The sequence below is a fragment of the Burkholderia sp. Bp9012 genome (genome assembly GCF_003853825.1).
GTDB classification, from domain to species: Bacteria; Pseudomonadota; Gammaproteobacteria; order Burkholderiales; family Burkholderiaceae; genus Burkholderia; species Burkholderia diffusa.
In genome coordinates, this window is sequence record NZ_QTQA01000009.1 from 170,691 (window position 1) to 286,033 (window position 115,343).

General features: G+C 65.0%; 91 protein-coding genes and 1 tRNA gene (2 of these 92 cut by a window edge). 50 read left to right on the forward strand and 42 right to left on the reverse strand.

The genetic code is table 11. From position 1 onward, the window contains the following. The 3 genes in view from DIE11_RS14645 to DIE11_RS14655 are tightly spaced (each overlapping or abutting the next) and all read right to left on the reverse strand, a layout consistent with a single transcriptional unit that may run on beyond the window. Positions 1-448 carry the 5' portion of an intermembrane transport protein PqiB gene (locus tag DIE11_RS14645; protein ID WP_124624895.1) on the reverse strand. Its footprint begins 1,172 nt before the window's first position, so the window shows 448 of its 1,620 coding nt (coding positions 1-448); its start codon is at positions 446-448; its stop codon lies beyond the left edge, outside the window. Beyond that, positions 441-1,070, reverse strand: a complete 630-nt coding sequence (locus DIE11_RS14650; RefSeq protein ID WP_124624898.1) for a paraquat-inducible protein A — start codon at positions 1,068-1,070, stop codon at positions 441-443. The genes DIE11_RS14645 and DIE11_RS14650 overlap by 8 nt, the downstream gene beginning before the upstream one ends. Then, positions 1,067-1,732 carry a paraquat-inducible protein A gene (locus DIE11_RS14655; RefSeq protein ID WP_124624901.1) on the reverse strand — a complete coding sequence of 222 codons (666 nt, stop codon included), beginning with the start codon at positions 1,730-1,732 and terminating at the stop codon, positions 1,067-1,069. Before DIE11_RS14655 ends, DIE11_RS14650 begins: the two co-directional genes overlap by 4 nt. 258 nt (positions 1,733-1,990) lie before the next feature. Here DIE11_RS14655 and DIE11_RS14660 point away from each other — a divergent pair, with 258 nt between their 5' ends. The 4 genes from DIE11_RS14660 (at position 1,991) to DIE11_RS14680 (ending at position 5,221) form a co-directional block, all read left to right on the forward strand. After that, the gene (locus DIE11_RS14660; protein WP_059608274.1) at positions 1,991-2,551 is read left to right on the forward strand and encodes a cytochrome b; all 561 of its coding nucleotides are present in this window, start codon (positions 1,991-1,993) and stop codon (positions 2,549-2,551) included. 8 nt (positions 2,552-2,559) lie between these two features. Then, positions 2,560-3,120, forward strand: a complete 561-nt coding sequence (locus DIE11_RS14665) for a YceI family protein (protein ID WP_124624904.1) — start codon at positions 2,560-2,562, stop codon at positions 3,118-3,120. Positions 3,121-3,186: 66 nt separating this feature from the next. Next, on the forward strand, positions 3,187-3,768 hold the full coding sequence (locus DIE11_RS14670; RefSeq protein ID WP_059535372.1) for a YceI family protein: 582 nt from the start codon (positions 3,187-3,189) through the stop codon (positions 3,766-3,768). A 175-nt stretch (positions 3,769-3,943) separates the two neighbouring features. After that, complete coding sequence (locus DIE11_RS14680) at positions 3,944-5,221, forward strand: MFS transporter (RefSeq protein WP_059608275.1); 1,278 nt, start codon at positions 3,944-3,946, stop codon at positions 5,219-5,221. Positions 5,222-5,242: 21 nt separating this feature from the next. Here the strand turns inward: DIE11_RS14680 and DIE11_RS14685 are convergent, their stop codons facing one another. From DIE11_RS14685 to queA, 6 genes are all read right to left on the reverse strand, one after another. Continuing rightward, positions 5,243-6,781, reverse strand: coding sequence for a S41 family peptidase (locus tag DIE11_RS14685; RefSeq protein WP_185633762.1), 1,539 nt, complete (start codon positions 6,779-6,781; stop codon positions 5,243-5,245). A 158-nt stretch (positions 6,782-6,939) separates the two neighbouring features. Next, positions 6,940-7,890 (reverse strand): protein translocase subunit SecF, encoded by a 951-nt coding sequence (gene secF / locus DIE11_RS14690; protein WP_059465429.1) that lies wholly within the window; start codon positions 7,888-7,890, stop codon positions 6,940-6,942. An 18-nt stretch (positions 7,891-7,908) separates the two neighbouring features. After that, complete coding sequence (gene secD / locus DIE11_RS14695) at positions 7,909-9,930, reverse strand: protein translocase subunit SecD (RefSeq protein ID WP_059608277.1); 2,022 nt, start codon at positions 9,928-9,930, stop codon at positions 7,909-7,911. A 106-nt stretch (positions 9,931-10,036) separates the two neighbouring features. Next, the gene (gene yajC / locus DIE11_RS14700) at positions 10,037-10,360 is read right to left on the reverse strand and encodes a preprotein translocase subunit YajC (protein WP_006476868.1); all 324 of its coding nucleotides are present in this window, start codon (positions 10,358-10,360) and stop codon (positions 10,037-10,039) included. Between the two features lie 255 nt (positions 10,361-10,615). After that, positions 10,616-11,803: a tRNA guanosine(34) transglycosylase Tgt gene (gene tgt, locus DIE11_RS14705; protein WP_124624906.1), complete on the reverse strand. Its 1,188-nt coding sequence runs from the start codon at positions 11,801-11,803 to the stop codon at positions 10,616-10,618. 170 nt (positions 11,804-11,973) lie between these two features. After that, positions 11,974-13,041 carry a tRNA preQ1(34) S-adenosylmethionine ribosyltransferase-isomerase QueA gene (gene queA, locus DIE11_RS14710; protein ID WP_059608279.1) on the reverse strand — a complete coding sequence of 356 codons (1,068 nt, stop codon included), beginning with the start codon at positions 13,039-13,041 and terminating at the stop codon, positions 11,974-11,976. Positions 13,042-13,208: 167 nt separating this feature from the next. Here queA and recG point away from each other — a divergent pair, with 167 nt between their 5' ends. The 6 genes from recG (at position 13,209) to ubiA (ending at position 21,322) form a co-directional block, all read left to right on the forward strand. Further along, on the forward strand, positions 13,209-15,524 hold the full coding sequence (gene recG, locus DIE11_RS14715) for an ATP-dependent DNA helicase RecG (RefSeq protein ID WP_124624910.1): 2,316 nt from the start codon (positions 13,209-13,211) through the stop codon (positions 15,522-15,524). 137 nt (positions 15,525-15,661) lie between these two features. Continuing rightward, on the forward strand, positions 15,662-16,621 hold the full coding sequence (locus DIE11_RS14720; protein WP_059608281.1) for a hydrogen peroxide-inducible genes activator: 960 nt from the start codon (positions 15,662-15,664) through the stop codon (positions 16,619-16,621). A 542-nt stretch (positions 16,622-17,163) separates the two neighbouring features. Beyond that, the gene (gene katG, locus DIE11_RS14725) at positions 17,164-19,350 is read left to right on the forward strand and encodes a catalase/peroxidase HPI (protein WP_124624913.1); all 2,187 of its coding nucleotides are present in this window, start codon (positions 17,164-17,166) and stop codon (positions 19,348-19,350) included. 99 nt (positions 19,351-19,449) lie between these two features. Then, the gene (locus DIE11_RS36320) at positions 19,450-19,605 is read left to right on the forward strand and encodes a hypothetical protein (RefSeq protein ID WP_170296459.1); all 156 of its coding nucleotides are present in this window, start codon (positions 19,450-19,452) and stop codon (positions 19,603-19,605) included. Between the two features lie 95 nt (positions 19,606-19,700). Continuing rightward, on the forward strand, positions 19,701-20,189 hold the full coding sequence (locus tag DIE11_RS14730) for a Dps family protein (protein ID WP_059608283.1): 489 nt from the start codon (positions 19,701-19,703) through the stop codon (positions 20,187-20,189). Between the two features lie 260 nt (positions 20,190-20,449). After that, positions 20,450-21,322: a 4-hydroxybenzoate octaprenyltransferase gene (gene ubiA, locus DIE11_RS14735; protein WP_059608284.1), complete on the forward strand. Its 873-nt coding sequence runs from the start codon at positions 20,450-20,452 to the stop codon at positions 21,320-21,322. 95 nt (positions 21,323-21,417) lie between these two features. Here the strand turns inward: ubiA and proC are convergent, their stop codons facing one another. The 6 genes from proC to DIE11_RS14765 all read right to left on the reverse strand — a co-directional run bounded on the left by proC (position 21,418) and on the right by DIE11_RS14765 (position 28,502). Then, positions 21,418-22,230 (reverse strand): pyrroline-5-carboxylate reductase, encoded by an 813-nt coding sequence (gene proC / locus DIE11_RS14740; protein ID WP_124624916.1) that lies wholly within the window; start codon positions 22,228-22,230, stop codon positions 21,418-21,420. Positions 22,231-22,280: 50 nt separating this feature from the next. Beyond that, complete coding sequence (locus DIE11_RS14745) at positions 22,281-22,979, reverse strand: YggS family pyridoxal phosphate-dependent enzyme (protein WP_124624919.1); 699 nt, start codon at positions 22,977-22,979, stop codon at positions 22,281-22,283. Between the two features lie 116 nt (positions 22,980-23,095). Next, a complete protein-coding gene (gene glcF, locus DIE11_RS14750; RefSeq protein ID WP_059608286.1) occupies positions 23,096-24,322 on the reverse strand; it encodes a glycolate oxidase subunit GlcF in 1,227 nt (408 codons plus the stop codon). A 7-nt stretch (positions 24,323-24,329) separates the two neighbouring features. Next, the gene (glcE, locus tag DIE11_RS14755) at positions 24,330-25,418 is read right to left on the reverse strand and encodes a glycolate oxidase subunit GlcE (protein ID WP_124624922.1); all 1,089 of its coding nucleotides are present in this window, start codon (positions 25,416-25,418) and stop codon (positions 24,330-24,332) included. A gap of 142 nt (positions 25,419-25,560) precedes the next feature. Beyond that, positions 25,561-27,054: an FAD-linked oxidase C-terminal domain-containing protein gene (locus DIE11_RS14760; RefSeq protein ID WP_124624924.1), complete on the reverse strand. Its 1,494-nt coding sequence runs from the start codon at positions 27,052-27,054 to the stop codon at positions 25,561-25,563. 38 nt (positions 27,055-27,092) lie between these two features. Further along, positions 27,093-28,502, reverse strand: a complete 1,410-nt coding sequence (locus tag DIE11_RS14765) for an FAD-binding oxidoreductase (RefSeq protein WP_124624927.1) — start codon at positions 28,500-28,502, stop codon at positions 27,093-27,095. A 140-nt stretch (positions 28,503-28,642) separates the two neighbouring features. Here DIE11_RS14765 and DIE11_RS14770 point away from each other — a divergent pair, with 140 nt between their 5' ends. Together DIE11_RS14770 and hmpA are read left to right on the forward strand one after the other, a co-directional pair. After that, entirely contained in the window at positions 28,643-29,194 is a 552-nt protein-coding gene (locus DIE11_RS14770) for a cob(I)yrinic acid a,c-diamide adenosyltransferase (protein WP_124624930.1), read from the forward strand. Between the two features lie 96 nt (positions 29,195-29,290). After that, entirely contained in the window at positions 29,291-30,499 is a 1,209-nt protein-coding gene (gene hmpA / locus DIE11_RS14775; RefSeq protein WP_124624933.1) for an NO-inducible flavohemoprotein, read from the forward strand. Positions 30,500-30,612: 113 nt separating this feature from the next. Here hmpA and aroG read toward each other — a convergent pair whose 3' ends face one another. Beyond that, positions 30,613-31,686, reverse strand: a complete 1,074-nt coding sequence (gene aroG, locus DIE11_RS14780) for a 3-deoxy-7-phosphoheptulonate synthase AroG (RefSeq protein WP_059465445.1) — start codon at positions 31,684-31,686, stop codon at positions 30,613-30,615. 42 nt (positions 31,687-31,728) lie between these two features. Here aroG and DIE11_RS14785 point away from each other — a divergent pair, with 42 nt between their 5' ends. Then, positions 31,729-31,974: a hypothetical protein gene (locus DIE11_RS14785; protein ID WP_162499696.1), complete on the forward strand. Its 246-nt coding sequence runs from the start codon at positions 31,729-31,731 to the stop codon at positions 31,972-31,974. A gap of 110 nt (positions 31,975-32,084) precedes the next feature. Here the strand turns inward: DIE11_RS14785 and tldD are convergent, their stop codons facing one another. The 3 genes from tldD to DIE11_RS14800 form a co-directional block, all read right to left on the reverse strand. Next, entirely contained in the window at positions 32,085-33,551 is a 1,467-nt protein-coding gene (gene tldD / locus DIE11_RS14790) for a metalloprotease TldD (protein ID WP_059451318.1), read from the reverse strand. Positions 33,552-33,644: 93 nt separating this feature from the next. Then, the gene (locus DIE11_RS14795; protein WP_124624936.1) at positions 33,645-34,472 is read right to left on the reverse strand and encodes a carbon-nitrogen hydrolase family protein; all 828 of its coding nucleotides are present in this window, start codon (positions 34,470-34,472) and stop codon (positions 33,645-33,647) included. Between the two features lie 51 nt (positions 34,473-34,523). Beyond that, the gene (locus tag DIE11_RS14800; RefSeq protein ID WP_124624939.1) at positions 34,524-38,723 is read right to left on the reverse strand and encodes a YhdP family protein; all 4,200 of its coding nucleotides are present in this window, start codon (positions 38,721-38,723) and stop codon (positions 34,524-34,526) included. A 228-nt stretch (positions 38,724-38,951) separates the two neighbouring features. Here DIE11_RS14800 and glnE point away from each other — a divergent pair, with 228 nt between their 5' ends. Further along, complete coding sequence (gene glnE, locus DIE11_RS14805) at positions 38,952-41,753, forward strand: bifunctional [glutamate--ammonia ligase]-adenylyl-L-tyrosine phosphorylase/[glutamate--ammonia-ligase] adenylyltransferase (RefSeq protein ID WP_124624942.1); 2,802 nt, start codon at positions 38,952-38,954, stop codon at positions 41,751-41,753. Positions 41,754-41,881: 128 nt separating this feature from the next. On the opposite strand, the gene recN is transcribed toward glnE, so the two are convergent. Then, a complete protein-coding gene (gene recN / locus DIE11_RS14810; protein WP_124624945.1) occupies positions 41,882-43,531 on the reverse strand; it encodes a DNA repair protein RecN in 1,650 nt (549 codons plus the stop codon). Between the two features lie 19 nt (positions 43,532-43,550). Next, positions 43,551-44,453: an NAD kinase gene (locus DIE11_RS14815; protein WP_124624948.1), complete on the reverse strand. Its 903-nt coding sequence runs from the start codon at positions 44,451-44,453 to the stop codon at positions 43,551-43,553. 131 nt (positions 44,454-44,584) lie between these two features. Between DIE11_RS14815 and hrcA the strand changes: the two genes are divergently transcribed. From hrcA to DIE11_RS14830, 3 genes are all read left to right on the forward strand, one after another. After that, positions 44,585-45,607 carry a heat-inducible transcriptional repressor HrcA gene (gene hrcA / locus DIE11_RS14820; RefSeq protein WP_011544637.1) on the forward strand — a complete coding sequence of 341 codons (1,023 nt, stop codon included), beginning with the start codon at positions 44,585-44,587 and terminating at the stop codon, positions 45,605-45,607. Positions 45,608-45,745: 138 nt separating this feature from the next. Continuing rightward, a complete protein-coding gene (hemH, locus tag DIE11_RS14825) occupies positions 45,746-46,810 on the forward strand; it encodes a ferrochelatase (RefSeq protein WP_124624950.1) in 1,065 nt (354 codons plus the stop codon). 5 nt (positions 46,811-46,815) lie between these two features. Continuing rightward, complete coding sequence (locus DIE11_RS14830; RefSeq protein ID WP_059608298.1) at positions 46,816-47,223, forward strand: RNA-binding S4 domain-containing protein; 408 nt, start codon at positions 46,816-46,818, stop codon at positions 47,221-47,223. Here the strand turns inward: DIE11_RS14830 and DIE11_RS36325 are convergent. After that, positions 47,195-47,356, reverse strand: a complete 162-nt coding sequence (locus DIE11_RS36325) for a hypothetical protein (RefSeq protein WP_006476841.1) — start codon at positions 47,354-47,356, stop codon at positions 47,195-47,197. The two genes, DIE11_RS14830 and DIE11_RS36325, sit on opposite strands and share 29 nt — an antisense overlap. A gap of 351 nt (positions 47,357-47,707) precedes the next feature. Between DIE11_RS36325 and grpE the strand changes: the two genes are divergently transcribed. The 5 genes from grpE to DIE11_RS14860 all read left to right on the forward strand — a co-directional run bounded on the left by grpE (position 47,708) and on the right by DIE11_RS14860 (position 54,103). Continuing rightward, the gene (grpE, locus tag DIE11_RS14840) at positions 47,708-48,253 is read left to right on the forward strand and encodes a nucleotide exchange factor GrpE (RefSeq protein WP_059465453.1); all 546 of its coding nucleotides are present in this window, start codon (positions 47,708-47,710) and stop codon (positions 48,251-48,253) included. A 10-nt stretch (positions 48,254-48,263) separates the two neighbouring features. Further along, a complete protein-coding gene (locus DIE11_RS14845; RefSeq protein ID WP_124624953.1) occupies positions 48,264-48,704 on the forward strand; it encodes a thioredoxin family protein in 441 nt (146 codons plus the stop codon). A 147-nt stretch (positions 48,705-48,851) separates the two neighbouring features. Continuing rightward, positions 48,852-50,804, forward strand: a complete 1,953-nt coding sequence (gene dnaK, locus DIE11_RS14850; protein ID WP_124624956.1) for a molecular chaperone DnaK — start codon at positions 48,852-48,854, stop codon at positions 50,802-50,804. 253 nt (positions 50,805-51,057) lie between these two features. Next, positions 51,058-52,194 carry a molecular chaperone DnaJ gene (gene dnaJ, locus DIE11_RS14855; protein ID WP_098549687.1) on the forward strand — a complete coding sequence of 379 codons (1,137 nt, stop codon included), beginning with the start codon at positions 51,058-51,060 and terminating at the stop codon, positions 52,192-52,194. Positions 52,195-52,198: 4 nt separating this feature from the next. After that, positions 52,199-54,103, forward strand: coding sequence for a chorismate-binding protein (locus tag DIE11_RS14860; protein ID WP_124624960.1), 1,905 nt, complete (start codon positions 52,199-52,201; stop codon positions 54,101-54,103). Between the two features lie 136 nt (positions 54,104-54,239). Here the strand turns inward: DIE11_RS14860 and panB are convergent, their stop codons facing one another. Genes panB through hda form a run of 6 tightly spaced genes read right to left on the reverse strand, consistent with a single transcriptional unit; the run spans position 54,240 to position 59,329 of the window. Further along, on the reverse strand, positions 54,240-55,055 hold the full coding sequence (gene panB, locus DIE11_RS14865) for a 3-methyl-2-oxobutanoate hydroxymethyltransferase (RefSeq protein ID WP_124624963.1): 816 nt from the start codon (positions 55,053-55,055) through the stop codon (positions 54,240-54,242). Positions 55,056-55,100: 45 nt separating this feature from the next. Continuing rightward, a complete protein-coding gene (locus DIE11_RS14870) occupies positions 55,101-55,787 on the reverse strand; it encodes a deoxynucleoside kinase (protein ID WP_124624966.1) in 687 nt (228 codons plus the stop codon). Further along, on the reverse strand, positions 55,784-56,326 hold the full coding sequence (folK, locus tag DIE11_RS14875; protein ID WP_059465460.1) for a 2-amino-4-hydroxy-6-hydroxymethyldihydropteridine diphosphokinase: 543 nt from the start codon (positions 56,324-56,326) through the stop codon (positions 55,784-55,786). Before folK ends, DIE11_RS14870 begins: the two co-directional genes overlap by 4 nt. Before the next feature lie 35 nt (positions 56,327-56,361). Continuing rightward, on the reverse strand, positions 56,362-57,900 hold the full coding sequence (pcnB, locus tag DIE11_RS14880; protein ID WP_124624970.1) for a polynucleotide adenylyltransferase PcnB: 1,539 nt from the start codon (positions 57,898-57,900) through the stop codon (positions 56,362-56,364). Between the two features lie 5 nt (positions 57,901-57,905). Beyond that, positions 57,906-58,583, reverse strand: a complete 678-nt coding sequence (locus DIE11_RS14885) for an HAD family phosphatase (protein ID WP_124624973.1) — start codon at positions 58,581-58,583, stop codon at positions 57,906-57,908. A gap of 11 nt (positions 58,584-58,594) precedes the next feature. After that, entirely contained in the window at positions 58,595-59,329 is a 735-nt protein-coding gene (hda, locus tag DIE11_RS14890; protein WP_059608306.1) for a DnaA regulatory inactivator Hda, read from the reverse strand. A 247-nt stretch (positions 59,330-59,576) separates the two neighbouring features. Between hda and purM the strand changes: the two genes are divergently transcribed. Next, positions 59,577-60,632, forward strand: a complete 1,056-nt coding sequence (purM, locus tag DIE11_RS14895) for a phosphoribosylformylglycinamidine cyclo-ligase (protein ID WP_059608307.1) — start codon at positions 59,577-59,579, stop codon at positions 60,630-60,632. A gap of 107 nt (positions 60,633-60,739) precedes the next feature. Then, positions 60,740-61,135: an SgcJ/EcaC family oxidoreductase gene (locus tag DIE11_RS14900; protein ID WP_124624976.1), complete on the forward strand. Its 396-nt coding sequence runs from the start codon at positions 60,740-60,742 to the stop codon at positions 61,133-61,135. Between the two features lie 55 nt (positions 61,136-61,190). Here DIE11_RS14900 and miaA read toward each other — a convergent pair whose 3' ends face one another. Together miaA and mutL are read right to left on the reverse strand one after the other, a co-directional pair. Further along, complete coding sequence (miaA, locus tag DIE11_RS14905) at positions 61,191-62,168, reverse strand: tRNA (adenosine(37)-N6)-dimethylallyltransferase MiaA (RefSeq protein ID WP_124624979.1); 978 nt, start codon at positions 62,166-62,168, stop codon at positions 61,191-61,193. Then, positions 62,165-64,153, reverse strand: a complete 1,989-nt coding sequence (gene mutL, locus DIE11_RS14910; protein ID WP_124624982.1) for a DNA mismatch repair endonuclease MutL — start codon at positions 64,151-64,153, stop codon at positions 62,165-62,167. Before mutL ends, miaA begins: the two co-directional genes overlap by 4 nt. 171 nt (positions 64,154-64,324) lie before the next feature. On the opposite strand from mutL, the gene DIE11_RS14915 reads away from it, so the two are divergent. After that, a complete protein-coding gene (locus DIE11_RS14915) occupies positions 64,325-65,008 on the forward strand; it encodes a DedA family protein (protein ID WP_124624985.1) in 684 nt (227 codons plus the stop codon). Positions 65,009-65,174: 166 nt separating this feature from the next. On the opposite strand, the gene DIE11_RS14920 is transcribed toward DIE11_RS14915, so the two are convergent. Further along, positions 65,175-65,987, reverse strand: coding sequence for a mechanosensitive ion channel family protein (locus tag DIE11_RS14920; RefSeq protein ID WP_124624988.1), 813 nt, complete (start codon positions 65,985-65,987; stop codon positions 65,175-65,177). 189 nt (positions 65,988-66,176) lie between these two features. After that, positions 66,177-66,446, reverse strand: coding sequence for a hypothetical protein (locus tag DIE11_RS14925; protein ID WP_124624990.1), 270 nt, complete (start codon positions 66,444-66,446; stop codon positions 66,177-66,179). A 255-nt stretch (positions 66,447-66,701) separates the two neighbouring features. Between DIE11_RS14925 and DIE11_RS14930 the strand changes: the two genes are divergently transcribed. The 23 genes from DIE11_RS14930 to DIE11_RS15040 all read left to right on the forward strand — a co-directional run bounded on the left by DIE11_RS14930 (position 66,702) and on the right by DIE11_RS15040 (position 106,798). Continuing rightward, positions 66,702-67,868, forward strand: a complete 1,167-nt coding sequence (locus DIE11_RS14930) for a polysaccharide biosynthesis/export family protein (protein WP_124624992.1) — start codon at positions 66,702-66,704, stop codon at positions 67,866-67,868. A gap of 6 nt (positions 67,869-67,874) precedes the next feature. Next, on the forward strand, positions 67,875-68,690 hold the full coding sequence (locus DIE11_RS14935) for an ABC transporter permease (RefSeq protein WP_124624995.1): 816 nt from the start codon (positions 67,875-67,877) through the stop codon (positions 68,688-68,690). Further along, the gene (locus DIE11_RS14940; RefSeq protein ID WP_124624998.1) at positions 68,687-69,349 is read left to right on the forward strand and encodes an ABC transporter ATP-binding protein; all 663 of its coding nucleotides are present in this window, start codon (positions 68,687-68,689) and stop codon (positions 69,347-69,349) included. Before DIE11_RS14935 ends, DIE11_RS14940 begins: the two co-directional genes overlap by 4 nt. After that, entirely contained in the window at positions 69,346-70,518 is a 1,173-nt protein-coding gene (locus DIE11_RS14945; RefSeq protein ID WP_260437111.1) for a chain-length determining protein, read from the forward strand. Before DIE11_RS14940 ends, DIE11_RS14945 begins: the two co-directional genes overlap by 4 nt. Before the next feature lie 15 nt (positions 70,519-70,533). Beyond that, positions 70,534-71,652 carry a non-hydrolyzing UDP-N-acetylglucosamine 2-epimerase gene (gene wecB / locus DIE11_RS14950; protein ID WP_124625001.1) on the forward strand — a complete coding sequence of 373 codons (1,119 nt, stop codon included), beginning with the start codon at positions 70,534-70,536 and terminating at the stop codon, positions 71,650-71,652. Further along, positions 71,646-72,914 (forward strand): UDP-N-acetyl-D-mannosamine dehydrogenase, encoded by a 1,269-nt coding sequence (gene wecC, locus DIE11_RS14955; protein ID WP_124625004.1) that lies wholly within the window; start codon positions 71,646-71,648, stop codon positions 72,912-72,914. Before wecB ends, wecC begins: the two co-directional genes overlap by 7 nt. A 7-nt stretch (positions 72,915-72,921) precedes the next feature. After that, positions 72,922-75,639, forward strand: a complete 2,718-nt coding sequence (locus DIE11_RS14960) for a hypothetical protein (RefSeq protein WP_124625007.1) — start codon at positions 72,922-72,924, stop codon at positions 75,637-75,639. Beyond that, positions 75,636-77,501, forward strand: coding sequence for a BNR repeat-containing protein (locus tag DIE11_RS14965; RefSeq protein WP_124625010.1), 1,866 nt, complete (start codon positions 75,636-75,638; stop codon positions 77,499-77,501). The genes DIE11_RS14960 and DIE11_RS14965 overlap by 4 nt, the downstream gene beginning before the upstream one ends. A 4-nt stretch (positions 77,502-77,505) precedes the next feature. Continuing rightward, positions 77,506-83,238 (forward strand): glycosyltransferase, encoded by a 5,733-nt coding sequence (locus DIE11_RS14970; protein ID WP_185633763.1) that lies wholly within the window; start codon positions 77,506-77,508, stop codon positions 83,236-83,238. A 166-nt stretch (positions 83,239-83,404) separates the two neighbouring features. Next, positions 83,405-84,757, forward strand: coding sequence for a BNR repeat-containing protein (locus DIE11_RS14975; RefSeq protein ID WP_185633764.1), 1,353 nt, complete (start codon positions 83,405-83,407; stop codon positions 84,755-84,757). A 346-nt stretch (positions 84,758-85,103) separates the two neighbouring features. Then, positions 85,104-86,273 (forward strand): nucleotide sugar dehydrogenase, encoded by a 1,170-nt coding sequence (locus tag DIE11_RS14980; RefSeq protein ID WP_124625019.1) that lies wholly within the window; start codon positions 85,104-85,106, stop codon positions 86,271-86,273. A 41-nt stretch (positions 86,274-86,314) separates the two neighbouring features. Further along, a complete protein-coding gene (locus DIE11_RS14985; protein ID WP_221622457.1) occupies positions 86,315-87,376 on the forward strand; it encodes a glycosyltransferase in 1,062 nt (353 codons plus the stop codon). Beyond that, positions 87,373-87,924 (forward strand): hypothetical protein, encoded by a 552-nt coding sequence (locus DIE11_RS14990; protein WP_124625025.1) that lies wholly within the window; start codon positions 87,373-87,375, stop codon positions 87,922-87,924. The genes DIE11_RS14985 and DIE11_RS14990 overlap by 4 nt, the downstream gene beginning before the upstream one ends. A 2-nt stretch (positions 87,925-87,926) precedes the next feature. Then, positions 87,927-88,901 (forward strand): polysaccharide deacetylase family protein, encoded by a 975-nt coding sequence (locus DIE11_RS14995; RefSeq protein WP_124625028.1) that lies wholly within the window; start codon positions 87,927-87,929, stop codon positions 88,899-88,901. Further along, positions 88,898-90,238 (forward strand): glycosyltransferase, encoded by a 1,341-nt coding sequence (locus DIE11_RS15000; RefSeq protein ID WP_260437112.1) that lies wholly within the window; start codon positions 88,898-88,900, stop codon positions 90,236-90,238. The genes DIE11_RS14995 and DIE11_RS15000 overlap by 4 nt, the downstream gene beginning before the upstream one ends. Positions 90,239-90,251: 13 nt before the next feature. Further along, complete coding sequence (locus DIE11_RS15005; RefSeq protein ID WP_260437113.1) at positions 90,252-91,304, forward strand: glycosyltransferase; 1,053 nt, start codon at positions 90,252-90,254, stop codon at positions 91,302-91,304. A gap of 16 nt (positions 91,305-91,320) precedes the next feature. Continuing rightward, positions 91,321-92,796 (forward strand): glycosyltransferase, encoded by a 1,476-nt coding sequence (locus DIE11_RS15010; protein WP_124625034.1) that lies wholly within the window; start codon positions 91,321-91,323, stop codon positions 92,794-92,796. A gap of 1,109 nt (positions 92,797-93,905) precedes the next feature. Continuing rightward, positions 93,906-94,691 carry an SDR family oxidoreductase gene (locus DIE11_RS15015; protein WP_124625083.1) on the forward strand — a complete coding sequence of 262 codons (786 nt, stop codon included), beginning with the start codon at positions 93,906-93,908 and terminating at the stop codon, positions 94,689-94,691. 1 nt (position 94,692) lies between these two features. Then, a complete protein-coding gene (locus tag DIE11_RS15020) occupies positions 94,693-96,225 on the forward strand; it encodes an LTA synthase family protein (RefSeq protein ID WP_260437114.1) in 1,533 nt (510 codons plus the stop codon). Between the two features lie 2 nt (positions 96,226-96,227). Then, the gene (locus DIE11_RS15025) at positions 96,228-103,844 is read left to right on the forward strand and encodes a type I polyketide synthase (protein ID WP_124625040.1); all 7,617 of its coding nucleotides are present in this window, start codon (positions 96,228-96,230) and stop codon (positions 103,842-103,844) included. Further along, the gene (locus DIE11_RS15030) at positions 103,841-104,755 is read left to right on the forward strand and encodes a UDP-3-O-acyl N-acetylglycosamine deacetylase (RefSeq protein ID WP_124625043.1); all 915 of its coding nucleotides are present in this window, start codon (positions 103,841-103,843) and stop codon (positions 104,753-104,755) included. The genes DIE11_RS15025 and DIE11_RS15030 overlap by 4 nt, the downstream gene beginning before the upstream one ends. A gap of 37 nt (positions 104,756-104,792) precedes the next feature. Then, positions 104,793-106,121 (forward strand): aminotransferase class I/II-fold pyridoxal phosphate-dependent enzyme, encoded by a 1,329-nt coding sequence (locus DIE11_RS15035; RefSeq protein WP_124625046.1) that lies wholly within the window; start codon positions 104,793-104,795, stop codon positions 106,119-106,121. Continuing rightward, the gene (locus tag DIE11_RS15040) at positions 106,121-106,798 is read left to right on the forward strand and encodes an N-acetyltransferase (protein WP_260437116.1); all 678 of its coding nucleotides are present in this window, start codon (positions 106,121-106,123) and stop codon (positions 106,796-106,798) included. The genes DIE11_RS15035 and DIE11_RS15040 overlap by 1 nt, the downstream gene beginning before the upstream one ends. A 9-nt stretch (positions 106,799-106,807) precedes the next feature. Here the strand turns inward: DIE11_RS15040 and rfbD are convergent, their stop codons facing one another. From rfbD to rfbB, 4 genes are read right to left on the reverse strand one after another with little or no spacing between them, the layout of a single operon-like run. Beyond that, positions 106,808-107,728, reverse strand: coding sequence for a dTDP-4-dehydrorhamnose reductase (gene rfbD / locus DIE11_RS15045; RefSeq protein ID WP_124625053.1), 921 nt, complete (start codon positions 107,726-107,728; stop codon positions 106,808-106,810). Between the two features lie 8 nt (positions 107,729-107,736). Beyond that, positions 107,737-108,288 carry a dTDP-4-dehydrorhamnose 3,5-epimerase gene (gene rfbC / locus DIE11_RS15050; protein ID WP_059608325.1) on the reverse strand — a complete coding sequence of 184 codons (552 nt, stop codon included), beginning with the start codon at positions 108,286-108,288 and terminating at the stop codon, positions 107,737-107,739. Beyond that, the gene (rfbA, locus tag DIE11_RS15055; protein ID WP_059608326.1) at positions 108,273-109,166 is read right to left on the reverse strand and encodes a glucose-1-phosphate thymidylyltransferase RfbA; all 894 of its coding nucleotides are present in this window, start codon (positions 109,164-109,166) and stop codon (positions 108,273-108,275) included. Before rfbA ends, rfbC begins: the two co-directional genes overlap by 16 nt. Positions 109,167-109,177: 11 nt before the next feature. After that, entirely contained in the window at positions 109,178-110,239 is a 1,062-nt protein-coding gene (gene rfbB / locus DIE11_RS15060; RefSeq protein WP_124625086.1) for a dTDP-glucose 4,6-dehydratase, read from the reverse strand. A gap of 386 nt (positions 110,240-110,625) precedes the next feature. Between rfbB and DIE11_RS36330 the strand changes: the two genes are divergently transcribed. Beyond that, the gene (locus tag DIE11_RS36330) at positions 110,626-110,802 is read left to right on the forward strand and encodes a hypothetical protein (protein ID WP_185633765.1); all 177 of its coding nucleotides are present in this window, start codon (positions 110,626-110,628) and stop codon (positions 110,800-110,802) included. Positions 110,803-110,822: 20 nt separating this feature from the next. Here DIE11_RS36330 and DIE11_RS15065 read toward each other — a convergent pair whose 3' ends face one another. Continuing rightward, complete coding sequence (locus DIE11_RS15065; RefSeq protein ID WP_124625056.1) at positions 110,823-111,656, reverse strand: class II glutamine amidotransferase; 834 nt, start codon at positions 111,654-111,656, stop codon at positions 110,823-110,825. A 150-nt stretch (positions 111,657-111,806) separates the two neighbouring features. Beyond that, positions 111,807-112,136: a carboxymuconolactone decarboxylase family protein gene (locus DIE11_RS15070; protein WP_006484989.1), complete on the reverse strand. Its 330-nt coding sequence runs from the start codon at positions 112,134-112,136 to the stop codon at positions 111,807-111,809. Between the two features lie 129 nt (positions 112,137-112,265). Here DIE11_RS15070 and DIE11_RS15075 point away from each other — a divergent pair, with 129 nt between their 5' ends. Further along, the gene (locus tag DIE11_RS15075; protein ID WP_059608329.1) at positions 112,266-113,213 is read left to right on the forward strand and encodes an AraC family transcriptional regulator; all 948 of its coding nucleotides are present in this window, start codon (positions 112,266-112,268) and stop codon (positions 113,211-113,213) included. 151 nt (positions 113,214-113,364) lie between these two features. Here DIE11_RS15075 and DIE11_RS15080 read toward each other — a convergent pair. From DIE11_RS15080 to tolB, 4 genes are all read right to left on the reverse strand, one after another. Next, positions 113,365-113,440 (reverse strand) — tRNA-Lys (locus tag DIE11_RS15080). A 58-nt stretch (positions 113,441-113,498) separates the two neighbouring features. Beyond that, entirely contained in the window at positions 113,499-114,248 is a 750-nt protein-coding gene (gene ybgF / locus DIE11_RS15085; RefSeq protein WP_124625059.1) for a tol-pal system protein YbgF, read from the reverse strand. Positions 114,249-114,267: 19 nt separating this feature from the next. Beyond that, the gene (pal, locus tag DIE11_RS15090) at positions 114,268-114,777 is read right to left on the reverse strand and encodes a peptidoglycan-associated lipoprotein Pal (protein ID WP_059535484.1); all 510 of its coding nucleotides are present in this window, start codon (positions 114,775-114,777) and stop codon (positions 114,268-114,270) included. A 17-nt stretch (positions 114,778-114,794) separates the two neighbouring features. Next, on the reverse strand, positions 114,795-115,343 hold the final stretch of the coding sequence (gene tolB / locus DIE11_RS15095) for a Tol-Pal system beta propeller repeat protein TolB (protein WP_124625062.1). Its footprint extends 747 nt past the window's final position; the window shows 549 of its 1,296 coding nt (coding positions 748-1,296); its start codon lies beyond the right edge, outside the window; its stop codon occupies positions 114,795-114,797.

The following is a 115,343-nucleotide window of genomic DNA, read 5'->3' on the forward strand; positions in this document are numbered from 1 at the left end:
GCGTGTCCTGCCCGTGGCCGGCATCGACGCCGATGTACGCGCCCGACAGCAGCGTGCCGAGCCCCGACACGCCGGTCGCGCCGACGCGCGGACGCACGATCCAGAAGCGCGAACCCTTGACCGCGAAGTCCTCGGCTTCCTTCTTCAGCTGCACCTGGACGAGCACGCGCGACAGGTCCTTCGACAGCTTGATCGTCTTGACCATGCCGATCTCGACGTCCTTGTACTTGACCTGCGTCTTGCCCGGCTCGAGCCCTTCCGCGCTGTGGAAGCTGATCGAGATTTCCGGGCCGCGCTCGCGCACGGACTTGATCACGAGGCCGATACCGATCAGCGCGGCGATCAGCGGCACGAGCCAGACGAGCGACGGCAGCCAGCCGCTTTTCGTCGAGATCGCCGGATCGGGCGGCCGGGACGCGTCTTGCTGCGGGCCTTGCGGACTATTCATGGTGTTTCCCTGAGGTTTCGACTGGATCCCAGATCAGGCGGGGATCGAACTGCATCGACGCGAGCATCGTCAGGATCACGACCGAGCCGAACGCGAGCGCGCCGGGGCCGGCCGTGATGACGGCGAGCGAACGGAAATGGACGAGCGCGACGGTGAGCGTCACGACGAAGATGTCGAGCATCGACCAGCGGCCGATCCGCTCGACGATCCGGTACAGGCGCGTGCGCTGCAGCGACCGCCACACGGTGCGCCGCTGCGCGGTGCCGACGAGGATCGTCAGCACGCCGAGCTTGAGCATCGGCACGAGGATGCTGGCGACGAATACGACGACCGCGAGCGGCCAGTCGCCGGACGTCCAGAAATAGATGACGCCGCTCATGATCGTGTCCTCCTGCGAGCCGACGATCGACGACGTGCGCATGATCGGCAGCAGGTTCGCCGGAATATAGAGGATCGCGGCCGCGATCAGCAGCGCCCAGGTGCGCGTGATGCTGTTCGGCGTGCGGAAGTGAAGCGTGCTGCCGCAGCGCGCGCAATGCGCGTGCGGATGGTCGATCGTCTGCACGAGCCCGCATGCGTGGCAGCTGGCGTAGCCCTCGCGGGCGGCGGTCGGCATCGTCATTGGCGGGGCGCTTGCGGCGGCGAAGCGGTGCCGTCGGGCGTGGCGGGCGTGCGCCCGGCGCGCAGCTCGTCGGCGATGTCCCACAGCGTGCGTGGATCGAACATCAGCACGACGGCGGTCATCAGCGTGAGCGCGCCGAACGCGAACAGCGCCGCGTCGGGCACGACGCGCGCGAGGCTCACCATCTTCACGATCGTCACGACGATCCCGAGCATGAACACCTCGATCATCCCCCACGGCCGCACGAGCTGGATCGTGCGCAGCACGAAATTGAGGCCCGGCGGCACGACGCCACGCCGGATCGGCAGCAGCACGTACAGCAGTGCGGCCATCTCGACGAGCGGGAACAGCACGGTCGAGCAGAACACCATCACGCCGACGATCTCCATGTCCTGATGCCACAGCGCGTCGATCGCGCCGATCAGTGTCGTCTGCACGCGGGTGCCGTTCAGGTCCATTTCGAGGATCGGGAACGCCTGCGCGATGACGAACGTGACGAGTGCCGCGACCGCAAGCGCGCTGATGCGCTCGATCTGCGTGGTGCTGTTGCGATAGAGCAGTGCGTCGCAGCGCGGGCAGCGCGCGATTTCGCGACCGCTCAGGCGCGGTTTATGCAACAGTGCGTCGCATTCGTGGCAGGCAATCAGGTCGTGTCGTTGCATGGAAAAGGCAGTTGTGCGACGGGCGGGGAACGCGTCGACAGGGCCGGAACCCGCGCCAATCTTACCAAAACGGCTTTTTCGGCGTGTCAACGCCCCGTCACGGGGTGACCGGCCGGTAACATGGCGCAAACCTGTCAGCAGGCTGACGCGCCTGTCCTCGGAGTCCGCGCGAGACAAAAGGTTGCGGTAGCATGGCGCCCGTGACAAGCGTCGGACGAATTTACCGGCGCAGCCGTTCGCTCAACTGAGGAATCCATGATGGCATCGAAATCGCCGCCGGCCTCGCCGGCACGCTACGCGCACACCGCGATCGCGCTGCACTGGCTGATCGCGCTGCTGATCGTCTGCGGCTTCGCACTCGGCTGGGTGATGACCGACATCCCCGGCTTCACGCCGACGAAGCTCAAGTACTTCTCGTGGCACAAGTGGATCGGCGTGACGGTGTTCGCGCTCGCGGTTGTGCGCGTGCTGTGGCGCGCGACCCACCTGCCGCCGCCGCTGCCGGGCGACACACCGGCGTGGCAGCGTGCGGTGTCGCACGGCGTGCACATGCTGCTGTACGTGCTGATGATCGTGATTCCGGTTACGGGCTACCTGTACAGCTCCGCGTCGAACATCCCGGTCGTCTATCTCGGCATCGTGCCGCTGCCGCGCCTGATCGATCCCGATCCTGCGCTGAAGGAAACCTTCAAGACGCTGCACGTGTCTTTGAATTACATTCTGCTTTCGCTCGTCGCCATGCATGTGCTCGCGGCGCTCAAGCACCAGTTGTTGGACCGCGACGGCCTGCTGTCGCGGATGCTTCCCTCTGCCAAATGAAGGATCCCATGAAAGTGTCTTTCTCCCGCTCCATGCTGACCGCGTTCGCCGCGGTGTCACTCGTTGCGTCGGCCGCGGCGCACGCCGACGTCGATCTCGCGAAGAGCAAGGTGTCCGCCGTGTCGAAGCAGATGAACGTGCCGACCGAAGGCGCATTCAGGAAGTTCTCCGCGCAGGTGAAGTTCGACCCGGCCAAGGCTGCGCAGGGCAGCGCGCAAATGACGATCGACATCGCGAGCTTCGACCTCGGCGACAAGATGTACAACGACCAGGTCGCGGGCAAGGACTGGTTCGACGCAAAGGCGTATCCGCAGGCGACCTTCGCGTCGTCGGCGATCGCGCCGGCGGGCGGCAACAAGTACAACGTGACCGGCAAGCTGACGATCAAGGGCAAGTCCGAGACCATCACGGTGCCCGTCACGGTCACGCAGAGCGGCCCGACGCAGACCTTCGACGGCGTGCTGCCGATCAAGCGTTCGGCGTTCAACGTCGGCACCGGCGAATGGAAGGACACGTCGATCGTCGCCGACGAAGTGCAGATCAAGTTTCATCTCGTCGCCACGAAGTAAGCGGCGGGTTGTCGCATCACCCCGAATGCCGCGCGAGGGCGCGGCGCCGTTCCAAGGAGAAAGCGTTTGAAAAAGCATCTGATCATCGCCGCGGGCGCGCTGGCCGCTTCGCTGTCGTTCTCGGCATTCGCTGACAGCGCGACGTACCAGTTCGACCCGAGCCATACGTACCCGAGCTTCGAGGCCGACCACTTCGGCGGCCTGTCGGTCTGGCGCGGCAAGTTCGACAAGTCGAGCGGCACCGTGACGCTCGACCGCGCGGCGAAGACCGGTACGGTCGACGTGACGACCGACATCGCGTCGATCCACACGGGCAGCGCGAAGCTCGACGAGCACCTGCAGACGGCTGAGTTCTTCGACGTCTCCAAGTTCCCGCAGGCGAACTACAAGGGCGCCATCAAGTTCGACGGCGACAAGCCGGTGTCGGTGGTCGGTAACCTGACGCTGCACGGCGTCACGAAGCCGGTCACGCTGAAGATCGATTCGTTCAAGTGCATGCCGCATCCGATGCTCAAGCGCGAAGTGTGCGGCGTTGACGCCGTCGGCGAATTCAGCCGCGACGATTTCGGCCTCGACTACGGCAAGCAGTACGGCTTCAAGATGAAGACGAAGCTGCTGATCACGGCCGAAGCCGTCAAGCAGCAGTAACGCGCGCGGCCGGGCTGGCCGCCGCGTCACGCCGCCGGCCCGTCGCGAGCCAGCCGCCGCGCTCCCGTTTTCAGGGGGCGCGGCGGTTTTTTTTGCGCGCCTATAATCGTCGGCGCAGCGCGCGGCGCGAGAATCGGCGCGCCCGACACAACGTACAACGACAAGGAGATCGCCGATGCATGCCGTCACGCAGTCCAGCTCCATTGCCTCGTCGCCGCGCGTGTGGCGCGCGGTGGTCGCCGCGTCGATCGGTAACGCGCTCGAGTGGTTCGACCTCGTCGTCTACGGCTTCTTCGCGGTGACGATCTCGAAGCTGTTCTTTCCGGCCGGCAACGATACCGTGTCGCTGTTGCTCACGCTCGGCACGTTCGGCGTGTCGTTCTTCATGCGCCCGCTCGGCGCGATCGTGCTCGGCGCGTATGCCGACCGCGCGGGCCGCAAGGCCGCGCTCACGCTGTCGATCCTGCTGATGATGGCCGGCACGCTGGTGATCGCGGTGCTGCCGACCTACCAGACGATCGGCGTTGCCGCGCCGCTGATCCTCGTCGCCGCGCGGCTGATGCAGGGTTTCTCCGCCGGCGGCGAATTCGGCAGCGCGACCGCGTTCCTGGCCGAGCACGTGCCGGGCCGGCGCGGCTTCTTCGCGAGCTGGCAGGTCGCGAGCCAGGGGCTCACGACGCTGCTTGCCGCCGGCTTCGGCACCGTGCTGAACGCGCAGCTCACGGCCGACCAGATGGCCGTGTGGGGATGGCGCATCCCGTTCTTCTTCGGGCTGCTGCTCGGGCCCGTCGCGTACTACATCCGCTCGAAGGTCGACGAGACGCCCGAATTCCTCGCCGCCGAAAGCACCGCGAGCCCGCTGCGCGACACGTTCGCGTCGCACAAGGCACGGCTCGTCGCCGCGATGGGCGTGGTGGTGCTCGGCACCGTCGCGACCTATCTCGTGCTGTTCATGCCGACCTACGGCGTGAAGCAGCTCGGCCTTGCGCCGTCGGCCGCGTTTGCCGCGATCCTCGTCGTCGGCGTGATCCAGATGGCGTTCGCACCGCTCGTCGGCCACTGGTCGGATCGTTACGGACGCGTGCGCGTGATGCTCGCGCCGGCCGTCGGCATCCTCGTGCTGATCTATCCGGCGTTCGCGTACCTGGTCGCGCATCCGGGCTTCGGCACGCTGATCGCGCTGCAGGTGCTGCTCGCGTTCCTGATGACCGGCTATTTCGCAGCGCTGCCCGGGCTGTTGTCCGAAGTGTTTCCGGTGCAGACGCGCACGACCGGGATGTCGCTTGCGTATAACGTCGCGGTGACGATCTTCGGTGGCTTCGGGCCGTTCATCATCGCGTGGCTGATCCGCGCAACCGGGATGAAGACCGCGCCGAGCTTCTACCTGATGTTCGCGGCCGTGCTGAGCCTCGCGGCGCTGATCGTGCTGCGCCGGCGGTTCGGGTTCCGGTGACGCGGGGTGCGCGGCGGCGCGTCAGTCGCTGCCGCGCTCGCATACCGGCTGCGCCGGCATCAGTTGCGCGGGCGCCGCGATGGTCTGCACCGGCCGGCCGGCGAGCGCGTCAAGCGCCTGCCGGAGCTGCCAGTCGGCATCCGTGCCGAATTCCCGCTGCGGCAGCGCCGCGCTCTTCGACGTATCGATTTTCTCGCGCACGCGCGCTTCGCGCAGTTTCTGCCGTGCCTTGCGTACCTGCGCGAACGGATCGGGCGTCAGCCGGTCCGCATACGGCGCGCGGGCGAGATCGACTTCGCGGTACCACAGCAGCACGCCGTCGACGTCCGAGTCGTGGCGCGGCTGCACGAGCCAGTCCGGCACGACGCCGTAACCGTCCATCGGGCAGCCGTTCGGCCGCAGGTTGCGCGCGAACGTGAAATTGACGCGTGTGCCGTCGATCAGGTCGACGCCGGTCTGCGCGAGCCCCTTTCCGTAGGTCGGCATCCCGAGCAGCCGCGCGCGGCCGAGGTCCTTCAGTGCCGCCGCTGTCGCTTCGGCGGCCGACGCGCTCTGTCCGTCGACGAGCACGACGAGCGGCACGCTGCGCCACCAGTCGTCTGCCTGCAGCGGTGCGAGCGGATCCTGGCCGTGCATGACCGGCAGTTCGTAGTCGGGCCAGTTGGTCGTGAAGCGGCGACGCTTCGTGCCGTCGCGCTCGAGCGTCACCATCGCGGTGCGGTCGCGCCCGGCGAACAGCGCGGTGATGCCGATCGCCGCATTCAGCGCGCCGCCGCCGTTGATGCGCAGGTCGAGGATCACGCCTTTCACTGGCGGCCCCGCGCGGCGCGCGGCCTGCACCGCGTCGATATAGTTGCCGACCGCGGGCTCCGGGAAGCTCGACAGCCGCGTGTACAGGATGTCGCCGGCGAGCCGCTTGGCGGTCGCCGGGTGTGGCCGGACGATTGCGCGGACCGGCGCGAAGGTCAGCGTCGAATGGTTTGGACCACGCCGGACCGTGAGCTTCAGCGGCATGCCCGCGTCGCCCTTCGCGAGATTCACGACCTCGCTGCTGTCGATCCCGACGACGCTGCGGTCGTTCATCGCGACGACGAGATCGTCGGGCCGCACGCCGGCCTGTTCGGCGGGCGCGTCGGGGATCACGTCGATGATGTGCAGGCCGTCGGGCCGCGTCTCGAACACGATGCCGATGCCCGGCGTGCCGTCGCGTGCGCGGCGCTCGTCGTCGCGCCGTTGCTGTTCCTCCTTTGCGTTGAAGAAGCGCGCATACGGCAGCGTCTTGATTCCGTCGTGCACTGTGGCGTCGAGCAACTCGCCGATGTCGACGTCGGTCAGGTGCTGCTTCTTCAGCACTTCGACCGCGGCCTTCAGTTCGCAGAGCTGCGGTTCCCAGTCGGGCGGGCAGGGTGACGGTTGTGACGCCGCGGCAGCAGCAGCGGCGGGCGGGGCGGACGCGGATTGCGCGCGGGCGGCCGATGCGCATGCAACGAACGCGGCCGCGGCGGCGGCACCGGTACTCCAGGCGACGATGCGATGAACGACACGCGTGGCAGGCATCATGAGGACCGCGGCTTCGACGGGTGGCGGGGCGGGATGGTGAAGCGATTGTAGCCGACGGTCCGTGCGGTCGCGCCGGAGGAAGCGGACGCGGCTCGCGCATGAAAAAAGGCCGGTCCAACAGGACCGGCCTTCTGGTATCCGCCGAAACGACGCGGTGTTTAAACCTGCGCGCCCGCGTTCGGATCGTCCGGATCGTGCGCCGTCTTCTTTTCCTTGATCAGGTCTTCGCGCTTGATGCCGAGCCACATCGCGAGCGAGCCCGCGACGAACACCGACGAGTAGATGCCGAACATGATGCCGACCGTCAGCGCGAGCGCGAAGTAGTGCAGCGTCGGGCCGCCGAAGAAGAACATCGACAACACCATCATTTCCGTCGACGTGTGCGTGATGATCGTCCGCGACATCGTGGTCGTGATCGCGTGGTTGATCACCTCCGACACGCTCATCTTGCGTTCGCGGCGGAACGTTTCGCGGATCCGGTCGAAGATGACGACCGACTCGTTGACCGAGTAGCCGAGCACCGCGAGAATCGCCGCGAGCACCGCCAGCGAGAACTCCCACTGGAAGAACGCGAAGAAGCCGAGAATGATCACGACGTCGTGCAGGTTCGCAATGATGCCGGCGACCGCGTACTTCCATTCGAAGCGGATCGACAGGTAGATCACGATGCCGATCACCACGCACGCGAGCGCGAGGAGACCGTCGGTCGCGAGTTCGCGGCCGACCTGCGGGCCGACGAACTCGACGCGCTGCAGCGTCACGTCCGGGCTCTGCGCCTTCAGCGCGGTCATCACCTGGTCGCTCTGCTGCGCGGACGTGAGGCCTTCCTTCAACTGCAGGCGGATCAGCACGTTGCGCGACGTGCCGAAGTTCTGCACTTGCGCGTCGGCGTAGCCGAGCTTGCCGAGCGTGTCGCGCACGGGTTCGAGCTGCGCGGCCTGCTGGTACTGCACCTCGATCACCGTGCCGCCGGTGAATTCGACGGACAGGTGCAGCCCGCGGTGGAACAGGAAGAACACGGCGGCGAGGAACGTGACCAGCGAGATCACGTTGAACACCAGCGCGTGCCGCATGAACGGAATGTCTTTACGGATGCGGAAAAATTCCATGGCTTCGTCTCCGGGGCCTTATTGGGTCGAGCCCGGTTTCTTCGTCGACACGCCTTGCTGCGCGCGGTTGCGCAGCTGCGGCTTGCCGGCGCGCGGTGCGTTGCCCTTCGCGGGTGCGGCGAGCTTCGCGGCGCGTGCGGTATCGGTCGATTCGTCAGCCGCGGCGAACGAGGCGCCAGCCGTGGCGCCTTCCGGTTTCCACACCTGGCCGATCGCGAGCGACTTCAGCTTCTTGCGGCCGCCGTACCAGAGGTTGACGATCCCGCGCGAGAAGAACACCGCGGAGAACATCGACGTCAGGATGCCGAGGCAGTGCACGATCGCGAACGCGCGAACCGGGCCCGAGCCGAATGCGAGCAGCGCGAGGCCGGCGATCAGCGTCGTGACGTTCGAGTCGAGAATCGTCGCCCACGCGTGCGCGTAGCCGGCCTGGATCGCGATCTGCGGCGGCTGGCCGGCGCGCAGTTCTTCACGCACGCGCTCGTTGATCAGCACGTTCGAGTCGATCGCCATGCCGAGCGCGAGCGCGATTGCCGCGATACCCGGCAGCGTCAGCGTCGCCTGCATCAGCGACAGCACCGCGACGAGCAGCAGCAGGTTCACGGACAGGCCGATCACCGAGATCACGCCGAACAGCATGTAGTACGCGATCATGAACACGGCGATCGCGCAGAAGCCCCAGATCACCGAGTGGACGCCCATCTTGATGTTGTCCGCGCCGAGGCTCGGGCCGATCGTGCGTTCCTCGATGATGTCCATCGGTGCGGCGAGCGAACCGGCGCGCAGCAGCAGCGCGAGGTCTGCCGCCGCCTGCGGCGTCGGCTGGCCCGTGATCTGGAAGCGGTCGCCGAGTTCGGACTGGATCGTCGCGACCGTCAGCACCTCGCCCTTGCCCTTCTCGAACAGCACCATCGCCATCGGCTTGCCGATGTTCTCGCGCGACACCGCGCGCACCGAGCGGCCGCCCGCCGAGTCGAGGCGGATGTTGACCGACGGACGCTGGTGTTCGTCGAAGCCGGCCGACGCATCGATGATGCGGTCGCCGGTGAAGATCACTTCCTTCTTCAGCAGAACGGGCGCCTGGTTGCCCTGCGTGAACAGCTCCTCGCCCGGCGGCACGGGGTCGTTCGGGTTCGGGTGCGTGTTGATCGGATCGGCGAGGCGCGCCTCGAGCGTCGCGGTGCGACCGATGATGTCCTTCGCCTTCGCGGTGTCCTGCACGCCCGGCAGTTCGACGACGATGCGGTCGCTGCCTTGCTGTTGCAGGATCGGCTCGGACACGCCGAGTTCGTTCACGCGGTTGTGGAGCGTCGTCAGGTTCTGCTTGAGCGCGGCGTCCTCGACGGCCTTCTGCACGGCCGGCGTGAACGTGCCGACGACTTGCGTGCCGCCGCCGCCGGGCTGGGTCGCCCATTGCAGTTCGGTGACCGACGCGGCGAGCACCTTGCGGGCGTCTTCCGCCGTCTGCGCGTCGCTGAAATTGACGACGACGGACTGGTCGACGCGGCTCACGCCGCCGTCGCGGATGTTCTTGTCGCGCAGCAGCGTGCGCGCATCGGATGCGTCGGAGTCGAGCTTCTTCGTGAGCGCGCCCGTCATGTCGACCTGGAGCAGGAAGTGGACACCGCCGCGCAGGTCGAGGCCGAGATACATCGGCAGTGCGTGCAGCGCGGTCAGCCAGCGCGGCGACGCGCTTTGCAGGTTCAGTGCGACGACGTACTGCGGATCGTTCGGATCGGCGTTCAGCGACTTCTGCAGCAGGTCCTTGACGCGCAGTTGCGTATCGGTGTCCTTCAGGCGCACGCGGATGTTCGCGTTGGACGCCGTGTTCTCGAAGGTGACGTCGTCCGGCGTGATCTGCGCGGAGGCGAGCGCGGATTCGACCTGGGTCAGCGTGGTCGAGTCGAGCTTGACCGTGGCCTTGCCGCTCGACACCTGCACCGCCGGCGCTTCGCCGAAGAAGTTGGGCAATGTGTACAGAAGGCCGATGGCGAGCGCCACGACCATCACGACATATTTCCAGAGTGGATAACGATTCATGAGGGGGCCGAACGGGTGGTTGGCGTGAAAGCGTCGCGTCCGGCGCCGCGGCGGCCCGCTCTCTCAGGCGGGCACGACGCGGGGAGCCGGACGCTCGGTGAAAGCCTTACAGCGACTTGATCGTGCCCTTCGGCAGAATGGTCGTGACCGCAGCCTTCTGCACGGTGATTTCGGTGCCTTCGGCGATTTCGACGCCGATGTAGCCTTCGGTGACCTTCGTCACCTTGCCGACGAGGCCGCCGCTCGTGACGACTTCGTCGCCCTTCGCCATGGCCGCGAGCATGTTGCGGTGTTCCTTCTGGCGCTTCATCTGCGGACGGATCATGATGAAGTACAGCACCGCGAACATCAGGATGAGCGGCAGGAAGCTCATCAGGCTCGATTCGGCGCCACCGGCACCTTGCGCGAAGGCATTGGAAATGAACGGCACGTTGGTCTCTCCGTAGGGGAAGATCGAAAATTAAGCCGGTTATTCTACCACCGGCCCCATGTGCAAACGGCGCAGCAAATGCGCTTTCGGATCAAGCTGTTAAAGCATGAAACGGCACCGTTGCGACGCGTTTGGAAAGGCAATTGTAATATTCGGCGGCCACAACTGGCGGTCGGGACGCGATATTTAGTACACATCCTATGTGACGTGGCGCGGTGCGGGCAGCGGTGCGAAGCCACGCGGCCCGCCGGCCGGTCAGTCGACCCCTCTTGCGCGATCCTCTGCGAAGCGCTGGCGGAACGCGTCGAACGTATGGGTCTCGATCGCGTCGCGGATCTCGCTCATCAGCTGCAGGTAGTAGTGCAGGTTGTGGATCGTGTTGAGCTGCGCGCCGAGGATTTCACCGACGCGGTGCAGGTGGTGCAGGTAGCCGCGCGAGAAGTTCTGGCACGTGTAGCACGTGCAGCTCGCGTCGAGCGGCTTAAGCGAATTCTTGTGCGTCGCGTTGCGGATCTTCACGTCGCCGAAGCGCGTGAAGAGCCACCCGTTGCGTGCGTTGCGGGTCGGCATCACGCAGTCGAACATGTCGACGCCGTTCGCGACGCCCTCGACCAGATCCTCCGGCGTGCCGACGCCCATCAGGTAGTGCGGCTTGTTGGCCGGCAGCTTCGGGCCGACGTGCCGCAGCACGCGCATCATGTCTTCCTTCGGCTCGCCGACCGACAGCCCGCCGATCGCGAGGCCGTGGAAGCCGAGCTCCGACAGGCCCGCGAGCGATTCGTCGCGCAGGTCCTCGAACATCCCGCCCTGGACGATCCCGAACAGCGCGTTCGGGTTGCCGAGCCGGTCGAACTCGTCGAGCGAGCGTTTCGCCCAGCGCAGCGACATGCGCATCGAGTCGGCCGCTTCCTTGTGCGTGGTCGGCACGCCGTTGGTCGCGTACGGCGTGCATTCGTCGAACTGCATCACGATGTCGGAGTTCAGCACCTTCTGGATCTGCATCGACACTTCCGGCGACAGGAACAGCTTGTCGCCGTTGATCGGCGATGCGAACGTCACGCCGTCCTCGGTGATCTTGCGCAGGTCGCCGAGCGAGAACACCTGGAAGCCGCCCGAGTCGGTCAGGATCGGCTTGTTCCAGCCCATGAAGCCGTGCAGGCCGCCGTGCGCGTCGATCGTCTCGAGGCCGGGGCGCAGCCACAGGTGGAACGTGTTGCCGAGAATGATCTGCGCGTTGATCTCGTGCAACTCGCGCGGCTGGATCGCCTTCACGGTGCCGTACGTGCCGACCGGCATGAAGATCGGCGTCTCGACCACGCCGTGGTTGAGCTTCACGCGGCCGCGGCGCGCATGGCCGTCGGTCGTCAGCAGTTCGAATTCGAGCCCGTTGGCCGGGCGGTCCTGCACGGGAGCGTGCGTATCGTGGGATGAACCTTCGGTCATCGCGTCATTCTCCTTGCCACCGGAGAACAGTCCGGCGCATGTTGGAAACGCCGCCGGCAAGCCGGCGGCTGGGAAAAGCGGGCGCGCGCCATCGGAGCGCGCGCAGCGGGACAACGGGAGCCACGGCGGCTGCGCGGTCGAGGGCCGGTGCGTCTTCGCACCTGCCTCGCTTACGCGCGCGGCGCCTCCGGCGTGTCGCGCCGCGTGAGCAGCATCGCATCGCCGTAGCTGAAGAAGCGGTAGCGTTCGTCGATCGCGTGCCGGTACGCGGCGCGGATCGTCTCGACGCCCGCGAACGCGGACACCAGCATCAGCAGGGTCGACTTCGGCAGGTGGAAGTTCGTCACGAGCCGATCGACGACGCGGAAACCGTAGCCCGGCGTGATGAAGATGTCGGTCTCGGCCTGCGTCGCCGCGAGCGGGCGGCCCGCTTCGTCGGCGCTGCGCGCCGCGGCTTCGAGCGCGCGCATCGACGTCGTGCCGACCGCGATCACGTTGCCGCCGCGCGCGCGGGTCGCGGCGATCTTGTCGACGAGTGATTGCGGCAGGTCGTACCACTCGCTGTGCATCCGGTGCTCGGCGATGTTCTCGACGCGCACCGGCTGGAACGTTCCGGCGCCCACGTGCAGCGTCAGCGTCGCACGCTCGACGCCCATGGCGTCGAGCTTGTCGAGCAGCGGCTGGTCGAAATGGAGCCCGGCCGTGGGCGCCGCGACCGCGCCCGGGTTGCTCGCATAGACGGTCTGGTAGCGCGTCTCGTCGTTCGCGTCGGCGTCGTGCTCGATGTACGGCGGCAGCGGCAGGCGGCCGTGCTGCTCGATCAGCGTGAGGCACGGCTCCGGGAAATGCAGCGTGAAGAACGGCTCGACGCGCTCGCCGACCGTCACGTCGAACGCGTCGGCGAGGCGCAGCGTCGTGCCGGCGCCCGGCGACTTGCTCGCGCGGATCTGCGCGAGCGCGGTGTGCGTGCCGGTCACGCGCTCGATCAGCACCTCGATCTTGCCGCCACTGGCCTTCTGGCCGAAGAAGCGCGCCTTCAGCACCTTGGTATCGTTGAACACGAGCAGGTCGCCCGGCGCGATGCACGACGGCAGCTCGGCGAAGCGGCGGTCGACGAGGCGCGCGGGCTCGACGGTGCCATCGACCTCGAGCAGGCGGCTCGCGGTGCGGTCGGGCAGTGCGGTTTGCGCAATCAGCTCGGGGGGCAGATTGAAATCGAAATCGGAAAGCGTGAACATGCGGGCTGGTTCGAAACGGCCGGCGGGCGCCGCCGACAGGGCGGAAACGCATGAATGGGGCGCGCAAGCCGCTATGATGGCGGGATGCGCGGCCTGGCCGGCGTCGTTCGTTCGGACGACGTGAAAGCCGCTATTGTACTTGCCTTGCGAAGCACCCAGACGATCCGATGCCTGTGTCACCACGCCGTTCCTCCGCCGCTGTTGCCGATTCCGCCGATCCGTTCGACGCGGACGATGCCGCGTCACATGCGCAAAGTGTCGAGCCGCACGGTGCCGCGCCGCGCCGCGCGGGCCTGAAGCGCGGCGCCGACGGGCGGCTCGCCCAGCCGGCCGCCGCCGCGCCCGACGTCGAACCGGGCGCGGGCAGCGACGACGCGGGGGCAGCCGGTACGCCCGGCGCGAAGCGCAAGAAGAAGCCGGCTGCCGACAAACCCGTGAAGACCGCCGACAAGCTTGCGAAGCTCGGCCTCACACGCTCGATCGATCTCGTGCTGCATCTGCCGATGCGCTACGAGGACGAAACCACGCTCACGCCGATCGGCGAACTGCTGCCGGGCGGCATCGCGCAGACCGAGGGCGTGGTGTTCGACAACGAAGTCGCATATCGGCCGCGGCGCCAACTCGTCGTGAAGATCCAGGACGACGACGGCGAGCAGCTCGTGCTGCGCTTTCTCAATTTCTACGGCTCGCAGGTCAAGCAGATGGCGGTCGGCCAGCGGCTGCGCGTGCGCGGCGGCTTCTTCGGGATGGAGATGGTGCATCCGGCCGTGCGCGTCGTCGAAGCCGATGCGCCGCTGCCGCAGGTGCTCACGCCCGTCTATCCGAGCACGGCCGGCGTGTCGCAAGGCTATCTGCGCAAGGCGATCGAGAACGCGGTCGAGCGCACGCCGCTGCCCGAGCTGCTGCCGCCCGAGATCGAACGCGACTACCTGAAGCCGCTCGGCGTGCCGACGCTCGCGCAGGCCGTGCGCATCCTGCACCACCCGGGCGTCGATTCCGATGAAGCCGCGCTGATGGACGGCTCGCATCCGGCGTGGACCCGCATCAAGTTCGAGGAACTGCTCGCGCAGCAGCTGTCGCTCAAGCGTGCGCACGAGGAGCGCCGCACGCGCGCGGCGCCCGCGATGCCGCGCCGCGCCGCGACCGATGCCGACGCGCTGACGACGCGTCTCTACGCGGCGCTGCCGTTCACGCTGACGGGCGCGCAGTCGCGCGTCGTCGACGAGATCGCGCACGACCTCACGCTCGCGCATCCGATGCAGCGGCTGCTGCAGGGCGACGTCGGCAGCGGCAAGACGGTCGTCGCGGCGCTGGCGGCCACGCAGGCGATCGACGCCGGCTACCAGGCCGCGCTGATGGCGCCGACCGAAATCCTCGCGGAGCAGCATGCGCGCAAGCTGCGCGCGTGGCTCGAACCGCTCGGCGTATCGGTCGCCTGGCTCGCGGGCAGCCTGAAGGCGAAGGAGAAGCGCGCGGCGATCGAGGCCGCGGCGCTCGGCACCGCGCAGCTCGTGATCGGCACGCACGCGATCATCCAGGACACCGTCGAATTCGCGCGGCTCGGCCTCGTGATCGTCGACGAGCAGCACCGCTTCGGCGTCGAGCAGCGTCTCGCGCTGCGCGCGAAGGCCGCGAACGCGGCCAACGGCGCGCGCGATTTCCAGCCGCACCAGCTGATGATGTCGGCCACGCCGATTCCGCGCACGCTCGCGATGACGTATTACGCGGATCTGGAGGTGTCGACGATCGACGAATTGCCGCCGGGCCGCACGCCGGTGCTGACGCGCCTCGTCGGCGATGCGCGGCGCGAGGAGGTGATTGCCCGCGTGCGCGAGGCCGCGCTGACCGGCCGCCAGGTCTATTGGGTGTGTCCCCTGATCGAGGAGAGCGAGACGCTGCAGCTGCAGACGGCCGTGGAGACCTACGAGACGCTGGCCGCGGCACTGCCCGAACTGAAGGTCGGGCTCGTGCACGGGCGGCTGTCGCCGGCCGACAAGGCGGCCGTGATGGAAGCCTTCACGCGCAACGACGTGCAGTTGCTCGTTGCGACGACCGTGATCGAGGTCGGCGTCGACGTGCCGAACGCGTCCCTGATGGTGATCGAGCACGCGGAGCGCTTCGGCCTCGCGCAGTTGCATCAGCTGCGCGGCCGCGTCGGGCGCGGCACCGCGGCGTCGGTCTGCGTGCTGCTGTACACGGGCCCGCTGTCGCTGACCGGCCGTGAGCGGCTGAAGACGATGCGCGAGACGACCGACGGCTTCGAGATCGCGCGGCGCGACCTCGAAATCCGCGGCCCCGGCGAATTTCTCGGCGCGCGCCAGTCCGGCGCCGCGATGCTGCGCTTCGCGAACCTCGAGACCGACGGCTGGCTGATCGACCCGGCCCGCGACGCGGCAGCGCGGCTGATCGCCGCGTATCCCGACGTGGTCACGCAGCACCTCGCACGCTGGCTCGGCGGGCGGGAGCAGTATCTGAAGGCCTGATTCGCGCAATCAGGGACGGATACGAAGCCGCCGTTCGGCGGTGATTCGGCGCATCGCGATGCAGAGAAACTTGGCGAACCGGTGCCAACGGGTGTATAAATTAAACCTATCGCCTGTATAACCCTGATTGACCCACAATGACCCTGACTGAATTGAAGTACATCGTCGCGGTCGCGCGCGAACGGCATTTCGGTCGCGCGGCCGAAGCATGCTTCGTGAGCCAGCCGACGCTATCGGTGGCGATCAAGAAGCTGGAAGACGAGCTCAACGTGCAGATTTTCGAGCGCGGCGCGAGCGAAGTGAGCGTGACCCCGATTGGCGACCAGATCGTCACGCAGGCGCAGCGCGTGCTCGAGCAGACCTTCGCGATCAAGGAGATCGCGAAGCAGGGCAAGGACCCGCTCGTCGGCCCGTTCCGTCTGGGCGTGATCTACACGATCGGGCCGTACCTGCTGCCGACGCTCGTCAAGCAGATGATCCAGCGCGTGCCGCAGATGCCGCTGATGCTGCAGGAGAATTACACGCTGAAGCTGCTCGAACTGCTGAAGCAGGGCGAGATCGACGCCGCGATCATGGCGCTGCCGTTCCCCGAAACCGGCCTGATGGTGCGGCCGCTGTACGACGAACCGTTCGTCGTCGCGCTGCCGGCCGGCCATCCGTGGGAGAAGCGCCACGAGATCGACGCCGAGGACCTGAAGCAGGAAACCATGCTGCTGCTCGGCAACGGTCACTGTTTCCGCGACCACGTGCTCGGCGTGTGCCCGGAGCTGATGCGCTTTTCGCAGACGGCCGACGGTATCCAGAAGACCTTCGAGGGGTCGTCGCTCGAGACGATCCGCCATATGGTCGCGAGCGGTGTCGGCATCACGGTGCTGCCGCGGATGTCGGTCGCCGAAGTCGGCCCTCGCGCGAACGGTCCCGACGCCGAGTTGCTGTCGTACGTGCCGTTCAACGAACCGGTGCCGGATCGTCGCGTCGTGCTGGTGTGGCGCAAGAGCTTCACGCGGATGCCGGCGATCGACGCGATCAGCGACGCGATCGCGGCGTGCGACCTGCCAGGCGTCGCGAAGCTCGACATGCCGGCGACGATGAATTGAGCAGGGTGCGGTGCATCTGAGGCAGGCCAGGGACGGGGTCTAGCGACCCCGTTTATTTTTGCCTATCGAATAGATGAAATTTATCAAATTCAAATTCGCGATAGAAATTAATAGAATCACTTCCATGGATTGCACTGGATCTGCGGTCCGATTTGCACACTGAATGCAGATGTCAAAGGAGGATGTCATGATGCGGTCGGTATTGCAGCACGCGCAGCGGAACATCCCGTCGCGCGACGTGGTCGTAAATCGCGCGAGGGCCGCGGCCCGAAGCCTGCGCCCGATTGCGTTCGCGTATCTGGCGGACCGTGTGTATGGCGGATGAGTGCCGCGGCGTCCCGGTTCCGTGTTCCCCCGACTCACCGCCATTCAGCCATGAGGGAGCATTGCATGTCCGAAGTCCCGCAGCCCGCATCGAAGGCAACTCCGCCTGACACCCCGTAGCACGACAGGACCAACCTGTTCCGTTTCATCCCCCTGCAATGCTCCACGAACCGCGCCCGGCAAGTGGGGGCTTACGAGCAAGTAAAGGAGAAAAAAGCATGTCGACCGAATCGAAATGTCCGTTCAACCATACGGCGGCCGGCGGCACGTCGAACAAGGACTGGTGGCCGAACCAGCTCAATCTCAACATCCTGCATCGGCACTCGGCGCTGTCCGATCCGATGGACAAGGATTTCGACTACGCGGAAGCGTTCAAGAAGCTCGACCTCGCGGCGGTGAAGCGCGACCTGCAGGCGCTGATGACAACGTCGCAGGACTGGTGGCCGGCCGACTTCGGTCACTACGGCGGCCTGTTCATCCGGATGGCCTGGCATAGCGCCGGCACGTACCGGACCGCCGACGGCCGCGGCGGCGCGGGCGGCGGGCAACAGCGCTTCGCCCCGCTGAACAGCTGGCCGGACAACGGCAACCTCGACAAGGCGCGCCGGCTGCTGTGGCCGATCAAGCAGAAATACGGCCGCAACATCTCGTGGGCCGACCTGATGATCCTGACCGGCAACGTCGCGCTCGAATCGATGGGCTTCAAGACCTTTGGCTTCGCCGGCGGCCGCGTCGACACGTGGGAGCCGGACGACGTCTACTGGGGTTCGGAAAAGATCTGGCTGGAACTGAGCGGCGGCCCGAACAGCCGTTACTCGGGCGACCGTGACCTCGAGAATCCGCTCGCGGCCGTGCAGATGGGCCTCATCTACGTGAACCCGGAAGGCCCGGACGGCAACCCCGACCCGGTCGCGGCGGCACGCGATATCCGCGAGACGTTCGCGCGGATGGCGATGAACGACGAAGAAACGGTCGCGCTGATCGCCGGCGGCCATACGTTCGGCAAGACGCACGGCGCGGGCCCCGCATCGAACGTCGGTCCGGAACCGGAAGCGGCGGGCATCGAGCAGCAGGGTCTCGGCTGGAAGAGCACGTACGCATCGGGCAAGGGCCGTGACGCGATCACGAGCGGCCTCGAAGTGACGTGGACGTCGACACCGACGAAGTGGAGCAACGATTTCTTCAAGCACCTGTTCAGCTACGAATGGGAATTGACGAAGAGCCCGGCCGGCGCGCATCAGTGGGTCGCGAAGGGCGCCGACGAGGTGATTCCGGATGCGTTCGATCCGGCGAAAAAGCATCGCCCGACGATGCTGACGACCGACCTGTCGCTGCGTTTCGACCCCGCCTACGAGAAGATCTCGCGCCGCTTCTACGAGAACCCGGCCGAGTTCGCCGACGCGTTCGCGCGCGCCTGGTTCAAGCTCACGCACCGCGACATGGGCCCGCGTGCGCGCTATCTCGGCCCGGAAGTGCCGGCCGAGCAACTGCTGTGGCAGGACCCGATTCCGGCCGTTGACCACGCGCTGATCGACGCTGCCGATGTTGCCGCGCTGAAGGCGAAGATCCTTGCGACGGGGTTGAGCGTGTCGCAGCTCGTGTCGACCGCATGGGCGTCCGCATCGACGTTCCGCGGTTCGGACAAGCGCGGCGGCGCGAACGGTGCGCGCATCCGCCTCGCGCCGCAGAAGGACTGGGAAGTCAACCAGCCCGCGCAGCTTGCGAAGGTGCTCGAAACGCTCGAAGGCGTGCAGAAGGCGTTCAACGATGCGCAGACGGACGGCAAGAAGGTGTCGCTCGCCGACCTGATCGTGCTGGCCGGTGCGGCCGGCGTCGAACAGGCCGCGAAGAATGCGGGCGTGGCCGTGACGGTGCCGTTCGCGCCGGGCCGGATGGACGCGTCGCAGGAGCAGACCGATATCGAAGCGATGGCCGTGCTCGAGCCGGTTGCGGACGGTTTCCGCAACTACCTGAAGAGCGCGTACAAGACGCCGGCGGAGGCGCTGCTGGTCGACAAGGCCCAGCTGCTGACGCTGAGCGGGCCGGAGCTGACGGTGCTCGTCGGCGGCCTGCGTGTGCTCGGCGCGAACGTCGGTGACGCAAGGCACGGCGTGTTCACCGATCGTCCGGGCTCGCTGACCAACGACTTCTTCGTGAACCTGCTCGACATGGGCACGGAGTGGAAGCCGGTGTCGGCCGCGAACGACGTGTTCGAAGGGCGAGATCGGGCGACGGGCCAGGTCAAGTGGACGGGTACGCGCGTCGACCTGATCTTCGGTTCGCACTCGCAGTTGCGTGCGCTGGCCGAGGTGTACGGCAGCGCGGACGCGAACGAGAAGTTCGTGCGCGATTTCGTCGCGGCCTGGAACAAGGTGATGAACCTCGACCGTTTCGACCTCGCGTGAATGTCGCGATGCGGTAACGCAGTCACGCTGTAACGTGAAACGGCCGGTCGCACGACCGGCCGTTTTTTCTTCCAGGATCTTGTCGAAGGAGTGACGACCATGACGCAAATGATGCTGAACATGCGCACCGCGTTCACGCCGGCCGAGTGGGCGCGGCGTATCGTCGGTTTCGCGATCGTCGTCGGCGGTGCGGCCGAGCTGGCCGCGCAGGCGCTGCACGCGCTCGCGCCGCTCGTGTCGAGCGCTGGCGGCTGAGCGCGGCGAGTCCCGAACGGGTGCCGTGCAACGCGGCATGCGGATTGCTCGACGCATTTTCTCCGGTTCAACATTTCGAATGAGGAGTTCCGAAGATGGCCAGGAAAGGCAACGCCACGCAGATCAACATCGGCATCAGCGACAAGGACCGCAGGAAAATCGCGGATGGCCTGTCGCGCCTGCTTGCCGATACGTTTTCGCTGTACCTGAAGACCCACAATTTCCACTGGAACGTCACGGGTCCGATGTTCAACACGCTGCACCTGATGTTCGAAGCGCAGTACAACGAACTGTGGCTCGCGGTCGACTCGATCGCCGAGCGCATTCGCACGCTCGGCGTCGTCGCGCCGGGCACGTTCGCGGATTTCGCGAAGCTGTCGTCGGTGCCGGAAGCGAACGGGGTGCCGGGGGCGGAAGAGATGATCCGTCAGCTCGTAGAAGGGCACGAGACGGTCGTGCGCACCGCGCGCGAAATCTTCCCGATCGCCGATGCGGCGAGCGACGAGCCGACCGCCGACCTGCTGACGCAGCGCCTGCAGACGCATGAAAAGACCGCGTGGATGCTGCGGTCGCTGCTCGCGTAAGTTCGATGCGGCCGGTATCGGCGGGCAGTCCGACCTCAAACCGGGCCAGGTTGCCTGCATCGGATTGAATTCCGCCTGCCCGCCGGTGCATGTCCGCCGCACATCTGTCCCTGGATTGGCGGGCGGGACTGCCCCGGCCGCTTGCAGCGGGCCGGAGCGGCCGACGCGCGGGCCGCGCCACCCGGCCGCGGGCCATCCCGACATGACGCGAACCGTGCCTCCGCTCTAAAATGCCGGGATTATCTTCCCGGTGCTTCGCCATGCTTGCCCGCTTTCCCCTGTATCTGCGGCTCGTCCGGATGGACAAGCCGATCGGCAGCCTGCTGCTGCTCTGGCCGACGCTCAATGCACTGTGGATCGCATCGGACGGCCATCCGCGCTGGCCGCTGCTCGTGATCTTCGCACTCGGCACGCTGCTGATGCGCTCGGCCGGCTGCGCGATGAACGACTATGCCGACCGCGATTTCGACCGTCATGTGAAGCGCACGGCCGATCGGCCGCTGACGTCGGGCAAGATCCGCGCATGGGAAGCCATCGCGATCGCGGTGGTGCTGTCGTTCATCGCGTTTCTCCTGATCCTGCCGCTCAACACGCTGACTAAGGAGTTGTCGGTCGTCGCATTGTTCGTCGCCGGTTCGTATCCGTTCATGAAGCGATTCTTCGCGATTCCGCAGGCGTATCTCGGCATCGCGTTCGGCTTTGGCATCCCGATGGCCTTCGCGGCCGTGCAGGACACGGTGCCGATGCTCGCGTGGGTGATGCTGATCGCGAACATCTTCTGGTCGGTCGCGTACGACACCGAATATGCGATGGTCGATCGCGACGACGACATCAAGATCGGGATTCGCACGTCCGCGCTGACGTTCGGCCGCTTCGACGTCGCGGCCGTGATGGCATGCTATGCGGTGACGCTCGGCATCTACGTATGGATCGGCGTGACGCTCGGCTTCGGCCTCGCATACTGGGCCGGCTGGGCGGCTGCGGTCGGCTGCGCGCTGTATCACTACACGCTGATCAAGGGGCGCGAGCGGATGCCGTGCTTCGCGGCGTTCCGGCACAACAACTGGCTCGGCGGCGTGCTGTTCGCGGGAATCGCCGCGCATTACCTGCTGGCGGGTGCGGCCGGCAACTGAAGGGGCCGCGCGCCGATGCGCGATGCCAGAAAAAAAAGCGGCCGAGGCCGCTTTTTTTGTTGCCGGCGCCGGAAGCCCGGCGGCGGTCGCCGCGCTTACGCGCGGCCGAGCTCGTCGCCCATTTCCTTCGCGCGTGCCTCGGCTGCGAGCGCGCCGCGCACGATCGCTTCCTTCACGCCCTGCGCGTCGAACGACGCGAGCGCGGCGGCCGTCGTGCCGCCCTTCGACGTCACGCGCTCGCGCAGCACGCTTGCCGGCTCGCCCGATTGCGCGGCGAGTTGCGCGGCGCCCGCGAACGTCGCGACCGCAAGCGCGCGGCCCTGTTCGTCGTTCATGCCGAGGCGGCGCGCGGCTTCCTGCAGCGCTTCGATGAAGTAGAACACGTAGGCCGGGCCGCTGCCCGAGATTGCCGTGACCGCATCGAGCTGCGCTTCGTCGTCGAACCACACGATCTCGCCGACCGCGCCGAGCACGTTCGACGCGAGCTCGCGACCGGCCGCGTCGACGCCCGGCAGCGCGGCGAGACCCGTCACGCCCATGCCGACCAGCGCGGGCGTGTTCGGCATCGTGCGCACGACGCGCGCGTAGTCGCCGAGCCAACGGGCGAGGTCGGTGCCGCGGATGCCTGCCGCAATGCTGATCACGAGCTGCGATTTCAAATGCGGCGCGAGCGCTTGCGCGACGTCCTTCAGCGCCTGCGGTTTCACCGCGAGCACGATCGCGTCGTAGTCCGTGAGCGTCGCGTCGATGGCCGCGCCGGTGCGGATGCCGAACTGCTGCGCCGCGCGCGCGCGGGCGTCCTCGTTGACGTCGATGGCATACAGGCCGTCGGCGGCGACGCCGCGCTTGATCAGGCCGCCGATGAGGGCCGCGGCCATGTTGCCGCCGCCGATGAATGCGATTTTCATGATGTCAGATTGAGCAGGTGATTGAACGGAAAGGCGGAAAAGCGCAGCGCTCAGTGCGAATAGTCGCGCGCGCCGAAGATCGCGGTGCCGACGCGCACGATCGTCGCGCCTTCGAGCACCGCGGCTTCGAGATCGGCGGACATGCCCATCGACAACGTGTCGAGCGGCAGGCCCTCGGCGCGCAATGCGTCGAACAGCGCGCGCAGCGCGCGATGCGGCACGCGTTGCGCGTCGATATCGCCAGCCGGTTCGGGAATCGCCATCAGGCCGCGCAGCCGCAGCGCCGGCAGCGCGGCGATCGCGCGCGCGAGCTCGGCCACGTCGGCCGGCGCGACGCCGCTCTTGGACGCCTCGCCGCTGATGTTCACCTGCACGCACACGTTGAGCGGCGGCAGGTGCGCGGGGCGTTGTTCGGCGAGGCGCTGCGCGATCTTCAGCCGGTCGACCGAATGGACCCAGTCGAACCGTTCGGCGACCGGGCGCGTCTTGTTCGATTGCAGCGGCCCGATGAAATGCCATTCGAGGTCCGCGCGCAGGTCGGCGAGCGCGTCGATCTTGTCGATCGATTCCTGCACGTAGTTCTCGCCGAACGCGCGTTGTCCGGCCGCATGTGCGGTGCGGACGTCGTCGGCGGGAAAAGTCTTCGACACGGCGAGCAGCGAGACGGTGGCGGGATCGCGGCCGGCCGCGCGGGCGGCGTCGGCGATGCGGCGGTGAACGGAGTCGAGACGGGCGGCGAAGTCGGACATGACGGGCACGGAAGCAGGCACGGGGAACGAGTACGGCAGCGAGTACGGTGACGAATGCGGCACGGCACGCGCCGCTTCGATTCACCCATTATACGGACGCCGCCGCAGGCGCCGCGCTAGCCGTACAGCAGATGCTCGACGAGCTGGATCCAGTGCGCGACGGGAATCTGCGTGCCGCTTTGCAGGTGCGCGATGCAGCCGACGTTGCCGGACACGATCATCTGCGGCTCGAGCGCCTGCAGCTTCTGCAGCTTCTGCTTGCGCAGCCGGTACGACAGCGACGGCTGCGTCAGCGAATAGGTGCCGGCCGACCCGCAGCACAGATGGCTGTCGGCCGGCAGCCGTACGTCGATGCCGAGCGTCTCGAGCAGGCGCTCGACCTTGCCGCGCGACTGCTGGCCGTGCTGCAACGTGCACGGCGGGTGATACGCGACGGTATGGATCGCGCGGCGTCGCGCGAGCGTCGAGATCTCGGCCTCGAACGCGAGCAGCACGTCGGAGATGTCGCGCGTCAGCGCGACGATGTGCTGCGCCTTCTCCGCATAGGCCGGATCGTCGCGCAGCAGGTGCGCGTATTCGAGCACCGTCGCGCCGCAGCCCGATGCGTTCATCACGATCGCCTCTGCGCCTTGCGCGACGTATGGCCACCACGCGTCGATGTTGCGGCGCGCGTCGTCGAGCGCTTCGTCGTGATAGTTCAGGTGCAGGCGGATCGCGCCGCAGCAGCCCGCGTCGGGCGCGACGATCGTCTCGACACCGAGCGCGTCGAGCACGCGCGCGGTCGCGATGTTGATGTTCGGCAGCATCGACGGCTGCACGCAGCCGGCGAGCATCAGCATCTTGCGCGGATGCGTGCGCTGCGGCCATTCGAGCAGTCGCGTGCGCGGCGGCACCTTGTCGCGCAGCCGTTTCGGCAAGAGCGGCCGCACGTGCTGGCCGAGCCGCATGATCGGCGAGAACAGCGTCGCGTTCGGCACGAGACTCGCGAGCAAGCGACGCACGAGCCGCTGCTGCACGGGGCGCTGCACTTGCGCTTCGACGTGCTTGCGGCCGATCTCGACGAGCCGGCCGTACTGGACACCCGACGGGCAGGTCGTCTCGCAGCTGCGGCAGGTGAGGCAGCGGTCGAGGTGCTGCTGCGTGCTGCGCGTGACGGGCGCGCCTTCGACCATCTGCTTGATCAGGTAGATGCGGCCGCGCGGGCCATCGAGTTCGTCGCCGAGCAGCTGATAGGTCGGGCACGTCGCGGTGCAGAAGCCGCAATGCACGCACTTGCGCAGGATCGCGTCGGCCTCGTCGCCGTCGGGCGTATTGCGGATGAAATCGGCGAGGTTCGTTTGCATCGAGCCCTCAGAGGTCGGGGTAGAGCCGGCCGCGGTTGAAGATGCGCGCGGGATCGAACGCCGTCTTCAGCCCGCGGTGAATCTTCATCAGCGGCGCGGGCAGCGGCGTGAACACGCCCGCGCTGCGGTCGTAGGAATCGCCCGCGCGGAACAGCGTCGCATGGCCGCCGGCCTGCTTCGCGCTCATGCGCACCGTCTGCGCGTCGGCATCGGTGATCCACCAGCGCTGCGCACCGCCCCATTCCATCAGCTGGGTGCCGGGCAGGTGCATCGGTTCGGTGATCGACGGCAGCGCGAGGCGCCACAGCGCATAGCCGGGCGGAATGCCGTTGAAGAACGGATCGGTATGCTCGCGCAGGCCGGCCCAGAATCGCTCGGCCTCGACCGCGTCGACGACTTCGCCGCCGAGCAGCGTCTTCGCCGATTTCACGGCGGCCTCGGCGCCCGACAGCCGCAGCACCAGCGTGCCGTTGCGCCAAGCGCTCGCGCTGACCGGCAGCGGATGGCCGCCCCATTCGTTGAGCTTGCGCACCGCGTCGGTCGCGGTCACCTCGAACTTCAGCGTGACTTCGGCGACCGGCACCGGCAGCACCTTGATCGACAGGTCGAGCATCAGCCCGAGCGTGCCGAGCGAGCCGGCCATCAGCCGCGACACGTCGTAGCCGGCGACGTTCTTCACGACCTGCCCGCCGAAGCGCAGCACTTCGCCGCGCCCGTTCATCAGCGTGACGCCGAGCACGAAATCGCGTGGCGCGCCGCAGGTCGCGCGGCGCGGGCCCGCGAGGCCCGCCGCGATGCAGCCGCCGACGGTGGCCGCGCGGCCGAAATGCGGCGGCTCGAACGGCAGCATCTGGCCGCACTCGGCGAGGACGGTTTCAAGCTGCGCGAGCGGCGTGCCCGCGCGGACCGTGACGACGAGCTCGGCCGGATCGTACGACACGATGCCCTGAAACGAGCGCGTGTCGAGTATTTCGCCGTCCAGCGCCTGGCCGTACCAGTCCTTGGTGCCGCCGCCGCGAATCCGCAGCGGCCGGCCGTCGGCACTGGCGGCACGGATGCGCTCGGCCCATCCGGCGACGATGTCGTCCTCTTCCATGTTCTGTTGCTGCCTCGTTGTTGTCCGGTCGATTGTACCGGGGTGGCGCGAATCCACATCGCGACTATCCCTAAGCCCCGTATGACGAAGGCATGCAGCCGCCACGCGCACGGCCGGCACGGGCCGCGCGACTGCGCGGCGCTCAGAAGCGCGGCAGGTCGGGGTGCGGCAGCAACCCCCCACGGACGTGCTGGCGGCCGTACTCGGCGCAACGCGCGCGGGTCGGGATGCCCTTGTCGGGGTTGAGCAGCCCGGCCGGATCGAATGCGCGCTTGACCGCGAAGAACGCATCGCGCTCCTGCGGCGAGAACTGTACGCACATCGAATTGAGCTTTTCGATGCCGACGCCGTGCTCGCCCGTCACGCTGCCGCCGAATTCCACGCAGCATTCGAGGATTTCCGCGCCGAACTGCTCGGCGCGGTGCAGCTCGTCCGGATCGTTCGCGTTGTAGAGGATCAGCGGATGCATGTTGCCGTCGCCGGCATGGAACACGTTGATGCAGCGCAGCCCGTAGCGCGTTTCGAGTTGCTCGATGCGCGCGAGCAAGGGGCCGATCGCGCGGCGCGGCACGGTGCCGTCCATGCAGTAATAGTCGGCGGAAATGCGTCCCGCGGCAGGAAACGCGTTCTTGCGGCCGGACCAGAAACGCAGCCGCTCGCTTTCGTTTCGCGACACCTGGATTCGCGTCGCGCCATGCTCGCGCAGGACGGCCGTCATGCGGACGATTTCCTCCGCGACTTCCTCGGGCGTGCCGTCCGATTCGCACAGCAGGATCGCCTTCGCGTCGAGGTCGTAACCCGCGTGCGTGAACGCCTCGACGGCCTGCGTGGCCGGCTTGTCCATCATCTCCAGCCCGGCCGGGATGATGCCCGACGCGATGATCGCGGCGACCGCCTCGCCGCCCTTCACGACATCGTCGAAGCTCGCCATCACGAGCTGCGCGGTCTGCGGTTTCGGGATCAGCTTCACCGTGATCTCGGTGACGATCGCGAACATCCCTTCGCTGCCGATCATCACCGCGAGCAGGTCGAGGCCCGGAGTGTCGAGGCCGAGCGAGCCGAATTCGACGATCTCGCCGTCGATCGTGACCGCGCGCACGCGCATCACGTTGTGCACCGTCAGCCCGTATTTCAGGCAGTGGACGCCGCCGGAATTCTCCGCCACGTTGCCGCCGATCGTGCACGCGATCTGCGACGAAGGATCGGGTGCGTAATACAGCCCGTACGGCGCGGCCGCTTCCGAAATCGCGAGGTTGCGCACGCCGGGCTGCACGGTGGCGGTGCGCGCGTACGGATCGACCTCGACGATGCGCGTGAAGCGCGCGAGCGACAGCACGACGCCGTTGACGATCGGCAGCGCGCCGCCGGACAGGCTCGTGCCCGCGCCGCGCGGCACGATCGGCACTTCCATGCGGCGGCAGATCTGCACGATCCGCTGCACCTGCGATTCGGTTTCGGGTAGCGCGACCGCGAGCGGCAGCCGGCGGTACGCGGACAGGCCGTCGCATTCGTACGGCGCCGTATCTTCGTCGCGGAACAGCAGGCAATGCGTCGGCAGCACGGCCATTAGCGCCTGCACGACTTCGCGCTGGCGTTGCGCGCGGGTTGCGCTCGACAGTTCGACGGAAGCGTTCATGGGGTCTCCAGCGGGCGGCGCGGCAGCGCGCCGCCGTGTCAGCACGTGAAGATCTTGCCGGGATTCATCAGGTTGCGCGGATCGAGCGCGAGCTTGATCGCGCGCATCGCGTCGATCGCGTTGTCGCCGTGCTCCTTCGGCAGGAAGCGCATCTTGTGCAGGCCGACGCCGTGCTCGCCGGTGCAGGTGCCGCCGAGGCGCAGCGCGCGTTCGACGATCCGGTCGTTGATGCGTTCGGCTTCGTCGATTTCCTCGGGCTTGTCGGGATCGATCAGGATCGCGACGTGGAAATTGCCGTCGCCGACGTGGCCGACGATCGGGCAGGGCAGCGACGATGCGCGCAGGTCGACTTCGGTTTCCTCGACGCACGCGGCGAGTTGCGAGATCGGCACGCACACGTCGGTCGTCACCGCGCGGCAGCCGGGTTTGAGCTGCAGCATCGCAAAATACGCGTTGTGGCGCGCGGCCCAGAGCCGCGTGCGATCCTCGGGGCGGGTCGCCCATTCGAAGCCCTGGCCATTGTTCTGGCCCGCAAGCGTCTGCACGAGCTCGGCCTGCTCCTTCACACCGGCTTCGGTGCCGTGGAATTCGAAGAACAGCGTCGGCGCTTCGGCGAGCGTCAGGTTCGAGTGGCGGTTGATCGAGCGTACCGCGAGCGCGTCGACGAACTCGACGCGTGCGATCGGCACGCCGATCTGGATCGTCTCGATCACGGTGCGCACCGCGTCGCCCATCGACGGGAACGTGCAGATCGCGGCCGACACGGCCTCGGGCAGCGGATGCAGGCGTAGCGTGATCTCCGTGATCACGCCGAGCGTGCCTTCGGAGCCGACGAACAGGCGCGTGAGGTCGTAGCCGGCCGACGACTTGCGCGCGCGCGAGCCCGTCTTCACGACACGGCCGTCGGCGAGCACGGCGGTCAGGCCGAGCACGTTCTCGCGCATGGTTCCATAGCGCACGGCGTTGGTGCCCGATGCGCGGGTCGCGGTCATGCCGCCGATGCTGGCGTCGGCACCCGGATCGATCGGGAAGAACAGGCCGGTGTCGCGCAGCGCTTCGTTGAGCGCCTTGCGCGTGATGCCCGGCTCGACCGTGACGGTCAGGTCTTCCGCGTTGATCGACAGCACCCGGTTCATTTCCGACAGGTCGAGCGAGACGCCGCCGCGCACGGCGAGGAGGTGGCCTTCGAGCGACGAGCCGGCGCCGTACGGGATCAGCGGTACGCCGTAGAGCGCGCACAGCGAGACGACTTCGCGAACTTCATCGGCGTTGTGGGCGAATACGACGGCATCGGGCAGTTGCGGATCGAACGGCGATTCGTCGCGGCCGTGATGGGCGCGGACGGCGTCGGCGGTCGAGACGCGCTCGCCGAAGGCGGCGCGCAGCGCATCGAGCATGGCGGAGGGCAGCGGGCGGCGCGCGGTGGCTGGCGGGGCAGGGTGATTCACGAATGTCTCCTGACGACTGCTTGTCAAACTTTCGGCCCATTCTACGCTGTAACGCCCGCTGCGCCCGCCGCCGCGGGCTGCGATAATCGCGTTCCTAGGCAACCGGGCCGCATCGCGGCCGCGCACGAGAGGAGATTCGCATGGGCAACCGCTTGAGCAAGATCGCGACGCGCACGGGCGACGACGGCACCACGGGTCTCGGCGACGGACGGCGCATCGGCAAGGACGACGCGCGGATCGCCGCGATCGGCGACGTCGACGAACTGAACTCGAACCTCGGCGTGCTGCTTGCCGAGCCGCTGCCGGACGACGTTCGCACCGCGCTCGTCACGATCCAGCACGACCTGTTCGATCTCGGCGGCGAGCTGTGCATTCCCGGCCACACGGTACTCGACGACACGCACCTCGCGCGCCTCGACCGGTGGCTCGCCGACTACAACGCGACGCTGCCGCCGCTGAAGGAATTCATCCTGCCGGCCGGCTCGCGCGCGGCGTCGCTCGCGCACGTATGCCGGACGGTGTGCCGCCGCGCGGAGCGCTCGATCGTCGCGCTCGGGCGGAACGACACGCTCAATGATGCGCCGCGGCGTTACGTGAACCGGCTGTCGGACCTGCTGTTCGTGCTGGCGCGCGTGCTGAACCGCGCGGGTGGCGGCTCGGATGTGCTGTGGGAGCGCGGGCGCGTCCGCTGACGCCCTGTCGCGTTTTTGCGCGCTGCGACAATTTGCCCGAGGGGCGTCGATTTTTAAAGATGTATCGTATGTGCATGTTTAACGGAGAAATCGAACATGACCCACATCACCGCTGACCAGATGGCTCGTGTGAAGGCCACTGCCCCTGTCCTCGCCGTGCACGGTGCGACGATCACGAAGCACTTCTACCAGCGCATGTTCGCGCGCCATCCGGAACTGAAGAACCTGTTCAACCAGACGCACCAGAAGACCGGCAGCCAGCCGGAAACGCTCGCGAAGGCGGTCTATGCGTATGCGGCGAACATCGACAACCTCGGCGCGCTCGGCGGGGCGGTGTCGCACATAGCGCACAAGCACGCGAGCCTGAACATCCGTCCCGAGCATTACCCGATCGTCGGCGAGAACCTGCTCGCGTCGATCGTTGAAGTGCTCGGCGACGCGGTCGACGCGGAGACGCTCGAGGCATGGCGTGTCGCGTACGGCCAGCTCGCGCAGATCCTGATCGGCGCCGAGGCCGACCTGTACGCGGGCGCCGCGTGGAGCGGCTTCCGTCCGTTCAAGGTCGCCCGCAAGGTGCGTGAAAGCGACGAGATCACGTCGTTCTACCTGACGCCTGCCGACGGCGGTGAGGCGCCGACCTTCGCGCCGGGCCAGTACGTCACGGTGAAGCGTTTCGTCGGCGACCTCGGCGTCGACCAGCCGCGCCAGTACAGCCTGTCCGACGCACCGCACGGCAAGTGGCTGCGCATCTCGGTGAAGCGCGAGGCCGGCCAGCCGGAAGCGATCCCGCCCGGCAAGGTATCGACGCTGATGCATGACGGCGTTGAGGAGGGCGCGATCGTCGAAGTGACCGCGCCGATGGGTGAATTCTCGCTGAAGCGCGGCGTCGATACGCCGGTCGTGCTGATCTCCGGCGGCGTCGGCCTGACGCCGATGGTGTCGATGGCATCGACGCTGGTCGGCGAAGGCAGCACGCGCGAGGTGCGGTTCGTCCACGCGTGCCGGTCGGGCGCGGTGCATGCGTTCCGCGACTGGCTGAACGATACGGTGCGCGAACACGCGAACGTGAAGCGCACGGTGCTGTACGAGCTGGTCGGCCCGAACGACCGGGTCGGCGTCGATCACGACCTCGAGGGGCGCTTGACGCCGGAACGCGTGAAGCAATACGCGCTGGTGCCGGATGCCGATTACTACGTCTGCGGCCCGATCGCGTTCATGAAGGCGCAGCGCGACGCGCTGGTCGCGCTCGGCGTCGCGCCGGAGCGCATCAATACCGAGATCTTCGGTTCGGGCGCGCTCGAGTGAGCGCCTGACGGCGGCTGCGTGCCAACCAGAAAGCCCGGCGCGAGCCGGGCTTTCTTCTTGCGGCGCAGGCTGCAGGCCGCGGGTGGCACGCGCCGCCTCGGGCCTGCCGGCGATCAGTTGCCGCTGCCGCGCGCGACGCGCCGTGCCTTCACCGATTCCGCGAGGCCTTCGAGCACCTTCACGCTGTCGTCCCACGCGATGCACGCGTCGGTGATGCTCTGGCCGTAGGTCAGCGGGCAGCCTTCCTTCAGGTCCTGGCGCCCCTCGACGAGGTGCGACTCGATCATCACGCCGACGATGCGCTCGTCGCCGGCCGCAACCTGGCGGCCGATGTCCGCGCATACGGGGATCTGGTTCTCGTGCTTCTTCGAGCTGTTCGCGTGGCTCGCGTCGATCATCAGGCGCGCGGCGAGGCCCGCCTTGCCGATGTCCGCGCACGCGGCGTTCACGCTGTCCGCGTCGTAGTTCGGCGTCTTGCCGCCGCGCAGGATCACGTGGCAGTCCTCGTTGCCGGCTGTCGACACGATCGCCGAGTGGCCGCCCTTGGTCACCGACAGGAAATGGTGCGGCTGCGATGCGGCCTTGATTGCGTCGACCGCGATCTTCACATTGCCGTCGGTGCCGTTCTTGAAACCGACCGGGCACGACAGCCCCGACGCGAGTTCGCGGTGCACCTGCGACTCGGTCGTGCGCGCGCCGATCGCGCCCCACGAGATCAGGTCGGCGATGTACTGCGGGCTGATCATGTCGAGGTATTCGGTCGCGGCCGGCAGCCCCATCTCGTTGATCTGCAGCAGCAGTTCGCGCGCGGTGCGCAGCCCTTCGTTGATCTTGAAGCTGTTGTCGAGGTGCGGATCGTTGATGAGCCCCTTCCAGCCGACCGTCGTGCGCGGCTTCTCGAAGTACACGCGCATCACGATTTCCAGCTCGCCCTTGAAGCGCTCGCGCTCCTTCACGAGCCGCCCCGCGTATTCGATCGCCGCCTTCGTATCGTGGATCGAACACGGCCCGATCACGACGATCAGCCGGTCGTCCATCCCGTGCAGGATGCGGTGCATCGACTGGCGCGAGTTGTAGATCAGCTCGGACGCGGCTTCGGAGCACGCGAATTCGCGGATCAGGTGGGCGGGCGGCGTCAGTTCCTTGAGTTCGCGAATGCGGACATCATCGGTGTTGTGCGGGGGCATGCTGTTTCTCCTAATTTTGCGGGCGCCGTTCGGTTAGTGCGCGTGCGGCAGATTCATCAATTCAAGCAATTCAGTGATTCCGGTCGGAACCGCGGGATCCGCTGCGGCGGGGACCGGGTGGCGAAGGGCGAAAAAAAACCGCCGGGTTCGCCGGCGGTTTTTTCGGGAATTTCGGTTGCGCTTTACGCGCCATCAACCCTCTCGATCCGCCAGCGGTCTGAGATGCCAAAAAAAGTAAAAATAAAACTTGGCGGACATGACGGAGATTCGGTTCGTCAAAAAAGTTGATTCGCAATTTATACCCCGGCGCCAGGCCGCTGGCAACCGGGGATGCGCGAAAATGCGGACAATCCGCGTGTTTTCGGCAAAATGCGCGGATTGTCTGCGCCGCGATGCGGTTATGCCGTACCGCCGACCGTCATCTTGTCGATCCGCAGGGTCGGCTGGCCGACGCCGACCGGCACGCTCTGGCCTTCCTTGCCGCACACGCCGACGCCTGAGTCGAGCGACATGTCGTTGCCGATCATGCTCACGTACTTCAGCGATTCCGGGCCGCTGCCGATCAGCGTCGCGCCCTTCACCGGGTAGGTGATCTTGCCGTTCTCGATCATGTACGCCTCGGACGCCGAGAACACGAACTTGCCGTTCGTGATGTCGACTTGCCCGCCGCCGAAGTTCACCGCGTACAGGCCGTTCTTCACGGATGCGATGATTTCCTGCGGATCCTTGTCGCCGTTCAGCATGTACGTATTGGTCATCCGCGGCATCGGCAATGCCGCATACGACTCGCGCCGCGCGTTGCCGGTGACGGGCATTTTCATCAGGCGCGCGTTCAGCGTGTCCTGGATGTAGCCCTTCAGGATGCCGTCCTCGATCAGCGTCGTGCACTGCGTCGGGTTGCCTTCGTCGTCGATGTTCAGCGAGCCGCGGCGATTCGGCAGCGTGCCGTCGTCGACCACCGTCACGCCCTTCGCGGCGACCTGCTCGCCGATCCGGCCGGCGAACGCCGACGAACCCTTGCGGTTGAAGTCGCCCTCGAGGCCGTGGCCGATCGCCTCGTGCAGCAGCACGCCCGGCCAGCCCGGCCCGAGCACGACCGTCATCGCGCCGGCCGGGGCAGGGCGCGCGTCGAGGTTCACGAGCGCCGCGTGCACGGCGTCGTCGACGTAGCGTGACAGCACTTCGTCGGTGAAGTAGCCGTAGTCGAAGCGGCCGCCGCCGCCGCCGGAGCCGATTTCGCGGCGGCCGTTCTGTTCGGCGATCACCGTGACCGACACGCGCACGAGCGGCCGGATGTCGGCGGCGAGCGCGCCGTCGCTGCGCGCGACCAGCACAACATCGTATTCGCCGGCGAGCCCCGCCATCACCTGCGTGACGCGCGGGTCGCGACCGCGCGCCATCTGCTCGATGCGCTCGAGCAGCTTGACCTTGGCCGTCGCGTCGAGCGACGCGAGCGGATCGGACGGCAGATACAGGTCGCGGCCCGAGATGCCCTTCAGCGACGTCGCCGCCTTGATCTTCTGGCGGCCGCCGCCGGCCGCCGCGATCGCCTTGGTGGCCGCGGCCGCCTGGGCGATGGCTTCCGGAGACAGGTCGTCCGAGTAGGCGAACGCTGTGCGGTCGCCCGCGACCGCGCGCACGCCGACGCCCTGGTCGATGCTGAAGCTGCCCGACTTCACGATGCCTTCCTCGAGGCTCCACGCTTCGCTGCGGGTCGCCTGGAAGTACAGGTCCGCGTAGTCGACGCGATGCGTGAAGATGTCGGCGATCGTGCGCGTGAGCAGGCTCTCGTCGAGGCCGTACGGCGTGAGGAGGATGTCCTTCGCCAGCGCAAGATTGCGGATGCCGGGTTCGATGATGTTCATGCGGGTATCGAGGGTTCTCAAAAAGTTGTCGGGTGCGTTCTGGGCAGATGGGTTGGCCGGGCGGCGTTTCAAGCGCCAGGGCGGATCAGCGGTTCAGGCCAGCACGCGATGCCGCCACGCGGGCAGGCTCTGGCGCACGTCGGCGATGCGCTGCGGATCGAGCGTGCCGGTCACGACGCTCGCGCCTTCGTCGCGGATCGCGACGATTTCGCCCCACGGGTCGATCAGCATGCTGTGGCCCCAGGTGCGCCGGCCGTTCTCGTGCTTGCCGCCTTGCGCGGCCGCGAGCACGTAGCACTGGTTCTCGACGGCCCGCGCGCGCAGCAGCGTTTCCCAGTGCGCGCGGCCCGTCGTATACGTAAACGCCGACGGCACGACGATCAGCGCGCAGTCGCCCATCCTGCGGTACAGCTCCGGAAAGCGCAGATCGTAACAGACCGACAGGCCGACCCGCCCGAAAGGCGCGTCGAACGTGACGACCGTGTCGCCCGCGCGGATCGTGCGCGCCTCGTCGAACGATTCGTCGCCTTTCTCGAAGTTGAACAGGTGGATCTTGTCGTAGCGGGCCGCTTCGTTGCCGCTCGGGTCGAACACGAGCGTCGTGTTCAGCACGCGATCGGGTTCGGGCGCCTTCAGCGGCAGCGTGCCGCCGATCACCCAGATGCCGTGACGATGCGCGGCCTCCGCGAGGAAGCGCTGAATCGGACCGTCGCGGTAGGGTTCGGCGAGCGCGAGCTTGTCGGTGTCGCGATGGCCCATGAAGCAGAAATACTCGGGCAGCAGCACGAGCTGCGCGCCGTCGCCGGCCGCTTCCGCGATCAGGCGTCCGGCTTCGGCGAGATTGCGTGCGACGTCCGGCGTGCTCACCATCTGCAGCGCGGCGACCCGAAAGGGCGTGGCGGAACGGGCGTGATCGGTCATCGCTGGATCGGTTGCGTCATAAATGGGGTGCGGCCCGGCACCCTGCGCGCGTCAGTGGCTCGCCGCATCGGCCGGACCGTGATTCATCTTACCCTGATCGCCTCGCACCCGCTCGATGTGCGGATGCGCCCACGAGCCGGTGATCGCGTAGTCGAGCGCGAACGCGTGCGACAGCGTCTCAGACAGCGCGTAGTTCGCCGCCAGCACGCCGACGCCGAGCAGCGGATTGATGATCGCGGCCGCGATCGCGGCCGTGCCGGCGCCGATCTTCGGCGCGACGTGCGCGTGCAGGTCCTGCGTCTCGGTGCCGAGGTCGACCGCGCCGCGCACGGTCACGTTCGCCGGCGCAGTCGTCATCGAAAAGTCGTCGGTGCGTGCGATCCCGTTCGAGATCCGGCTGGTGCCCGTGATCTTGTCGAACGGCAGTCCCTTGCCGATCACGTCGCGGAAATTCAGCGTCAGGAAGCGCGCGAGACTCTGCAGGCTCAGCACGCCGAGCAGTTTCGCGGCGCCCGGATCGACCTTCAGGATCTGGCCGTGCTCCAGGTCGAGCGCGATCTGGCCGCCGAGCGACGGCAGATCGACCGCGGTCGGGCCGCCGCGCCAGCCGACCTTGCCGGTCACCGTGCCGTGGCCGTTCGCCAGCGTGCGCGGCAGGCCGACGAGGTCGAGCAGCGCGCCCGCGTTGCCGACGTCGAGCTTGAAGTCGAACACGCTGCGGCGCGGTGCATCGTTTTCGTCGACGCCGCGGGCCAGCGCGCGGCGCGACGTGCGCCAGTTGCCGGTCGCCGTCAGCTTTGCGGCCGGGTTCGCCAGCTCGAGCTTGTCGAGCTGCCACACCGGCGCGCCGTCTTCCTCGATGTTGCGCGCATTGACGACGAGCCGGCCGATGTCGTGATCGCGTGCAACGACCTGGTCGACGATCAGGTCGACCGACGGCATCGGCCGGTCGGTCGGCGTCGGCAGGTTCATCGCGCGGCCGACGAGGTCGTGCTGCGCACTCTGCGGAATCACGAGCTTCGCGAGCCGCGCGTTCAGCACGCCCGCGCCGTTGTGGCCGCCGCCCGGCGCCCACGACAGGTAGCCCGAGACCTGGTTCGACGCGATGTTCGCCTGCCACAACTCGTCGATGTGCGACGCGCCGATGATCACGTTTTCCCAGTTGCGCTTGAGCAGCTTCAGCGTGCCGAAGTGGAGCGCGAAGCGCTTCGGCGTGAAGCTCGCGACGTCGATGCGCGGCGCGGCTTGCGGTTCCGGCGCGCGCGGCGCGTCGTGCTGCAGCGTGCGGGCCAGTGCGAGCCAGGCGTCGGCGTCGAGTTCGTCGACGTCGACGGCGGCGCTCACGCCGTCCTGCGGCAGGTCGGGCATCCGGTGGATGCCCATCGCGCCACGCACCGCGCGCAGCGGCTGGCCGGGTGTTGCGTCGAGCAGGTAGGTCGCGGACACGGGGCCGAGCGTCAGGTCGGCATGCTCGAGGCGCTTGCCGCCCGCCTCGGCGGCCGGCTGCAGCGTGAAGCGGAACGGCATCGGCGTGCCGGCCGGTTTCGCGAACGGCGCAGGGAAGTTCAACGCGACGCCCGTCAGGTCGGAACGCGCGGTGACTTCCGGCAGGCGGCCCGGCGCGCCGCGCACGGCGAGCTGGTACGGTGCGTCGCCGACCACGTGCTCGAGCAGCGCCGCAGCCGTGCCGCGCAGGTTCATCCCGCGCGCGGCGTCGAGCGCGAGCTTGCCGTCGACGTCCACCGCGTACGGGCCGTGCGACTGGAAGTTGCCGTTCGCGCGCACCGGGCCGCCGAGGAAGCGCCCCGACAGGTCGTGCAGCGATGCGCCAGTCTCGGAGAAGCGCACGCTGCCGCGCAGCGCGGACAGCGGCGGCACGCCGTCGGTCGACAGCGTGTTGCCGCCGAACGCGAGTGCGCCTTCGACGTGGGTATGCGGATGCGGAACGTGCTGCGGAATCGTGATCTTGAGCGCGAGCGCCGCCGGCCCCTGCGCATCGATCCGCTGGCCGATGTGCCCGCTCATCGCGCCGAGCGAGCTGTTGTCCGCATAGTCGATCAGGTCCGCGAGCGGGCCCTGCGCATGGCCGTCGATGACGAGCGGCGACGTCGACGGGTTGCCGAGGTCGTCGATCCGGCCGGCGACCTTCGTCAGCGCGACGCGCTTGTAGTGCGCGCGCGCGATGTCGAAACGCAGCTTGTTCTGCGCGAGCTCGAACACGCCGTCGATTCCGTCGAGTGCGGGCCAGACGCTCGGCGTGCCGTTCGCGAGCTTGCGCGGCGGGTACGGCGTCGGCTCGAAGCGGCCGCCGGTGAACGGCGCGACGATATGGAACACGCCGGCATCCGGCTCGTGTTCGAACGGGAATTTCTCGAGCGGGCCGCGGGCGACGATCGACGCGCCCTTGGACACCTGGCCGTCCTGCAGCGCATGGCCGAGATAGTTGCGCAGGTGCTCGGACATCCCCGTCGGCAGGTAGCGCGGAATGCGCGCCACCGACGCGCGCGCGAATTCCGCGCGCAGGTCGAGCGAGCCGCGGCCGTGGCCGGGGTTCGTGTACGAGCCCGACACCGCGATTTCCGCATCGGGGTTTGCGACGAACAGGTCCGGCAACGTCACGTCGACGCGCGCGTGCTTCTCGCCCGGCGCCGGCGTGATCACCCATTTCGCGTTGCCGCGCAGCCGGTCGAAGGTCAGGCGCGGCTCGTCGAATTCGCCGGGCACCGTGACTGCGGCGTTGACCGTGTCGAAGTGCGCGGCGCCGCCCGTCTCGTTCGCGTCGACGCGGCCCCACAGATTCTCGACGCCCGGCCAGCCGGCGCGCGGATGGCCACGCGGCGAGAGGCCAGGGGGCGGCTCCTGCGCGGCGAAGCTGATGCCCTGCAGGTCGCCCAGGAAGCGGTAGCGGACGATCGGTGCGGCGCCGGTGCGACGCTCTTCGTCGGCGAGCTCGGCCCGCGCCGGCTTCGCGCGTTCGACCTCGATATGGTAATTCGACACCATCCCGCGCGGGTCGAGCTTGATCAGTTCGTTGCGCAGCCGCGCCGGCAGCGGCAGCCCGCGGATGAACTCGCTGAGGATGCCGAGATCGACGCGGTCGCCGACGACGCTCAGGAGCTGCCCCTGGTCGGCGGCCGGCACGCGGTAGCGGGCGGTCAGCGTCGACAGCGCGAGCGAGCGGGCGAGCGGCGTGCCGTCCGGCAGCGGCGGCTGCCCGAGCTCCGCGTTGAAGCGCGTCAGGTGCAGCGTGTAGTCGCGGCCGGCGTCCAGCGCCATGTCCCAGCCGAAGCCGACCGTCGGCACGTCGAGGCGCGGCTGGGTCGGCCGCACGCGCAGCACGACGTCGGCGCCCTGCAGGTCGCCGCCGGCGGAGCGCAGGTGGCCGTTCTGGAAGGTCGCCCAGATTGCGTTGTCGATGCGGCCCGCGTGGATCGTGAGCGGTATGTCGAGATAGCGGCCGAGCGTCTGCAGGTCGACGGGGCCGGTCGACAGATACGCGTCGCCGGTCCAGTTCGTCGGCTTGCCGATCGGCGCGAGCGGCTTGTGCCGGAAGCGCGCGCGGAAATCGAGCGGGCCGAGCAGCAGGGTGCCGTTCGCGGGCGCCTGAAGCGCGGCCTTGTGCTCGCGGCCGTCGTTGAGCACCGCGAGGCGGATGCCGGACAGCGCGAGCTCCGGTGCATCGTGTTGCGCGTCGCGCCAGCGCAGCGTGCCGTTGCGCAGCACGATCGCTTCCTGCTTCAGCAGCCAGGTGCCGAACGTGTCGTTGCCGCCATGGGTGGTCGCGACGCCGACGCCCGCGATGCTCAGCGAGCCGTCGGCCGCGCGCGCGACGACGAGGTCCGGATGGTCGACGATCAGGCTCGACAGCGCGGGCGACAGCCGCAGCAGCGACAACCACGACAGCGCGGCCGTCGCGTGCGGGACCGACAGCGCGATCTGGCCGTCACGGCCGCGAATGGTGAGGTTGGCGACTTCGACACCCGGCTGCATGCCGGACCAGTGGGGGGACAGTTTGCCGATCGAGAGCTGCGCGTGGAGCTTGTCGGACACCGCGCGCTCGATGCGCGGGCGAAATTCGTCGATGCGCGGCAGCACCACGTAGCGCAGCCCGAGGAACGCGCCGGCCGCGACGAAGTACGTGCCGATCCCGACTGCCAGCGTCACCCTGAACACGTGACGCAGGACTGGATGATCGTGCTTCGGAGGTCCCGCTTCGGGCTCAGCTAAGGCGGATTCCTGACGGTCGGACATGCGGCGGAAGGGCGGCGATATGGTAGTTTTGCAGACTGACGTTGAAATGTATCACAGGGGTTCGTGCCGGCGGCCGTTGCGGCAGCGCGGCACGGGCTTTCCGGCGCGCGGTTTTCGCGGCGGCGCATCCGCGTCGCGACACCGCGCCGAGTCCACGGGGCCTGTCGGCGGCAGGGCGCGCAAGCGCTCTCCCGCGCCGGCGGGCCCGACCGCCAGGCCCGCTTTTCGATGACCGACGCTTCCGCCCTGATCAGCCAGTCCTACTCCCGCTATATCGCCCGCGCGGCCGCCGCGCGTCCCGCGCTGTCCGACCAGATCGCCGCGTGGGCCGCCGCACCGCTCGCCCGTGCGCAGCTCGACGCGCGCCTGACCGAACTGCTCGCATCGCCGGCCGGCGCGACCGCGCCGGGCGACGAGCAACTGAAGCGCGCGCTGCGGCAGTTGCGTGTCGAGGTGTTCGGCGCGGTTGCGGAGCGCGACCTGCGCGGCGTCGCGGACGTCGCCGAGGTGACGGGCGCGATGACCGATCTCGCCGAGGTGGCCGTGCAGCGCTCGCTCACGCTGCTGTCGGCCGAACTCGAGGCGATGTACGGCGAGCCGCGCGGCGCCGACGGCCAGCGCGTCGTGCTGGGCGTGGTCGGGATGGGCAAGCTCGGCGGCCGCGAGCTGAACGTGTCGTCCGACATCGACCTGATCTTCGTCTACGAGGACGACGGCGAGACCGCCGGCGGCACGCGCTCGCCGCTGTCCACCCAGGAATACTTCACGCGGCTCGGCCGGCGCCTGATCGGCGTGCTGTCCGAAGTCACGGCCGACGGCTACGTGTTTCGCGTCGACATGCGGCTGCGCCCGAACGGCGATTCGGGGCCGCTCGTGTGCAGCCTCGGGATGCTCGAGGAATATTTCTACGTGCAGGGGCGCGAATGGGAGCGCTACGCGTGGATCAAGGGGCGACTCGTGTCGGAAGGCGACAGCGACGCGGCGCAGCGGCTCGCGTCGCAGCTCGAATCGATCGTCAAGCCGTTCGTGTACCGCCGCTATCTCGACTTCGGCGTGATCGGTGCGATCCGTTCGCTGCACCAGCAGATTCGCCAGGAAGCCGCGCGCCGCGCGTCGATGCGGCCCGACAAGGCCGACGACATCAAGCTCGGGCGCGGCGGGATCCGCGAGATCGAATTCAGCGCGCAGGTGTTCCAGTTGATCCGCGGCGGCCAGGATGCGGAATTCCGCGTACGGCCGACGCTCGCGGTGCTGCGCCATGCGCAGGCGCGCGGGCTGATCGGCGAGGACGTGCGCGAGCGCCTGACCGACGCCTACAACTTCCTGCGCACGCTCGAGCACCGGCTGCAGTACCGCGACGACGCGCAGACGCACGCGATGCCGGTCGATCCGGCCGAGCGCGCGGCGTTGGCCGCGTCGCTCGGCTTTGCCGACTACGCGGCGCTGATGACGGTGCTCGACGGCTACCGCACCTTCGTCGAGGCGCAGTTCGACCAGATCTTTGCCGACAAGGTGAGCGGCGGCCCATGCGCGGCGGGCGAGGACACCACCGCGTCGTGGATCTGGAGCGGGGCGCTCGCCGACGACGGCGAAGACGACGCGCTGCGCGCGCGCCTCGACGGGCTGGGCTTCACCGATCCGGCGACCGTGCTCGCTCGGCTGCGCGCGATCTGGCAGTCGTCGCGCTACGCGGGCCTGCCGGAAAAGAGCCGGCAACGCTTCGACAGCGTCGCGCAGCGCGCGCTCGAGGCTGCGCCGCGGATCGACGCTGCGCGCCGCGACGACACCATCGTGCGGCTGTTCGACCTGCTCGAGACGGTCAGCCGGCGCGGCGTCTATCTCGCGCTGCTGACCGAGTATCCCGCCGCGCTCGATCGCGTGCTGTCGGTGCTCGGCGCGACGCGCTGGGGCGGCGGCTACCTGATCCGCCATCCACAACTGCTCGACGAACTGCTTGACGACGAAGCGATCGCGAGCCCGTTCGACTGGCCCGCGTTCAAGGACGCATTGCGTGCGCGCCTCGCGGCCGCCGACGGCCCCGAGCAGCAGATGGACCTGCTGCGGCATGCGCAGCACGCGGAGGTGTTCCGCATCCTGCTGATCGATCTGGCGGGCCAGCTGTCGGTCGAGCACGTGAGCGATCGCCTCTCGGAGCTCGCCGACGCCGTGCTCGACGTGACGATTGAGGTTGTCTGGTCGCAGCTCGCGAAGCGCCACCGTGACGTGCCGAAGTTCGCGGTGATCGCGTACGGCAAGCTCGGCGGCAAGGAGCTCGGCTACGCATCGGATCTCGACCTGATCTTCCTGTACGACGACCCCGACGAGCGCTCGGCGGACGTCTACACGACGTTCACGCGACGGCTGATCACGTGGCTCACGACCGCGACCGGCGCCGGCGCGCTGTTCGACATCGACCTGCGGCTGCGGCCGAACGGCGAGGCCGGACTGCTCGTGACCGATCTCGACGCGTTCCGCCGCTACCAGCTGCGCGAGGGCGACGCGGCGAACACCGCGTGGGTGTGGGAGCACCAGGCGCTGACGCGTGCCCGCTACAGCGCGGGCGACACGCAGATCGGCGCCGACTTCGAGGCGATCCGCCAGCAGGTGCTGACGACGCCGCGCGACGGGGCGGTGCTTGCGAAGGAGATCGTCGACATGCGCGGCAAGGTGTTCGCCGGCCATCCGAACCAGACCGAGCTGTTCGACCTGAAGCACGATCGCGGCGGGATGGTCGACATCGAGTTCATCGTCCAGTACTGGGTGCTGCTGCATGCGTCGAGTGATGCCGAGCTGATCCGCAATACCGGCAACATCGCGTTGCTGCGCGAGGTCGCCCGATTCGGGCTGATGGGCGAGGACGAAGCCGAGCGCGTCGGCGCCGCGTACCGCAAGTACCGGAAGCTGCAACACAAGCTGCGGCTCGACGGGATGGAAAAGGCGCGGGTCGATCCGGCGCTGGTGGCCGACGAGCGGGCGGCCGTGACGGCGCTGTGGGAGCGGGTGTTCGGCGCGGTTGAAACGAGTGTTTGATTCGGGCGTTCGAGTCGAGCGTTCGAATCACCGGAGCAGGGTGGGCGCGATCGGGCGGCCGCTGCTGCCGATGAAAAGAGACCGACGCATGCGCCGGTCTCTTTTCATTCTGGGGCCGGGTGGCCGCGTCAGGCTGCCAGCATTTCCTTCGCGTGCTTGCGCGTCGTCGCGGTGATCTCGAGCCCACCGAGCATCCGGGCGACTTCCTCGACCCGGCTCGCCTTGTCGAGCGGGACGACCGACGAGACGGTGCCACCGCGGTCGTCGGCACCCTTCGCGACCTGGTAGTGATGGTCGCCGCGCGCGGCGACCTGTGGCAGGTGGGTGACGCACAGTACCTGGCGGTCACGCCCGAGCTGATGCAGCAGGCGGCCGACCACCTCGGCGACGCCGCCGCCGATGCCCGTGTCGACTTCGTCGAAGATCAGCGTCGGCGTCGGGCTGGCGGCACTCGCGATCACCGCGAGCGCAAGGCTGATCCGTGCGAGTTCGCCGCCCGACGCGACTTTCGCGAGCGGCCGCAGCGGCACGCCGGGGTGTCCGGCGACCCGGAATTCGACCTGCTCGAGCCCGTGCGCGCCACCATCGGCGAGCGGCACGAGCGCGACTTCGAAGCTGCCGCCCGCCATCGACAGTTCCTGCATGCCGGCCGTGACGGCCGTGCCGAGTGCCTTCGCGGCCTGCGCGCGCGCCTTCGACAGGCGTTTCGCGTCAGTGAGATAGGCTTCCCATGCCTTGGCCTGCGCGGCTTCGAGCGCGCCGAGATCGGCGGCTGCGTCGAGCGCGGCGAGCTGCGCGCGGCGTGCCGCATGTTCCTCGTGCAGCGTGTCGGGCGGCAGCCGGAACTTGCGGGCGGTCGAGTGCAGCGCGTCGAGGCGCGCTTCGACCTGCGCGAGCCGGGCCGGGTCGAGATCGAGGCGCTGCGCGTAGTGCGACAGCGAATAGACGGCTTCCTGCAACTGGATCTCGGCCGGTTCGAGCGATGCGAGCGCGTCGCCGAGCCCCGTGTCGTAGTCGGCCAGGCTGCGCAGTTTCGACACGATCGCGCCGAGTTGCGGGAGCATCGCGTCGTCGGCCTCGGACAGCGCATTGAGCGCACCCTGCACGCCGGCGATCAGATTCGCCGAATGCGACAGGCGCTTGTGCTCGCTGCCGACTTCGTCCCATTCGCCCGGTTGCGGTGCGAGCTTGTCGAGCTCGGCGAGCTGCCAGGCGAGCTTCTCGCGTTCGAGCTGCAGTTCGCGCTCGTGCGCCTTCGCGGCGTCGATCGCCTGCGTCGCGTCGCGCCAGACGCGCCACGCGCGTGCGACGTTCGCGGCATCGGCGACGAGCCCCGCGTGCGTGTCGAACAGCTCGCGCTGCGCATCGGGGCGCATCAGCAACTGGTGCGCGTGCTGGCCGTGGATGTCGACCAGCATCTCGCCGAGTTCGCGCAGCTGCGCGAGCGTCGCGCTGGTGCCGTTGATGAATGCGCGCGAGCGGCCGTTCGCGTCGATCACGCGGCGCAGCATCACGGTGTCCTCAGTGTCGAACGCGTGTTCGTCGAGCCAGTGCGCGACGCGGTCGTGCGGCGTGAATTCTGCGGTGATGTCGGCGCGGCCGCAGCCGGCGCGCACGACGCTCGCGTCGGCGCGTTCGCCGAGCGCGAGGGCGAGGGCGTCGATCAGGATCGATTTGCCGGCGCCGGTTTCGCCGGAAAAGACGGTAAAGCCGCTGTCGAATTCGAGATCGAGCGCGGCGACGATGACGAAGTCGCGAATCGAGAGGTGGCGGAGCATGGTGTCGGGCTCAGGGGCGTCAGAACGCCTTGTCGTCTTCGTTCGACGCGTGTTCGTTCCAGTGCAGCTTCTTGCGCAGCGTCGAGAAATAGCTGTAGCCGACCGGGTGCAGGAACGGCACCGTGTGCTTCGAGCGGCGCACCTCGATCGTGTCGTTCAGTTCGAGCGCGGTGAACGACTGCATGTCGAAATTCACGTTGACGTCGCGCCCGGCGACGATCTGGATCGCGATCTTCGAATCGTCGGGCAGCACGATCGGCCGGTTCGACAGTGCGTGCGGCGCGATCGGCACGAGCACGATGCCCTGCAGCTGCGGATGGAGGATCGGGCCGGCCGACGACAGCGCGTACGCGGTCGAGCCCGTCGGCGTGGCGACGATCAGGCCGTCCGAACGCTGGTTGTACATGTACCGGCCGTCGACCGACGCGCGCAGCTCGACCATCCCGGAGAAGCCGCTGCGGTTCACGACGACGTCGTTGAACGCGAGCGCATGGTAGATCGGTTCGCCGTCGCGCACGATCCGGGCCTCGAGCAGCGAGCGCTCCTCGCGCTCGAACTTGCCCGCCAGCATCACGGGGATGCGTGCGTGCATGTCGGCCGCCGCGATGTCCGTGATGAAGCCGAGCCGCCCGTGGTTGATCCCGATCAGCGGTGTCCGGTACGGCGCAAGCTGGCGGCCGATGCCGAGCATCGTGCCGTCGCCGCCCAGCACGACCGCCACGTCCGCACGCGCCCCGATTTCGGCCGGGGTGAGCGCCGGATAGCCGGTGATGCCGAACTCGCGCGCGGTATCGCCTTCAAATACGACCTCGAAGCCCAGCTTCGCTAGGCTGGCAGCCAGGGTGGCGAGCGGCTCGGCGATGCCGGGCGTGTTGCTCCGGCCGACGAGCGCGACAGTGTTGAACTGATTACCGGTTTTCATGCCGGCATTACACCATAGCTCGTTGACGAAAAGAACCGGCTGTGCGCCGGCGGGGCCGGATCGGGCCGGCCCGCGCAACAATGGCCGACGCCACTCGCCGCGGTCGCGTGGTTGCGCTAAAATTTTCCACCATGCTAGATCCTCGCGCACGAACCCTCCTGAAAACCCTGATCGAACGGTATATCGCCGACGGTCAGCCAGTCGGATCGCGCACGTTGTCCCGTTACTCCGGGCTCGAGCTGAGCCCGGCGACGATCCGCAACGTGATGTCCGACCTGGAGGAGCTCGGCCTCGTGTCGAGCCCGCACACGTCGGCCGGCCGCGTGCCGACGCCGCGCGGCTACCGGCTGTTCGTCGACACGATGCTGACGGTCGAGGCGCCGATCGACGCCGAGGCCGTCGCGCGGCAGGTGCAGAACACGCTGCAGGCCGGTGAGCCGCAGCAGCGGGTGGTGGCGGCCGCCGCGAGCGTGCTGTCGAACCTGTCGCAGTTCGCGGGTGTCGTGCTGACGCCGCGGCGCAGCCACGTGTTCAAGCAGATCGAGTTCATGCGCCTGTCGGACAAGCGCATCCTGCTGATCATCGTCACGCCCGAGGGCGACGTGCAGAACCGGATGCTCGCGACGCCGCGCGACTACTCGCCGTCGCAACTGACCGAGGCGTCCAATTACATCAACGCGCATTTCGCCGGCCTGTCGTTCGACGAGGTGCGCCGCCGCCTGCGCGACGAGATCGACCAGTTGCGCGGCGACATGACCACGCTGATGCACGCGGCCGTGACGGCCAGCACCGAGGTGCCCGACACCGAGGACACCGTGCTGATTTCCGGCGAGCGCAACCTGCTCGAAGTGGCGGATCTTTCCTCCGACATGGCGCGGCTGCGCAAGCTGTTCGACGTGTTCGACCAAAAGACGGGCCTCCTGCAATTGCTCGACGTGTCGAGCCACGCCCAGGGCGTGCAGATCTTCATCGGCGGCGAATCGACGCTGGTGCCGATCGAGGAAATGAGCGTCGTGACCGCGCCCTACGAGGTGAACGGCCAGATCGTCGGCACGCTCGGCGTGATCGGCCCGACCCGCATGGCGTACAACCGCGTGATCCCGATCGTCGACATCACCGCGCGGCTGCTGTCGCTCACGCTGAGCCAGCAGTAACCTGAACCGATCCCGTTCCGCCATCGTGCCGCGACGCCGCGTGCGCTGCCAGTCTGCCGAACGGCCAGCCAACCCCAGCGAGCCGGCCCGCTATAATTGAGGGCCGTCCGACTGCGTGCCTCGAGCACGTTCCTGCCCATGCGTTTCGATCTTGAGCCGCCTTCGAGCATTGCGGCCGCCCATCGCATCGGCGTGCTGCTGATCAATCTCGGCACGCCCGACGCTCCGACACCGCGCGCGGTGCGGCGCTATCTGGCCGAATTCCTGTCGGATACCCGCGTCGTCGAAATCCCGCAGGTCGTCTGGCAGATACTGCTGCGCACGCTGATCCTGCCGCTGCGCGGTCGCGCGTCCGCGAAGAAATATGCGGCGGTGTGGATGCCCGAGGGCTCGCCGCTGCGCGTGTACACCGAGCGCCAGACCGAAGGCGTGCGCCATCTGCTCGCATCGAACGGCTACCAGGTGACGGTCGACTACGCGATGCGCTACGGCAGCCCAGGCATTGCGCAGGCACTCGCGCAGTTCAAGCGCGCGGGCGTCGAGCGTGTGCTGCTGATGCCGATGTATCCGCAATACTCGGCGTCCACTACCGCGACCGCATTCGATGCCGCGTTCGCCGCGCTCGCGCGGATGCGCAACCAGCCGGAAGTGCGCACGGTGCGGCAATATGCCGACCATCCGGCCTACATCCACGCGCTTGCCGAGCAGGTGCGTCAGTACTGGGCGCAGCACGGCCGGCCCGACTTCGCGGCCGGCGACAAGCTCGTGCTGAGTTTTCACGGGGTGCCGAAACGCACGCTCGACCTGGGCGACCCTTATCATGACCAGTGCCAGCAGACGGGCGCGCTGCTGATGGCCGCGCTCGGGCTGTCGACGCTCGAGTGCCGCGTGACGTTCCAGTCGCGCTTCGGCAAGGCCGAGTGGCTGCAGCCGTACACCGCGCCGACGCTGCGCGAACTCGGCGAGGCCGGCGTGCGGCGGGCCGACGTGTTCTGCCCCGGTTTTACGGCCGATTGTCTGGAGACGATCGAGGAGATCGGGATGGAGGTGCGCGACGAGTTCATCGCGGGCGGCGGCCAGGCCTTCCACCGGATTCCGTGTCTGAACGGCGCGTCCGCGTGGATCGGCGCGGTGGGCGAGATTGTCGCCGAGAATTTGCAGGGCTGGCCGGTGAAGGCCGCACAGCCCGAAACGGTGAATTGAACGCGATGAACTACAGGATTTCGACGGAACCCGGCGCGAAGCTGCGCATCGACAAATGGCTGTGGGCAGCGCGCTTCTTCAAGACGCGCTCGCTCGCGTCCGACGCGGTCGACAAGGGCCACGTGAAGATCGGCGGCGCGGCCGTCAAGCCGGCGAAGGACGTGCGCGTCGGCGACGAGGTCGAGATTGCGATCGACGGTGTCGTCTGGCACATTGCCGTGCTGGGCATTTGCGACGTGCGCGGACCCGCGAGCATCGCGCAGACGCTTTACGAGGAAACGGAAGCGGGGCGCGTCGCGCGGCTCGCTGAACTGGAGCGGCGCCGCACGTATCGTGAGCCGGCGGCGAATCTGCACGGCCGGCCGACCAAGCGCGACCGGCGCATCATCGACAGATTTTCTGGTGGGAGCTGAACATCTGGTCGAAAGTCGCCCGCGCGCTTCCGTATTCGGTCGTGCGGTCGGTCACGGCTCCGGACAGGCAGATGGTGGTGGTGCCGGCGATCAGTACCAGCGCGACCACCGATATGGCAAAGGTCAGTTTCACGGTACTCGCCTCGATGGGACGGTGAATGCAGCGCCAGGTGGATGTCAGGCGGCGGTAAGCTAGGGTAAACGCGCTTTCTCGACGCTTGAGTGGAGTGTAGTGCAGCCCCCTGTGCCGAGCTAGTACTTGCCTGGTAAGCGTTGTTACCGACCGTTTCGTCCGATCTGGCGACAAATGCGCGCAATCGGGCGGGGTGCGGCGCGGTTGTTTCGCAGTGTTGGCGAATACCGGCGAATAACCCTCTTGAAACCGCAGTTTTCGCCCTTATTTGCACCAACAATGTGCGGTGTCGCCGGCATACGGTCCGGCGGTTGCCGATTTGGCTTCAACCTCTAATCGACTTTCAGCGACATGGAAAACACGCAAGAGAACCCGGCTACCCAATCGGCCGAAGACATCGGCAGCGAGAAGCAGGCGGCGCAAGGCGCTGCTCCCGCCGCCGAAGCAGCCGACGCTGCGCTCGCGGAGGCTCAAGCCAAGGTCGCCGAGCTGCAGGAGAGCTTCCTCCGGGCGAAGGCCGAGACCGAGAACGTCCGCCGCCGTGCGCAGGAAGACGTCTCGAAGGCGCACAAGTTTGCGATCGAGGGCTTCGCGGAGCACCTGCTGCCCGTGCTGGACAGCCTCGAGGCCGCCGTGAGTGATACGTCCGGCGACATCACGAAGGTGCGCGAAGGCGTCGAGCTGACGCTGCGCCAGCTGACGAGCGCGCTCGAGAAGGGCCGCGTCGTCGCGATCAACCCGGTCGGCGAGAAGTTCGATCCGCACCAGCACCAGGCGATTTCGATGGTGCCGGCCGATCAGGAACCGAATACCGTCGTGACCGTCCTCCAAAAGGGTTACACGATCGCGGACCGCGTACTGCGCCCGGCGCTCGTCACGGTCGCCCAGCCGAAGTAAGGCTGCCGCGATGGTTCCCGCCGGCGTCGATCCGGCCGCGTTCGAAGCGTTCGACATGCAGGCGCTGGCGACCGACACGTTCGACGCCGCGATCGCCGGCGCCGGCGATGCACTCGCCGTGGTGTTCTTCTGGGGCGTCGACTGCTTCAACTGCGAGATCGCGAAGAAGGCGATGCTCGCCCAGACGGACGCGATGCGCGCGCTGGACCTGAAGTGGTTCCATTGCAACGTGTACGAACATCATGAGCTGGGGCGCCGCTTCGGCCTGCACGGTGTGCCGACATGGTTCTTTTTCCATCGCGGCAAGCGGCTCGGCCGCGCGACCGGCTGGCATGGCCTCGCGCAGTTCCAGGCGGCGGTGTCGGCGGCGCGCGCGAAGGTTGCCGCGGCGGCAGGCGCGCCGTCGGACCGCGACGACGGTCCGCACGATCCGGCTACCGGCATCGATTGAAAAAATTTAATACCCGCATCGCTTGGCGGGTCTTGAAAACGGATCGGCCGGACGCATTTCGGGAACAGAGTTGAATTCTGGCGCGCGAAACCGCCCAAAAACGCGGGGTTTCGCGCAGCAAACAGGCATTTCTGGAGATTAGCAAAAATGGGAAAGATCATCGGTATTGACCTCGGCACCACGAACTCGTGCGTCGCCATCATGGAAGGCAACCAGGTCAAGGTCATCGAGAACTCGGAAGGCACGCGCACGACGCCGTCGATCATCGCCTACATGGACGATAACGAAGTGCTCGTCGGCGCACCGGCCAAGCGTCAGTCCGTGACCAACCCGAAGAACACGCTGTTCGCCGTGAAGCGCCTGATCGGCCGCCGCTTCGAAGAGAAGGAAGTCCAGAAGGACATCGGCCTGATGCCGTATACGATCATCAAGGCCGACAACGGCGACGCATGGGTCGAAGCGCACGGCGAGAAGCTGGCGCCGCCGCAGGTTTCGGCGGAAGTGCTGCGCAAGATGAAGAAGACGGCCGAAGACTACCTCGGCGAGCCGGTCACGGAAGCCGTGATCACGGTGCCGGCGTACTTCAACGACAGCCAGCGTCAGGCAACTAAGGACGCCGGCCGCATCGCGGGCCTCGAAGTCAAGCGGATCATCAACGAGCCGACCGCGGCTGCGCTCGCGTTCGGCCTCGACAAGGCCGAGAAGGGCGACCGCAAGATCGCCGTGTATGACCTCGGCGGCGGCACGTTCGACGTATCGATCATCGAGATCGCGGACGTCGACGGCGAAATGCAGTTCGAAGTGCTGTCGACCAACGGCGACACGTTCCTCGGCGGCGAGGACTTCGACCAGCGCATCATCGATTACATCATCGGCGAGTTCAAGAAGGAGCAGGGTGTCGACCTGTCGAAGGACGTGCTCGCGCTGCAGCGCCTGAAGGAAGCCGCTGAAAAGGCGAAGATCGAGCTGTCGTCGAGCCAGCAGACCGAAATCAACCTGCCGTACATCACGGCCGACGCATCGGGTCCGAAGCACTTGAACCTGAAGATTACCCGCGCGAAGCTGGAAGCGCTGGTCGAGGATCTGGTCGAGCGCACGATCGAACCGTGCCGCATCGCGATCAAGGACGCGGGCGTCAAGGTGTCGGACATCGACGACGTGATCCTGGTCGGCGGCCAGACCCGCATGCCGAAGGTGCAGGAGAAGGTGAAGGAGTTCTTCGGCAAGGACCCGCGCCGTGACGTGAACCCGGACGAAGCCGTCGCAGTCGGCGCGGCGATCCAGGGCCAGGTCCTGTCGGGCGACCGCAAGGACGTGCTGCTGCTCGACGTGACCCCGCTGTCGCTCGGCATCGAGACGCTCGGCGGCGTGATGACGAAGATGATCAACAAGAACACGACGATCCCGACGAAGCACGCACAGGTGTATTCGACGGCGGACGACAACCAGTCGGCCGTGACGATCAAGGTGTTCCAGGGCGAACGCGAGATGGCGGCAGGCAACAAGCTGCTCGGCGAGTTCAACCTCGAAGGCATCCCGCCGTCGCCGCGCGGCGTGCCGCAGATCGAAGTGACCTTCGACATCGACGCGAACGGCATCCTGCACGTCGGCGCGAAGGACAAGGCGACCGGCAAGGAAAACAAGATCACGATCAAGGCGAACTCGGGCCTGTCCGAAGCTGAAATCGACCAGATGATCAAGGACGCGGAAGCGAACGCAGCGGAAGACCACAAGCTGCGCGAGCTGGCCGATTCGCGCAACCAGGGCGACGCGCTGGTCCACAGCACGAAGAAGGCGCTCACCGAGTACGGCGACAAGCTGGACGCGGGCGAGAAGGAAAAGATCGAAGCGGCGCTGAAGTCGCTCGAGGACGTGCTGAAGGATACGTCGGCCGACAAGGCGGCGATCGACGCGAAGGTCGAGGAACTCGGTCAGGCTTCGCAGAAGCTCGGCGAAAAGATGTACGCCGACATGCAGGCGCAGCAGGCCGGTGCGGCCGGCGCGGCGGGTGCAGCGGAAGGCGCGGCCCACGCGGGCGGCGCGCAGCAGGCTGCGGACGACGTCGTCGACGCCGAGTTCAAGGAAGTGAAGAAGGACTGAGCCGGGTTGCCATGGCACCGCACGCCGCGCGCGACACGCGCGCGGCGCGGCTGAACAGCGGTCTGTCTTTCCTTCCGGATGGCCGGATCGACTCCACGCCTGGCGGGCTTCGCGGCCCTCCGGGCACATTTGTTTTTTGGCGGGTGCTGCGCGAGCCGTCCGCGGACGGCGCAGCGCCAGACGAGTCGAGAGACTTTACTGCGGGCGAAAGGAGCCGCCGCGTGCGTGACGCGCGACGGCACAGCGAATCGATATGGCGAAACGGGATTACTACGAGGTTCTGGGCGTCGCGAAGAATGCGAGCGACGACGAAATCAAGAAGGCGTATCGCAAGCTTGCGATGAAGTATCACCCTGACCGCAATCCGGACAGCAAGGATGCGGAAGAGCATTTCAAGGAAGTGAAGGAAGCCTATGAAATGCTGTCGGACGACCAGAAGCGCGCGGCGTACGATCAGTACGGCCACGCGGGCGTCGATCCGAACATGGGCGGTGCGGGCGGACAGGGTTTCGGCGGCTTCGCGGATGCGTTCGGCGACATCTTCGGCGACATCTTCGGTCAGGCCGCGGGCGGCGCCGCGCGTGGCGGCCGCGGCGGTCCGCAGGTGTATCGCGGTGCCGACCTGCGCTACAGCATGGAAATCACGCTTGAGCAGGCCGCGCACGGCTACGACACGCAGATCCGCGTGCCGAGCTGGGTCTCATGCGAAGTCTGTCACGGGTCGGGCGCGAAACCTGGCACGAAGCCGGAAACCTGCCCGACTTGCCACGGCCAGGGCACGGTGCGCATGTCGCAGGGCTTCTTCAGCATCCAGCAGACCTGCCCGAAGTGTCACGGCACCGGCACCTACATCCCCGAACCGTGCGCGCATTGCCACGGATCGGGCAAGGTGAAGGAAACCAAGACGCTCGAAGTGAAGATCCCGGCCGGCATCGACGACGGCATGCGGATCCGCTCGGCCGGCAACGGCGAGCCTGGCATCAACGGCGGGCCGCCGGGCGACCTGTACGTCGAGATCCACATCAAGCCGCACTCGGTGTTCGAGCGCGACGGTGACGATCTCCACTGCCAGATGCCGATCCCGTTCACGACCGCCGCACTCGGCGGTGAGATCGAGGTGCCGACGCTGGCCGGCCGTGCGTCGTTCCCGGTGCCGGAAGGTACCCAGTCGGGCAAGACGTTCCGCCTGCGCGGCAAGGGGATCAAGGGTCTGCGTTCGAGCATCGCGGGCGATCTGTACGTACACGTGCAGGTCGAGACGCCCGTGAAGCTGACCGACCAGCAGCGTGATCTGCTCAAGCAGTTCGAGAAGTCGCTGGCCGAGGGCGGTGCGCGTCACAGTCCGCAGAGCAAGAGCTGGTTCGACCGGGTGAAGAGCTTCTTCGAGTGACGGCATGACTGAAGGCAACGAGAGCGCGTCGTTCGCGCTCTTGGACGATTGCGACTCGACCGCGTCCACGCGGTCGAGTCGTTTGTATTCCGGTTTCGTGCGCGAACGCGTGTGTACGGATCCGGCACGGCTCGACGAGCTCGATGCGGCGGTGGCGCAGGATCTGCGCGACGGGCTGCATGCGGTCGTCGTCGGCGATTACGAATTCGGACGCAATCTTGAAAGAGCGCAGCCGGGCCATGCCCCGCTGCGCTTTTTGCTGTATGCGCGCTGCGAGCGCCTGTCGCGCGACGAAGTCGATGCGTGGCTCGCGCAGCGGGACGGCGGCGGCCCGCCGTCGATCGCGGGCGTCGCGCATGTCGCGAAGAGCGTGTCGCGCGACGCGTTCGACGCGGCGATCGCCGCAGTGCACGACGCGCTGCGCGCGGGCGATTCGTACCAGATCAACTACACGTATCGGCTGAATTTCGACATGTTCGGCACGCCGCTCGCGCTGTACCGGCGGCTGCGCGCACGTCAGCCCGTGCGTTATGGCGCGCTGATCGCGCTGCCCGACAGTGCGTGGGTCGTGTCGTGCTCGCCGGAGCTGTTCGTCGAGAAGCACGGCGACATGCTGCGCGCGCGACCGATGAAAGGCACCGCGCCGCGCTCGGCCGATCCGCGCGACGACGCGGCGGCCGCCGCGTTCCTCGCGAACGATCCGAAGAACCGCGCGGAAAACGTGATGATCGTCGACCTGCTGCGCAACGACGTGTCGCGGGTCGCGCGCACGGGCACGGTCAGGGTGCCGGCGCTGTTCTCGGTCGAGCCGTACGCGTCGGTATGGCAGATGACGTCGACGGTCGAGGCCGGCTGGCGCGACGGCACCACGTTCGCGCAGATGCTGCGTGCGCTGTTTCCATGCGGATCGATCACCGGTGCGCCGAAGCACAAGACGATGGAACTGATCGACGCGATCGAGTCGACGCCGCGCGGGCTCTATACGGGCGCGATCGGCTGGCTCGACGCGCCGCAGGAAGGTGCATCGGCAGGCGATGCGACCGGCTGCGGCGATTTCTGCCTGTCGGTCGCAATCCGGACGCTGACGCTCGAGGCGGTCGATGTCGATGCTGCCGCAACGATCGACACGCGTGACGCGGCAGCGGCCGCTGGCGGCCGGCGACGCGGCACGATGGGGGTCGGCGCGGGCATCGTGCTCGACAGCGTCGCCGCCGACGAATATGCGGAGTGCGAATTGAAAGCGCGATTCCTGACCGACGCCGATCCCGGCTTCCAGTTGTTCGAAACCACCGCCGCGACGCGTGCAGACGGCATCCGGCATCTCGAGCGCCATCTCGCGAGGCTGCGGCGCAGCGCGGATGCATTCGGCTTCCGCCTCGACGCCGATGCGTTGCGCCGCGAGATCGACGCGCGCTGCGCGGCGCTCGACGGCGACGGCCCGTACCGGATGAAGCTCGCGCTCGCGAAGGACGGCACGATCGACATCATGGCCGCGACGATGAAACCGCTACCCGCTGGGCCGGTCGGCATGATGCTAGCGTCCGCGCACGGGTTCGCACCGACCCGCACGGACGACGCGCTGCTGCTGCACAAGACGACGCGCCGTGCCGAATACGATCGCGCATGGCAGGCGGCGGAGGCGCTTGGTGGCTTCGACATGCTGTTTGTCAACGAGCGCGGCGAGGTGACGGAAGGCGGGCGCTCGAACCTGTTCGTGAAGCTCGACGGCCAGTGGGTGACCCCGCCGCTGTCGAGCGGTGTGCTGCCGGGCGTGATGCGCGGCGTGCTGCTCGACGATCGCACATTCGGCGCCCAGGAGCGCATCGTCACGCTCGACGATCTGGCGCGCGCCGAGGCGCTGCTGCTGACCAATGCACTGCGCGGCGCGCTCGATGCGGTATTGAAATGACGCGATGAACGACTGGGCCGCGTGCCCGACGAACCGATACCGCTGATCTTCGGCAACACCGCATCCAAGGAAAAAGCGCGGCGCCCCGCAAAGGGTGCCGCGCTTTTTTTCGTATCGAACGGGCGCCGGCCGCGCGTCAGAACGAGTGTTCCGGGCCCGGGAACGAGCCGTCCTTCACCGCGCTCACGTACGCCTCGACGGCCGCCTGGATGTTCGGCTGGCCCTGCATGAAATCCTTCACGAAACGCGGGCGCTTGCCGGGGAAAATGCCGAGCATGTCGTGCAGCACCAGCACCTGGCCCGAGCATTCGAGGCCCGCGCCGATGCCGATCGTCGGGATTTTCAGCATGTGCGTGACTTCGGACGCGACGAGCGTCGGCACCGCTTCGAGCACCACGAGCTGCGCGCCCGCGTCCTCGATCGCGCGCGCATCGCGCAGCAGCTGCGCGGCGCCAGCTTCCGTGCGGCCTTGCACCTTGAAGCCGCCGAACGCATGCACCGACTGCGGCGTGAGGCCGAGGTGCGCGCACACCGGCACCGAGCGTTCAACGAGGAAGCGGACCGTGTCGGCGAGCCATTCACCGCCTTCGAGCTTGACCATCTGCGCGCCGGCGCGCATCAGCGTGACCGCGTTCGCGAACGCCTCGGCCGGTGTGCCGTACGTGCCGAACGGCAGATCGGCGACGACGAGCGCGCGCGGCTGCGCACGCGCGACGCATGCGGTGTGGTACGCGATGTCGTCGATCGACACGGGGAGCGTGGTGGCGTGACCCTGCAGCACGTTGCCGAGCGAGTCGCCGATCAGCAGCACGTCGGTGCCGGCGCGATCGAGCAGCGCGGAAAAGCTCGCGTCGTAGCAGGTGAGCATCGCGATCTTCTCGCCGGCCTCGCGCATTGCCTGCAGCTTGGGCACAGTGACGGCAGGCCGGCTCGATTCCTGGAGATAGGTCATGGGGAAATCCGGTTCGATGGGGGAGGAACGACAGGCGAGGACGCGTCAGCGCGTCGTTTCGCCCTTGACGAAGAATTCCTTGCGGCCGCGCATCGTGTCGATGCGCTCGATCAGCAGCGCGAGGTCTTCGGGGGAGTCTTGCGGGTTCAGGTGTTCGGCTGCGACCGTGAGTACCGGCGTTCGGTCGTAGTGATAGAAGAATTCGTTGTACGCATCGACGAGCGAGCGCAGGTACGCGTCGCTGATCTGCAGCTCCATTGGCAGCCCGCGCTTCTGGATGCGCGAGAACAGCACCTCGGGGCTCGTCTGCAGATAGACGACGAGATCGGGCGCGGGGGCTTGCGGGACGTCGAGGTGCGTCGCGATCGACCGGTACAACTGCCATTCGTCTTCCGGCAGGTTCAGCCGCGCGAAGATGTCGTTCTTCTGCGGCATGAAATCGGCGACGACGGGCCGGCCCGTATCGAGCGCGCCGATCAGTTCGCGCGCCTGCTGCGCGCGCTGCAGCGCGAACGACAACTGCGCGGGCAGCGCGTAGCGCGCGGTGTCGCGATAGAAGCGTTCGAGGAACGGGTTGTCCTGCGGGCGCTCGAGCAGCGTCTGCATCGACCAGCGCTCGGCGAAGAGGCGCGCGAGCGTCGTCTTGCCGACGCCGATCGGCCCTTCGATCACCAGATAGCGATGCGGGGCGCGCAGGTCGGGCGCGGTGACGGTCAGCGGAGTGATGTTCATCGGCAGCGGTTCTTGTCGGCGTCAGCGCCGGCGGCAAGGGCCTTCTGCATCAGGCATTGACAGGTCTGCACCTTCTCGACGCGCTGATCCGCGACAGAGGCGAGGTACGCATCGGCGCGGCCGCGCGCGGGGATGTCGAGCGCCGGCTCGATCTCGACGAGCGGCACGAGCGCGAATGCGCGATCGGTGAGGCGCGGATGCGGGACGATCAGGTCGGGTTCGTCGATCGAATCGGAGCCGAACAGCAGGATGTCGAGGTCGAGCGTGCGCGGCGCGTTGCGATACGGGCGCTCGCGCCCGAAGTGATGTTCGATCTTCTGGCAGAGCGCGAGCAGCTCACGGGCCGACAGCGTCGTGTCGAGCTTGACGACGCAGTTGTAGTAATCGTCGCCGCCCGCTTCGAAGGGCGCCGTGCGATACAGGCTCGATTTGCCGAGGATCGAGATGGTGCGCTGCTGCGCGAGGCACACCACCGCGTCCTTCAGGGTCTGGCGCGCATCGCCGAGATTCGCCCCCAGTCCGATATATGCAACCGTCATGGCATCACTTCCTACGTCGTTCGCCGGCGCGCGCGTCAGTCGTCGGAACCGCCCGCGGTGTCCGGCGCCTGCTCGGCGGCGCCTTCGCCCGGATTGCGGTTTCGCGCACCGCCGCGGCGGCGCCGCTTGCGGGGCGATTTTTCCTTCGAGCCGCCCTGCGTGAGGAGTGCCTCGCGCGCGGCCGCGTCGCCTTCGATGAAATCCGTCCACCACTGTCCGACTTCCGCATCGAGCTCGCCGGATTCGCAGCGTAACAGGAGGAAATCATACCCCGCTCTAAACCTTTGGTGTTCCAGCAGCCGCATCGCGCTGCGGCCCGAGCGTTTTTCGAGGCGCAACTGCAGGCCCCAGATCTCGCGCATGTCGGCCGAGTAGCGCTTGTGGATCGCGAGTTTCTCGGTCTGCATGTCGATGACGTCGTCCATCGCGCGATGGAGCGCCGGCACCGGGAATTCGCCTTCCGCCGTGTATTGCTCGAAGCGCTGGCGCATGTCGTGCCACAGCAGCGTCGCGAACAGGAAGCCCGGCGATACCGTCTTGCCGGCGCGCACGCGCGCGTCGGTGTTGTTCAGCGCGAGCGTGATGAACTTCTCGCCCTGCGGTTGTTCGAGCACGACGTCGAGGAGCGGCAGCAGCCCGTGGTGCAGGCCCTCCTTGCGCAGCCGCTGCAGGCACGCGAGCGCGTGGCCCGACAGCAGCAGCTTCAGCATTTCGTCGAACAGGCGCGCGGCCGGCACGTTGTTGATCAGGTCGGCGAGCGCCTTGATCGGCTCGCGCGTATGCGGCTCGATCTCGAAGCCGAGTTTCGCCGCGAAACGCACGACGCGCAGCATCCGCACCGGATCCTCGCGGAAGCGCGTGGCCGGGTCGCCGATCATCCGCAGCAGGCGGGCGCGCATGTCGGCCATCCCGTCGTGGTAGTCGAGCACCGTCTGCGTCGACGGGTCGTAGTACATCGCGTTGATCGTGAAGTCGCGGCGCGCGGCGTCTTCGTGCTGTTCGCCCCACACGTTGTCGCGCAGCACGCGGCCGCTGGCGTCGACCGCGTGCGTGCGGCGATCGAGTTCGTCGCGCTTCAGGCGCTTCGGCGGCTCGGCCGACGCGGCAGCCTCGGGCGGCGCATCGACCAGTGCGCGGAACGTCGACACCTCGATCAGTTCCTGGCCGAACTGCACGTGGACGATCTGGAAGCGGCGGCCGATCAGGCGCGCGCGGCGGAACAGGCGCTGGACTTCGGTCGGCGTCGCGTCGGTCGCGACGTCGAAGTCCTTCGGCGCGATGCCGAGCAGCAGGTCGCGCACCGCGCCGCCGACGATGAATGCGCGAAAGCCCGCCTGCTGCAGCGTGTCGGTCACGCGGACGGCATTGCGCGAGATCAGTGACGGATCGATCTGGTGCACGCTGGCCGGCACGACGGTCGGTTCGTGATTGCTGCGCGGCTTCCTGGCGGCGCCGCCGCGGCTACCCTTCGCGGGGCGCTGGGCAAGGGCCGTGTCGGCGGCGGGCGCCTCGGCGGGTGACGTTTGTTCGGCGCCGTCCTGGCCGAGCAGCTTGCGAATGAATTTTTTGATCACGACGTTCAGAAGAGATCGAGGATGCGCCAGCCGCGCGCGCTTGCATGCGCACGCAACGTGTCGTCGGGGTTGGTCGCGATCGGGTCGGTGACTTTCTCGAGCAACGGGATGTCGTTGTGCGAGTCGCTGTAGAAGTAGCTGTGTTCGAAGTCGTCCCAGTGCTTGCCGAGCGATGCGAGCCATGCTTCGGTGCGCACGATCTTGCCTTCGCGATAGCTCGGCGTGCCGGTCGGCCGGCCCGTGTACGGCGAATCGGGATGCCCGTCGGTCGTTTCGACCTCGCACGCGATCAGCGTGTCGACGCCGAACGCGGTCGCGATCGGACGCGTGATGAATTCGTTGGTGGCCGTCACGACGCAGCACAGGTCGCCGGCATCGAGGTGCTTGCGCACGAGTTCGAGCGCGGCGGGCGTCATCGCGGGGCGGATCACCTCGTGCATGTACTGCTCGTGCCATTCGGCGAGCTGCGCGCGCGAATACTTCGCGAGCGGCGTGAGCATCGCGCACAGGTACGCATGGATGTCGAGCTTGCCGGCCTTGTAGTCGGCGAAGAACTGATCGTTCTGACGCGAGAAGCTTTCCGCGTCGACGATGCCGAGCTTCACCATGAAGCGGCCCCATTCGTGGTCGCTATCGGTCGGGATCAGCGTGTGATCGAGGTCAAAGAGTGCCAGATTAGTCATGGATGCGCATTTTACTCGAAGCGGTTCGGGCCTGTGCCCGGCGGTGCGATGTCATCGCCGGGGCGGGCCAGCATCCGGCGCAGCAGCGGCAGCGTGACGGCGCGCTTCTGCTCGAGCGAGAAGCGGTCGAGCGCGTCGAGCAGCGCCATCAGGCTCGGCATGTCGCGGCGGAAATGGGTCAGCAGGTAGGCGGCGATGTCGTCGGTGAGCGCGATCCCGCGCTCTTTCGCCGCGAGCTTCAGCACGGCGATCTTGCCGGCATCGGACGGCGGCGACAGGTGAAACACGAGCCCCCAGCCGAGGCGCGTGCGCAGATCCTCGCGCACGTCGAGCGCGAGCGGCGCCGCCGGGCCTGCCGCGACGAACGCGCTCGACGGGTGCGCGCGGACCTCGTTGAACAGGTTGAACAGCGCGACCTGCTGCGTGTCGCTCATCCGGTCGCAGTCGTCGATCGCGTAGATGCCGATGCGCGCGTCGAACGTGAACGCGCCGAGCGGGCTTTGCGGCGTCAGGTAGCGCGCGTTGCCGTACGACGCGTCGCTCACGAGCGCCTGCAGCAGATGGGTGCGGCCGCTGCCGGGCTCGCCCCAGATATAGAACGACCGGTCCGGCACGGGCCCCGCCGCGAGCGCGAGGTCGAGCTTCTGGAGCCGCGAGATGAGCTCGTCGTTCTCCTCATTCATGATGAAGTTGTCGAACGTGGCGGGCGGCGGCGTGCCGAGATCGAGCGTCAGTTGACGGGACACAACAGTCACAATGCGGGTCGGTTGATGAAACGCGCGCCGTACGCCGGGCACGCGCGGGGGGCTGCTCCGGTGCCTGCACACGCGGCCGCACGCACGGCGGCGCGCGGGTTTCGGCGCGGCTCGCGTAGCGATGAAAACGGGGACGTGTCGAGCAAGATGCAATCCCTGACGATTCGGTGCTGGGAATTCCGGCCAACGGGCCGGCTTCGGGTAAAATCGCATTTTACCGACCTTCTCGCATTCCCCCATGAATCCTCCGAAATCCGCTCCCGACGCTCAGGGTCTGTCCTACCGCGACGCAGGCGTCGACATCGACGCAGGCGACGCGCTCATCGACAAGATCAAGCCTTTTGCGAAGAAAACCCTGCGCGACGGCGTGCTCGGCGGCATCGGCGGGTTCGGCGCGCTGTTCGAAGTGCCGAAGAAGTACAAGGAGCCCGTGCTCGTGTCGGGCACCGACGGCGTGGGCACCAAGCTCAAGCTGGCCTTTCATCTGAACAAACACGACACCGTCGGCCAGGATCTGGTGGCGATGAGCGTGAACGACATCCTCGTGCAGGGTGCCGAGCCGCTGTTCTTCCTCGACTACTTCGCGTGCGGCAAGCTCGACGTCGACACGGCCGCAACGGTCGTCAAGGGCATCGCGCACGGCTGCGAACTGTCGGGCTGCGCGCTGATCGGCGGCGAGACGGCCGAAATGCCGGGCATGTACCCGGACGGCGAATACGACCTGGCCGGTTTCGCGGTCGGCGCGGTCGAGAAGAGCAAGATCATCGACGGCAGCACGATCGCCGAGGGCGACGTGGTGCTCGGCCTTGCTTCGAGCGGCATCCACTCTAACGGCTTCTCGCTCGTGCGCAAGATCATCGAGCGCGCGAACCCCGACCTGTCGGCCGATTTCCACGGCCGCTCGCTGGCCGACACGCTGATGGCACCCACGCGCATCTACGTGAAGCCGCTGCTCGCGCTGATGCAGAAGCTGCCGGTGAAGGGCATGGCCCACATCACCGGTGGCGGCCTCGTCGAGAACATTCCGCGCGTGCTGCGCGATGGCCTGACGGCCGAGCTCGACCAGAACGCGTGGCCGCTCCCGCCGCTGTTCAAGTGGCTGCAGGAGCACGGCGGCGTCGCCGACGCCGAAATGCACCGCGTGTTCAACTGCGGGATCGGGATGGCCGTGATCGTCGCGGCGGCCGATGCCGACGCGGCCATCGCCGACCTGACGGCCGCCGGCGAACAGGTGTGGAAGATCGGCACCGTGCGTGCGAGCCGCGAAGGCGAGGCGCAGACGGTCGTGGTCTGACGCACCGCACGCAAGATGCAGCAAGTAAAGCCGCCCGGAGTCGATCCGGGCGGCTTTTTTTCTGGCGTGGCCCGGCGTATCGGCGGGCCGCCGAAGGAGCAACGACGATGACCGAAGACGAACGCGCGATTCGCGATCTGGTGGAAACCTGGTTCGTGTCGAGCCGGCGCGGCGATCTGGCCACCGTGCTCGACCTGATCGCCGACGACGCGATTTTCATGGTGGCCGGCAAGCCGCCGTTCGACAAGGCGGCGTTCGCGGCCGCATCGCGCGACGCAAATGCGGCGGCTGGCAATGGGCCGAAAGTCGATGGCCGTTACCGGATCGACGAACTTCGCGTGATGGGCGACTGGGCGTACATGCGTAATTTCATCGAGATCGATGTGACGCCGCCGGGTGGTGATGCCGTGCGCCGCTCCGGCCATACGCTGACGATCTTCCGCAAGTCGGATGGCCGATGGCAGCTCGCGCGGGACGCGAATCTCGTCATGCTCGCGCACTGAGCGGGGCAGGGGCATCACGCGTGTGCAGCGGGCGACGCGCGCCGATCCGGCCCCGTTAGTGATCCTCGATACGGCCGTCCAGCACGCGTTCGAGCGCGTCAACCGCCCGGTCGGTCGAATCCGGCGCGATGCAGTCGACGACGATCCGCTCGGGCATCGCGCGCAGCCACGTGATCTGTCGTTTGCACAGCTGGCGCGTCGCGAAGATGCCTTTGTCGCGCATGGTCCGGTAGTCGGTGTCGCCGTCGAGGAACTCCCATGCCTGCCGGTAGCCGACGCAGCGCATCGACGGCAGGCCGAGATGCAGATCCTCGCGGCGGCGCAGCCGTTCGACTTCGTCGATGAAGCCTGCGTCGAGCATCGCGTCGAAGCGTTGCGCGATGCGCGCGTGCAGCACCGCACGGTCCGACGGCTCGAGCGCCACCGGCACGAAGCGGTACGCGGCGGCCGCATCGTCCGCTCGCCGCGGCGCGGCAAGCAGCGCCGACATCGGCTGCCCGCTCAGCAGGAACACTTCGAGCGCGCGCTGGATCCGCTGCGAATCGTTCGGGGCGAGCCGCGCGGCCGTCGCGGGGTCGACCTGCGCGAGCCGCGCATGGAGTGCCGGCCAGCCGTCGCGCGCGGCGTCGGCATCGAGCTCCGCGCGCACGGCCGGATCGGCCGTCGGCAGGTCGTTGAGGCCCTGCGTCAGCGCCTTGTAGTACAGCATCGTGCCGCCCGCGAGCAGCGGCGTGCGGCCGCGCGCGACGATCTCGCCGATCACGCGCAGTGCGTCCGCGCGGAATTCGGCCGCCGAATAGGCGTCGGCCGGGTCGATGATGTCGATCAGGTGGTGCGGCACGCTCGCGCGCTCGTCGCGCGTCGGTTTCGCGGTGCCGATATCCATGTCGCGGTAGACGAGCGCCGAATCGACGCTGACGATCTCGATCGGACGGCGCGCGGCGAGCGCCAGCGCCGCGGCCGTCTTGCCCGAAGCAGTGGGGCCGAGCAGGCAGGCGATCGTCGTTGGACGAGACTGCGGTGAAGCGCTCATTGGCCGCGCATGAAGAGACGGTCGAGATCGTTCAGCGTGAGCTGATACCACGTCGGCCGGCCGTGATTGCACTGGTCCGCGCGTTCGGTCGCCTCCATCTGGCGCAGCAGCGCGTTCATCTCGTCGAGCGTCAGGCGCCGGTTCGCGCGCACCGCGTGGTGACACGCGAGCGTGCCGAGCAGCTCGTGCTGGCGCTCGGTGAGCACGCGTGAACCGCCGAACGCATGCAGGTCGGCGAGCACCGCGCGCGCGAGCGACTGCAAATCAGCGTCCTTCAGCAGCGCGGGCACCGCGCGGACCGCGAGCGTCGTCGGCGACAGCACCGCGAGGTCGAAGCCGAGCGATTCGAGCGTGTCGCGTTCTTCCTCGACCGTGCCGATCTCGACCGGCGTCGCCGTCATCGATATCGGCAGCAGCAGTGACTGCACCGCGACCGTGCGGTCGGCGAGCGCGTTCTTGAACTGTTCGTAGAGGATCCGTTCGTGCGCCGCGTGCATGTCGACGATCACGAGGCCGTGCGCATTCTGCGCGAGCACGTAGATTCCGTGAATCTGGCCGAGTGCGAAGCCGAGCGGCTGCTCGCCGTGTACGGTGGCGGCAAGCGGTGACGCGGCGAAGCCCGGCAGCGGCGCGGCTGGCGCATTGGCCGCATCCGCCGAATCGCGCGCGATGATCGTCGTGCCGTCCGGCGTGCCCGCACTCGTGTCCTTGCGGCCGAACAGCGCGTCGTAGAGCGCGAGCGGTTGCGCGACCGGCAATGTGCCCTGCGTCATGCGAGCCTGGCGCATCCACGTGTTGCCCGACGACGATGACGGCGACGAGAAGCCGCTGCCGCCCGTGCCGGTGGCCGCGCCCTGGCCGAGTGGCGTATTCAGGAACGACGCGGGGCCGCTCGGCGCCGGAGAGAGTTGCGCGGCATGGCCGCCCGCGGTGGTTTCCGGCGACGCGCCCGCGTGGCGCGCGAGTGCGCGCTGCACCGCGTGGAACACGTACTGGTGGATCGAACGCGAATCGCGGAAGCGCACCTCGATCTTCGATGGGTGCACGTTCACGTCGACCGCTTCCGGCGGCAGGTCGAGGAACAGCACGTACGACGGGTAGCGGTCGCCGTGGAGGACGTCCTCGTACGCCGCGCGCACCGCATGCGTGAGCAGCTTGTCGCGCACGAAGCGGCCGTTGACGAAGAAGTATTGCTGGTCGGCGCGGCCGCGGCTCGCGGTCGGCAGGCCCGCGCAGCCGTAGACGGCGAGCGGCCCGGCCTGCTCGTCGAGCGGCAGGTGCGCGGTGGCGAAGCCGTCGCCGAGAATCTTCGCGACACGCTGCGCGGGCTCGGTCGCGTTCCAGTGCTCGACGGCCTTGCCATTGTGCAGCACCGAGATCGCGACGTCCGGCCGCGCGAGCGCCGCGCGGCGGATCATTTCGAGGCAGTGGCCGAATTCGGTCTGCTCGCTTTTCAGGAACTTGCGGCGCGCGGGCGTGTTGAAGTACAGCTCGCGCACCTCGATCGTCGTGCCGACCGCGCCGGCGGCCGGCGACAGCGCGCCCGTGGTCGCGTCGATCTTCGTCGCATGTGCGACGTCGGCCGTGCGGCTCGTGATCGACATCTCGGCGACCGATGCGATCGACGCGAGGGCTTCGCCGCGAAAACCCAGCGTCGCGACCGCCTCCAGCTCCTCGAGCGAGCGGATCTTGCTCGTCGCGTGACGCATCAGCGCGAGCGGCAGTTCGGCGGGCGGGATTCCGCAGCCGTCGTCGGTGATCGAGATGCGCTTGACGCCGCCTTCCTCAAGCACGATGCGCAGCGTCGTCGCACCGGCGTCCATCGCGTTCTCGAGCAATTCCTTGACGACCGACGCCGGGCGTTCGACGACCTCGCCGGCAGCGATCTGGCTGATCAACTGGTCGGGCAGGGGCTGGATCGCGCGCAGCGGGCGCGGAGCAGGGGCGGGCGCGGCGCCCGCGGCCGTTTCGGTGATTTCGGACATGGCCGAATTATAGCGAGGCGGCGGTGGCGTGCCGGGGCGGTGCCGGTTACGTTTTTTCACGGAGCCTTAAGGTAGTTTCGGTATGATGGCTCCGTTCCGCGTGCCGCCTTGTCCGGCGGGCACTTCCGCTTTTTCGGCCGTTCCGGCCCTTTCGCCTTCGAGGAATCGCATTTGGATACGCTGCTTCATTTCGTCAACCTGGTCCTGCATATCGACGCGTTCCTCGGCGACTTCATCCGGCAGTACGGTGCGTGGGTGTATCTGGTGCTGTTCCTGATCGTGTTCTGCGAGACCGGGCTCGTCGTGCTGCCGTTCCTGCCGGGCGATTCGCTGCTGTTCATCGGCGGCGCGTTCGCGGCGACGGGCGACATGAACGTTGGTGCGCTGATCGTGCTGCTGCTGGTCGCGGCGATTGCCGGCAATACCGTGAACTACCTGATCGGCCGCTGGATCGGGCCGAAGGTGTTCAATACGCATATTCCGGTGCTCGAGCGCTTCCTCGATCGCGCGGCGCTGCAGAAGACCCACACGTTCTACGACAAGCACGGCGGCAAGACGATCGTGCTCGCGCGCTTCATCCCGGTCGTGCGCACGTTCGCGCCGTTCGTCGCCGGCGCGTCGTCGATGAGCGTCGCGCGCTTCCAGCTGTTCAACGTGATCGGCGCGCTGGTCTGGGTGCTGCTGCTGGTGCTGCTCGGCTACTTCTTCGGCAATATTCCGTTCATCCGCCAGTATCTGAACGTGATCGTGCTGGCGGGGATCGGTGCGGCGATCGTGCCGGTTGCGCTGGGCGCGCTGTGGAAGCTGGTGCGCGGGCGGCGATCGGACGGAGCGCCGAAGGCTGGCGGTCACTGAGCCGCACGTGTTCGCTTCGGCGCAATAAAAAAGCGTGGCGGCTGCCACGCTTTTTTTTCGTCCGTGCGGCCCGACCGATTGCCGATTTGCGGTATCGGCCGATCCGGCTGCTCGACGCCGGCTGCTTCAGTCAGAATCCCGCGGACCGACGGGCGACACCGATGCGTCAGGTCGTGCGATGCAAGATCGGCGTTTCGGGCGTCGGGTATTGCGCGTCGCGGAACGTCTCGAGGATCACGCGATTGGTATCGCAGTACACCTGCCAGTAGTTCTCCGGCTGCGTCGACGGACGCACGAACAGCAGCGGGCCTTCCGGCGTGAACTGCAGCACGCCCACGTCCGGCGCCGGATCGGGCAGCACGTTCGGGATCTGCTGGATCCGTGACTTCAGGCGGTTGATTGCATCGACCGCGTCCACGCTGTTCGCAATCTTGGCGGTCAGGTCGACGCGGCGATGCGGCGTCGCGCTGTAGTTCGCGATGTTGTCCGAGAAGATCTTGTTGTTGCCGACGATCGTCACGATGTTGTCGGCGGTGATGATCGTCGTGCCGAACAGACCGAGTTCCTTCACCGTGCCGGTGACGCCGCCCGCGCTGATCACGTCGCCGATCTTGAACGGACGCAGCACCTGCATGAACACGCCGGCGGCGAAGTGGGCGAGCAGGCCGCCCCAGGCGGTGCCGATCGCGAGGCCGAGGCCGGCGAGCAGCGCGGCGAACGACGTGGTCTGCACGCCGAAGATCTGCAGGATCGCGAGGATCAGCAGGATCGTCAACAGCACGCCGACCACGGAGGTCAGGTAGTCGGTGAGCGTCGGGTCGACCTTGCCGCTGCGGCGCACGACCTTGCCGAGCAGGCGCGTGGCGATGCGGATCGCCCAGCGACCGACGAACCACAACACGATCGCGGCGAGGAGATTGAGGCCAAAGTCGAGGCCGCGGGTCATCAGGAATTGCTGGGCGGATTCCAGGTTCAGCATCAGGGCTCCAAGGCGGGTTTAAAGAATGGCGTGCGGCCGATATTCGTCGCACGGTTATAACCGACCTGTGAGACCGAGACAACCACCGCGCTTGCTTGGACGCCAGTATCGAGCACGTTTCAATCGGTGCGACGCATGCCGTTTGCGGCGACACGAGCATTGTTAAATCCGGAGTGCAATCCGAGTCGATTACCGCTTATTACCACGGGATCGCGGATGCGGACTGATCCTGTAGTTTTCGGACTGAATTCGGACGCGTCCGACTTCCGTGCGATAATGCCGGCGTTTGGGAGACCTCGCGCGGAAAATTGCGAGAACCTGAGTGGACAGTGCGATTGCTTGAGAAGGATCGATCACCCCGATAACAGGCGCAGAGAGCCGGCTGGCAAGGCCGGCGCGTTTTTCAGGCGCGCCGTTGTTTTGGTTATTTCCCGTGGTTTTCTGAAGTTCGTTCGCCATCGAGCCTGTATCCGTGGCGGAAATTGACATGCAGTCATCATTTCTTCTGCTGTCACAGAGAGGGGATTTGTTGCTTTTTCGGTCGCCAATGGCCGAAAGAATGCAAATTTAAGTGAAGAATTTTTGAGAGGTCGATGGCCTGATCGAGCTAATCGACTGACGAAAGAGCGACCGGGTGTTCGGGGGATGCGTTGATTGAGCGCCCGGGAAATGACGCTTGCAAATCAATAGTAAAAAGTCTTGGCCTCAAGATCCATGAAAAAGAGTTTATTGGCAATTTCCGTTCTTGCCGCCTTGGCGCTTTCGGGGTGTGGGACATTCCCGGACTGGATTCCCGCGTCCGGCGCGTCTCGCCAGAAAGTGCAGGAAGTGCCCGAGACGGGCGGGCGGATCGAAGGTATTCAACTGGTGGACGTCAACGATACGTTGGCGAGGAAACTTGCCGACAGCAAGAAGCTCGGCCAATTCGCGGACATCTTTCAGAGTGAGGTTACCAACAATTATCTGATCGGCCCGGGCGACGTCATCGAAGTGACGATCTGGGAGGCACCGCCGGCGATGCTGTTCAGTACGCTGGCGCCCGCGCAGCCGATGACGACGAGCACGTCCAATAGCGTCACGCTGCCCAACCAGATGGTGGCTTCGGATGGCACGATCACCATTCCGTTCGCGGGGCGGATCCTGGTCAAAGGGCGCACGACAGCGCAGATCGAGGCGAGCATCGTCAGCCATCTCAAGGGCAAGGCGAATCTGCCGCAGGTGCTCGTCAGCGTCACCAAGAACAATGCGTCGAACATCACGGTCGTAGGCGAAGTCAACACGAGCGCGCTGATGCCGCTGACCCCGAAGGGCGAGCGTCTGCTCGATGCGCTGGCATTTGCCGGCGGCGTGAAGCAGTCGGTCAACCGCATGGCCGTGCAGCTCTCGCGAGGCAGTGTCACCGCGACGATGCCGCTCGATTCGGTCATTCGCGATCCGCACCAGAACGTCGTGCTCAAGCCGGGCGATGTCGTGACGGCGCTCTTCCAGTCGCAGAGCTTCTCGGTGTTGGGCGCAACGGGCAAGAACGATGAGATTCCGTTCGAAGCACAAGGCATTTCGCTGGCCCAGGCGCTCGCACGTTCGGGCGGGCTCAACGACAGCCGTGCGGATGCGCGCGGCGTGTTCGTGTTCCGGTTCGAAGACGCGAAGCTGGTCGATGCGAAGGACAAGACGGTCAGGGCCATCAATGGCACCGTGCCCGTGGTCTACGAGATCAACCTGCGGGATCCCGCCGCATTCTTCGTGACGCAGAACTTCCCGATTCAGAATCGCGACGTGATTTACGTCTCGAACTCGCCCGAGGTTGAATTCAAGAAGTTCCTTACGCTCGTCGTGATGGTGGCCAGCCCGGCGGCGACGCTCAATCGGGAACTGGAGTAAGGCGCCATGTCGGGAAAGGTGCGTACTCCGTTCGAGGTCACGGTCTCCGTCTGGAGAGCCATGTTCCTGCGCGAGGCACTGGATCGGTTGTTCGAGGCGCGTGCGGCGTGGTTGTGGTTGTTGATCGAGCCCGTGTTCTATATCGCGATCCACGCATTTGGATATATCACATTCCACATTCACCAGATTGGTGGAATCGAGATAACCATGTGGATCATCGCGGGATTCATCGGATTCCTGCTCTGGCGGCGTACTTGGGTCCAGGTATTGCATGGAATCGACTGCAACAAGGCCTTCTTCGTCTACCGGCAGGTCAAGCCATTCGATGCGGCGTTCATGCGGGCCGTTCTCGAGTTATTTTTGATGATTCCGGTTTCAATCATCATCTTTTTCATCGCTATCGCTGCGGGCCGAATGATCACGCCGGGTATGCTTAACCCGGTTTTTCTGCCGGTAGATCCGTTGCTGATGATGGCCAGCATTTTTGGACTGTGGTTGTTTGCGCTAGGCTTTGGTCTGATTACTTCGGTTGCGATGAAATTCGTTCCGGAACTCGATCACGTTTTCAAAATACTTTTTCTGCCGTTGTTTTACATCTCCGGGGCGATGTTTCCGATTGCACTGGTGCCAACGCCTTATCGTGAAATATTGCTGATAAATCCGGTTGTCCATGGCGTTGAATTGCTGCGGCTCGGATTTTTGCCCTCATATCACACACTGCCCGAAGTGAGTCTTGCCTATCTATATGAAGGCGGGATCGTATTTTTGCTTGCGGGTCTGATGCTCTATCGGCGATTTGCAAAAAAGCTGGTGATGAAATGATCATTATCGAAGATGTTCATAAGCGATATCTGACAGAGCACGGGGCTGGCAAATGGGTATTGCAGGGTATCAGCATGACGATCCCACCAAAACGGAATATTGCTCTGATCGGTGTGAACGGTGCAGGAAAGTCGACGCTGCTGCGTATTATTGGGAACGTTGATTACCCGACCAAAGGACGGGTCGAACGGCGTTGTCGCGTGTCCTGGCCGGTAGGTGGAGGGGGGTTGGAAGGGACGCTGACCGGGCGTCAGAATGCGAAATTCGTTTGCAGGGTGTACGGCCGTGAAGAAGAGTTGAAGGATCGACTCGCGTTTATTCAGGACTTCACCGAACTGGGTGATTCATTCGATGAGCCCGTGCAGACGTATTCGTCTGGGATGCGATCGCGTCTCCAGTTTGCACTGTCGATTGCTTTCGAGTTTGATGTATATATTTCAGACGAGGTGACGGCTGCAGGCGATGCTAGATTTAGAAAAAAGGCTGCTGATGCTTTCAAGAGTAGAGTTGATCGGGCAAGCGTGATCATGGTGTCTCATGACGAAGGCACGCTAAAACAGTTTTGCCAGTCCGGTATCTGGATCAATGGTGGTAAGGCATATTGGTTCGATGAACTTGATGAAGCATTGAGGGCTTATAAGGAAGCTATCTTGGTATGAAGGAACTAACAGTGAGCAGAGGTGGGCGCATTGGTGCCAAGCTGGCTGCAGCGTATGGAAAAGGGAAGTCGACGCTTTTTTCGATGGGGGCATTTCGACTGATTATCAAGGTGATCTTGATTTATGCGGTGCTTGCCACCGCGTATTGGCTGTTCATCGCTTCCGATCGATTTGTGTCGGATGCCAATGTGATCATCCGATCCACCGATCAGATCAGCAGCCCAAGTATCGACGTATCAACGCTCGTTTCCGGTGCTGGTGGTCCCAATCGCGGCGATCAACTGCTGTTGCGCGAATATCTTCTGTCGGAAGATGTTCTTGAGAAGCTGGATGCCGCTTTGGACTTGCGCTCTCATTTCAGCGATGGGCATCGAGATCTCATTTCGCGGATGTGGTTCAAGAATGCACCGATGGAGTGGTTCTATCGCTACTGGCTGTCACGTATCGATGTCGAGTACGACGACTACAGCGGCGTACTGCGTATCCAGGCACAAGCCTATGATTCGAAAACTGCGCAGGAAATCGTCAATTTCATGGTTCACGAAGGTGAAGCACACATGAATAAGATTGATCATGAGTTGGCTTCGTCGCAGGTGCGCTTCCTCGAGCGGCAAGTGAAGCTTGCGCATGGCGGTCTTCTAGATGCGACGCATACGCTGATCGATTTTCAGAACCGCAAGGGGTTAATGGCGCCACAGGCAACGGCCGAGAGCCAGAATGCGCTGATCGACAAGCTCGAAGCGCAGAAGGTTGACGTGCAGACGCAAATTGCTTCGTTACCTCCGACGTTGAGTCCGGATCAGCCCACCGTGGTGATGCTTCGGAACAACCTCAACGCGCTTCAAAAGCAGATCGCCCAGAAGCGGGCTGAACTGGCGTCACCGTCGAAAGGAACGCTCAACTACACCGTAGACGAGTTTCAGCGCTTGCAGATGCAGGTGAGCTTTGCACAGGACATGTACAAAACCGCGCTTTCGGCCCTTGAGAAAGGGCGGATGGACGCAGCCCGCACGCTCAAGATGGTTTCAATCCTGCAAGCACCGACCCGACCGAGCTATCCATTGCAGCCGAAGCGACTCTATAACGCATTTCTGACTCTGCTGCTTGCTGCCTCATTGATTGGTGTTTTGAAATTGCTGGAAAGCATCATTCGTGATCACGTAGATTGAATTTCGGGGGATTCAATGAGGGCCTTGATTATCCTTGGAACCCGGCCAGAAGCGATAAAAATGGCACCACTGGTCGGTGTACTGAGGAACGAACCTGGGATCGAGACGAAAGTCTGCGTTACGGCACAACATCGTCAGATGCTTGACTCGATGCTCGATTTTTTCGGCATTTGTCCCGATTACGATCTTGACGTCATGGCACCGGATCAAACGCTGACCGGAATGACGAGCAGAGCGCTGGTTGGCCTCGACGTCGTATTGAGCGAGGCTCGGCCGGATCTGGTTTTGGTGCAGGGCGACACGTCGACCACGCTTGCCGCGGCTCTGTCCGCACACTATCGACAGATCGAAGTCGGACACGTCGAGGCTGGTCTGCGGACCGGTGACATGCTGGCTCCTTGGCCGGAGGAGGCAAATCGCAGGCTGACGAGCGTTCTGGCCAAATACCATTTCGCGCCGACATCCAGCGCTCGTGACAATCTGCTGCGGGAAGGCATTGCTGAATCGAATATCCACATAACCGGCAACACTGTTATCGATGCCCTCCTGAACACTGCAGCAAAGATGCGTGACGGCACGGCACAGCGCAGCGAGCTTGATTCGCGTTTCTGCTTTCTCGATCCAAAGAAGCGTTTGATTCTTGTCACCGGACATCGCAGAGAGAATTTGGACGGTGGCCTCGACTCCGTGTGTCACGCGTTGCGAGAAATTGCCCGGCGTGGCGATGTGGAAATCGTCTTTCCGGTCCATCTCAATCCTCGGGTGAGACAGTGTGTATATCGCCTTCTCGGCGACGTTCCGGGCGTGTATCTGATGGAGCCGCAGGACTATCTGCCCTTCGTCTACCTGATGGACAGAGCCGCGCTGCTGATTACGGATTCGGGTGGAATTCAGGAGGAGGCACCGGCCTTGGGCAAGCCGGTGCTTGTGACACGTGAGACCACGGAGCGTCCGGAAGCGGTGGCTGCCGGCACGGTGCGGATTGTCGGTACTAGCCAAGCAGCGATCGTCGCTGAGGCGAGCAGACTTCTCGACGATCCGATCGGATATGCCGCCATGGCCCGGGCGGCCAACCCTTATGGTGATGGCAATGCTGCCCACCGCATCCGCGATATTTTGGTGAACGCATGTTGAATACGGTTTCGATAATTGGCCTCGGTTACATAGGCCTGCCGACCGCTACGTTGTTTGCGTCGCGAAAGATGCGGGTTATTGGCGTCGATGTGTCTTCGCATGTCGTCGATACCATTAATCGGGGGAATATCCATATTGTCGAACCAGAACTCGATATTCTGGTTCGCGCCGCGGTGGGTGCCGGCTATCTACGCGCGACGACACGCGTCGAGCCTGCCGATGCGTTCATCATTGCCGTGCCGACGCCGCTGACGGCAGACCGAAGGCCGGATTTGAGCTACATCGAGGCTGCTGCCAACTCGATTGCGCCTGTGCTGGCCAAGGGAAACTTGGTCATTCTCGAATCGACGTCGTCGGTCGGTGCGACCGAATTGCTGGCCAACTGGTTGGCGGAAATCCGCCCGGACCTCACGTTTCCGCAGCAGACTGGGGACGCATCCGATATTCGCATCGCTCACTGTCCCGAGCGCGTTCTACCTGGCCGCATCGTGCATGAGTTGGTCGTGAACGACCGTGTGATCGGCGGCATGACCGCGAGTTGTTCCAGGGCGGCGATTGCGCTTTACAGCTTGGTGGTACAAGGCGACTGCATTGTCACGGATGTTCGCACTGCAGAAATGTGCAAGCTTGCTGAAAACAGTTTCCGTGACGTCAATATCGCCTTTGCGAATGAACTGTCGATGATTTGCGACAAGCAAGGTATCGACGTTTGGGAACTGATCAAGCTAGCCAACCGACACCCCCGCGTCAATATCCTGCAGCCGGGGTGCGGCGTGGGGGGGCACTGCATTGCGGTCGATCCATGGTTCATCGTGGACGGCGCACCGCAGGACGCGAAGCTCATTCGGGCTGCACGCAGTGTCAACGACGCGAAGCCGGACTGGGTGATTCGCAAGGTCGGTGAGGCTGTCGAAGCGCTGGCCCGTTCGGGTGTCCCCGCCGAGGAAATTAGTGTTGCTTGCCTCGGCATTACGTACAAGGCGGATATTGACGACTTGCGCGAAAGCCCGGCCCTTGAAGTTGCGCAGGCGCTCGCGAATTGCCACCACGGAAAAATCGCGATCGTGGAACCGAACCTTCAAAGGTTGCCCGATGAGCTGGCGGCGGAAAGAGTGACATTGTCCACACTGGATGAAGCGGTTGCGGAGGCTCACGTCCTCGTCCTGCTTGTCGATCATGCGGAGTTCAAAAACTTGAAGCCCGAGCTTGGCGGCAGGCAAGTGCTGGTCGACACGCGTGGTATCTGGAAAGACGCAAAATAAAATGATAATGGACCAGAAAATTCAGGCTGATCTCGAGTCTCGTCTCAACGAGATGGGAGAAGAAAACGAGTTGTTACTCCTGCAGCTCCATCAAGTTCAGGAGGCGCTCGAGCATCACCATCTGCTGAACAAATCGCCTGCGACCGACCTTGCTGCCGCGCCGGAAGCCGGTGATGCGATCGGCAGGGGGTGGGTGGACGACGAACTGCCCGAAGCGTTGGCGGAAGGTCGGCGTTTGCTCGCTTTGGTGGACGTTCAGCGGTATGTCCATGAGACCGAGACGCGCAACGCATTGAATTCGAAGCTGGGGGACTTGCTGATCAAGGGCGCGGATTCCCCGGGCTCGATTGCGACGTTGCCTGGAAAGCTCTGGAAGATCTGGCGGTCATATAGTCGGCAGACGCCTCCGGAATCGCTGGGTGGAAAAGGATTCGACAAGGTCATCGACGCATACGGTGAGGGGAGTTTCGACGCGGTCGACAAACTCATGTCGCAGAAGTCTAGTTCACCCGCCATGCAGGCCAACGGCTACACCGCTTTGGCGCGGTATCTGATGAAGGGCGATCGCGTGCGCGCGGCCGAAGCTGCGCGTCGCGCGTATGCACTCGATCCGAAGTCTTACCGATTGAAATGGCTTGCGTTCCGGCTTCATGAAGCGGGTGACGTTATCGAAGCGAGCGCCATGCTGGACGTACTGCCTTCCGACACTCAGCTCAGCGAGTCGGAAGGGCGGCAGGCTGCCCAGTTGCGCCATGAGGCGCACCATGCGCTGCAGCGTGAGGCCAGGCAGAAGACCGGGTTTTCCGAGCGTCGCGCCGAGATCGAACGTCAGTTGAGCGGCCTGGTACGGGAAAGGGACGAGCAATCGAAGCAACTCGGAGCACTTCGCGACGAAAACGAGACGCTCAAGCAGGCGAACGCTCGGCTTGAGGAGGACAAGCAGTCGTTGACGAATCTTCATGGCGAGCTTGCTCGGCAGGTTCGCGAACGGGCAGGCGAGGTCGAGGCACTGAAGCAGATCAATTCTCGACTCGAGCAGGACCAATTGATTCTCGCGCGCCGGTACGAAGAGGTCGTTACTCAAGCGCATGAATATGCCCTGGAAATCAGGAACCTGAAGCAAGCCAACGCGCAGTTTGGGCAACAGCAGGTGGCATTGACGTGGCAGCATCGGGAAGCTGCGAAGCAGGCTGCGGACCGTCGTCGTGCGGTCGAAGTGCTGAAACAAGCGAAGGTGCAACTCAAGCAGGAGAAGTCGGCGCTGGAGATGCGGTACGAAAAGGTCACGAAACAGGCGGCCGAGCAAACGCGGAAAGTCGATGCGCTGGAGCAAATCATGGCGCAACTCAAGCGGGACAAGATCGTACTGGCCAATTTGCACGACGATGCGGTGAAGCGTGCGTCCGAGCGCAACCGCGAAGTCGAAGCACTGAAGCGACTCAACACGCAGCTCGAGCAGGATAAGACGACTTTGGCCGGTTTGCATCAGGCGGCCGAGAAGCTGCTGGCCGAGCGCAGCAGCGACGTCGATGCATTAAAACAGATCAAAACGCGATTGGAAGAGGACCACGCAGCCTTGTTGGAGCGGCATGAAGATGTCGCGAAGCAAGCCGCGGAACGTGTTCAGGAAACCAATGCGTTAAAGCGTGTCAACTCCCGACTGGAGCAGGAAAGGCTGGTATTGGCGCAGCAGGGCGAAGAAGCGGCGCAGCGAATGGCCGAGCGCAGCCGCGTGATCGACACACTGAAACAACGCAATATGCAGCTCGAGCAGGACAAGGCGACGCTGGTGGCGCAACGTGAAGAAGCTGCGAAGCAGATTGTCGAACGTAGCCACGAGATCGACTCACTCAAGCAACTCACCTCGCAGTTGGAGCAGGACAAGGCGACGCTGGCGGGGCAGCGTGAAGATGCGGCGAAGTGGATGGATGAGCGCGGTCGGGAAATCGATGCGCTCAAGCAGGTCAATACTCAGCTGGAACAAGACCGCGCGACCCTGATCGGTAAGCATCACGAAGCTACCAGACTTGTGGCTGAGCGTAGTCAGGAAGTCGCAGCGCTGCAAAATGCCAATGCTCGGCTGGAGCAGGAGAAACTCGCGCTGGCGGGACAGCGAGAAGAAGCAGCGAAGCAGGCGGCCGAGCAAAGTCGTGAGATCGAAGCGCTGAAGCAGACGAATGCACTGCTGGAACGAGACAAGATTGCACTTGCAAGCCGACATCAAGAGCTTGCGCAGCAGGTTGCCGAGCGGTGCGAGGAGGTCGAGGTGCTGAAGCACGCTAGGGCGCAACTGGAGCAGAGCAAGCTCCTGCTTGCAAGCCAGTATGAAGAGGCCGCGAAGCAGTCGGGAGAGCGCAACCGAGAAGTTGAAACGCTGAAGCAGGCCAAGGCACAACTGGAGCAGGATATGGCAGCGCTCACCGGTCGGTACGAACAGGCAGCCAAGCAGATGGCCGAGCGCAGTCACGAAATCGAAGCCTTGAAGCAAGCCAGGGCACAGCTGGAGCAGGAGAAGTCAGTGCTCGCTGGGCAACACAATGACTCTGCCAGGCAGGCGACTGAACGCCTCGCGCGAGTCAATGTATTGGAACACCTGATTCAAAGTCGTCAGGTGTACGAGGCGGAGCTGGCGGCGCGCCAGAAGATTGTGCAAGAGGAGATGGTTCGGGCCGAAGCTCAACTCGATCTGATCAAGGACATTCTGCTTCGAGAGTCCGGGTTATGAGAAAGAAGTCCGCGCCCATTCGCTATGAAACCCCGGTAAAGGAGTCCGCGCAGCCCGTCACGGTTGTCGAGGTCCGTTCTGCACATACTTCTGTTCCTTACGACGAGAATCTGCTGGAGCGTGCGCGCACGCAATGGCAGTTCGGCGACTGGCACAGCCTCGCCCAACTCGGGCGCGGTGTCTTGCAGCACCATCCGGATCGAGCCAAGCTGGCCCTGCTCGCAGCGGCAGGGCGCCTGCAAACTGGGCAAATCGCCGAAGCCAAACAGTTCATTCGACTCGCCCAGGATTGGGGAATCAGCCAGAAGCTCCTTTGCCAGATTCTGGCAGCAGGCGTTCACAACAGCTTGGGGCGCGCTGCCGTCATGACCGGTAATTTGCCGAGGGCGCTCACGCATTTCGAATCCTCCATCGCTATCGGTACACCGGAGGCCGACAGATCGCTGTTGACCCAGGCACGAATCCACCAGCAGTGCAGCGAGCTTGGCGTAGCGCCAGGTCATCTTGAAAGAGAGCTGAAGAGCGTTGCGCGATCGGATCGACCGTCCTCGCACGCCAAACGAGGTTTTCACGTCGTCAAGCTGGCTGAGTTCGATCTAGGCGATGCTTGGGCCGGGAATACGATCAATACGGTTATCTTTCGCCACCACGGTGTTCTGACGCATCAGGGAAAGCAGATCACGGCCTTTTATGTCGATGCGCATACGCTGCGTGTCGTACGCCGTGATCTGGAGACAGATGATTTACAGACGTTTGACCTGTGCGGTGAATACAATTTGGCAGACGCTCACAACAGCATCAGCCTGGGTATCGATCGCGCTGACCATCTGCACATTTGTTACGATCACCACGCTACGCAGTTGCGATATCGCCGAAGCACCCGACCCAACGATATATCGAGTTGGACCGATGAACTGCCCATGACTGGGACTGCGGAAACGAAGGTAACCTACCCGACATTCATGCAGCCGCATCATGGCTTTCCGTTGACGCTGCTATATCGCGATGGCGTGCACAACAATGGCACCGCGCGTCTCAAGACATATGACGAGGCATCCGCGTGTTGGAAGGACCATCCGACACCTGTTTTGAGCGGTAGCGAGTCAAAACCGTGGACCAGCAACGCCTATTGGAACCACCCGGCTATTGGTCGAAACGGCAGCCTTCACCTGAGCTTTGTCTGGCGTACACATACGCTGGGCGTGGAGGAGCGGGTCAACAACATCAATATCGGCTACGCCTGCTCGCTGGACAATGGAATCAGTTGGGTAACGTCCAAAGGGCGGCGCTACCAGCTTCCGATTACGCCGGCAAATGCTGAAACGGTACATCCGGTGTCCCCGGGCAGCAACCTCATTAATCAATGCAGCATGGCGCTCGACAGCAGCAATCGTCCGCATATTGTTTTTTATGCCGATGATTTGAACGGCATCCCGCAGTATCAACATTTGCGGTACGACGGCAAGCAATGGCATCACCAGGTAGTTTCCCAACGCGTTGAGTCGTTTGCGTTGGAAGGTGGTGGAACGCTTCAGATTCCGATCAGTCGGCCGGAAATCGTTATCGACCGCCAGGACAACGCGTACATCATCACCCGTGGAGATCACAGCGACGGAAGAATGGTTGCGACAGTACTGGCCGCCCCCGAGTACATCTGGCATCAAGACAACACCCGGGTTCTGTGGGATGAGGATCTCGGGTTCGCGGAACCCGTAATCGACCGATTGCGGTGGGAGCAGGAAAACGTATTGAGTATGTTGCTGCAGTACAACGAGCAACCCAGTCATGACATCGGCTGGCGGCAGACGAATGGGCCCGTCACACTGCTGGACATCCAATTCAAATTTAAAAACCAATTCTAAAAAGATGAATAACCTGGATACGTCTCTCGCACTTGGCAACGCGTCGATGCGGGCGGGAAACTTCGAAGACGCTATTAGTCACTACGCAAGGGTGTTGCTCAAGGCTCCGGGGTTGGCCAAGCACATCTCGGCGAATTTCGTTTTGGCGCGGAGGAAGTATCTGAAAGAGCGCCAATGCGTCAAAAGACCGCGCGTAGGTGTGTGCGGTTGGGATCTCGGGCGTAATCCTGCCGGGCGTGCGTACACGCTGGCCATGTTGTACGAAGGTTTTGCGGACGTGGAAATCGTCGGCAGCATATTTCCGAGGTACGGGCGACAGATCTGGGAGCCTATTCGAGGAAGTCGGATCGAGAAGCACTGCTTCGTGGCGGACGATGAGTCGTGCTATATCGATCAGGCGATCGAACTTGTTGCGGACCATCCTTGCGACATCGTGCATCTGTCCAAGCCGCGCGCGCCGAATATCTTCCTGGGAATTCTCTACAAGCTGATTTGGGGTGCCAAGGTCATCGTAGATGTCGACGACGACGAACTTGCCTTTTTCGGTGAGGACGCGTCTGTCGGCATTGACGAATTCATCGAGAAACACCATCAACTGCCTGCGCTAGCGGACCTGGCGGGGAAGAACTGGACGCGCTTGGCCGTCGGGCTTGTCGGGTCTTTCGACGGCGTTACTGTTTCGAACACCGTTCTCAAGCAACGCTACGGTGGCCAAGTCATTCAGCATGCGCGGAATGAAAAGCTCTTTGATGCATCTCCAGAGTTCAAGCGAAAGTGTCGGGAAAAGCACGGTGTGCCGCAAGAGAAGAAGGTCGTACTGTTTTTCGGTACGCCCAGGACGCACAAGGGGTTGCTTGAAACCGCCGCGGCTATTGCAGCACTCAAGCGGGATGACATGGTGTTCGTCATCGCCGGTGAATTTTCCGATGCGGCACTGAAGGCGAGATTGCAAGCGATTGCCGGTGTTGAATACCTTTTTATCGGGAATCAACCTATCGAAAGTGCTCCGGAAATCGTTGCGCTAGGGGACGTCTGCGTTCTGTTGCAGGATGTCGGTTCGGCCGCTGCACAGCGTCAGATCCCGGCCAAGCTCTCTGACGCGTTGGCCATCGGCATGCCTGTTCTGGCAAGTGAGACCCAGGCGCTGGCCGATGTCATCGCGCGAGGCGCGCTTCTGGCGGTCACGCCAGAAACGTTGAGTGCCCGGCTGGGGCAGGTATTGAGCGATTCCGATACTGCTAACCGCTTGAGCGAGTCCGGGCGTGCCTATTTTCATAGCGAGCTTGGCCACGATACGAATGTGTTTCACCTGCGTCAGGCTGTCGAGCAACACCGCAATTTACCGCTGTCGAAAGACTGTGAACTCCTCATCAACAACCTGGACGAGAAGGTTCGCGAAACGCTGCAATACCTGTCGAACGCAGCAGGCGCCGGCAATCCGGGATCTGCGACAACGGATGATCGGGGAGGGGTAAACACACGCCAACTCGCGACCTGGGGCGTCGCTGGATCGGCAAACGGTCATCCGTGGGCGGACGCAGGACGCGGCGGCGTCTCTGGGCGAATTGCCGTTGTCGTCCATTATTTTTATCCAGAGATCTGGCCGGAAATTTGTGCACGATTGGAGCGAATCGGTACCGCTTTCGATCTTTTTGTGACGGCGCCTGTCGAACTCGCTTCGAGCGCGCACGAAAATATTCTCCCAAGTTTCCCGAATGCGCGATTCGCCTTTGGTCCCAATCTTGGGATGGACATCCTCCCATTTCTCTCGTTGATTCCTACGTTGATCAACGAGCGATACATGGCTGTGTGCAAGATACACACCAAGCGCGGCTATGACGAGTCTGCGGTCGTGTGGCGCAATGTGATGCTCGACAGCTTGCTGGGTTCTGACGACACCTTTTCCTCCGTGGTTCGCGCATTCGCGGAGCATCCTGAGCTTTGCCTGGCAGGACCAGCGATGCTGTATCAGTCGGCACCCAGACTGATGTACGAGAACAAGACGAACGTTTCACGCATCTTGAGAGAGAGCTACGGCAGGGACATTCCCGAGACGGACTGGGGATTTTTTGCAGGAACTATGTTTTGGGTTCGTCCTCAACTACTGGAAAAAATTTGCGGGTATGCAACCTTTCATATCGCGGACCAGCATGCCGCGAACGAAAAGGACGGAAAGCTTGAGCACGCGTTGGAGCGCGCATTCGGGCTCCTGCCGACCATTTACGGTGGCAGTGTCGGTCTGCTGCACGGGTCGAGCGGCGGCGAAGTAAATTGCACGCTTCAGTTGACGAACAATCCCGCCTTCGTCGGCAAGGCCGACGTAGGTGCCGTTCTTGCGCACCGAGCTGGTCTTGCGCGATATGTGAACGCGATCTGCAAGGCAGGGATCTTTGACGAAGCTCTTTACAGATCTCAGTATTCCGAAGAACTGCCGACGGATGTCGATGCGTTGATGCATTACATTCTGATTGGCTGCTTCAGCGGAAAGCGTCCGGTCAAGTCGTTCAGTCCGACACAATATCTGTCTCAGAATCAGGATGTCAGGCGACACAGGGTCGAGCCGCTGTTCCATTATCTGTCCAGCGGTGCGCGGGAGGGCAGGTTGCTGTTCAGTGAGCCGGAGAAGGAGCCGCAGTTCCGGTTCGAAGTGCTGAACCGGACGCTGATCGACTGGGATCGGCTCGCCGCGGAATCTCAAAAGCCCCGCACGCTCGACGTGTCTATCGTGATTCCGGTGTATGGCCAACCCGAGCTCACCGTGAAATGCGTGCAGTCGATATTGACCGTGGATTCCACGCTGTCATGGGAAGTCATTCTTGTCGACAATGGCAGCGACCCGGTTACGGCCGCGCAAGTTGAAAAGCTCAAGAGCGGTACGCGGGTCAAAGTCGTACGAAACTGGGAGAACCTGAATTTTGCGCTCGGCTGCAACGTCGGCTTTGCGCACGCAAGCGGGAAGTCGGTCGTATTTCTGAACAACGATACGACGGTCACGAATGGATGGCTGGAAGAACTGGTACAGCCTCTTGCGGATGCAAAGGTCATGGCCGTTCAACCCAAGCTCTTGTTCCCGGACGGAACGCTGCAATGTGGCGGGGTGGTATTTTCGCGATGGAGTGCCCTCGGCTATCCGATATACGTGGAATTTCCGGGAGATGCTGAGTGCGTCAACAAGAGTCGGCCGTTCCAGGCCATTACAGCTGCCTGTATCGCGCTGCGCAGCAAGGATTTTGCTGAAATCGGCGGATTCGATCCTGTATTCATCAACGGGCAAGAGGACATCGATCTGTGCCTCAGGCTCAGAGAGCGCTTTCGTGGACATTGTTGGTATGCGGCAGGCGCCACGGTGATTCACTATGAAGGCAAGACGCCCGGACGTGGAAAATACATTGCGCACAATCGAGCGAAATTTATTGCGCGATGGTCGGAAAAGCACACGCCTGACGACTTCTCCTACTATGCGGAGGATGGGTACGTCGTGAAGGAGTGGCGAGTCGATTCGGAAAGAAATCTGGAGAGGGGCATTGCGGTCTATCGTCCAGCGGTCGCTCCCGCCGAGACTCGGGCTTCCCGCGACCTGGAGCAAGCCGTGTCCTGGCCTATTGCGGATGTATCGGGTGACGCTGTAGTGCCTAAGCGAGACACGTTTGTCGCCGGCAAGCAGGCGATCCGGAAGGATGCGCCGCGGCTGCTCCTGTGCGCACACGCGGCCGGAACGCAGTTGTTCGGGGGTGAGCGAAGCTTCCTGGACATGCTAGTCGCATTGAACGGATGCGGCTTCAACGTCGTTGCCACCTTCCCGGGTTTCGGCAACGAGGAATATCTGGCAGAGGTTCTACAGTACGTCCAAGTGCTCTATGTTTTCGAGTATCACCACTGGCAAAAGGAAGTACCGATGTCGCGATCTGCCGTGGAACGATTCTCCGCCATCATTAAAAAGCATTCGATCGACGCTGTATACGTCAACACGATCGTTATCCGGGAGCCGCTGCAGGCTGCTCGGGAGTGTGGCGTGCCCAGCGTCGTTCACGTGCGGGAGATGATTTCGAGCGACGAGCATCTTTCGAAGGCGATCGGGATGTCGCCGGAGGACATTGTGCGCCATGTGTATGCGAGCGTCGACTACGTCGTGGCGAACTCGAGAACGACTGCTGAGGCGTTGCGACATCCGGATCGCACGTTCGTAGCACCAAACGTGATCGACCTGACGTGCCTCGACGTGCCCAACCGCATTTATCCGAATGAGATCACATTTGCCTTGATCAGCAGCAATATCCCGAAAAAGGGAATCTACGATCTCGTCGAGGTCGCGCGAATTTGCGAAAGGATCGCCCCGGCGGCGAGATTCTGGTTGGTTGGTCCCGAGCGAAAGGAAATAAGCGACCTCATGGCGTTGCAGGAGAGTGGCCGGATTCCACGAAATGTGGTTTTTGCTGGTTACAAGCAAACGCCGCGTGAGGCGCTAGCGGGTGTCAATGTGGTCCTCAACCTGTCGTTGTTTGCCGAATCGTTCGGACGAACGGTAGCCGAAGCGCTATCGGCAGGACGCCCCGTTATTGCGTATGACTGGGGTGCATTAGGCGAACTCGTCCAATCCGGGAAAACGGGATTCCTGGTTCCGTATCGGGATGTCGCTCAGGTTGCACAGAAGGTTAGGGCGTTCTGCGCGAACCCGGCACTGATCGCTACCTTCGGTGAGGCAGGGCGGCAATTTGTCCTCGAGAAATACACGCCTGCAACGCTTCAGGGCAACCTCGGCAAGGCGTTCTCGAAAATTCTCGAACGAGATCCGGTCGTGGATAAAGTATCGCGGGCCGCGGATCAGGCCAAACAGATGCTCAAGCGCGCGACGGAAAAATACGGACGTTTCCCGACGCATGCAGTTGATCGGGATGTCACGGTAATCGTTCCTGTATATAACGCACTGAACGAGGCGATAGCGTGCATCGAAAGCGTTATCGCAAATACGGACCCGCAACATACGCGCTTGCTAGTCATCGATGATGGAAGCCCGGACCAGCATGTATTTCCTGCGCTCTCGAAGTTCGACGGCATTGGCAATGTGACCGTCGTTCGCAACGAGCAAAACATTGGTTATACGAAAACGGTCAATAGAGGGTTGAAGCTTGCCGGTACGGATGACGTCGTTTTGTTGAACAGCGATACGGTGGTGACGTCGAATTGGCTACTTGGACTGAGAATCGCTGCGTATGGGCCCGACTCGGTCGGCACGGTGACTGCCATGAGTGATAACGCGGGTGCATTTTCGTTTCCCGTCCCAGGCCGAGCGAATCCGAAACCGGACAGGATGTCATATGACGAATATGCTTCCGTGGTTCTCTCAGGGAGTGCCCCCAAAGATCCGATCGAGCTTCCGACCGGCAATGGGTTCTGTATGTACATCAAACGGGAGCTTGTCGACAAAATAGGTACCTTTGATGAGGAGGCATTTCCGCGTGGCTATGGAGAGGAAAATGATTTCTGCATGCGTGGACTAAAGGTAGGTTATAAAAATCTGCTTTCTCCGTGGTCGTTCGTATTCCACGTGCGAACTGCCAGCTTCAAGGGGGAGAAGGCCAAGCTGGTCGCCGAAGGCAATGCCGCGCTCGAAAAACTTCATCCTGATTATCCGGGGCGAGTTCGGGAGGCATTCTCGTCTTCGGCAATTAGAGATCTGCATAGTGCTGTTCAGGCGGCAGTTCGTGAACTCGATCTGCGAGCTACGGAGCTTGGTTAAACGCAGGAATCGGTAAGGGCAAGTCGCAGTGGGCAGTGAGTGGAATGCTTGCGAAATTTATAGCGAAAGTTGGAATAGTTCTTGAACGATGGGAAAAGTGGTTTTTCTCAAAAGAGGGGTTGAGATGCCAAGATATTTGATTGGATGTCTTGCGGTTGCAGCGACGATGGCTTTTTCCACCTCGTCGTTTGCAGACAGCGACATCGATTCCTGCAAGGCTCTGCAGCCGGAACTGCCGATCGATCAGGTCTGGGGGAGCGCGCACGTCGAGTTCGCTTCTCTCGAGAGCAAGAAGTTCATCTACGTTGCCTACTACGACGCTGATCGTTGGCTCACGGTTGCGCAAATCAATAAATGCACTGGTGAGAAAGAAAAAATCAGGGTTCCGTCCCGCTTCGAGGGGTGGGACGAGCACAACTATATTTCCCTCGTCCTCGACGACAAGAACCGGCTCCATGTATCGGGGAATATGCATGTATCTCCGTTGATTTATGCCCGAACGGACGGCCCGGATAGATTGGCTGGACTCGATGCGCTCCGGCCGATGACCGGAGCGGACGAGACTCGAACCACCTATCCGTACTTTTTCCGCTTCGCTGACGGCGCACTGGGGTACTCATACCGATCTGGCCGAAGTGGCAACGGTATTGAATTGATCAACCGGCTGGAAGGTTCGCGGTGGGTTCGTTGGACAGAGCAGCCGATCTTCGCTCCGAACTCGGGAAAGAGTACAGTCAACGCGTACCATTCGGATTACCAGTTAGGGCCGGACGGCTTTTTCCACGTAGCCTGGGTTTGGCGAGAGACCTACAGAGTCGAAACCAACTTTAACGTCAGTTATGCGAAGAGCTCTGATCTGCGCACCTGGAGGAATAGCCGAGGAGAGGTTGTACAGTTGCCCATCACGCCAGCCACAGCTGAAGTTGTGGACGCCATTCCGAAGGGTAGCGGACTGATCAACAACGTCCGGATCGGGTTCGATGCAGCGGGTCGCCCGGTCATCTCATACCTGAAATTCGATTCGACCGGTGCTACACAGTTGTTCCACGCCAGACGAGAGAGCAACGGATGGAAGTCTGTGCCAGCGACCCAATGGACCTATCGGTGGGACCCGAGGGGCGGTGGGACGATTCCGAGTGAGATCAATTTCTCGGGCGTGAAGATGAGAAACGGACGCTTGATCGAACAGGTTCATCAACGGGATATCGGTACGAAGACGTTTGTCTACGATGGCGATTCGCTCAAGGTTCGACAGGTGCTTGGTGCAAGCGTATGGGCGCCGACAATTGCAATCAAGGATCGTCAGGCCCCGAAGGGAGCCGAGCTGAATGTTCGTCCTGTCGCCATTGGAGATTCGGCACCTGATAGCGCCGACGCCAATTATGCGATTTCGTGGTTTAGCCTGCCTGCGGACAATAGAGATCGTCCGAGGGACTGCAAATCTGCGGTGCCGTGTAATTTTGTCTCCGATCTGATGTTGAAATCGATTCGAACGTCGCGTGACGCCTCGGACGAGTGAATGAAGCAGCAGCCATGGATTGTGGAGGTTGTGGGACATGCCGCGAGAAGCGGGGGCGTTGCCGCATATCGGGAGGCTCCCGCTTCGCAGTCGAGCGTGTCGATGTGGTCGGTTTGATCCTGTTGGCACACCAGACTGGCTTTGAAAGCGCGGCATTCGAACGCAATGCCGGGCACCGCTGAATGTGAACAGACTTCCCCCGGACGACAGCCCGTTGGGCTCGGCCGTTACGGGACGTCTGCAATGGAATGAAGTTGCTTTTCCTGGCACAGATCGCGCTACGGGCGCGCTTGTCTTGGCCGGAAGGAGGGCAGCGGATTTCTTTATCTGTCTGAGAGACGTTTGCATGAAAATCGCTATCGCCGGCACAGGCTACGTCGGCCTGTCCAACGCCGTCCTGCTGTCGCAGCACAATGAAGTCGTGGCGCTCGACATCGTCCCCGAGAAGGTGGCGATGCTCAATCGCAAGGAGTCGCCGATCGAGGATGCCGAGATCGAGGACTACCTGCGCCACAAGCGCCTGAACTTCCGCGCGACGCTGGACAAGGAAGACGCGTACGCCGGCGCCGACTACGTGGTGATCGCCACGCCGACCGATTACGATCCGGACACGAACTACTTCAACACCCGCTCGATCGAGGTAGTCATCCGCGACGTGATGGCGATCAACCCGCGGGCGGTGATGGTGATCAAGTCGACCATTCCGGTCGGCTACACCGAGCGTACGCGCGCGGCACTCGGCACCGACAACCTGATCTTCTCGCCCGAATTCCTTCGCGAAGGCCGGGCGCTGTACGACAACCTGCACCCTTCGCGGATCGTGATCGGCGAACGTTCCGAGCGAGCCGAAGCGTTTGCCGGCCTGCTGAAGCAGGGGGCGATCAAGCAGGATATTCCGACGCTGTTCACGGGCAGCACGGAAGCCGAGGCGATCAAGCTCTTCGCGAATACGTACCTTGCGATGCGTGTGGCCTATTTCAACGAACTGGACACTTACGCTGCGCAGCACGGTCTCGATACGCACCAGATCGTCGACGGCGTCTGCCTCGATCCACGCATCGGCGCGCACTACAACAACCCTAGCTTTGGCTACGGCGGCTACTGTCTGCCCAAGGACACGAAGCAATTGCTCGCCAACTATCGCGACGTGCCGCAGAACCTGATCCGCGCGATCGTCGAGTCGAACAGCACGCGCAAGGACTTCATCGCCGAGAGCATTCTCAAGCGCAAGCCGAAGGTCGTCGGCATTTATCGCCTCGTGATGAAGGCGGGGTCCGACAATTTCCGCGCGTCGAGCATCCAGGGCGTCATGAAACGCATCAAGGCCAAGGGCGTCGAGGTCATCGTGTACGAGCCGGCATTGCACGAATCGACGTTCTTCAACTCGTCGGTCGTTCACGACCTGGCCGAGTTCAAGCGCTCCGCCGACGTGATCGTTGCAAACCGCCTGACCGACGATCTGACCGACGTCGCAGGCAAGGTTTACACGCGCGACCTGTTCGGCGGCGACGCATGATCGACCCGAAGTCCGGTCACGCGGCGCGCGCGGCGAGCGCATTGCCGCGCATCCTGTTCTTCAACGTGAACGGCTCGGGCATGGGTCATCTGAACCGTTGCCTCGCGTACGCGCGTCGCCTGCGGGGCCGCGCGCGCCCGTTTTTCTTTTCGCTGGCGTCGGCGATCGAGATCATCGAGGAGATGGGATTCGAAGCGGACTACTTCGTTTCGCATTACTGGTCGTCGAGTTCGACGTTCGGCTGGAACAGCGAACTGGCCGTACGGCTGGGCTTGATGCTGGAGCGGGTTCGCCCGGATGCGGTCGTATTCGACGGAACGTGGCCGTTCAAGGGTTTGCTGACGGCCTGCGAGATGTATGGATCACCCGTCCTCGTGTGGTCCAATCGCGGGCTGCTCAAGGCCGATACCAAGACGGTGCCGGTGGACGAAGCGTTGTTCGATCTCGTGATCCAGCCTGGTGAACTGGGTGCGACCGAGGCGCGCGGGTCCCTGACGAACGGCGGCACGCGGCTGACGGTTCCGCCGGTCTGCCTGCTGGAGGACGACGAGTTGCTCGACCGTGCAGCCGCGAGAGACGCGCTTGGCCTGCCGCAGACGGGTCGCTTCGTCCTCTTTTCGCTTGGCCCGGGCAACCTGAAGGATGTCGCCGGCATCGGACACGGACTGATCGCCGCGTTCGAGGCGGCCGGATTTCAGGTGGTGTGGGCGCGGGCGCCCATCTCGGTGCGTGACGTCGAATTGCCGGCCGGCGTGTTGCCGGTCTCGGTCTATCCGTTGGCGCGCTATCTGCGCGCGTTCGATGCATTTGTCGGCGCAGCGGGCTACAACACCTGCTGCGAACTGGTGCAGTCGGGTGTTCCTGCGTTGCTGGTGCCCAACGCGCAACTGGTGGACGATCAGGTTCGCCGCGCGCGGATGGTCGCCGACGTGATGCCGGCCGTCGTTTCGGCGTGCGAGACCGAACCGGAGCGCAAGGCCGCCGTCGACGCGCTGCTGGGCATGTTGCCCGTTACGGCGCGGCGCGCGGTGCCGATGAACGGTGCGTCGCTCGCGGCGGACGAGATCCTCGCCAGGATTGCTGACAAGAGGCGAACGCATTGAGCATCATCGACCAAACCCGGACCTTGAGGCGCGAGTTGCGCGCGCTGGCGGCGAAGCCCGACTGGACTTTGCTGACGCGCCATGACCTGCTCGCCGGAAAGCCGCCGGCCACGCTGAAGGAGCGCGCGTGGCGCGGTGCCAAGCGCGTGCTGGCCACGTTGGGCGTGATTCCGCCTCACGTGACGAAATATCCGTGGCTGCCGACCCTGAAGCATGCACCGGTTTCGGCCGAAGCGAACACGCTGCTGATCTGGGCGCCGGGTACGGAGCGCGATGCACTGCGCCGTGCGTGCGAAGACTTTTCCGCGCGGCTGAAAGGCAACGATACGCTGGCGCCGGTACTGGTGACCGACGTAGCCGATTTCGCCTTCTATTCACGGCTGGGCTGGCTGGTGGAATACCTGCCGGAATTGAGCGGTGACGATCGTTCGTATCACGAAAGAAAGCGCGCGTATCTCGCGTGGCGCTATCGCGGGGCGCGGATCGTGCCGCCGGCCGCGGCGCAGGCCAGCGACGCAGACTGGAAGGCATTGGTGGAAGTGAACTGAACATGATGGATAGAAATCGCTATGCCATATTGACGGTGGATACCGAGGCGCTGCCCAAGCGCGCCACGGAAGATCACGTCAAGCGGCTGATGTGGGGTGTGCACGAGAAGGGGCGGGCCGGGGTCGCGGAAATGGCTTCCATCGGCGACGAGTTCGGCGTCAAGCACGTGTTCTTCGTGGACCAGTGCGGCGCGTATGCGTACCTCGACGAAACGAAGGAGGTCGTGCGTCGGCTGGATGCGGCGGGGCAGGACGTTCAATTGCATACGCATCCGGAATACCTGCCGGACTCGTTCTGGGCCGAGCACGGCCTTGCGCGGCGGCCGCAATACATGAATCAATACACGGACGATGCGCGTGCGGAGTTCGTGATTCGCCACTTCGGCGAGCTGATTGCGGCGGAAACGGGCAAGCCGGTGCTGGCGCATCGTGCCGGTTCATTTCGCTGGAATGCGTCGACGATCCGGGCGCTGAAGTCCACCGGCGTACGACTGTCGTTCAATAATTCCCTGTGCGCGGTCCATGCCGGGCAGTGCAACTACAGCGAGCCCACGAATCTGCCGTTCCAGTGGTCGAACGGCGTGATCGAGGTGCCGATGACGGAAAAGAAGATCCTGCCGAAGGTCGGCAAGGACGAATGGTGGGCACGCCTGACTTACCCTGAATCGCCGTATTTCCGGTTTCGTCCGTGGTGGGGCAAGCTGCTGCTCGACGCGTTCAGCGGCAGTCCGACGTTCTCGATTTTTCTGCTCCATTCGTGGTCGCTGCTGTATTGGGACGAGAACGGGCACGCGACGTACCGGGACGACCAGCGCGTCGAAGGCTACCGGAAACTCCTGTCGCGCCTCACGAAGGACTACGACGTGATCACGACGTCGGAATTCCTGGACCTGCAGTCCCGCGGCAAGATCCGGACCACGCATACGACCGATCTCTCCCTTGCCGAACTGAAGGCGGCCGGGGCGGCAAAAGCATGAGCACGATGCTCGATTCGTTGCAGACGACATTGACCGAGCCCCTGCTCGCGATGAGCCGTCGACTGACGGCGCATGTGCTCGAGCGCAAATTGAAGCAGCGTTCGCGCGGGGTGCCGTTCGTCGGCGATCCGGACAGCATGCTGTACGTGGCGGCGAGCGCATTGCCGTATCACACGAGCGGCTATACGACGCGCACGCACGAAGTCGTTCGCGCGTTGGCAGCTGCGGGCGGTCGCGTGCATCCGCTGACGCGGCCCGGCTATCCCGGCGATCGCGTGGATCGCCTGACGGATGTCGCCGGAAGCGAGACGCAGGTGAGCGAGGTCCGGTATCTGCATGCGAGCGCGCCGTTCAACAACCGGCCGGTGCTGATGTATGCGTTGCAGGCGGCGCCCGTCATCGCGCGCGTGGCCATGCAGCATCGCGCGTCGGTGATCCATGCCGCGTCGAATCACGTGAACGCGCTGCCGGCCCTGCTGGCGGCGCGGCAACTGGGCATTCCGTTCCAGTACGAGATGCGCGGGTTGTGGGAGCTGACGCGCATCTCGCGCATGCCCGAATACGAGGGGCGGCAGGGGTTCGTGCAGGGGCTGCAGCTGGAGGGTCTGGTGGCCCGGCATGCGGACAAGCTGTTCGTGATCTCGGCGCAACTGGGGCGGTTCGCGCGCGACCGATGGGGGATTGCCGGCGAGCGGATGCATCTGCTGCCGAATTGCGTGGACCCCGAGCGGTTTGCACCTTCGGCGCCAGAGGAGATCGACGCCGACACGATCGGATATGCGGGCTCGTTGATCGGCTATGAAGGACTCGATACGTTGATCGAAGCGGTCGGCCGGTTGAACGGGCAAGGGCGCGCGGTGCGGGTCGAGATCGTCGGAGAAGGCGAGGCGCGGCCGGTGCTGGAAGCGCAGGTCCAGCGCCTCGGATTGTCGGAGCAGATTCGTTTTCTGGGCCGGACCTCGCCCGAGCAGGCGCGCAGGGCGCTGGGCCGTTGCGCACTGGTGTGCATCCCGCGCAAGCCGTTCAAGGTTTGCGAGATCGTGCCGCCGATCAAGCTCGTGGAAGCGCTCGCGATGGGCAAGCCGGTGATCGTGCCGGATCTGCCGGTGTTTCGCGACGAAATGGGTCCGAGTCCGGCCGGCTGGTTTTTCAAGGCCGGCGATGCGGTCGACCTGGCACGGGTGATCGATGTGGCGCTGTCCGATCGCGGTACGCTCGCGGCGTTCGGTGACCAGGCGAGAGAATACGCGGCCACACAGCGCCGCTGGCGCGAATTTGTCATGAATGCACTGCCAATGTCGCAGGGTGAGGGGTTAAATGGTCGGCAGGGTCATTAGAAAACTGGGTTCGTTGGTCTACGACTATCCGACGGTTGCAGAGGATGTGGAGCAGGCCGGACGCTTTGGGCGCCTGAAGATCGCGCTCGTTACCGATTACTTCACGGCGGACTGCCTGTCGGCGGAGTGTCGCGTGCGCACCATGACGCCTGCCAACTACGCGGACGTGATCGGCAACTGGAAACCCGATCTCGTGCTCGTCGAATCGGCGTTTCACGGCGTGGACGGGAGCTGGCGCTACGAGCTGGCGCGACAATCGCCGCTGATGCGGCTGAGCAAGCCGACGGCGATCTTTCGCCTGGTCGACTTCGCGAGGCGCGCGGGTGTTCCGACCGTATTCTGGAACAAGGACGACGGTGCTTTTTTCGACACGTTCATCGATGTGGCGAAGGTGTTCGACTACGTGTTCACGACCGACGAGGAGTGTCTCGACCGATATCGGCAGCAGGTGCCTGCGCACGTGCCGGTGAACACGCTGGTGATGCCGTATCAACCGGCGTCGCATAGTTTTTCGGGCTTCAATTTCGTCCGCAACGAGGCGTGCTTCACGGGCAGCTACTACCGGCGCATCCTGAACGAACGTCGCCGCTTTCTCGACATGGTGTTCGACGCCTGCGAGCAGAGCAATCTGCAGCTCAACGTGTTCGATCGCAATCACGATCGCCTGTCGCGCTTCTTCGAGTTCCGTTATCCGAAGAGGAACGGGCTGCGCGTGCACGGCAAGGTGCCGCATCGGGAAACCGCGCACGTGTACAAGTCTCATGCGATCTCGATCAATGTGAATTCGGTGACGGGCTCCGAGACGATGTTCTCGCGGCGCCTGCTCGAGATTCTCGCGTGCGGCGGCATCGCGGTGACCAACGCGAGCCGCGCGGTCGATCGGTATTTCCGCGAGTTCTGCCATGTGATCGATACGCATGACGAGGCACGGGAGTTGTTTTCGCGGCTTCGGCATGGCCCGTCGCAGGATGATCTGGACCGAGCCGAGGCAGGCGCGCGCTACGTACGGGAGAACCATACGTGGGCGCACCGGCTGGAAGAAATCTGCGCCGTCGTGAAGATCTGAGGGGGAAGCGGTCACGATGCTCGCGCTGCTTTCCTACGCTGCCCAGTTGGTTTTCCTGCTGGTGGTGCTCTATTTCGCGCTGTACGTGCTGCTCGAATTGCGCGTGCTGCTGATTTCCCGCAAGGTCGAACGGCGCAAGCTGACCGATCTGGCGCAGCCCGTCCGGATCTCCGAAGACGGGTTTCATCCTCGGGTCAGCGTGCTGCTGCCGATCTGCAACGAGTCCGAGATGGTCGAGCGGCTGATCGACGCGGCCTGCCGCCTGACCTATCCGCCTGACGAGATCGAGATCCTGGTGCTCGACGATTCGTCGGATGCGACGACGAAGCTCGCGCGGTCGAAAGTCGATCGCTACGCCGCCGACGGAATCGACATCCGGCTCGTCAAGCGTGAGTCGCGAACGGGCTACAAGGCCGGCAACCTGGTAAACGGCATCCAGCAGTCGTCCGGCGAGTTCTTTGCGATCTTCGATGCGGACTTCGTGCCGCCCGCCGACTTCCTGCTGAAGACCATCCCGTGCTTCACCGATCCGAAGCTCGGCTTCCTTCAGACCGGCATCGGCTACGAGAATCGCGACGCGTCGTTCCTGACACGCTTCCAGGCCATGGAAATGGGCCACCAGCAGTACGTGACGGTGGGGCTGAGCGAGGACGGCGACATGGCTTCGCTGAGCGGCAGCTCGTGTGTGTGGCGCAAGGAGTGCGTCGATGCGCTGGGCGGCTGGAATGCGTCGACCGTCACCGAAGACGTGGACCTGGGCTATCGCGCGCAGTTCGGCGAATGGAAATACGCGTATATGCGAGAAGTCGTTTCCATGTCGGTGCTGCCGGAGACCATCAGCGCGTTTCGCATTCAACGGGAACGCTGGGGGCGCGGCCTGATCCACAGCGGGTTCAAGCATGTCGGACAGATGCTGTCGCAAAGCATGCCGCTGATGAAGCGGATGCACGCGATCTCGGTGATGTTCTCGTCCGTGCTGCTGGCTTCGATCTACGTGCTGATCCTGCTCAGCATGCCGTTGACTTGCCTGGTGCATTTCGACGGCGAGGGGATTCATCTCGGCGCATTCGTCTTTTTCGTTCTCGTGGCAGTTTGGGCGCTTGCGAATGCGTTTGGTTCGCGCAAGGGCGCGAGATTCGACGACAAGCCGAGTGTTCTGAAAGCGGTATGGGAGACCTACCTTTATATCGCGATGTTTTTGCCGATGGCCTGGTATTACTTCGCGGGGGGCGTGCGTGCGGTTTTCGGCGTGTATAGCGGTTTTCATCGCACGCCAAAAGGCAAGGAAGCCTATCGCTCGACGATGCCGCGCATCAATGCAGTTCTGCTGGCCGGGGAAATCGCCACGTTCGCCTATTCACTCATGACGGTTTTGCTGGCGATTCAGAAAAAGAACTATATTCTGATTCCGCTCAACGTAACGGTTTGCGTCGGCTTCGGTATGGTTCTCTATTGGTCGTGGCAAGAGCATCGTGTCCGTGTGCAATCGTGATTTCAGGGTGAGCGCCGTCCAATCGACCAGAATGACGGGCACGGAATGCCGATTCGTCAAGGACGCCTCCCTTTCGCGCATATGGTCCACGTAAAGCGATTGTCAGTATCGAAAGAAACGAAAATGTTTGCACGACGAGGGAGCGAAAGCTAACGAACGATTTCGTGCGACGGATGCAGCAGACCGTCGAGCGTTGCCCGACTGGGCTCGCTCGATCGAATCGGCACAGTGCGTTCACTTTTACCGATGGCGTGGCCGCCCGGCTTCGCTCGCTTCTCCGGTCTGGCACCGATCCGGAGGCGCCCTTGACGATCTGCATACATGACTCGGCACATCAAGCGAGTCGAAGGATCATCAAGATTTGCAAAGAACATTCGAGGAATCCTGTACGTCCAAATTGGACGGGGCAGAATGCCACCAGACAGTCTCTCATCGAAACCGCCAGGTCGGAGATTCATGTCTGACAAGTAACCGGGAGACTTTAACAACGGCTTGCAGGATTGCCGCATGAAGTCGGTCAGGCGGTGACGCAAGCATCGGTAATCGATGCGACTGAAACGTCGTGCAAATCGGCCGGTGCCGGACGGCCAAGTGCATGACTTGGCAGTTTTTTCCGATGCTTGCACTTCGCAGATCGGCGTGCGACCGGCCCCCGACGATTGCAAGCAATGCGAGTTTCGTCTTTTGCATGGTCCCGATTACCGAGAACATGTGTTACGTAAGCGGTCGTAACATGCAAGGTATTACGCGAATACTAATATTGATGTATGATCGCGTCGGCGTCTTGTAAGCTTGTGGCCAACAACCTTACGCGCCGCGCAAATTTCCATGCGGTGTCGTTCCGCTGCATGGCCCGCACATTTTTTCGCAACCCTGATTCGGGTGGTCGCACATCTTTACGTCGATGTGCGATGCCAATGCGTGACGTGTTGCGGGCGTGGTCAAATCATACGAAATAATCGAACGCAATAAATCGAAAATGTTGCCTGCTGCTTGATCGAAATATCAGGCAGCGCTTGGCGCTTGAAGATCGACAACCAGACATCGCTGAAAAACAAAGTCTGTTTAAAACGATGGCAAGCAGCAATATACGCAACCGGGGAGGGCAGGTGAGCGCAAGCGGGCCGCGAGCAATCGTGATAACCGGCAGCAGTGCCGGGCTTGGACGTGCGCTGGCATTGAGTTATGCCGCGCCCGATACCACGCTGGGGTTGATCGGCAGAAATTCGGCGCGGCTGGAATCCGTCGCCGCGGAATGCCGTGCGCGCGGCGCCCGCGTCGTGATCGGCTGCATGGACGTGCGCGACTCGGCCGCCGTCCAGGACTGGATGATCGATTTCGATACGCGGTATCCAATCGAATTGATGATTGCGAATGCGGGCGTGGCCAGCACGCTGCAGTCCGTCGACGACTGGGAGCATATGGCGCGCACCGCCGACGTCGTCGATACCAACTTGTACGGCGCGTTGCATGCGGTGCTGCCGGCCATCGACCGGATGCGCATGCGCCGGTGCGGGCAGATCGCGGTCGTCAGTTCGCTCGCCGCATTGCGGGGCATGGCCATCTCGCCCGCCTACTGCGCGAGCAAGGCGGCGCTGGTCGCCTACTGCGATTCCGTGCGCCCGATCCTCGCACGCGAGGGCATCGGCCTGTCGGTCGTAATGCCGGGCTTTGTCCGCACGGCGATGAGCGACGTCTTCCCGGGCAGCAAACCGTTCATGTGGAGTGCGGACAAGGCTGCCGGGTACATCAAGAAGCGTCTCGCGCGACGCCGCGTGGAAATTGCCTTTCCGTTCAGTCTTGCCCTCGGCATCAAGTTGCTGCGCCTGCTGCCGGCCACGCTGGCGGATGCCATTCTCGGTCGTCTGTCCTATCTCCCGCGCGGGAAGGCGTGACGTGCTGCCCGGATTCGCGTTCGCGGCTGCCGCAGCCGCACTCTCGTTTCTCGTAGAGGCCATCGCGTATCCGCGCGCGTCGCTCACCCGTTCGCCGGTGGCGATCGCACTGCATGTCTGCGCGTTCGCGATCGTGGCGAGCGCGACTTTCGCCGTGACGGTACGGCCGCTTTTCTCGGCATCCGTCGCCCTCGTGCTGATCGCGTTGCTGGCCGTCATCAGCAACGCAAAATACGAATCCCTGCGCGAGCCCTTCGTCTTTACGGACTTGAGCCTGTTCAGCCAGGTTTTCGCCCATCCGCGTCTTTATCTGCCGTTTCTGAGTGCGGGCAAGGTGCTAGGCATCGTTGCCGCCGTGGTGGTCGCGACGATCGGTTTTCTGCTCGAACAACCAGCCGGCATGCTGGCGCGTGGCGCCGCCGCACTGATCGCGGTCGCTTGCGTGCCGGTCTGTGTCGTGCTATCACGTCGCATGCCGCTGACGCTCGACCCGATGGCAGACCAGCGTCGGACGGGTTTCTTCGCGGCATTCGTCGCTTATCTCGTCAACGGGCTGCGGCGTGCGGAGCGCAGTGCGTTCTTTCGCGCGGTCGACGCCGGGCCATTCGTCCGCGGCCGTCCGGACAGCACGCCGGACGTGATCGTCATCCAGAGCGAATCCTATTTCGACGCGCGTCGTCTTGGCGCATGCGTGTCGTCGGAGCCGTACGCGAATCTCGATCGCGCCCGCCGCGAGGCATTCACGCAGGGCAGCCTGGACGTTCCCGCCTGGGGCGCCAACACGATGCGCAGCGAATTCGCGATGCTGACGGGATTGCCGTCGGCATCGCTCGGCTATTCGCGCTTTTACCCGTACATGTATGTGCGCCGCGCATGTGCGTCGCTGGCGGGCTGGTTCAAGCGAGGCGGATATCGCACGCTCGCGATTCATCCTTACCACGCCGATTTTTTCGGGCGCAACCGGGCATTCCGGTTCATGCATTTCGACCGCTTTCTCGACATTCGGGACTTCGGCGGTGCGGCGCGAATCGGGCCGTATGTCGGAGACGGCCCGGTGGCCGATGCGATCATCGCGGCCCTCCAGGAGCACGGCGACGGGCCGGTGTTCGCGTTTGCGATCACGATGGAAAACCACGGCCCGCTGCATCTCGAACCGGTCGGACCGGGCGAATCCGAATCGCGGCATACGCTCGGCGACGACGCGCGCTGGCGCGACCTGACCGCCTATCTTCGACACGTCGAGAATGCCGACCGCATGATCGGCAAGCTGACTGATTATCTCCGCAAGCGGGAGCGGCCGACCGTGCTGTGCTTTTACGGCGACCATGTTCCTGCTCTGACTTCGGTGTTCGACGCGCTCGAAACCGAACCGACCAATAGCGATTACTTTATTTGGCGCAACTTCGCGAACGATTTCGGCGAGCACCGAAACGTTCGCGTCGAGAGTCTCGGTGCCGCGATACAGCGCGCGATGGTGCACGTCGATTGCACTCGCGCCGCTTCGCCGACCGGGATGCTGCAGACGCCGGCGTGATGATGGAAAAGAAAATTGCAATAGTTGGGATGGCTTGCCGCTTTCCCGGTGGGGTTGAGGGACCCGACGACTTCTGGAACCTGCTGCGTGACGAACGCGATGCCGTGACCGCCATTCCGCCGGATCGATTCGGCACGGCGTTCTACCAGCACCCGTCGAAACGGGAGCCGGGAAAGAGCTACACGTTCGCCGCGGGCGTCGTCGACGACGTCGCGGGCTTCGACGCCGAATTCTTCGGCATCTCGCCGCGCGAGGCGGCGCAAATGGATCCGCAGCAGCGGCTGCTGCTCGAACTCGCGTGGGAGGCGTTCGAAGACGCCGGCGTGCGTCCGGCCGCGATGCGCGGCCGCGACTGCGGCGTGTTCGTCGGCGTGGCGGGCATGGATTACGGCAACCGCAATATGGACGACATGAACACGATCGATCCGTATTCGGCAACCGGCAACACGCTCAGCATCGCGTCGAACCGCGTGTCCTACCTGTTCGACCTGCGCGGCCCGAGCATGTCGGTCGACACCGCGTGCTCGTCCTCGCTCGTCGCGCTTCATCAGGCGATCCGCGCGTTGCAGTCCGGCGAGACGGCGATGGCGCTTGCCGGCGGGGTCAACCTGCTGCTGCATCCGTTCGGATTCGTCAGTTTCTCGAAGGCGTCGATGCTGTCGCCGCGCGGCCGCTGCCGCGCGTTCGACGCGACCGGCGACGGCTACGTGCGCGCCGAAGGCGGTGCGTTCGTGCTGCTCAAGACGCTCGACCAGGCATTGGCCGATGGCGATACGATCCACGCGGTCATCGCAGGATCGGGCGTGAATTCGGATGGTCATTCGCACGGCGGCATCAACGTGCCGGCAGCAGCGACGCAGGCGGACCTGCTGCGCGCCGTGTATCGGCGCGCGGGCATCGATCCGCGCACGCTCGCGTATCTCGAGGCGCACGGCACGGGCACGGCGGTCGGCGATCCGATCGAGGCGCGTGCGTTGATCGATGCGGTGTCGGGCGGCCGGCCGGAATCCGATCCGCTGCTGATCGGTTCGGTCAAGACCAATATCGGACACCTCGAAACGGCATCGGGCATGGCCGGTCTGCTGAAGGCCGTGCTGTGCCTGAAGCACCGCGCGGTGCCGCGTTCGCTGCATTTCGACACACCCAACCCCAATATCGATTTCGAAGGCGGCCGCTTGCGGGTGGTCGATCGGTTCACGCCGCTCGAGCGCGGCGATGCACCGCTGACCATCGGCATCAATTCGTTCGGCTTTGGTGGCACGAATGCACACGTCGTCGTCACCGAAGCGGCGGCGCCGACGCCAGTCGCGCAGTCGGCGGCAAGGATCGATGCTGCGTTGCCGCCGCTCGTCCTCACCGCACGGTCGCCGGCCGCGCTGGCAGCCGTTGCCGCACGCCATCTCGCGCGCCTGCAGTCGGGTGCCGACTGGGCCGCACTCGCGGCCGCCGCCGCACGGCGTCGTCAATGGCTCGAGCATCGCGCGGTCGTCGCGCCGGCGGATCACGAAGAAGGCTTGGCTGCGCTCGCCGCACTCGCGGAGCCGTCGGAGCGCGGGCTGCCGGCATGCGCCGTGCAGGGGCAGGCCATCGAAGGCGACGCGCCCGTCGCGTTCGTCTACGCGGGCAACGGCTGTCAATGGGCCGGGATGGGCAAGCGGCTCTATGCCGAGGATGCGGTGTTTCGCGCGGCGCTCGACGAAGTCGATGCGCTGTGGCGCGCGGACGGCAATGCGTCGCTCGTCGAAGTCATGTGCGAGGGTGTCGACGCCGAATGGCTCGCCGCGACCGAGAACGCGCAGCCGCTGCTGTTCGCGATGCAGGTCGGCATCACGCGTGTGCTGACCGCGCGCGGCATCCGCTTCGATGCGGCGGTCGGCCACAGTGTCGGCGAGATCGCGGCGGCCTGGGTGTCGGGCGCGCTGACGCTCGCCGAGGCCGTGCGCGTGATCAGGATTCGCAGCGGTGCCCAGGGCCTGACGCGCGGCGCGGGCAGGATGGCGGCGGCCGGCATCGGCGAAGCCGCGGCGCGCGACTGGATCGCGCGTCTCGATCTCGCTGCGGCCATTGAAATCGCGGGCACCAACAGCCCCGACTCGGTGACGCTCGCAGGTTCGCAAGCCGCGCTCGAAACAATCGGTGCGGCGCTCGCGGACGCAGGCCATTTCTATCAGATGCTCGGCCTCGACTATGCGTTCCACAGCAGCCGCATGGATGTAATCGAGCCGGTCGTGCGCGACGGGCTGGCCGATCTCGCGCCGCGCGATACGCATACGCGATTCGTGTCGACGGTCACCGGCGACACGTTGCCGGGTACCGCGCTCGACGCGGATTACTGGTGGCGCAACATTCGCGAGCCGGTCCGTTTCGGCGATGCAATTGCTCGCCTGGCCGACGATCGCGTGCGCGTGTTCGTCGAGATCGCCCCGCATTCGATCCTGCGCACTTACGTGAAGCAGACGCTTGCCGCACGCGTCGCGCCGGGCGTCGTCGTGCCGACGCTCAAGCGTCAGCACGATAGTGCGGAAATGCTCGCCCATTCGTTCCTGTCGGCGGTCGCGCAGGGGGCGCGTGTCGATCTCGACCGTCTCGTTCCCGATGTCCCGCACGCCGCGCTGCCGACTTATCCGTGGCAGCGCGAGCGTTACTGGCTCGTGCCGAGCGTCGAGGGCTACGGGCTCGTGAATCGTCGCGTCGATCATCCGCTGCTCGGCTATCGTCTGCACGAGCATGCGTTCGCCTGGGAGAATCAGCTCGATCCGCAGCGCGTGCCGATGCTCGCCGATCACGTGGTCGACGGCGGCATCGCGTTTCCGGGCGCCGGTTACGTCGAGATGGCACTCGCGGCGGCGCGCACGTTCTTCGGCACACCGGATGTGGCCATCGAGAACGTCGAGATCCGCATGCCGGTCGTGTTCCAGCCGCAGCATGCGAAGCTGTTCCGGTTCGCGATCGACGTGCGCACCGCGTCGTTCACGATCGAAACTCGCGACCGGATGTCGGACGGCCCATGGAACCTGAACGTGACGGGGCGCCTGCTCGAAAGCGGCAATACGCTCGATGCGTACAGCACGCCGGATGCGTCCGTCGTCACCCGTCTGCAGTCGCGTCCGGCGCTGTCCGGCGATGCACTGTATGCGGGCACGATGGCAATCGGCCTGAGCTACGGGCCGGCGTTCCGGTGGGTGCGGTCGCTGCGCGTGTCGGGCGACGACGCGCTTGCCGAGCTCGATGTGCCGTCGGTCCTTGCCGATGCGCGTGCGCGGTCGGACTATCTGCTGCATCCCGCCCTGATGGACAGCGGCTTCCATCCGCTGTTCGCGGTGCTGGCGCAGGCCGGTGCCACGCCGAACGATGCGCAGTCGGCGTTTGTCCCCGTGCAGATCGGTCGTGTCGATTTCCTGAGCGGCGAAGCGATTCGTCGCGTGCTGGCGCGCATTCATCGCCGCAGCCCGCATTCCATCCTCGCGTCGTTCGAATTCATCGATGCAAACGGCAAGATCGTCGCGCGCCTTTCCGCGTGCCGCTTCCGCCGCGTCGATCTCGCCGGGCGCTGTCACGGCGCGCCCGCGCGCTTTGCCTACGTGCTCGAAGCGCGGCCGCTGCCGGCCGGTTACACGGCCGACGCGTTGCCGCCGCCGGGCGTGCTCGTCGAGCGTGCGAATGCGCACGTCGCGGCGCGTGAGGACCTCGAGCGCCGCACGAAGCATCTGACCGAAATGCTGCCGCTGCTCGACGTGCTTGCCGGTCTGCATGCGCTCGGTGCGCTGGATGCGCTCGGCGCGTTCGCCCAGCCGGCGCTGCTGACGAACACGCATCCGCAACAGGTCGCGCGACTGGCGGAAATCGTCGTCGAGGACGGGCTGGCGCGCTTCGAAGGCGATCGTCTGGTTCGCGATGACGAAGCCTGCGCGGCGATGCCCGCGCGTGACGCGCTGTGGCGCGACGTGCTGGCGGCATCGCCGGCCCATGTCGCCGAACTGACGTTGCTGGCACACGTCGGCGCGGCGCTGCCGCGCGTGCTGCGCGATGCGTCGCCCGGGGGCGCGCTGCTGTCGTCGACCGGGCGCAGTCTGGTCGAACAGTTCTTCGATGCATCGCCGACCTGGGCGCATGCGCGCGCGCTGCTCGCCGCCTGCGTGACGCAGTCCGTCGCGGCGTGGCCGGACGCACGCCGCTTGCGTGTACTGGAGTTCGGTGCCGCGAGCGGCGACGTGCTGCAGCCGCTCGACGTGGACGTGCCGGCCGATCGCTGCGAATACCTGCTGGCGGGTACGCCGCAGCAGCTCGCCGGATTCGATGCGCAAGCGCACGCGCACGTGCGGACGCTGGCGTTCGCGACCGACGCGCCGCTGTTCTCGCAATGCCGCGATACGACGCCGTTCGACGTCGTGATCGTCAACCGGATGCTGGGCGATCATCCGGATCCGCTCGCCGCGCTGACGGCGATCGCCGGACGGCTCGCGCCCGGCGGGCTCGTCGTCATTGCCGATGCGCGCCGCAGTCGATTCTCCGACATCGTGTTCGGCACGGCCAGTGGCGCGGGCGCCGCCGGCGCGTGCGGTGCGCTGGCGCCAGCCGCGATCGAGTCGATGTGCGAACGCGCCGGGCTGGTCGACGTGGTGCGTGATACCGAACAAGGCCTCGATCTCGAGGGCACGCCGACGTTCGTCGTCGCGCGCAAGCCCGCTGCCCGCGAGCAAGCGGCCGGCGCATCGCGGGATGAGGATCGGGCGCGTCGCATGGCGCAGAGTGACGACGCGCACTGGCTGATCGTGCAGGACGATGTCGACGCGTTCGGCATCGCCCTGTCGGGCGAGCTCGAGCGGCTGGGTTGCCGTGTCGAGTCGGCAGCGGTGCGTGACGCCGCGGCATGGTCGGCGCGTCAGCCGGCCGGGCATTCGGCGCATGTCGTGTTCGTGGCGCCGCTTGCATCGCTCGACACCGCCGACGGTGCGGCCATGATGCGCGCGCAGCGCGGTGGCGCGCTCGCGCTGGCATCGATCGTGCGCGATCTCGATGCAGCCGGCGCGACGGAGCGCGGGCGACTGTGTGTCGTGACGCGTGGCGGCGCGCCGTTTGCCGCAGGCACGTCGTCACACCCCGAGCATGGAACGTTGTGGGGTCTCGGCCGCGTGATCGCGAACGAGTATCCGGCGCTGCCGCTCCGGTTGATCGACGTCGATCGCGCCGTCGAACAACCGGCATCGCAGCTTGCGATGGCGCTGCTTGGCGACGATGGCGAGGAGGAAGTGCTGCTGGCGCCGCAGGGCCGCTACGTGCCGCGCATGTTGCCGGCCGCGCAGGCGGCCGAGCGTGACGGCGCGCTGTCACGCGCATCGGGCCGGTCGGGCGCTCGGCTCGCATTCGACATGCCGGGTTCGTTGCGCAACCTCGAATGGTTCGCGATGCCGGCACGCGATCTCGCCGCCGGCGAGGTCGAGATCGAGCCGATGGCGACGGGGCTCAATTTCCGCGACGTGATGTACGCGATGGGGCTGCTGTCCGACGAAGCCGTCGAGACGGGCTTCGCGGGCGCGACGATCGGCATGGAAATGTCGGGACGCGTCGCGCGGGTCGGCGCCGACGTCGAAGGGTTTGCACCGGGCGACGCGGTGCTGGGTTTCGCGCCCGCATCGTTCGCGACACGCGTGGTCACGCGCGCGACCGCGATCGCACACAAGCCCGACACGATGTCGTTCGAGGAGGCCGCCACGGTTCCGACGACGTTCTTCACCGCGTACTACGCGTTGTGCGAACTGGCGCGACTGCGACGCGGGGAGCGCGTGCTCGTGCACGGTGGCGCGGGTGGGGTCGGCATCGCGGCGATCCAGATCGCGCGCCATCTCGGCGCGGAAGTCTTCGCCACTGCCGGCAGCGACGAGAAGCGCGAATTCATTCGCCTGCTCGGCGTCGACCGCGTGTTCGATTCGCGCAGCCTCGCGTTCGCCGACGAGATCCGTGCGCGCACGCACGGCGAAGGCGTCGACATCGTGCTCAATTCGCTCGCGGGCGAAGCGATGGTGCGTAGCATCGATACGCTGCGTCCGTTCGGCCGCTTCCTCGAACTCGGCAAGCGCGACTTCTACGAGAATAGCCAGATCGGCCTGCGGCCGTTCCGCAACAACATCAGCTATTTCGGCATCGACGCGGATCAACTGATGGGCGTGCTGCCGTCGCTGACGGCACGACTGTTCGAGGATGTGATGAACCTGTTCTCCTCGGGCGTGCTGCATCCGTTGCCATACCGCGCATTCCCGGCCGCACGTGCGGAGGAAGCATTCCGCTACATGCAGCAGGCACGCCAGATCGGCAAGGTGCTGGTCACCTATCCGTCAGGCACGCCGGCGCCGACGCGTGGCGTTGCGGTGCCGGCGCTGCGATTCGACCCGCACGCGGCGTACCTGATCGTCGGTGGCACCGGCGGGCTGGGCTTCGCGACCGCGCGCTGGATGATCGAGCGCGGCGCGCGGCACCTGACGCTCGCGAGTCGCGGCGGCGCGCTGGGCGCGGCAATGCAGGCGGAAGCCGACCGCTGGCGGGACATGCTCGGCGCTGACGTGTCGGTCGCGCGATGCGACGTGACCGACGCCACGGCGCTCGACGGCCTCGTCGACAAGATCGAGCGTCGCGGAACGCCGCTCAAGGGCGTGCTGCATTCGGCGATGCAGATCGACGATGGGCTGCTGCGCAACGTCGACGACGCGCGCTTCGCGGCCGTGCTCGAACCGAAGGTGGCGGGCGCATGGAACCTGCATCGCGCGACGCAGCGGTGCACGCTCGATTTCTTCATCGTGTATTCGTCGGCGACGACCTTTCTCGGCAACCCGGGGCAGGGTGCGTACGTCGCCGCCAACGGCTTCCTCGAGGCGCTGGTCGCGCATCGTCGCGCGGCCGGCCAGCCGGCTATGTTCATGGCGTGGGGGCCGATCGAGGACGTCGGCTTCCTGGCGCGCAACGCTGGCACGCGCGAGGCGTTGCAGTCGCGGATCGGCGGTGCGTCGATCACGTCGGACGAAGCGATGGCCGCGCTCGAACGCGCGCTTGCCCAAGGGACCGTCGGCGAAGCCGTCGTGCGTCTCGACTGGGGTGCCATTTCTCGCGGCATGCCGGCCGCGCACGCTCAGCGTTACACGGCGTTGCACACGGGTGGCACGGCCGAAACGTCGAGCGACGATCGCGTGCTGCTGGAGCAATTGCGTACGTTGCCGCCGGCCGAGGCGGTCGCGCTCGTCGAGACCGCGCTGCGCGGCCAGATCGCGCGGATTCTGCATATGTCGCCGGAGCGCGTGGATGCAGGCCGGTCGGTCCTCGATCTCGGGATGGACTCGCTGATGGGCATGGAGCTCGGCATGGCCGTCGAGGAGACCTTCGGCGTCAAGCTGTCGATCATGGCGATCGCGGAAGGCGCGACGGTGCATACGCTGGCCGAGCGCATCGTCGAGTTGCTCGGTGAGCGTAGCGGCGACCAGAAGACCGCAGCCGTGGACGAACTGGCGCAAGCGCTGGTCGCGCGGCATGCATTGGGTGATGAGGCGCGGGCGACGCTCGCACGTCGTCAGGATCACGAAAAAAACCAGGGGGCAGCAACATGCAAGTCGACGCCGGTTCATGCCGGGTGAAAGCACCGCAGGGATGGCAGGCCAACGAAGGCACGGTCGCCCGGCCGGTGACGATGACCGGACATGGTCTGCACACCGGGCGCCGGGTCCAGGTGCGGATCCTGCCCGCGACGCCGTCGGACGAACGGCACGGGATCGTGTTTCGCCGCATGCGCGGCGATCATCAACTGGGGATGCTTGCCGCCGGTCCGGCGGTGCGTCGCGCGCAGCCGCTCTGCACGATGCTGCGTGCCGACGACGGCATGGGCGTGCGTACGGTCGAGCACCTGCTTGCATCGCTGCTGACCTGCGAGATCGATCACGCGATCGTCGAACTCGATGCGGAAGAAGTGCCGATTCTCGATGGTAGTGCGCGGCCGTGGATCGACGCGATCACGGCCGGCGGCCGTGCCGAATTGCAGCGTTCGAAGCGCTTTCTCCGGGTGCTGAAGCCGGTGAGCGTGGCCGACGGCGAGGGCGCGTCACGGCGCGAATTGCGCGTCGAGCCCGCCGAGCGATACGAATTCAGCGTGCGCGACGATCTCAAGGGGTTCGGCGACATGCAGTGGGACGGCGAGCTCACGCCGGGGACGTTCGCCAGCGAGATTTCGTCGTCGCGTTCGTACGGGCGGATCAAGTGGGCCGTGCCGGCGATCGCGGTCGGCTACCTGACGGGCACGCCGATCCTGCGCGGCGCGAGGCCGTCCTGCACGGCGTCGATCATCGGCAATCACGTGATCGGCGGACTGCGCGCGCCCGACGAATTCGTGCGTCACCGCGTGCTCGATCTCGTCGGCGATCTGGCGCTCGCGGGCTCACCGCTGCTGGGGCGCGTCATCGCGCATCGCCCTACCCACGAAATGAACTACCGACTTCTCAGCGCGTTGCTCGGTACGCCCGACGCGTACGAATGGGTCGACGTATCCGCGTAACGCGGACACAACGGACGGACTGCCCGGAACCAAAGACATGGCACTCGGAGAACACCTTCGCCAGCAACTGGCGGCGAAAGCGCTGAAGCGGCAGCTTGAGCGCGCAACGGAAGCTGCCGCGGCGCCCGGCGTGCCCGGTACGCCGGCGGCGCAGGCCGCGTCGGCGCGCAGCCGTTTCGAATCGATGCCGCAGTATCAGCAAGTCAGGATCATGCGCGAGATGGGCGAGAAGCTGCGCGTCGACTCGCCGTTCTTCCGCGTGCACGATGGCGTTGCCGGCGCGACCACCCAGATCGGCGGTCGCGAGTACGTGAACTTCGCGAACTACAACTACCTCGGTCTCGCCGGCGATCCGACCGTATCCGAACGTGCGAAGGCCGCGATTGACCGCTACGGCACGTCGGCGTCCGCGAGCCGCATGGTCGCGGGTGAGCGTCCGGTGCAGCGCGACCTCGAGCGGGCGCTGGCCGCGTTCTACGAGACCGACGATTGCGTCGCGTTCGTGAGCGGCCACGCGACCAATGTGACCGTGATCGGGGCACTGTTCGGCCCCGGCGACCTGATCGTCCACGACGCGCTCGCGCACAACAGCATCGTGCAGGGTGCGCAGCTGAGCGGCGCGAAACGGCTGAGCTTCGCGCACAACGACTGGCAGGCGCTCGACGAACTGCTGTCGCGCGTGCGTCGCGAATACCGGCACGTGCTGATCGCGATCGAGGGGCTGTACAGCATGGATGGCGATTTCCCGGACCTGCAGCGTTTCGTCGACGTGAAGACGCGCCACGGTGCGTTCCTTCTGGTCGACGAAGCGCATTCGCTCGGCGTGCTCGGCGCGACGGGCAAGGGCATCCGTGAGCATTGCGCGGTCGCGCCCGACCAGGTCGACGTGTGGATGGGCACGATGAGCAAGACGCTGGCCGGTTGCGGCGGCTTCATCGCCGGCTGTCAGCCGCTCGTGGACATGCTGCGCCATCTGGCGCCGGGCTTTCTCTATAGCGTCGGACTCGCGCCGACGCTCGCCGAAGCGTCGCTGGCCGCGCTCGAACGCCTGCAGGCCGAACCGGAGCGGGTTGCGCAACTGCAGGCGCGCGGGCAGCAATTCCTGACCGAGGCACGCGCGGCGGGGCTGAACACCGGCACGAGCGCCGGGTATGCGGTCGTGCCGGTGATCACCGGAAGTTCGCTGAAAGCCGCGCAGTGGGCCAACGCGATGTTCGACGAAGGGATCAACGTGCAGCCGATCTTCTATCCGGCCGTCGAGGAGAAGGCCGCGCGCCTGCGGTTCTTCATCTGCTCGACGCACGAGCCGGGGCAGATCAGCCGGACGGTCGATGTGCTGGCCCGCCTGGCGGGGCGGGCGGCATGATGCCCGCCGCGGTGCTTGCGCCGTCGTTCGACGTGCCGCAAGCCGGCGCGTCGACGCCGTTTCGCGCCGCATGCGCGGACGATGCGGCGGCATGCGCACCGCTCGTGTTCGCATCCGGCGTCGGCGAATTCGGTTTCTTCCTCGGTGAGAGCGACGCGCGCTGCATCGCGTTTCTGCAACAGGCGTTCCGGTCGCGTCACGGCCGGTTCTCGTGGCGCAGGCATCGGGTCGCGCTCGGCGCCGACGGCACCGTGCATGCCGTGATGGCCATTCATGACGGGCGCCGGACGTTGTTCGACGACGTTCACGTCGTGTGGGCCCTGGCGCGCTTTTTCGGCGTGCGCCGCACGATCGGCCAGCTGCTGCGCGGGCTGGTGCTCGAAACGGAGATTCCGGCGCCCAAGCGTGGGCAGATCCTCATTGCGCATTGCGCGACGGACGAGCAGCGGCGCGGCACGGGCATCTTCACCGCACTGCTGCGTGACGCGCTCGAGACCGGTGCGTTGCCGGACGACGACAGCCGCGACATCGTGCTCGACGTGCTGACCCGCAACGAGCGCGCCCGCGCACTGTACGAGCGGCTCGGCTTTGTCGCGCTGACGCGGTCGCGTCAGCGCTCGCGACAGCTGCCCGCCGAGCTTGATACGGTACGCATGCGGCTCACGCGTCGTGGGTGACGGCGCGCATCAAATCTCTTTCATGCACAGTTCGAGCGCGGCTTCCCAATGCGGCGCGCACAAGCCGAAGTGCTCCGCCAGTTTTGCATTCGACATGCGGGAATTGGCCGGGCGCGATGCGGGTGTCGGATAAGCGCTGGCGGGAATGGGCGACAACGACGGCTTCTTCGACAGATTCGAGAGACGAAAGATCGCTTCGGCGAATCCATGCCATGAAGTCGAACCGGCCGCACACAGGTGATAGACACCCGAATGCGTGTTCCACCATTCGTGCTGTCCGTCCCGTTCGTTCGTGGAGGCGCCGATGGCCTGCGCAGCGACGTTCGCGCTGAGCGCAGCGATCGTTTTCGACCAGGTCGGAGCACCGATCTGGTCCGCGACGATCTTCAGTTCGTCACGCTCGGCGCCGAGGCGCAGCATGGTCAACAGGAAGTTCTTGCCGCGCGTTCCGTACACCCAGCTGGTACGGAAAATCAGGTGCGCGCATCCGGATGCCGCGATCGCCTGCTCGCCCTCGAGTTTGGTCGCGCCATACACGTTTTGCGGATCGACCGGATCGTCCTCGATGTACGGGCCGTTCTTCGTCCCGGCGAACACGTAATCCGTCGAGTAATGGATCAGCGCCGCGCCGATGCGCTTCGCTTCTTCGGCGAGCACGGCTGGCGCTTCCGCATTCAGGCGCGTGGCCAACGCGACGTCGTTTTGCGCCTGGTCCACGGCCGTATAGGCGGCCGGGTTGACGATGAGGTCCGGCCTGACGTGGCGCACGACGTCGCGCACCTGATCGAGGCGCGACAAGTCGAGCGCGCCGCGATCGAGTGCGACCACTTTGCCGAGACCCTGCAGGCTGCGCGCCAGCTCGAATCCCACCTGGCCATTGATGCCGGTGAGCAGGATGGTCCGTTGCTCGGGCCGTTTTTTCTGTTCCACGGCGCCGCTCACTTGTAGTACTCGGCTTCGGCGAGCCGCTTGCCAGCCGCATCCTTGGCCGCGAGCACGGGCTCGCCTTCGAGCGGCCAATCAATGCCGATCTCCGGATCGTTCCACAGCAAGCTGCGCTCGTGCTCAGGGAACCAGTAGTCGGTGGTCTTGTAGAGGAATTGCGCCGACTCCGACAGCACCACGAAACCGTGCGCGAAGCCGGGCGGCACCCAGAGCTGGCGATGGTTGTCGGCCGACAGTGTCACGCCGGCCCATTTGCCGAAGTTCGGTGAACTGCGCCGGATGTCGACCGCGACGTCGAATACCTCGCCTTCGACCACGCGCACGAGCTTGCCCTGCGCGTGCTCGATCTGGTAGTGGAGCCCGCGCAGCACGCCCTTTACCGAACGCGAGTGGTTGTCCTGGACGAACTCGACGTCGGCCTCGACGAGCGCCGCGAATTCGCGTCCGTTGAAGCTCTCGTAGAAATAGCCTCGCGCGTCGCCGAATACCTTCGGCTCGACGATCTTGACTTCGGGGAGCGCCGTAGCAGTTACCGTGATGGCCATGCAACCTGATCCGTGAGAATGTTCAGCAAATATTTGCCGTAGCCGTTTTTCGACAGCGGCTGCGCGAGCTTCTGCACCTGCTCGGCATCGATCCACTGCCGGCGGTACGCGATCTCCTCGGGGCAGGCGACGACCAAGCCTTGCCGCTTCTGCAGCGTCGCGATGAAGCTCGCGGCCTCGATCAGCGAATCGTGGGTACCGGTGTCGAGCCATGCATAGCCGCGGCCCATGATCTCGACGTTCAACGCGCCGTCCGCGAGATAGCGGGAATTGACGTCGGTGATTTCCAGCTCGCCGCGCGGCGACGGCTCGATGTCGGCGGCGATGTCGCACACGCGGTTGTCGTAGAAGTAGAGACCGGTCACGGCGTAGTTCGAACGCGGCTTGGCTGGCTTCTCTTCGATCGATACGGCACGGAAGTCTTGATCGAATTCGACGACGCCGTAACGTTCCGGATCGTGCACGTGATAGGCGAACACCGTCGCGCCCGCGTCTTGCGCGTCTGCGTGCTCGAGCTGTTTCGCCAGGTCGTGACCATAGAAAATGTTGTCGCCGAGAATGAGCGCCGACGGATCGTTGCCCACGAATTCGCGACCGATGATGAACGCCTGTGCAAGGCCGTCGGGCGACGGCTGCACCGCATACTGGATGTTCATCCCCCACTGGCTGCCGTCGCCGAGCATGGCTTCGAAGCGTGGGGTGTCCTGCGGCGTGGAGATGATCAGGACGTCGCGAATGCCCGCGACCATCAGCGTCGAGAGCGGGTAATAGATCATCGGCTTGTCGTAGACCGGAAGCAACTGCTTCGAGACCGCATGCGTGATCGGATAGAGCCGTGTGCCGGAACCGCCGGCGAGAATGATGCCCTTGCGCGCCATGTCCGTTCCCCTTACGCGCGGTGCGCGTAGTTCGTTGCGACCCACTTCCGGTAGTCGCCCGAAGCGACTTCGTCGACCCATTCCTGATGGTCCAGATACCAGCGCACCGTTTTCGCGAGACCGGTTTCGAACGTTTCGGCGGGCTTCCAGCCGAGCGCTCGCTCGAGCTTGCGTGCGTCGATCGCGTAGCGTCGATCATGGCCCGGCCGGTCGGTCACATAAGTGATCTGGTCGCGATACGAACCCGCCGATTTCGGTCGCAGTTCGTCCAGCAGGTCGCACAGCGTGTGCACGACCTCGAGATTCGTTTTCTCGTTCCAGCCGCCCACGTTGTACGTCTCGCCGGTCTGGCCGCGCGCGAGCACCTCGCGGATCGCACTGCAGTGGTCGCCGACGTACAGCCAGTCCCGTACGTTCTGGCCGTCGCCGTACACGGGCAACGGCTTGCCGGCGAGCGCGTTGGCGATCATCAGCGGAATGAGTTTCTCGGGGAACTGGTATGGGCCGTAGTTGTTCGAGCAGTTCGTGGTGAGCGTAGGCAGGCCGTACGTATGCTGGTAGGCGCGCACGAGATGATCGGAGCCGGCCTTCGTTGCCGAATAGGGGCTGTTCGGTGCGTACGGAGTCGTTTCGGAAAATTGCGGATCGGCAGGCGACAGCGAACCGAATACTTCGTCCGTGGAAACGTGCAGAAAGCGGAATGCGGCCTTGTCTGCCGCAGGCAGCGTATTCCAGTACTGGCGTGCAGCTTCAAGCAGCGTGAATGTTCCGACGACATTGGTCTGAACAAAATCCGCCGGCCCGTGAATCGAGCGATCGACGTGGCTTTCCGCGGCGAAATGCAGGACTGCGCGAGGCTTGTATTCTGCGAACAGCGCATCGAGCGCCGCACGGTCGCAAATATCGGCTTGCGCGAACACGTGCTTCGGGTTTCCGTGCACCGATTTTAATGTTCCGAGATTGCCCGCATAGGTCAATTTGTCGACGTTCAGAACCGATTCGTCGGATTGACGCAGCCAATCCAGCACAAAGTTGGCACCGATAAAGCCGGCGCCACCTGTAACCAATATCATGTAGCCTCTTTTTATGTTAACGGCAGTGAGTCCTGCCTTGCTCTCGTTCGTGCGCGTCGCCCTCGATTGACGCAGGACGAAGAATATCAAGAAATCGTGCTGCCCCGACGGATCTGGGGGTGCTGCGTTGCACGCATATTCTAGGGTATTCCTTCGAGGCGACGCATGTATCAACCGCACAGTCTGCGTTGAAAGACTATTAATTCTCTATACCGCGGGACTCGGATGATGCCGGTCGTGTGCGGTGTATCGCGATTCTCCGTACGCTTGCGCGGGATTCATCAGACGTGCTATCGCACGCAAACATTTGCGCAAAGCCGCGACAAGGAGAGTGCAAGCGGAAGTCGACGCCGAATGCGGTGATGGTTTTTCGATACTAAAAACCGATGAACTATATCATGCTCGATTTGGTCGGCGCGAATCACCCGTTTTATATCGAGATTTGGAATCGCAATATTTTTACTTTACCGACATGGCGGGTGGCGTCGTGGCTGGTGACGTGCCTGTCGTATTTCTCGTTAAATCCGGTCCGATTCGGACTCATTTCACTTGGTGTGGCGTGAACGTTAAACGCCGCTTCAACCTATTTGTGCCGCGGATTGAACGGCCGCTGCTGCACATCCGCCCCATGCGCGACGATCACCGTGCTTTCGGGCACTTCCTCCCATGCGTCGCGCAGGTCGATGAGCGGCTCCGACACGACCATGAACGCGTCGTCACCCGCTTCGACGATGCGCGGATTGTGCGGGTAAAGTTCGTGCAGATGCCTGAACGACGTGCTGTGGAACAGCGAGCGCGATTGCCGTTCGCTCGAGTAGCGCACCGCGATGATCCGGTCGCCGTCCGTCGCGCAGATCGTCATGTTGAGCGGCTCGGCGACGCGGTATCGCGCGGCGGTTTCCTCGATCACGCCGACCATGCGTTCGAGCGCCGGCAGCGGCATCTGCTCGAGGCCGTAGGTCAACGCGAGACGGAACATCAGCTCGGAATCGGTCGAGCCTTCGAGCGTAGCGAACAGCGCCGGGTCGACCTTCATCGTCAGGTCGCGGCGCAGCTTGTGGAAATCGCGGATCAGCCCGTTGTGCGCGAACAGCCAGCGGCCGTGGCGGAACGGGTGACAGTTGGTTTCCTGCACGGGCGTATCGGTTGCCGCACGGATGTGCGCGATGAACATCCGCGAGCGGATCGCGCGCGCGGCTTCGCGCAGGTTGCGATCGTTCCACGCGGGATGCACCGAGCGGTAGCGGAACGGCAGTTCGTCGGGGTTGCCGTACCAGCCGATGCCGAACCCGTCGCCGTTGGTGGTCGTGGCGCCCAGTTCCGAATGCAGGCTCTGGTCGATCAGCGAATGCTTCGCGCGGAACAGTACGGTCTCGAGATGGATCGGATTACCCGTATAGGCGAGCCAGCGGCACATGGAGCGCTCCTTCGCGATGAATCCTCTCGCGCATGGTAGCCGACTTCGCGGCGCCGTTATACGCGGCTGCCGCACGCTCGCCGGTTGGCAGACTGCGCCGGTCGATCGTCGATGAAGGATGCGGCGGGTGCCGCATCCTTCGTGCACGCGTCAGTCGCCGAGCGCGTCCATCACGCGGGCGGAGTAGACGAGCGCCGCGCCCGCATTCAGCGCGATCGCGACGCCGAGCGCTTCCGCCACTTCCTCCTTGGTCGCGCCATGCTTCGCGGCTTCCGCCGTGTGCACGGCGATACAGCCGTCGCAGCGCGTGGTGACGGCCACCGCGAGCGCGATCAGCTCGCGCGTCTTTGCGTCGAGATGACCCGTCTTGGCGCCGGCGCCGGACAGCGCCTTGTAGCCGGCCAGCGTATCGGGCGACAGCTTGGCGATGTCGCCGATGCGCGTCGAGAGTTCCTTCCGGTATTCGTTCCAGTTCAGCATGATGCGTCCTTTCGAGAAGAGGTGAGGAGGGCGGCGGGCGCCGCGATCTCGGGCGATGCAGACCTATTCTGAGCGTTCGCGCTGAGGGTTTCGATACGCTAGAGTGTCAATTTTTAGCGAGATCGTCTCATGGATGCCCTCAGTCAACTACTATCGCTGGGCCGCAGCCATGTCGAACTCGACGTGCGCTGCCTGCTCGATGGCCCGTTCGCGATGCCGCACGATCCGTTGCCGCCCGGCGAGGCCGCGTTTCACCTCGTGCTGGCCGGAACGTGCCGGATGCGTACCGCGGACGGGCGCACGCTGCAGCTCGCCGACGGCGATTTCGTACTGCTGCCCGCGGGTGGCGCGCACGACCTGCTCGACGCAGGGGCCGGCCGGTTGGGGCCGGTTGCAGCGCTGCGCGATCTGGGGACCGGCGGTGGCACGGTGCTGCCGGTCAAGTCGAATCTCGATCCGGCCGAACCGGGCGGCGCGAGCGTGGACCTGCTGTGTGGACGGTTCGTCTATGCGCGCGGGGCGGGCGAACTGCTGATGCGCACGCTGCCGCATGTACTGCATGTCGGGTTGCGCGAGGCGTCGGGGTTCGCGCCGCTGCAGCTGCTGACGAGCGTGCTGCGCACCGAGGCGTCGAATGGTCAACCGGGCGCCGGCGCGATCGTGAACGCGCTCGGCCAGGCGCTGCTCGCGTATGCGTTGCGCGCATACGGTCGTGGTGCGCGCGTGCCGTCCGGCTGGCTCGCGCTTGCGGCCGACGCGCGGCTCGGCCCGTCGGTTCAGGCCGTGCTGCAGGCGCCGGAGAAGCCGTGGACGGTCGAGTCGCTCGGCGATGCATCCGCGATGTCGCGCGCGACATATGCACGGCATTTCCGCGAGCGGGCCGGGATGAGTGTCGGCGCGTTCATCGCGCAGATCCGGATGATGCATGCGTGCGCGCTGCTGCAGGACACGCAGCGCGGGCAGGCGGAGATCGGGCAGGCAGTCGGCTATCAGTCGGAGGCGGCGTTCGGCAAGGCGTTTCGCGCGGTGCTCGGCACGACGCCGGGGCGCTGGCGGCGCGCGCAGCGCGACTCGTGAGGTTGCCGGCGGGGGCGTCGCGCTCGACGACGAACCGTTGGCGAAATCGAAGAGGGGAGAAGTGTCTGCGTGCCGCGGCGCACACCTGCTCGCGAGGCAACAACAATGAAAAAGGGGCTTCCGGTTTCCCGGAAGCCCCTTCTTGACATCTTGGTAGGCCGTGCGTGACTCGAACACGCGACCAACGGATTAAAAGTCCGCTGCTCTACCAACTGAGCTAACGACCCAAAGAGCAAAAAATTATAGCGGCGGATCGCTGGTCTGTCAACAACCCGTCACCATAATTTATTTGATGCTTTCGATCTTGCCCTGTGCCGTCTGCGCGGCGTTCGATCCAGCGTATTGCGACACGACCTGCTCGAACGTCTTCTTTGCAGCCGCCTTCTGGCCCTGCTCGAGTTGGTTCGTGCCGATTGCCACGAGTGCGTCGGCCGCGCGCGGGTGCTGCGGGAACTTGCTCACAATCCCTTGCCACGTTGCAGTCGAACCGCGGTAGTCGCGCAGCGCGTATTGCGCATTGCCGTACCAGTACTGCGCGGTCGGCTGGTAGGGGCTCTGCGGATACTTCGCGATGAACGCGCGGAACGAAGCCGCCGCCGCCTTGAAGTTGCCGTTGCGGAACTGCTGTTGCGCCGCGTTGAGCGCATCCGTTTCACCCGGCTGCACGGTGCCTTCCACGCCGTCGATCGTCGCCTGTTGCGGCTCGAACTTCTTCAGCCGCGTGTCGAGATCCTGGTAGTACTCTTTCTGCTGCCGCTCGAGCGTCGTCAGCCGGTTCGTCAGATCTTCGTTCTCGCCGCGCAGCGTCGCGACCTGCTGGTTCAGCTGGTCGATACGGCCGGATTGATCGAGGATCGTACGCTGGGCGGCCGACAACTGACTGGACAGGTTGTCACTCTTGCTGCGCAGATCAAGCACGGCGCGGCGCGCCTCGTTGTCGTCGAACATGCCGGCGTGCGCCGGCGCGGCCGACCACGCCGCGCCGACGGCGCAGAATGCTGCGGCCATCCGCAGCCAGGATACACGGTGCGTCATACGGCAACTCTTCCGTTACTTACTGTTGGTAGACGAGGTCGGCGCGGCGGTTCTGCGCCCACGATGCTTCGTCGTGACCCGATGCTTGCGGCTTTTCCTTGCCGAGGCTCACGGCTTCCATCTGCGAGTCGTTCACGCCGAGCAGTGCCATCGCGCGGCGGACAGCCTCCGCACGCTTCTGGCCCAGCGCAAGGTTGTACTCGCTCGTGCCGCGTTCGTCGGTGTTGCCCTGGATCAGCACATGGCGCTGCGGGTGGCTCTTCAGGTACTGAGTGTGCTGCTGCAGCAGCGGCTGGTATTCGTCCTTCACCGAATAGCTGTCGAAGTCGAAGTAAATGCTGCGCTTCGCAAGCGGGCTGTTCGGGTCATTCAGCGGATCGACGTTCACCTGCGCGACGTTGTCGGCGCTCGGCTGCGTGCTCATCGCGCCCGCGTTGGCCTTGTCGTCGAGCTTGACGCCCGACTTACACGCTGCGAGCGCGCTGATCATCATCACGGCCAGGGCCAGACGAGCTTTGTTCGACATCATGGTTACTCTCCTTGTGGTCATTGCATGAAGGGCCCCCACGACGGCTCACGAACGGAGCCGCCCTGGACGGACAGGATCTGCGGCGGCGCGCTGCCGTCGGAGGGCACTGCTGCCAGCACGTTGCGACCACCCGACTGGGTAGCGTAAAGAAGGTACTGGCCGTTTGCCGCGAAGCTCGGCGATTCGTCGCGATTGGTATTCGTGATGGCGTTCGCCGCGCCGGTTTGCAGATCCTGAACGTACAGCTTGAACCCCCCACCCGTGCGGGAGATGTAGGCGAGCAGCTTGCCGTCCGGGCTGATGCGCGGGCTGGTGTTGTAGCTGCCGGTGAAGGTCACGCGTTGCGCGGAGCCGGCGCTTTCGCCTTGCGCGGGCATCCGGTAGATCTGCGGCGCGCCGCCGCGATCGCTCGTGAAATAGATCCAGCGGCCGTCCGGCGAGTAGAACGGCTCGGTATCGATCGAGCTGCTCTGCGTGAGCCGGCGCAGACCGCCGCCGTTCGCATTGACCGTATAGATTTGCGTATTGCCCGTCAGCGACAGCGCAACGGCCAGCGTGTTGCTGTC

Bases quoted from the DNA above. Each gene is read 5' to 3' on its own strand.
- dnaK (WP_124624956.1), top strand. From the start codon at position 48,852: ATGGGAAAGATCATCGGTATTGACCTCGGCACCACGAACTCGTGCGTC.
- DIE11_RS14935 (WP_124624995.1), top strand. From the start codon at position 67,875: ATGTCGGGAAAGGTGCGTACTCCGTTCGAGGTCACGGTCTCCGTCTGG.
- rfbC (WP_059608325.1), bottom strand. From the start codon at position 108,288: ATGGCCATCACGGTAACTGCTACGGCGCTCCCCGAAGTCAAGATCGTC.
- glcE (WP_124624922.1), bottom strand. From the start codon at position 25,418: ATGGAAGAGGACGACATCGTCGCCGGATGGGCCGAGCGCATCCGTGCC.
- DIE11_RS15040 (WP_260437116.1), top strand. From the start codon at position 106,121: ATGCCCGCCGCGGTGCTTGCGCCGTCGTTCGACGTGCCGCAAGCCGGC.
- DIE11_RS15035 (WP_124625046.1), top strand. From the start codon at position 104,793: ATGGCACTCGGAGAACACCTTCGCCAGCAACTGGCGGCGAAAGCGCTG.
- recG (WP_124624910.1), top strand. From the start codon at position 13,209: ATGCCTGTGTCACCACGCCGTTCCTCCGCCGCTGTTGCCGATTCCGCC.
- proC (WP_124624916.1), bottom strand. From the start codon at position 22,230: ATGAAAATCGCATTCATCGGCGGCGGCAACATGGCCGCGGCCCTCATC.
- wecB (WP_124625001.1), top strand. From the start codon at position 70,534: ATGAGGGCCTTGATTATCCTTGGAACCCGGCCAGAAGCGATAAAAATG.
- DIE11_RS14920 (WP_124624988.1), bottom strand. From the start codon at position 65,987: ATGCTGAACCTGGAATCCGCCCAGCAATTCCTGATGACCCGCGGCCTC.
- DIE11_RS14940 (WP_124624998.1), top strand. From the start codon at position 68,687: ATGATCATTATCGAAGATGTTCATAAGCGATATCTGACAGAGCACGGG.
- DIE11_RS15065 (WP_124625056.1), bottom strand. From the start codon at position 111,656: ATGTGCCGCTGGCTCGCCTATACGGGTAATCCGATCCATCTCGAGACC.
- DIE11_RS14965 (WP_124625010.1), top strand. From the start codon at position 75,636: ATGAGAAAGAAGTCCGCGCCCATTCGCTATGAAACCCCGGTAAAGGAG.
- wecC (WP_124625004.1), top strand. From the start codon at position 71,646: ATGTTGAATACGGTTTCGATAATTGGCCTCGGTTACATAGGCCTGCCG.
- hmpA (WP_124624933.1), top strand. From the start codon at position 29,291: ATGACCCACATCACCGCTGACCAGATGGCTCGTGTGAAGGCCACTGCC.
- DIE11_RS14770 (WP_124624930.1), top strand. From the start codon at position 28,643: ATGGGCAACCGCTTGAGCAAGATCGCGACGCGCACGGGCGACGACGGC.
- DIE11_RS14870 (WP_124624966.1), bottom strand. From the start codon at position 55,787: ATGAACATCACTCCGCTGACCGTCACCGCGCCCGACCTGCGCGCCCCG.
- glcF (WP_059608286.1), bottom strand. From the start codon at position 24,322: ATGCAAACGAACCTCGCCGATTTCATCCGCAATACGCCCGACGGCGAC.
- pal (WP_059535484.1), bottom strand. From the start codon at position 114,777: ATGATGTCGAACAAAGCTCGTCTGGCCCTGGCCGTGATGATGATCAGC.
- tgt (WP_124624906.1), bottom strand. From the start codon at position 11,803: ATGACCGAAGGTTCATCCCACGATACGCACGCTCCCGTGCAGGACCGC.
- tldD (WP_059451318.1), bottom strand. From the start codon at position 33,551: ATGAACATCATCGAACCCGGCATCCGCAATCTTGCGCTGGCGAAGGAC.
- queA (WP_059608279.1), bottom strand. From the start codon at position 13,041: ATGTTCACGCTTTCCGATTTCGATTTCAATCTGCCCCCCGAGCTGATT.
- mutL (WP_124624982.1), bottom strand. From the start codon at position 64,153: ATGTCCGAAATCACCGAAACGGCCGCGGGCGCCGCGCCCGCCCCTGCT.
- DIE11_RS14650 (WP_124624898.1), bottom strand. From the start codon at position 1,070: ATGACGATGCCGACCGCCGCCCGCGAGGGCTACGCCAGCTGCCACGCA.
- ubiA (WP_059608284.1), top strand. From the start codon at position 20,450: ATGCTTGCCCGCTTTCCCCTGTATCTGCGGCTCGTCCGGATGGACAAG.
- DIE11_RS14730 (WP_059608283.1), top strand. From the start codon at position 19,701: ATGGCCAGGAAAGGCAACGCCACGCAGATCAACATCGGCATCAGCGAC.
- DIE11_RS14830 (WP_059608298.1), top strand. From the start codon at position 46,816: ATGAACTACAGGATTTCGACGGAACCCGGCGCGAAGCTGCGCATCGAC.
- recN (WP_124624945.1), bottom strand. From the start codon at position 43,531: ATGCTCCGCCACCTCTCGATTCGCGACTTCGTCATCGTCGCCGCGCTC.
- DIE11_RS14885 (WP_124624973.1), bottom strand. From the start codon at position 58,583: ATGACTAATCTGGCACTCTTTGACCTCGATCACACGCTGATCCCGACC.
- ybgF (WP_124625059.1), bottom strand. From the start codon at position 114,248: ATGACGCACCGTGTATCCTGGCTGCGGATGGCCGCAGCATTCTGCGCC.
- DIE11_RS15010 (WP_124625034.1), top strand. From the start codon at position 91,321: ATGCTCGCGCTGCTTTCCTACGCTGCCCAGTTGGTTTTCCTGCTGGTG.
- DIE11_RS14995 (WP_124625028.1), top strand. From the start codon at position 87,927: ATGATGGATAGAAATCGCTATGCCATATTGACGGTGGATACCGAGGCG.
- DIE11_RS14960 (WP_124625007.1), top strand. From the start codon at position 72,922: ATGGACCAGAAAATTCAGGCTGATCTCGAGTCTCGTCTCAACGAGATG.
- panB (WP_124624963.1), bottom strand. From the start codon at position 55,055: ATGACCTATCTCCAGGAATCGAGCCGGCCTGCCGTCACTGTGCCCAAG.
- DIE11_RS14860 (WP_124624960.1), top strand. From the start codon at position 52,199: ATGACTGAAGGCAACGAGAGCGCGTCGTTCGCGCTCTTGGACGATTGC.
- DIE11_RS15070 (WP_006484989.1), bottom strand. From the start codon at position 112,136: ATGCTGAACTGGAACGAATACCGGAAGGAACTCTCGACGCGCATCGGC.
- folK (WP_059465460.1), bottom strand. From the start codon at position 56,326: ATGACGGTTGCATATATCGGACTGGGGGCGAATCTCGGCGATGCGCGC.
- DIE11_RS14930 (WP_124624992.1), top strand. From the start codon at position 66,702: ATGAAAAAGAGTTTATTGGCAATTTCCGTTCTTGCCGCCTTGGCGCTT.
- katG (WP_124624913.1), top strand. From the start codon at position 17,164: ATGTCGACCGAATCGAAATGTCCGTTCAACCATACGGCGGCCGGCGGC.
- DIE11_RS14815 (WP_124624948.1), bottom strand. From the start codon at position 44,453: ATGAAAACCGGTAATCAGTTCAACACTGTCGCGCTCGTCGGCCGGAGC.
- DIE11_RS15075 (WP_059608329.1), top strand. From the start codon at position 112,266: ATGGATGCCCTCAGTCAACTACTATCGCTGGGCCGCAGCCATGTCGAA.
- DIE11_RS15025 (WP_124625040.1), top strand. From the start codon at position 96,228: ATGGAAAAGAAAATTGCAATAGTTGGGATGGCTTGCCGCTTTCCCGGT.
- DIE11_RS36320 (WP_170296459.1), top strand. From the start codon at position 19,450: ATGACGCAAATGATGCTGAACATGCGCACCGCGTTCACGCCGGCCGAG.
- glnE (WP_124624942.1), top strand. From the start codon at position 38,952: ATGACCGACGCTTCCGCCCTGATCAGCCAGTCCTACTCCCGCTATATC.
- DIE11_RS14945 (WP_260437111.1), top strand. From the start codon at position 69,346: ATGAAGGAACTAACAGTGAGCAGAGGTGGGCGCATTGGTGCCAAGCTG.
- DIE11_RS14845 (WP_124624953.1), top strand. From the start codon at position 48,264: ATGGTTCCCGCCGGCGTCGATCCGGCCGCGTTCGAAGCGTTCGACATG.
- rfbB (WP_124625086.1), bottom strand. From the start codon at position 110,239: ATGATATTGGTTACAGGTGGCGCCGGCTTTATCGGTGCCAACTTTGTG.
- DIE11_RS14975 (WP_185633764.1), top strand. From the start codon at position 83,405: ATGGCTTTTTCCACCTCGTCGTTTGCAGACAGCGACATCGATTCCTGC.
- aroG (WP_059465445.1), bottom strand. From the start codon at position 31,686: ATGCCCCCGCACAACACCGATGATGTCCGCATTCGCGAACTCAAGGAA.
- DIE11_RS15000 (WP_260437112.1), top strand. From the start codon at position 88,898: ATGAGCACGATGCTCGATTCGTTGCAGACGACATTGACCGAGCCCCTG.
- DIE11_RS14760 (WP_124624924.1), bottom strand. From the start codon at position 27,054: ATGAACGCTTCCGTCGAACTGTCGAGCGCAACCCGCGCGCAACGCCAG.
- DIE11_RS36330 (WP_185633765.1), top strand. From the start codon at position 110,626: ATGAACTATATCATGCTCGATTTGGTCGGCGCGAATCACCCGTTTTAT.
- DIE11_RS14970 (WP_185633763.1), top strand. From the start codon at position 77,506: ATGAATAACCTGGATACGTCTCTCGCACTTGGCAACGCGTCGATGCGG.
- DIE11_RS14720 (WP_059608281.1), top strand. From the start codon at position 15,662: ATGACCCTGACTGAATTGAAGTACATCGTCGCGGTCGCGCGCGAACGG.
- DIE11_RS14800 (WP_124624939.1), bottom strand. From the start codon at position 38,723: ATGTCCGACCGTCAGGAATCCGCCTTAGCTGAGCCCGAAGCGGGACCT.
- DIE11_RS14745 (WP_124624919.1), bottom strand. From the start codon at position 22,979: ATGTCCGACTTCGCCGCCCGTCTCGACTCCGTTCACCGCCGCATCGCC.
- dnaJ (WP_098549687.1), top strand. From the start codon at position 51,058: ATGGCGAAACGGGATTACTACGAGGTTCTGGGCGTCGCGAAGAATGCG.
- DIE11_RS14660 (WP_059608274.1), top strand. From the start codon at position 1,991: ATGGCATCGAAATCGCCGCCGGCCTCGCCGGCACGCTACGCGCACACC.
- miaA (WP_124624979.1), bottom strand. From the start codon at position 62,168: ATGAGCGCTTCACCGCAGTCTCGTCCAACGACGATCGCCTGCCTGCTC.
- DIE11_RS14665 (WP_124624904.1), top strand. From the start codon at position 2,560: ATGAAAGTGTCTTTCTCCCGCTCCATGCTGACCGCGTTCGCCGCGGTG.
- rfbA (WP_059608326.1), bottom strand. From the start codon at position 109,166: ATGGCGCGCAAGGGCATCATTCTCGCCGGCGGTTCCGGCACACGGCTC.
- grpE (WP_059465453.1), top strand. From the start codon at position 47,708: ATGGAAAACACGCAAGAGAACCCGGCTACCCAATCGGCCGAAGACATC.
- DIE11_RS14925 (WP_124624990.1), bottom strand. From the start codon at position 66,446: ATGGCGAACGAACTTCAGAAAACCACGGGAAATAACCAAAACAACGGC.
- DIE11_RS14980 (WP_124625019.1), top strand. From the start codon at position 85,104: ATGAAAATCGCTATCGCCGGCACAGGCTACGTCGGCCTGTCCAACGCC.
- secD (WP_059608277.1), bottom strand. From the start codon at position 9,930: ATGAATCGTTATCCACTCTGGAAATATGTCGTGATGGTCGTGGCGCTC.
- DIE11_RS14655 (WP_124624901.1), bottom strand. From the start codon at position 1,732: ATGCAACGACACGACCTGATTGCCTGCCACGAATGCGACGCACTGTTG.
- DIE11_RS14680 (WP_059608275.1), top strand. From the start codon at position 3,944: ATGCATGCCGTCACGCAGTCCAGCTCCATTGCCTCGTCGCCGCGCGTG.
- DIE11_RS14900 (WP_124624976.1), top strand. From the start codon at position 60,740: ATGACCGAAGACGAACGCGCGATTCGCGATCTGGTGGAAACCTGGTTC.
- hemH (WP_124624950.1), top strand. From the start codon at position 45,746: ATGCGTTTCGATCTTGAGCCGCCTTCGAGCATTGCGGCCGCCCATCGC.
- secF (WP_059465429.1), bottom strand. From the start codon at position 7,890: ATGGAATTTTTCCGCATCCGTAAAGACATTCCGTTCATGCGGCACGCG.
- DIE11_RS14795 (WP_124624936.1), bottom strand. From the start codon at position 34,472: ATGACCGATCACGCCCGTTCCGCCACGCCCTTTCGGGTCGCCGCGCTG.
- DIE11_RS14685 (WP_185633762.1), bottom strand. From the start codon at position 6,781: ATGATGCCTGCCACGCGTGTCGTTCATCGCATCGTCGCCTGGAGTACC.
- hrcA (WP_011544637.1), top strand. From the start codon at position 44,585: ATGCTAGATCCTCGCGCACGAACCCTCCTGAAAACCCTGATCGAACGG.
- purM (WP_059608307.1), top strand. From the start codon at position 59,577: ATGAATCCTCCGAAATCCGCTCCCGACGCTCAGGGTCTGTCCTACCGC.